Origin of the sequence: Kocuria salsicia, assembly GCF_007681555.1 — a bacterium.
Lineage (GTDB): Bacteria > Actinomycetota > Actinomycetes > Actinomycetales > Micrococcaceae > Kocuria > Kocuria salsicia.
This window is the reverse complement of the sequence record NZ_VELE01000001.1, coordinates 575041-690383: the sequence shown is the minus strand read 5'-3', so window position 1 is coordinate 690383 and position 115343 is coordinate 575041. Positions and strand designations below refer to the sequence as shown.

The 115343-nt window shown below is 70.1% G+C and carries 105 protein-coding genes, 1 tRNA gene and 2 pseudogenes (1 of these 108 running past the window's edge); 60 read left to right on the top strand and 48 right to left on the bottom strand.

From position 1 onward, the window contains the following. From treY to FS770_RS03060, 4 genes are all read left to right on the top strand, one after another. Positions 1–1851 carry the 3' portion of a malto-oligosyltrehalose synthase gene (treY, locus tag FS770_RS03075; RefSeq protein WP_145009843.1) on the top strand. 519 nt of this gene lie to the left of the window's left edge, so 1851 of the gene's 2370 nt are visible here — the last part of the coding sequence; its start codon lies off the left edge, out of view; it ends in the stop codon at positions 1849–1851. Positions 1852–1854: 3 nt separating this feature from the next. Then, complete coding sequence (gene treZ / locus FS770_RS03070; RefSeq protein WP_145009840.1) at positions 1855–3675, top strand: malto-oligosyltrehalose trehalohydrolase; 1821 nt, start codon at positions 1855–1857, stop codon at positions 3673–3675. A gap of 98 nt (positions 3676–3773) precedes the next feature. Then, positions 3774–4865, top strand: a complete 1092-nt coding sequence (mgrA, locus tag FS770_RS03065) for an L-glyceraldehyde 3-phosphate reductase (protein ID WP_145009837.1) — start codon at positions 3774–3776, stop codon at positions 4863–4865. Next, on the top strand, positions 4862–5581 hold the full coding sequence (locus tag FS770_RS03060; RefSeq protein ID WP_145009834.1) for a LysE family translocator: 720 nt from the start codon (positions 4862–4864) through the stop codon (positions 5579–5581). Before mgrA ends, FS770_RS03060 begins: the two co-directional genes overlap by 4 nt. Positions 5582–5689: 108 nt before the next feature. Here the strand turns inward: FS770_RS03060 and FS770_RS03055 are convergent, their stop codons facing one another. Next, positions 5690–6487 carry a phosphatase gene (locus FS770_RS03055; RefSeq protein WP_144941828.1) on the bottom strand — a complete coding sequence of 266 codons (798 nt, stop codon included), beginning with the start codon at positions 6485–6487 and terminating at the stop codon, positions 5690–5692. Positions 6488–6497: 10 nt separating this feature from the next. Continuing rightward, a complete protein-coding gene (locus FS770_RS03050; RefSeq protein WP_244944712.1) occupies positions 6498–7787 on the bottom strand; it encodes a glycosyltransferase in 1290 nt (429 codons plus the stop codon). A 109-nt stretch (positions 7788–7896) separates the two neighbouring features. Between FS770_RS03050 and alr the strand changes: the two genes are divergently transcribed. The 6 genes from alr to tsaD all read left to right on the top strand — a co-directional run bounded on the left by alr (position 7897) and on the right by tsaD (position 14653). After that, the gene (gene alr / locus FS770_RS03045) at positions 7897–9867 is read left to right on the top strand and encodes an alanine racemase (protein WP_145010365.1); all 1971 of its coding nucleotides are present in this window, start codon (positions 7897–7899) and stop codon (positions 9865–9867) included. A 181-nt stretch (positions 9868–10048) separates the two neighbouring features. Next, the gene (deoD, locus tag FS770_RS03040) at positions 10049–10765 is read left to right on the top strand and encodes a purine-nucleoside phosphorylase (RefSeq protein WP_145009831.1); all 717 of its coding nucleotides are present in this window, start codon (positions 10049–10051) and stop codon (positions 10763–10765) included. 144 nt (positions 10766–10909) lie between these two features. Further along, the gene (locus tag FS770_RS03035; RefSeq protein ID WP_244944711.1) at positions 10910–12349 is read left to right on the top strand and encodes an MFS transporter; all 1440 of its coding nucleotides are present in this window, start codon (positions 10910–10912) and stop codon (positions 12347–12349) included. Between the two features lie 9 nt (positions 12350–12358). Continuing rightward, positions 12359–13045: a tRNA (adenosine(37)-N6)-threonylcarbamoyltransferase complex dimerization subunit type 1 TsaB gene (tsaB, locus tag FS770_RS03030; protein WP_145009828.1), complete on the top strand. Its 687-nt coding sequence runs from the start codon at positions 12359–12361 to the stop codon at positions 13043–13045. 62 nt (positions 13046–13107) lie between these two features. Continuing rightward, entirely contained in the window at positions 13108–13584 is a 477-nt protein-coding gene (rimI, locus tag FS770_RS03025; RefSeq protein ID WP_145010362.1) for a ribosomal protein S18-alanine N-acetyltransferase, read from the top strand. After that, on the top strand, positions 13571–14653 hold the full coding sequence (gene tsaD, locus FS770_RS03020) for a tRNA (adenosine(37)-N6)-threonylcarbamoyltransferase complex transferase subunit TsaD (RefSeq protein ID WP_144941832.1): 1083 nt from the start codon (positions 13571–13573) through the stop codon (positions 14651–14653). The genes rimI and tsaD overlap by 14 nt, the downstream gene beginning before the upstream one ends. Positions 14654–14817: 164 nt before the next feature. Here tsaD and FS770_RS03015 read toward each other — a convergent pair whose 3' ends face one another. Then, positions 14818–15963 (bottom strand): glutamate--cysteine ligase, encoded by a 1146-nt coding sequence (locus tag FS770_RS03015; protein WP_145009825.1) that lies wholly within the window; start codon positions 15961–15963, stop codon positions 14818–14820. A 97-nt stretch (positions 15964–16060) separates the two neighbouring features. Next, positions 16061–17419, bottom strand: coding sequence for a THUMP-like domain-containing protein (locus FS770_RS03010; protein WP_145009822.1), 1359 nt, complete (start codon positions 17417–17419; stop codon positions 16061–16063). 160 nt (positions 17420–17579) lie between these two features. Here FS770_RS03010 and FS770_RS03005 point away from each other — a divergent pair, with 160 nt between their 5' ends. From FS770_RS03005 to FS770_RS02945, 13 genes are all read left to right on the top strand, one after another. Further along, a complete protein-coding gene (locus tag FS770_RS03005; RefSeq protein ID WP_145009819.1) occupies positions 17580–18563 on the top strand; it encodes a siderophore ABC transporter substrate-binding protein in 984 nt (327 codons plus the stop codon). Between the two features lie 87 nt (positions 18564–18650). Beyond that, positions 18651–19634 carry an ABC transporter permease gene (locus tag FS770_RS03000; protein WP_145010359.1) on the top strand — a complete coding sequence of 328 codons (984 nt, stop codon included), beginning with the start codon at positions 18651–18653 and terminating at the stop codon, positions 19632–19634. Then, a complete protein-coding gene (locus FS770_RS02995; RefSeq protein WP_145009816.1) occupies positions 19627–20688 on the top strand; it encodes an iron chelate uptake ABC transporter family permease subunit in 1062 nt (353 codons plus the stop codon). The genes FS770_RS03000 and FS770_RS02995 overlap by 8 nt, the downstream gene beginning before the upstream one ends. Next, positions 20685–21440 (top strand): iron ABC transporter ATP-binding protein, encoded by a 756-nt coding sequence (locus tag FS770_RS02990; protein ID WP_144941842.1) that lies wholly within the window; start codon positions 20685–20687, stop codon positions 21438–21440. The genes FS770_RS02995 and FS770_RS02990 overlap by 4 nt, the downstream gene beginning before the upstream one ends. A 268-nt stretch (positions 21441–21708) precedes the next feature. Continuing rightward, on the top strand, positions 21709–22005 hold the full coding sequence (gene groES, locus FS770_RS02985; protein WP_095798825.1) for a co-chaperone GroES: 297 nt from the start codon (positions 21709–21711) through the stop codon (positions 22003–22005). A gap of 102 nt (positions 22006–22107) precedes the next feature. Continuing rightward, on the top strand, positions 22108–23691 hold the full coding sequence (gene groL / locus FS770_RS02980; protein ID WP_144941844.1) for a chaperonin GroEL: 1584 nt from the start codon (positions 22108–22110) through the stop codon (positions 23689–23691). 230 nt (positions 23692–23921) lie between these two features. Then, positions 23922–26024 (top strand): acyltransferase family protein, encoded by a 2103-nt coding sequence (locus FS770_RS02975; RefSeq protein ID WP_145009813.1) that lies wholly within the window; start codon positions 23922–23924, stop codon positions 26022–26024. Positions 26025–26260: 236 nt separating this feature from the next. Then, complete coding sequence (gene guaB / locus FS770_RS02970; RefSeq protein ID WP_094395213.1) at positions 26261–27757, top strand: IMP dehydrogenase; 1497 nt, start codon at positions 26261–26263, stop codon at positions 27755–27757. A 49-nt stretch (positions 27758–27806) separates the two neighbouring features. After that, complete coding sequence (locus tag FS770_RS02965) at positions 27807–28928, top strand: GuaB3 family IMP dehydrogenase-related protein (protein WP_094394888.1); 1122 nt, start codon at positions 27807–27809, stop codon at positions 28926–28928. Positions 28929–29006: 78 nt separating this feature from the next. Beyond that, positions 29007–30053 (top strand): SURF1 family protein, encoded by a 1047-nt coding sequence (locus tag FS770_RS02960; RefSeq protein WP_145009810.1) that lies wholly within the window; start codon positions 29007–29009, stop codon positions 30051–30053. Then, positions 30046–30639: a DUF3817 domain-containing protein gene (locus tag FS770_RS02955; protein WP_144941848.1), complete on the top strand. Its 594-nt coding sequence runs from the start codon at positions 30046–30048 to the stop codon at positions 30637–30639. The genes FS770_RS02960 and FS770_RS02955 overlap by 8 nt, the downstream gene beginning before the upstream one ends. 42 nt (positions 30640–30681) lie before the next feature. Next, positions 30682–32280 carry a glutamine-hydrolyzing GMP synthase gene (gene guaA / locus FS770_RS02950; RefSeq protein WP_145009807.1) on the top strand — a complete coding sequence of 533 codons (1599 nt, stop codon included), beginning with the start codon at positions 30682–30684 and terminating at the stop codon, positions 32278–32280. 92 nt (positions 32281–32372) lie between these two features. Next, positions 32373–36203: a hypothetical protein gene (locus FS770_RS02945; RefSeq protein ID WP_244944710.1), complete on the top strand. Its 3831-nt coding sequence runs from the start codon at positions 32373–32375 to the stop codon at positions 36201–36203. Positions 36204–36553: 350 nt separating this feature from the next. On the opposite strand, the gene cpaB is transcribed toward FS770_RS02945, so the two are convergent. The 3 genes from cpaB to FS770_RS02925 all read right to left on the bottom strand — a co-directional run bounded on the left by cpaB (position 36554) and on the right by FS770_RS02925 (position 38715). After that, positions 36554–37228, bottom strand: coding sequence for a Flp pilus assembly protein CpaB (gene cpaB / locus FS770_RS02935; protein WP_144941854.1), 675 nt, complete (start codon positions 37226–37228; stop codon positions 36554–36556). Between the two features lie 330 nt (positions 37229–37558). Continuing rightward, positions 37559–37948, bottom strand: a complete 390-nt coding sequence (locus FS770_RS02930) for an FmdB family zinc ribbon protein (RefSeq protein WP_145009801.1) — start codon at positions 37946–37948, stop codon at positions 37559–37561. A gap of 149 nt (positions 37949–38097) precedes the next feature. After that, positions 38098–38715, bottom strand: a complete 618-nt coding sequence (locus tag FS770_RS02925; RefSeq protein ID WP_145009798.1) for a 5-formyltetrahydrofolate cyclo-ligase — start codon at positions 38713–38715, stop codon at positions 38098–38100. Between the two features lie 121 nt (positions 38716–38836). On the opposite strand from FS770_RS02925, the gene galU reads away from it, so the two are divergent. The 4 genes from galU (at position 38837) to FS770_RS02905 (ending at position 43490) form a co-directional block, all read left to right on the top strand. Then, a complete protein-coding gene (galU, locus tag FS770_RS02920) occupies positions 38837–39745 on the top strand; it encodes a UTP--glucose-1-phosphate uridylyltransferase GalU (RefSeq protein ID WP_145009795.1) in 909 nt (302 codons plus the stop codon). A gap of 57 nt (positions 39746–39802) precedes the next feature. After that, positions 39803–40399, top strand: a complete 597-nt coding sequence (locus FS770_RS02915; RefSeq protein WP_145010356.1) for a GNAT family N-acetyltransferase — start codon at positions 39803–39805, stop codon at positions 40397–40399. A 445-nt stretch (positions 40400–40844) separates the two neighbouring features. Continuing rightward, on the top strand, positions 40845–41519 hold the full coding sequence (locus tag FS770_RS02910; RefSeq protein ID WP_144941864.1) for a hypothetical protein: 675 nt from the start codon (positions 40845–40847) through the stop codon (positions 41517–41519). 84 nt (positions 41520–41603) lie between these two features. After that, positions 41604–43490: a CYTH and CHAD domain-containing protein gene (locus FS770_RS02905; RefSeq protein ID WP_144941866.1), complete on the top strand. Its 1887-nt coding sequence runs from the start codon at positions 41604–41606 to the stop codon at positions 43488–43490. A gap of 288 nt (positions 43491–43778) precedes the next feature. Here FS770_RS02905 and FS770_RS02900 read toward each other — a convergent pair whose 3' ends face one another. Then, entirely contained in the window at positions 43779–45593 is a 1815-nt protein-coding gene (locus tag FS770_RS02900) for an MDR family MFS transporter (protein WP_144941868.1), read from the bottom strand. Continuing rightward, the gene (locus FS770_RS02895) at positions 45590–46210 is read right to left on the bottom strand and encodes a TetR/AcrR family transcriptional regulator (RefSeq protein WP_144941871.1); all 621 of its coding nucleotides are present in this window, start codon (positions 46208–46210) and stop codon (positions 45590–45592) included. The genes FS770_RS02900 and FS770_RS02895 overlap by 4 nt, the downstream gene beginning before the upstream one ends. A 108-nt stretch (positions 46211–46318) precedes the next feature. Between FS770_RS02895 and FS770_RS02890 the strand changes: the two genes are divergently transcribed. The 5 genes and pseudogenes from FS770_RS02890 (at position 46319) to FS770_RS02870 (ending at position 51429) form a co-directional block, all read left to right on the top strand. Next, positions 46319–47395, top strand: coding sequence for a glycosyltransferase family protein (locus FS770_RS02890; protein WP_145009792.1), 1077 nt, complete (start codon positions 46319–46321; stop codon positions 47393–47395). Then, on the top strand, positions 47392–48615 hold the full coding sequence (locus FS770_RS02885) for a glycosyltransferase family 2 protein (RefSeq protein WP_145009787.1): 1224 nt from the start codon (positions 47392–47394) through the stop codon (positions 48613–48615). Before FS770_RS02890 ends, FS770_RS02885 begins: the two co-directional genes overlap by 4 nt. Further along, complete coding sequence (locus FS770_RS02880) at positions 48605–49636, top strand: WcbI family polysaccharide biosynthesis putative acetyltransferase (RefSeq protein WP_186366670.1); 1032 nt, start codon at positions 48605–48607, stop codon at positions 49634–49636. The genes FS770_RS02885 and FS770_RS02880 overlap by 11 nt, the downstream gene beginning before the upstream one ends. Then, a complete protein-coding gene (locus tag FS770_RS02875; protein WP_144941877.1) occupies positions 49633–50223 on the top strand; it encodes a DUF3253 domain-containing protein in 591 nt (196 codons plus the stop codon). Before FS770_RS02880 ends, FS770_RS02875 begins: the two co-directional genes overlap by 4 nt. Positions 50224–50254: 31 nt before the next feature. Then, positions 50255–51429: pseudogene (locus FS770_RS02870) on the top strand (M20 metallopeptidase family protein). 14 nt (positions 51430–51443) lie between these two features. On the opposite strand, the gene FS770_RS02865 reads toward FS770_RS02870, so the two are convergent. Continuing rightward, positions 51444–52409, bottom strand: a complete 966-nt coding sequence (locus tag FS770_RS02865) for a cation diffusion facilitator family transporter (RefSeq protein WP_055086422.1) — start codon at positions 52407–52409, stop codon at positions 51444–51446. Continuing rightward, positions 52409–52849, bottom strand: coding sequence for an ArsR/SmtB family transcription factor (locus tag FS770_RS02860; protein WP_094394551.1), 441 nt, complete (start codon positions 52847–52849; stop codon positions 52409–52411). The genes FS770_RS02865 and FS770_RS02860 overlap by 1 nt, the downstream gene beginning before the upstream one ends. A 145-nt stretch (positions 52850–52994) precedes the next feature. Between FS770_RS02860 and FS770_RS02855 the strand changes: the two genes are divergently transcribed. After that, complete coding sequence (locus FS770_RS02855) at positions 52995–53324, top strand: hypothetical protein (protein ID WP_145009784.1); 330 nt, start codon at positions 52995–52997, stop codon at positions 53322–53324. A gap of 9 nt (positions 53325–53333) precedes the next feature. Here the strand turns inward: FS770_RS02855 and FS770_RS02850 are convergent, their stop codons facing one another. Both FS770_RS02850 and FS770_RS02845 read right to left on the bottom strand, forming a co-directional pair. Further along, entirely contained in the window at positions 53334–54176 is an 843-nt protein-coding gene (locus FS770_RS02850) for a TVP38/TMEM64 family protein (RefSeq protein WP_145009781.1), read from the bottom strand. 104 nt (positions 54177–54280) lie between these two features. Continuing rightward, a tRNA-Ala gene (locus FS770_RS02845) sits at positions 54281–54353 on the bottom strand. A gap of 101 nt (positions 54354–54454) precedes the next feature. Here FS770_RS02845 and FS770_RS02840 point away from each other — a divergent pair. After that, a complete protein-coding gene (locus FS770_RS02840) occupies positions 54455–55411 on the top strand; it encodes a LysR substrate-binding domain-containing protein (RefSeq protein ID WP_145009777.1) in 957 nt (318 codons plus the stop codon). Positions 55412–55417: 6 nt separating this feature from the next. Here FS770_RS02840 and FS770_RS02835 read toward each other — a convergent pair whose 3' ends face one another. Then, positions 55418–56497, bottom strand: a complete 1080-nt coding sequence (locus FS770_RS02835; protein WP_145009774.1) for a mechanosensitive ion channel family protein — start codon at positions 56495–56497, stop codon at positions 55418–55420. 35 nt (positions 56498–56532) lie between these two features. Next, a complete protein-coding gene (corA, locus tag FS770_RS02830) occupies positions 56533–57573 on the bottom strand; it encodes a magnesium/cobalt transporter CorA (RefSeq protein ID WP_145009772.1) in 1041 nt (346 codons plus the stop codon). A 66-nt stretch (positions 57574–57639) separates the two neighbouring features. On the opposite strand from corA, the gene FS770_RS02825 reads away from it, so the two are divergent. The 3 genes from FS770_RS02825 (at position 57640) to FS770_RS02815 (ending at position 60522) form a co-directional block, all read left to right on the top strand. Then, on the top strand, positions 57640–58164 hold the full coding sequence (locus FS770_RS02825; RefSeq protein ID WP_144941896.1) for an NUDIX hydrolase: 525 nt from the start codon (positions 57640–57642) through the stop codon (positions 58162–58164). Positions 58165–58172: 8 nt separating this feature from the next. After that, on the top strand, positions 58173–59219 hold the full coding sequence (locus tag FS770_RS02820) for a glycine betaine ABC transporter substrate-binding protein (RefSeq protein ID WP_244944708.1): 1047 nt from the start codon (positions 58173–58175) through the stop codon (positions 59217–59219). A gap of 85 nt (positions 59220–59304) precedes the next feature. Next, a complete protein-coding gene (locus FS770_RS02815; protein ID WP_144941900.1) occupies positions 59305–60522 on the top strand; it encodes a pyridoxal phosphate-dependent aminotransferase in 1218 nt (405 codons plus the stop codon). Between the two features lie 13 nt (positions 60523–60535). Here FS770_RS02815 and FS770_RS02810 read toward each other — a convergent pair whose 3' ends face one another. After that, complete coding sequence (locus tag FS770_RS02810) at positions 60536–60844, bottom strand: exodeoxyribonuclease VII small subunit (RefSeq protein WP_144941902.1); 309 nt, start codon at positions 60842–60844, stop codon at positions 60536–60538. An 81-nt stretch (positions 60845–60925) separates the two neighbouring features. Beyond that, positions 60926–62218, bottom strand: coding sequence for an exodeoxyribonuclease VII large subunit (xseA, locus tag FS770_RS02805; protein ID WP_145009769.1), 1293 nt, complete (start codon positions 62216–62218; stop codon positions 60926–60928). A gap of 58 nt (positions 62219–62276) precedes the next feature. On the opposite strand from xseA, the gene FS770_RS02800 reads away from it, so the two are divergent. Both FS770_RS02800 and FS770_RS02795 read left to right on the top strand, forming a co-directional pair. Continuing rightward, positions 62277–63203 carry a hypothetical protein gene (locus FS770_RS02800; RefSeq protein ID WP_244944707.1) on the top strand — a complete coding sequence of 309 codons (927 nt, stop codon included), beginning with the start codon at positions 62277–62279 and terminating at the stop codon, positions 63201–63203. Beyond that, positions 63187–64269 carry a 4-hydroxy-3-methylbut-2-enyl diphosphate reductase gene (locus tag FS770_RS02795; RefSeq protein WP_144941906.1) on the top strand — a complete coding sequence of 361 codons (1083 nt, stop codon included), beginning with the start codon at positions 63187–63189 and terminating at the stop codon, positions 64267–64269. The genes FS770_RS02800 and FS770_RS02795 overlap by 17 nt, the downstream gene beginning before the upstream one ends. 6 nt (positions 64270–64275) lie before the next feature. On the opposite strand, the gene FS770_RS02790 is transcribed toward FS770_RS02795, so the two are convergent. The 5 genes from FS770_RS02790 to FS770_RS02770 form a co-directional block, all read right to left on the bottom strand. After that, on the bottom strand, positions 64276–65478 hold the full coding sequence (locus FS770_RS02790; protein ID WP_244944706.1) for a DNA recombination protein RmuC: 1203 nt from the start codon (positions 65476–65478) through the stop codon (positions 64276–64278). A 70-nt stretch (positions 65479–65548) separates the two neighbouring features. Further along, complete coding sequence (locus FS770_RS02785; RefSeq protein WP_145009762.1) at positions 65549–66160, bottom strand: response regulator transcription factor; 612 nt, start codon at positions 66158–66160, stop codon at positions 65549–65551. Then, the gene (locus FS770_RS02780) at positions 66157–67497 is read right to left on the bottom strand and encodes a histidine kinase (protein ID WP_145009759.1); all 1341 of its coding nucleotides are present in this window, start codon (positions 67495–67497) and stop codon (positions 66157–66159) included. Before FS770_RS02780 ends, FS770_RS02785 begins: the two co-directional genes overlap by 4 nt. Continuing rightward, complete coding sequence (locus FS770_RS02775; RefSeq protein WP_145009756.1) at positions 67494–68255, bottom strand: ABC transporter permease; 762 nt, start codon at positions 68253–68255, stop codon at positions 67494–67496. Before FS770_RS02775 ends, FS770_RS02780 begins: the two co-directional genes overlap by 4 nt. 104 nt (positions 68256–68359) lie before the next feature. Beyond that, positions 68360–69286 carry an ABC transporter ATP-binding protein gene (locus FS770_RS02770; RefSeq protein WP_145009753.1) on the bottom strand — a complete coding sequence of 309 codons (927 nt, stop codon included), beginning with the start codon at positions 69284–69286 and terminating at the stop codon, positions 68360–68362. Between the two features lie 136 nt (positions 69287–69422). Here FS770_RS02770 and ychF point away from each other — a divergent pair, with 136 nt between their 5' ends. The 5 genes from ychF (at position 69423) to FS770_RS02745 (ending at position 73937) form a co-directional block, all read left to right on the top strand. After that, positions 69423–70508, top strand: a complete 1086-nt coding sequence (gene ychF / locus FS770_RS02765; protein ID WP_068466945.1) for a redox-regulated ATPase YchF — start codon at positions 69423–69425, stop codon at positions 70506–70508. A 78-nt stretch (positions 70509–70586) separates the two neighbouring features. Continuing rightward, positions 70587–70946, top strand: coding sequence for a Cd(II)/Pb(II)-sensing metalloregulatory transcriptional regulator CmtR (gene cmtR, locus FS770_RS02760; RefSeq protein ID WP_012397799.1), 360 nt, complete (start codon positions 70587–70589; stop codon positions 70944–70946). Next, a complete protein-coding gene (locus FS770_RS02755; protein ID WP_012397800.1) occupies positions 70943–72856 on the top strand; it encodes a heavy metal translocating P-type ATPase in 1914 nt (637 codons plus the stop codon). The genes cmtR and FS770_RS02755 overlap by 4 nt, the downstream gene beginning before the upstream one ends. Continuing rightward, positions 72853–73161 (top strand): hypothetical protein, encoded by a 309-nt coding sequence (locus FS770_RS02750; RefSeq protein WP_012397801.1) that lies wholly within the window; start codon positions 72853–72855, stop codon positions 73159–73161. Before FS770_RS02755 ends, FS770_RS02750 begins: the two co-directional genes overlap by 4 nt. A 224-nt stretch (positions 73162–73385) precedes the next feature. After that, positions 73386–73937, top strand: coding sequence for a hypothetical protein (locus FS770_RS02745; protein WP_012397802.1), 552 nt, complete (start codon positions 73386–73388; stop codon positions 73935–73937). Positions 73938–73958: 21 nt separating this feature from the next. On the opposite strand, the gene FS770_RS02740 is transcribed toward FS770_RS02745, so the two are convergent. Beyond that, the gene (locus FS770_RS02740; RefSeq protein WP_039101683.1) at positions 73959–74912 is read right to left on the bottom strand and encodes a hypothetical protein; all 954 of its coding nucleotides are present in this window, start codon (positions 74910–74912) and stop codon (positions 73959–73961) included. Between the two features lie 85 nt (positions 74913–74997). Then, the gene (locus tag FS770_RS02735) at positions 74998–75468 is read right to left on the bottom strand and encodes a DUF6932 family protein (protein WP_145009749.1); all 471 of its coding nucleotides are present in this window, start codon (positions 75466–75468) and stop codon (positions 74998–75000) included. A gap of 313 nt (positions 75469–75781) precedes the next feature. On the opposite strand from FS770_RS02735, the gene FS770_RS02730 reads away from it, so the two are divergent. Next, complete coding sequence (locus FS770_RS02730) at positions 75782–76456, top strand: hypothetical protein (protein WP_052209914.1); 675 nt, start codon at positions 75782–75784, stop codon at positions 76454–76456. 169 nt (positions 76457–76625) lie between these two features. Here FS770_RS02730 and FS770_RS02725 read toward each other — a convergent pair whose 3' ends face one another. The 4 genes and pseudogenes from FS770_RS02725 to FS770_RS02710 all read right to left on the bottom strand — a co-directional run. Further along, positions 76626–77438 (bottom strand): restriction endonuclease, encoded by an 813-nt coding sequence (locus tag FS770_RS02725; RefSeq protein ID WP_082698306.1) that lies wholly within the window; start codon positions 77436–77438, stop codon positions 76626–76628. Between the two features lie 99 nt (positions 77439–77537). Further along, positions 77538–78281, bottom strand: coding sequence for a hypothetical protein (locus FS770_RS02720; protein WP_145009746.1), 744 nt, complete (start codon positions 78279–78281; stop codon positions 77538–77540). A gap of 433 nt (positions 78282–78714) precedes the next feature. Continuing rightward, the gene (locus FS770_RS02715; protein ID WP_186366669.1) at positions 78715–79641 is read right to left on the bottom strand and encodes an FRG domain-containing protein; all 927 of its coding nucleotides are present in this window, start codon (positions 79639–79641) and stop codon (positions 78715–78717) included. A 212-nt stretch (positions 79642–79853) separates the two neighbouring features. Further along, a pseudogene (locus tag FS770_RS02710) lies at positions 79854–80150 on the bottom strand (IS3 family transposase); the annotation flags it as partial. Between the two features lie 37 nt (positions 80151–80187). On the opposite strand from FS770_RS02710, the gene FS770_RS02705 reads away from it, so the two are divergent. From FS770_RS02705 to FS770_RS02685, 4 genes are all read left to right on the top strand, one after another. After that, entirely contained in the window at positions 80188–80496 is a 309-nt protein-coding gene (locus FS770_RS02705; RefSeq protein ID WP_039101684.1) for a HigA family addiction module antitoxin, read from the top strand. A gap of 164 nt (positions 80497–80660) precedes the next feature. Continuing rightward, on the top strand, positions 80661–80939 hold the full coding sequence (locus FS770_RS02700) for a type II toxin-antitoxin system Phd/YefM family antitoxin (protein WP_145009740.1): 279 nt from the start codon (positions 80661–80663) through the stop codon (positions 80937–80939). After that, positions 80940–81194 (top strand): Txe/YoeB family addiction module toxin, encoded by a 255-nt coding sequence (locus FS770_RS02695; RefSeq protein WP_035965439.1) that lies wholly within the window; start codon positions 80940–80942, stop codon positions 81192–81194. A 408-nt stretch (positions 81195–81602) separates the two neighbouring features. Then, positions 81603–83033 (top strand): anion permease, encoded by a 1431-nt coding sequence (locus FS770_RS02685; protein ID WP_145009737.1) that lies wholly within the window; start codon positions 81603–81605, stop codon positions 83031–83033. Positions 83034–83119: 86 nt separating this feature from the next. On the opposite strand, the gene FS770_RS02680 is transcribed toward FS770_RS02685, so the two are convergent. The 3 genes from FS770_RS02680 to FS770_RS02670 are packed head-to-tail and all read right to left on the bottom strand — an operon-like array spanning position 83120 to position 86599. Then, positions 83120–83869: a succinate dehydrogenase/fumarate reductase iron-sulfur subunit gene (locus FS770_RS02680; RefSeq protein WP_145009734.1), complete on the bottom strand. Its 750-nt coding sequence runs from the start codon at positions 83867–83869 to the stop codon at positions 83120–83122. A 13-nt stretch (positions 83870–83882) separates the two neighbouring features. Further along, positions 83883–85877 (bottom strand): fumarate reductase/succinate dehydrogenase flavoprotein subunit, encoded by a 1995-nt coding sequence (locus FS770_RS02675; protein WP_145009731.1) that lies wholly within the window; start codon positions 85875–85877, stop codon positions 83883–83885. Further along, positions 85877–86599, bottom strand: a complete 723-nt coding sequence (locus tag FS770_RS02670) for a succinate dehydrogenase cytochrome b subunit (protein WP_145009728.1) — start codon at positions 86597–86599, stop codon at positions 85877–85879. Before FS770_RS02670 ends, FS770_RS02675 begins: the two co-directional genes overlap by 1 nt. A gap of 515 nt (positions 86600–87114) precedes the next feature. Between FS770_RS02670 and FS770_RS02665 the strand changes: the two genes are divergently transcribed. The 3 genes from FS770_RS02665 to FS770_RS02655 all read left to right on the top strand — a co-directional run bounded on the left by FS770_RS02665 (position 87115) and on the right by FS770_RS02655 (position 89860). Next, on the top strand, positions 87115–88713 hold the full coding sequence (locus FS770_RS02665; RefSeq protein WP_145009725.1) for an L-lactate permease: 1599 nt from the start codon (positions 87115–87117) through the stop codon (positions 88711–88713). Between the two features lie 219 nt (positions 88714–88932). Beyond that, positions 88933–89292, top strand: a complete 360-nt coding sequence (locus tag FS770_RS02660; RefSeq protein ID WP_055086325.1) for a cupin domain-containing protein — start codon at positions 88933–88935, stop codon at positions 89290–89292. Positions 89293–89431: 139 nt separating this feature from the next. After that, entirely contained in the window at positions 89432–89860 is a 429-nt protein-coding gene (locus tag FS770_RS02655) for a low temperature requirement protein A (RefSeq protein WP_342353656.1), read from the top strand. A 68-nt stretch (positions 89861–89928) separates the two neighbouring features. Here the strand turns inward: FS770_RS02655 and FS770_RS02650 are convergent, their stop codons facing one another. Beyond that, entirely contained in the window at positions 89929–90477 is a 549-nt protein-coding gene (locus tag FS770_RS02650) for an alpha/beta hydrolase family protein (protein WP_244944705.1), read from the bottom strand. A 288-nt stretch (positions 90478–90765) separates the two neighbouring features. Between FS770_RS02650 and FS770_RS02645 the strand changes: the two genes are divergently transcribed. Next, positions 90766–91125 (top strand): MFS transporter, encoded by a 360-nt coding sequence (locus FS770_RS02645; protein ID WP_145009719.1) that lies wholly within the window; start codon positions 90766–90768, stop codon positions 91123–91125. Between the two features lie 3 nt (positions 91126–91128). Here the strand turns inward: FS770_RS02645 and FS770_RS02640 are convergent, their stop codons facing one another. The 3 genes from FS770_RS02640 to FS770_RS02630 form a co-directional block, all read right to left on the bottom strand. Further along, positions 91129–91884 carry an amidohydrolase family protein gene (locus FS770_RS02640; RefSeq protein ID WP_145009716.1) on the bottom strand — a complete coding sequence of 252 codons (756 nt, stop codon included), beginning with the start codon at positions 91882–91884 and terminating at the stop codon, positions 91129–91131. Positions 91885–92042: 158 nt separating this feature from the next. Beyond that, entirely contained in the window at positions 92043–93200 is a 1158-nt protein-coding gene (locus tag FS770_RS02635; protein ID WP_145009713.1) for an MFS transporter, read from the bottom strand. Then, positions 93197–93898: a DUF2087 domain-containing protein gene (locus FS770_RS02630; protein WP_238693928.1), complete on the bottom strand. Its 702-nt coding sequence runs from the start codon at positions 93896–93898 to the stop codon at positions 93197–93199. The genes FS770_RS02635 and FS770_RS02630 overlap by 4 nt, the downstream gene beginning before the upstream one ends. Positions 93899–94169: 271 nt before the next feature. Here FS770_RS02630 and FS770_RS02625 point away from each other — a divergent pair, with 271 nt between their 5' ends. Beyond that, positions 94170–97577, top strand: coding sequence for a DEAD/DEAH box helicase (locus tag FS770_RS02625; protein WP_145009710.1), 3408 nt, complete (start codon positions 94170–94172; stop codon positions 97575–97577). 36 nt (positions 97578–97613) lie between these two features. Here FS770_RS02625 and FS770_RS02620 read toward each other — a convergent pair whose 3' ends face one another. From FS770_RS02620 to FS770_RS02605, 4 genes are read right to left on the bottom strand one after another with little or no spacing between them, the layout of a single operon-like run. Next, entirely contained in the window at positions 97614–99326 is a 1713-nt protein-coding gene (locus FS770_RS02620; protein WP_145009708.1) for an ATP-binding cassette domain-containing protein, read from the bottom strand. Then, positions 99319–100212, bottom strand: a complete 894-nt coding sequence (locus FS770_RS02615; RefSeq protein WP_342353650.1) for an ABC transporter permease — start codon at positions 100210–100212, stop codon at positions 99319–99321. The genes FS770_RS02620 and FS770_RS02615 overlap by 8 nt, the downstream gene beginning before the upstream one ends. Beyond that, on the bottom strand, positions 100209–101162 hold the full coding sequence (locus FS770_RS02610; protein WP_126874373.1) for an ABC transporter permease: 954 nt from the start codon (positions 101160–101162) through the stop codon (positions 100209–100211). The genes FS770_RS02615 and FS770_RS02610 overlap by 4 nt, the downstream gene beginning before the upstream one ends. A gap of 35 nt (positions 101163–101197) precedes the next feature. Continuing rightward, a complete protein-coding gene (locus tag FS770_RS02605; RefSeq protein WP_145009705.1) occupies positions 101198–102838 on the bottom strand; it encodes an ABC transporter substrate-binding protein in 1641 nt (546 codons plus the stop codon). A 486-nt stretch (positions 102839–103324) separates the two neighbouring features. Here FS770_RS02605 and FS770_RS02600 point away from each other — a divergent pair, with 486 nt between their 5' ends. Beyond that, positions 103325–104674, top strand: a complete 1350-nt coding sequence (locus FS770_RS02600) for a helix-turn-helix domain-containing protein (protein ID WP_145009702.1) — start codon at positions 103325–103327, stop codon at positions 104672–104674. A 150-nt stretch (positions 104675–104824) separates the two neighbouring features. Then, on the top strand, positions 104825–105844 hold the full coding sequence (adhP, locus tag FS770_RS02595) for an alcohol dehydrogenase AdhP (RefSeq protein WP_126874370.1): 1020 nt from the start codon (positions 104825–104827) through the stop codon (positions 105842–105844). Positions 105845–106001: 157 nt separating this feature from the next. On the opposite strand, the gene FS770_RS02590 is transcribed toward adhP, so the two are convergent. Continuing rightward, positions 106002–106661: a GAP family protein gene (locus FS770_RS02590; protein WP_145009699.1), complete on the bottom strand. Its 660-nt coding sequence runs from the start codon at positions 106659–106661 to the stop codon at positions 106002–106004. Between the two features lie 94 nt (positions 106662–106755). On the opposite strand from FS770_RS02590, the gene FS770_RS02585 reads away from it, so the two are divergent. After that, positions 106756–107355 carry a TetR/AcrR family transcriptional regulator gene (locus FS770_RS02585; RefSeq protein WP_126874369.1) on the top strand — a complete coding sequence of 200 codons (600 nt, stop codon included), beginning with the start codon at positions 106756–106758 and terminating at the stop codon, positions 107353–107355. Here FS770_RS02585 and FS770_RS02580 read toward each other — a convergent pair. Both FS770_RS02580 and FS770_RS02575 read right to left on the bottom strand, forming a co-directional pair. Beyond that, the gene (locus FS770_RS02580) at positions 107345–107566 is read right to left on the bottom strand and encodes a hypothetical protein (RefSeq protein WP_145009696.1); all 222 of its coding nucleotides are present in this window, start codon (positions 107564–107566) and stop codon (positions 107345–107347) included. The genes FS770_RS02585 and FS770_RS02580 overlap by 11 nt on opposite strands. A 70-nt stretch (positions 107567–107636) precedes the next feature. Beyond that, positions 107637–108272, bottom strand: a complete 636-nt coding sequence (locus FS770_RS02575) for an HhH-GDP family DNA glycosylase (protein ID WP_055083683.1) — start codon at positions 108270–108272, stop codon at positions 107637–107639. Between the two features lie 143 nt (positions 108273–108415). Here FS770_RS02575 and FS770_RS02570 point away from each other — a divergent pair, with 143 nt between their 5' ends. Then, complete coding sequence (locus FS770_RS02570) at positions 108416–108898, top strand: pyridoxamine 5'-phosphate oxidase family protein (protein ID WP_144941949.1); 483 nt, start codon at positions 108416–108418, stop codon at positions 108896–108898. A gap of 186 nt (positions 108899–109084) precedes the next feature. Here the strand turns inward: FS770_RS02570 and FS770_RS02565 are convergent, their stop codons facing one another. Continuing rightward, entirely contained in the window at positions 109085–109507 is a 423-nt protein-coding gene (locus FS770_RS02565) for a rhodanese-like domain-containing protein (protein WP_145009693.1), read from the bottom strand. 48 nt (positions 109508–109555) lie between these two features. Between FS770_RS02565 and FS770_RS02560 the strand changes: the two genes are divergently transcribed. Then, positions 109556–110761: a type III polyketide synthase gene (locus FS770_RS02560; RefSeq protein ID WP_145009690.1), complete on the top strand. Its 1206-nt coding sequence runs from the start codon at positions 109556–109558 to the stop codon at positions 110759–110761. A 3-nt stretch (positions 110762–110764) separates the two neighbouring features. After that, positions 110765–111478, top strand: a complete 714-nt coding sequence (locus tag FS770_RS02555; RefSeq protein WP_145009686.1) for a methyltransferase domain-containing protein — start codon at positions 110765–110767, stop codon at positions 111476–111478. A gap of 91 nt (positions 111479–111569) precedes the next feature. On the opposite strand, the gene FS770_RS02550 is transcribed toward FS770_RS02555, so the two are convergent. The 5 genes from FS770_RS02550 to FS770_RS02530 form a co-directional block, all read right to left on the bottom strand. Then, positions 111570–112382 (bottom strand): nitroreductase family protein, encoded by an 813-nt coding sequence (locus FS770_RS02550; RefSeq protein WP_145009683.1) that lies wholly within the window; start codon positions 112380–112382, stop codon positions 111570–111572. A 3-nt stretch (positions 112383–112385) separates the two neighbouring features. After that, complete coding sequence (locus FS770_RS02545) at positions 112386–112715, bottom strand: hypothetical protein (protein WP_144941959.1); 330 nt, start codon at positions 112713–112715, stop codon at positions 112386–112388. A gap of 175 nt (positions 112716–112890) precedes the next feature. Next, on the bottom strand, positions 112891–113463 hold the full coding sequence (locus FS770_RS02540) for an LppP/LprE family lipoprotein (protein WP_145009679.1): 573 nt from the start codon (positions 113461–113463) through the stop codon (positions 112891–112893). Between the two features lie 325 nt (positions 113464–113788). Further along, entirely contained in the window at positions 113789–114355 is a 567-nt protein-coding gene (locus FS770_RS02535) for an LppP/LprE family lipoprotein (protein WP_145009676.1), read from the bottom strand. A 116-nt stretch (positions 114356–114471) separates the two neighbouring features. Then, positions 114472–115152: an LppP/LprE family lipoprotein gene (locus tag FS770_RS02530; protein WP_145009673.1), complete on the bottom strand. Its 681-nt coding sequence runs from the start codon at positions 115150–115152 to the stop codon at positions 114472–114474. Positions 115153–115343: the final 191 nt, after the last annotated feature.

The window sequence follows — 115343 nt, the reverse complement described above, 5'->3', positions numbered from 1 at the left end:
GCGGAGGTGCACGGTCGGCAGCACTACGAACTGGTCAACTGGCGCCGCGGGGACTCGGAGCTGAACTACCGCCGCTTCTTCACGGTGGCCACCCTGGCGGGCGTGCGCGTGGAGGACGGCGAGGTCTTCGATGCCTCCCACACCGAGGTCTCCCGCTGGTTCCGCGAGGGCCTCGTGGACGGGCTGCGGATCGACCACCCGGACGGCGTGCGGGACCCTCAGGACTACCTGGAGAAGCTCGCCGAGCTCACGGGTGGGGCGTGGACCGTGGTGGAGAAGATCCTCGAACCGGGGGAGTACCTCCCGGGCGGCTGGCGCACCGCGGGCACCACGGGCTACGACTCGCTGGGCTGGATCGACCGCGTGCTGACCGATCCGCGCGGGCACTATGAGCTCGCCTCCCTGGACACCCGGCTGCGCGGAGGGGAGCCCGTGCGCTGGGACGAGCTGATCCACGGCACCAAGCGCCGCATGGCGGACGCCGGGCTGGCCGCGGAGGTGCACCGGCTCGTGCGGGAGCTGCCTGAGGACGTCGGCCACGGGGACGAGGTGGCCTACGACGGGCTCGCCGAGATCCTCTCGAACTTCCCGGTCTACCGCACCTACCTCCCCGAGGGGGCGGAGCACCTGACCGAGGCCGTGGCCGCCGCACGGCAGGCCCGGCCCGAGCTCTCGGACGTCCTCACGGACCTCGCCCGGGTACTCGGCGCGGACGCGGCACACACCGAGAACCTCACCGAGGTGGCCCGGCGCTTCCAGCAGACCTCCGGCATGGTGATGGCCAAGGGCGTGGAGGACACCGCGTTCTACCGCTACACCCAGCTCACGTCCCTCACCGAGGTGGGCGGTGACCCCTCGGTCTTCTCCATGGCCCCGGAGACCTTCCACGAGGAGGCCGCCCGGCGGCAGCGCGAGAGCCCGCTGACCATGAACGCGCTCACCACCCACGACACCAAGCGGTCCGCGGCGGTCCGCGCGCGGATCACCGTGCTCGCCGAGGACCCCCGCGCGTGGTCCGAGACGGTGGACACACTGGTTGCAACCGGTCGGGAGGCCGGTCTGACGCTGGCGGACGGGCCCGCCGTGAACCTCGTGCTGCAGGCCCTGGTGGGTGCGTGGCCCATCGAGCGGGACCGCGCCGTCGACTACGCCATGAAGGCCGTGCGGGAGGCGTCCGTCTCCACCGCGTGGGTGGACGGGGACGAGGAGTTCGAGGCGGATCTCACCCGGTTCATCGACCTCGTGCTCACGGACCCGGGCGCCCGCGGCGTCGTGGAGGGCTGCGTCGCGCGGCTCGAGGGGCCCGGATGGGCCAACGCGCTCGCGGCCACCGCGCTGCAGCTGACCCTGCCCGGCGTCCCGGACGTCTACCAGGGCCAGGAACTGTGGGAGCCCTCGCTCGTGGACCCCGACAACCGCCGTCCGGTGGACTTCGCCGCGCTCGACACCCTGCTCACGGAGCTCGACGCCGCCGCGCCGGGCACCGAGCACGCCACGCCGCCCGTGGACGGCACGGGCGCCGCCCGCATGCTGCTGACGTCCCGGGTGCTGCGGCTGCGCCGTGAGCGACCTGAACTCTTCGCGGACTACACGCCGCTGACCGTGCGGGGCGCGCTGGCCGAGCACGCCCTGGGCTACGACCGCGGCGGCGCGGCCACCGTGGTCACCCGTTTCCCCGCGACCCTCGCCGCAGCGGGCGGATTCACGGACGAGACCGTGGACCTGCCCGCAGGCACGTGGGAGGACATCCTCACCCGCCGCGAGTTCACGGCGACCCCCGGGAACGGGATCCATCTCGCCGACCTCCTGACCACCTACCCCGCGGCCATCCTGCGCAGGAAGGACGACTGACCCATGAGCTCAGACCACCGCTTCGACGTGTGGGCACCCCACGCCCGCACCGTGACCGTCCGCATCGAGGGCGAGGACCACCCCATGGTGGGTCTCGCGCAGCGCCCCGGCTGGTGGACGCTGCCCGACGACGACGCCGCCCCCCAGGGCACCGTGCGCTACGGCTACATCCTGGGCAAGGTCTTCGACGAGGGCACCCCCGAGGAGCGCGCGCAGGTCTCCCAGGTGCTGCCGGACCCGCGCTCGCGGCGTCAGCCTCAGGGCGTGCACGAGCTCTCGTGCACGTTCGACCCGGACGAGTACCAGTGGCACGACGCCGAGTGGCGGCCCCGTCCGCTCAAGGACTCCGTGCTCTACGAGCTGCACCCGGGGACGTTCACCCCCGAGGGCACGCTGGACTCGGCGATCGGGCGTCTCGACCACCTGGTGGCGCTGGGCGTCAACGGCGTGGAGCTGCTGCCCGTCAACGGCTTCAACGGGGACCACAACTGGGGCTACGACGGCGTCGCCTGGTACACCGTGGACGAGTCCTACGGCGGACCGGCGGCCTACCAGCGCTTCGTGGACGCGTGCCACGCCAAGGGCCTGTCCGTGATCCAGGACGTGGTCTACAACCACCTGGGCCCGAGCGGGAACTACCTGCCCCTGTTCGCGGACTACTTCAAGCCCGGGGCATCCAGCTGGGGAGACCTCATCAACCTGGACGGCTGGGGCGCGGACGGGGTGCGCGAGTACATCTTGGACAACGTGACCATGTGGTTGCGCGAGTACCACGTGGACGGCTTCCGTCTGGATGCCGTGCACGCCCTCGCGGACTCCAGCGCGAAACACATCCTCGAGGAGATCGCCGAGCGCGTGGCCGAGGAGGCGCAGCGCACCGGCAAGGACCTGGTGACCATTGCGGAGTCGGACCTCAACGACCCCCGCATGATCGCGGCCACGCACCGCCACGGTCTGGGCATGGACGCGCAGTGGCTGGACGACGTCCACCACGCCGCGCACACCGCGTTCACCGGCGAGACCCAGGGCTACTACGGGGACTTCGCGTCCCTGCACGCCCTCGAGAAGACGATGCACACCGCGTACTTCCACAACGGGACGTACTCCACGTTCCGCGGCCGCTCCCACGGCCGGGAGATCGACCCCGTGGAGCAGCGCCCCTACCAGTTCGTCACGTTCCTGCAGAACCACGACCAGGTGGGCAACCGGGCAGCCGGCGACCGCATGAACCAGTCCATGAGCGTGGACCGCGCGATCGCCGCCGCCACGTGGCTGCTGGCCCAGCCCTTCACCCCCATGCTGTTCATGGGGGAGGAGTACGGGGCGAGCACCCCCTGGCAGTTCTTCACCGCGCACCCCGAGCCGGAGCTGGGAGAGGCCGTGGCGAAGGGCCGCAAGGCGGAGTTCGCACAGATGGCGTGGGACCACGACACCGTCCCGGACCCCCAGGACCCAGCGACGTTCGAGCGCTCCAAGCTGAACTGGGACGAGGTGCACCGCGGGGACCACGAGCGGATCCTGCGGGCCTACCGGGACCTGATCGCGCTGCGCGGTGAGACCCCCGAGCTGACGGACCAGAACTGGGAAACCGCGGCCACCCAGGCGAGTGACTCCGAGCAGTGGTTCGTGCTCAAGCGGATGAGCGAGCCCGAGTCCGTGCACGGCGTCGTCGTCGCCATCAACCTCTCGGACGAGCCGAGGAACCTCCCGCTGATGGGCGGGGACGAGCCGCAGCTGCTCTTCGCGAGCGGCGCGCAGCCCGAGCCGGGCGCGGACGGCACCGTGCGGCTGGCCCCGGAGACGGCGGCCGTGCTGCGCGTCTGAGCTGACCGCGCCCCGCAGAGGACGCGGTGTGGCACCCTTCCGGGGCCGCGCGCCGTCGTTGTGCACGGGGCTGCCGCCGCAGTGGCACACTGGGAGCCATGCTGACATATGGTGAGGGCTCCGTGTGGACCGCGGCCGAGAACCGCTACGAGACCATGCCGTACCGGCGCGTGGGGGACTCCGGGCTGAAGCTGCCCGCGATCTCCCTGGGGCTGTGGCACAACTTCGGGGACGACAAGCCCGTGGCGGGGATGCGCGAGACGCTGCGCCGTGCCTTCGACCTTGGCATCACGCACTTCGACCTCGCCAACAACTACGGTCCGCCGGCAGGTTCCGCAGAGCTGAACTTCGGGCGCATCATACGCGAGGACTTCGCCCGCTACCGGCAGGAGCTCGTCATTTCCTCCAAGGCCGGCTGGAACATGTGGCCGGGCCCGTACGGGGGCGTGGGCGGATCGCGGAAGTACCTCGTGGACTCGCTGGACCAGTCCCTGCAGCGCATGGGCCTGGACCGCGTGGACATCTTCTACCACCACCGTCCGGACCAGGAGACCCCGGTCGAGGAGACGATGCGGGCACTGGACCACATCGTGCGCTCGGGCAGGGCGAGCTACGTGGGCGTGTCCTCCTACAGCGCGGACCTCACCCTGGAGGCCCAGCGCATCATGCGGGATCTGGGCACGCCGTTGCTGATCCACCAGCCCTCCTACTCCGTGCTCAACCGGTGGGTCGAGGAGCCCGTGGCCGGGGCGGGCGGAAAGAACCTGCTCGCGGCGCTCGCCGAGTGCGGCATGGGTTCCATTGCGTTCTCCCCGCTGGCCCAGGGCATGCTCACGGACAAGTACCTCAATGGCGTTCCGGAAGGTTCGCGGGCCGCCGCGCAGTCCTCGCTCAACCCGGAGTGGTTGACGCAGCAGACTCTGGAGAGCGTCCGCGAGCTGAACTCGATGGCACGGGACCGGGACCAGACCCTCGCGCAGATGGCCATTGCTTGGGTGCTCCGCCCGCAGGAGCAGGGGCAGGTCACGTCCGCGCTCGTGGGGGCGTCCTCCGCCCGGCAGCTCGAGGACTCTGCCCGCGCGGTGCGCAACCTGGAGTTCAGCGCTGACGAGCTGCGTCGCATTGACGAGCTCGTCACGGACGCGGACGTCAACATCTGGGGTGCGGCCACCGCGTCCAAGCACGCGTGAGCGGCGCGCAGTACGCCGCTCTGCTCGGGCTGTGGGTCGCCGGGATCGTGATCCCCGGTCCGGACATCTTCCTGATCCTGCGCAACGCCTTCCTCTCCACGCGGCGCAACGCGCTGTTCACGGCTCTTGGGATCATGGTGGGCAACGCCACGTGGATCACGCTCTCGCTCATGGGCGTCACGGTGCTGATCAGCGGCAACCACGTCCTCAAACTGGTCGTGCAGATCGCCGGGGCCCTGTTCCTCGCCCGGATGGGCTACGGTTCGCTGCGCGGCGGGCTGGCGGAGCGTACGGCGCGCGGGCGTGCCGGGGACGCCGCCACGGATCCGATGCTCGCGGAGGACGCCGCCCTGCAGGAGGAGTTCGCGGAGCAGAGCCGAACGGTCGGCTTCCTGGGCACCTCAGACCTCACACCGTGGCGCGCGGCGGCGCAGGGCACGGTCACCAACCTGGCCAACGCCAAGGCGGTGGTGTTCTTCGTGGCACTCTTCGGCTCCGTGGTCCCCTCGGACATCCTGTGGTGGGAGGGCCTCGCGGTGCTGGGCCTGCTCGTGGCCGTGGGACTCGTGTGGTTCCTGGCCGTGGCCTGGGCCGGCTCGATTCCCCGGCTCGCCAGTCTCTTCAGGGAGCGCACCGTCGAGGTGGAGATGGTCTCGGGCATCGTGTTCCTGGTGGTCGCCGCGGGGCTGCTCGTGGAGGCGCTGCTCGCACTGTGAACCGACCCGGTTGCCCCCGCCGCGCAAAACCCATACGACGACGGTGCCCGTACGCCGACGGCGCCCGCCCCGTGCTAGGGGGAACGGGCGTCGTCGTCGTGGTGGTGCTCAGGCCCTGTCCTGGCCCGCGAGTCCGGCGCGGGAGATGACGTAGTCCACGAGCGGGTCGTAGAGGTGCGGCGCCACGTTGTCGTCCATGGGCACGACCACCCGCAGCTGGTCCTGTGCCTCGGCGACGAAGACCCCGGGGTCATTGCAGTCGCCGATGGCGATGGCGGGCAGGCCCGCCCGGGAGCCGGCCTCACCGGCCATGCCGTGGTCCGCGACCACGAGGTCCGGGGCCTCGCGCCCCTGCTCCTCGAGGTGCTCCAGCACGAGGCGCATGGGATCGGGGAAATGGGTGTGGCGCAGGCCGCCGTACTGCTCGACCATCACGACGTCCTCGACCTGCCGGACGTCCCCGTCCTCGAAGGGCAACGCCTCGTCCACGCGGATGACGCGGGCGCCGGAGGCCCTGGCCACGCGCGCGAGGCGGGCGTAGACGGGTGCGAGCCCGGCGGGGTGGCCGGTGGCGAAGAGCAGGCGCTTGCGGCCCTGCACGGCCTGGCTGAAGATCTCCGCGTACGAGTCCAGTGCGGCCACGCACAGCTGCGCGGAGATGGAGTCCTGACCCTCGGCGTAGGAGGGGTCCTCGTTGATGCCCACGCGCTCCCGCATGAGCTCGAAGACGGAGTCCCAGTCCCAGTCCCGGGTGCGCACCACACCCATGTGCTGGTGCTGGTCCCCGTCCAGGAACCCCTGGATGTTGCGGAGGTTGGCCTCGCGGGGCGTGGCGACGGCCCCGGTGATGCGGGAACGGTCCAGGTAGCGGGCGAGGGCGTCACGGCTCAGGTACGCGGTGGTCACACGTGGGAGTTTAGGCGCTGGGAGCGGGCCGCGCACAGGCGAGGTACGTGCGGGCGTGAGCCGCGGCGACGTCGTCCCAGGTCAGCTCCTGCGCGCGAGCCTGCGCGGCGGGGGACATCGCCCCCCAGAGCCGCGGCTCGCTCGCCGCGCGGTGCATGGCTCTCGCCCAGTCCGCGGGGTCCCGGCCGGGCACGAGCCAACCGGTTTCGCCGTCACGCACCGCGTAGCGCAGCCCGTCCACGTCCGTGGCCATGACGGGGGTCCCGCACGCCTGCGCCTCGACGGCCACGAGGCCGAACGTCTCGGACGAGGAGGGTACGGCGACGGCGTCCACCGCTCCCATGAGCCCTGCGAGCTCCGGGCGGGGCAGGGAGCCGAGGAACTGCACGGCGTCCGTCACGCCCTCCTCTGCCGCAAGCTCGTGCAGCCGGTCCAGGAACTCGGGCGCCCCCACCCCCGCGAGGACCAGCCGGACCGGGGACTCCGGGTGCTCGCGCCGCAGCAGCCCCAGGGCGCGGACGAGGACCTGCTGGCCCTTCAGCGGCTGGACCCGACCGGCGCACAGCACGGTGAAGGGGTGGGCGCGAGCAGCGGAGTCCCGGTCCGAGCCCCGCTCCGACGGGCCGGCGGCCGCATGGGCGGCGCCCGGGTGGAAGACGGTGGTGTCCACGCCCGGAGGGATCACGACCACCCGCTCGGGCCGCGCGCCGTAGAGCTCCACGACCTGCTCCCGCTCCGCGGGTGTGTTCACGATGGTGTGGCAGGCGCGGGCGACGAGATCCCGCTCGGAGTCCTCGCGCTCGCGGGGCTCGGGGACCTCGTCCGGCCCCGCGCGCAGGTTCTTGGCAGCGGCGGAGGTGTGCAGTGTGAGCACCACGGGGACGTCCCTGCCACGTGCGGCCTGGACTGCCGCGGTCTCGAGCGCGGCGACCCCGGAGAGCCAGTAGTGGGCGTGCAGCACATCCGGAGAGGCTCCATCGCGGTCGTAGTGGGCGGCCAGCGCCCGGCCGAACCGCGGAGCGAACCCCGGCAGGCCGGACTTGGGGGTCCGCGCGGCACCGGGCAGGGCCACGGTGAGCAGCCGCACGCCGTCCGCCACCGTGGCGCTCCGGACTCCGGCGCCGTGGGCCGGGTCCCGGTCCAGGGTGGCCATGTCCACGCGCCAGCCCGCCTGGGCGAGGGCGCGCGCGAGGTGCCACACGTAGACGTTCAACCCTCCGGCGTCCCCGGACCCGGGCTGGTCCACGGGAGAGGTGTGCATGCTGAGCAGCAGGACGCGGCGCGGATCGGGGTGGGGCACGCGACCAGCCTACCGGCGCACCGTCCGGGCACGGCGTCGTCGCCCGTTGCACGGGCGGTCGAAGAATGCGGTCCGGTCACGGCAGGGCACAATGGGGTGCGTGAGTGTGATGACGTCGTGGCAGCCCCAGGAACCCAGCGAGCGCAGTGCCGTGGTGGATCTCTCCGCCGTGTGGCACAACGTGGTGAGGCTCACGCAGCTCGCCCGGGGCCGGAAACTGATCGCGGTGGTCAAGGCGGACGCCTACGGCCACGGTGCGCCGGAGGTGGCGCGCACGGCGCTCGCCGCGGGTGCGCACATGCTGGGCACGGCGCACGTCTCCGAAGCCGTGGCGCTGCGCGACGCGGGGATCACCGCGCCCGTGATCGCGTGGCTGCACACGATGTCCACGGACTTTGACGAGGCGCTGTACCGGGACGTCCGCCTGGGGGTGAGCGGCTGGGAGTTCGACGCCGTGCTGCAGGCGGCCCGGCGTACCGGGACCACCGCGGTGGTGCACCTGAAGCTCGACTCGGGACTCGGCCGCAACGGTGCCACCCCCGAGCAGTGGCCGGAGCTCGTGGCGCGCGCGGCCCGCGCCCAGCAGGAGGGCCTGCTCACCGTGGAGGGGGTCTTCACCCACCTTGCCGTGGCGGACGATCCGGGCCGTCCCGAGACGCAGGAGCAGCTCGACGCCCTCAACGAGGCGGTGAGAACTGCTCGCGGCGCCGGGCTCGCTCCCTCGCTCGTGCACGCAGCCAACACCCCCGGCCTGCTCTCCGCGGAGCAGCTCGCGGACCCGGACTCCATGCTCCGGGACGCCGTGCGCGTGGGCCTGGGCCTCTACGGCCTGAGCCCGTTCGAGGACCGCACGCCCCAGGACTTCGGGCTGATCCCCGCCATGACGCTGCGCGCCCGCGTGGCCAATGTGAAGGCCGTGCCCCGGGACAGCGGCGTCTCCTACGGGCTGAGCTACCGCACCGCCAGGGACACGCACCTGGCGCTGATTCCCCTGGGGTACGCGGACGGCGTGCCCCGCGTGGCCACGGGCGCCCCGGTGCGCATCGGCGGCCGGGTGTACCCCGTGGTGGGGCGGATCGCGATGGACCAGTGCGTGGTGGACCTCGCACTGGGGCGCACGGTCACCCCGGAGGGCGTGCCCGCGGGGCAGCCGGTGGTCGACGAGGCCGTGGACCCGCTCGTGCACGTGGGGGACGAGGCCGTGCTCTTCGGCGCGGGCGACCACCCCTCCGTGACCGAGTGGGCGGACGCCGCGGGAACCATCAACTACGAGGTGGTCACGCGGATCTCCCCGCGCGTGCCCCGGGAGTACACGAGCCACAGCCACCTGACGCTGGGGGACGTGACGGTCTCCCGCAGCGCGAGCGCGCTGGCCGCCCACAGCCTGCCGCAGGACCCCCGCCCCACGCGCGTCTCGGGCGGGGAGGCCTTCGAGCAGCCCAACTGGACGCTCACCCTGCACCCGGGCGGTGCCGAGGACACCCGGGGGATCGCCGAGCGGCTCGCTCCGCACCTGCACGCGGGGGACCTCGTGATGCTCAACGGCGAGCTCGGGGCGGGCAAGACAACCTTCACCCAGGGCCTGGGCCATGGCCTGGGCGTGCGGGAGGGGATCATCTCGCCCACGTTCGTGCTCAGCCGGCGCCACCCCAACCTCCCGGACGGTCCTCGCCCTGGCGGCCCGGACCTCGTGCACGTGGACGCCTACCGGCTGGACACCGCCGCGGACATCGACACGATCGACCTCGAGGACACGCTGGACACGTGCGTCACGGTGGTCGAGTGGGGCACCTCCAAGGTGGAGCACCTCAGCGACTCCCGGCTGGTCGTGGACTTCGTGCGGCCGCAGGGCGTCCTGCCCGCGGTGGGGGAGCACCCGGCTGCGCCCGCACTGTCCTACCAGCAGCATGGGGGCGAGGTCGAGGGCGACCACGACGGCGACGTCGTGGACGGGGCCGTGGCGCAGGCGCTGCGGGCGCTCACCGACGAGTGGGATGGGGAAGAGCAGGACGGCGACGAGCCGCGCACCCTGATCCTGCGGGGCTACGGGCCCCGGTGGTCGGACCGTCTGGACCTCTGAACCGGACCGCGGCGCACCGCGCTCCGGCCCCGTGCCCGCGCAGTTCTCCGCGCCCCTGACGTGCCACAATGAGGGCAGCACCACCGCCCACCGCAGACGGTGCGACCCCAGGGGATCCGACGGCGTCGTCGTTGCCCCGAACTCGGCCGGACCCGTCGCGGACCGGCCCGAGGAGGACCGCTTGTCAGCGACATCCACACCGCACATCAACCCGCAGGGCGCCCCGATCGCCGAGACGATCCTGCTTCCCGGAGACCCGCTGCGGGCGAAGTTCATTGCCGACACGTTCCTCGAGGACGTCGTGCAGCTCAATTCCGTGCGCAACATGCTCGGCTACACCGGGACCTACCAGGGGCGAGAGCTCTCCGTCATGGGCACCGGGATGGGGATCCCCTCCATCGCGCTGTACAGCTGGGAGCTGATCCACGTTTTCGGTTGCACCAGGCTGGTGCGCATCGGCTCCTGCGGGGGGCTCACGGAGGACCTGGCGCTCAACGACCTCGTGCTCGCGCAGGCGGCCTCCACCGACTCCACCTACCTGGCGCAGTTCGACCTGCCCGGCACGTGGGCACCCACCGGATCCTTCCGGCTGCTGAACCACGTGCACCGTGCCGCCGAGGACCGGGGGATCCCCGTCCACGCGGGCAACGTGGTCTCCTCGGACACCTTCTACCACGCGCAGGACGACACCACCACACGGTGGGCGCGAATGGGTGTGCTCGCCGTGGAGATGGAGACCGCGGGGCTCTACGCCAACGCGGCCGCGGCCGGCGTTGAGGCCCTGGCGATGTTCACGGTCTCGGACAACCTGGTGACTCACGAGAAGATGACGCCAGAGCAGCGCCAGACGGGCTTCGCGCAGATGATCGAGCTGGCCGCAACGGTGACGGAGCTGTGAACGAGATGAATCACCCCGAGAAGACTCCGGACCTCGCGTCGGGCGCCGGTCCCGAGAGCGCCGCCTCGACCCCGGCGGCCGCAGTCCCCGCCAACGGCACGCCCGCCGCGGCGGGTCGCCCCACGACAGGCGTGAATCCGCGCCGTGCCCGTCCTGCTGTTCCTGTTCATCTTCTGCCTGGTGGTGGACCAGGGCTTCAAGTTCACGTCCCAGCCCATGGCCGCGGCGCTGTCCCTGAGCGAGTCCACCGTGAGCCTGCAGGCCACCCTCACGGGCGTGCTGATCGGCATTGGTGCCGTGGTCTACTCCGCGCTCGCGGACTCCGTGGCCATTCGCAAGCTGCTGTACCTGAGCCTCGGGCTGATCGTGGTGGGCTCCGTGATCGGCTTCGTGGGATCCGCGTCCTTCGGCGTGGTGCTCGTGGGCCGGGTGGTCCAGACGGCAGGCCTCGCCGCTGCGGAGACCCTCTACGTGGTCTACGTGACCAAGCACTTCCAGGGCGTGGAGCTGAAGAAGTACCTGGGCTTCTCCAACATGTCCTTCCAGCTCGCCTCGCTCATCGGCACGCTGGTCTCGGGCTTCCTGGCGACGTACGTGTCCTGGACGTGGATGTTCCTGATCCCGCTGCTGATCGTGCTCTCCCTGCCGTTCATCAGGACCCGCGTGCCGGACGATGTCGAGCACACGAGCTCCGGCGTGGACGTGTACGGACTGTTCCTGGTGGGTGTCATCGCCACCGGGCTGATCATGTTCATGCAGGACTTCACGTGGTGGTGGTGGATCCCCGTGGTGGTGGCCACCGTGCTGTTCGTGCACCACGTGCGCACCAACTCCCGTGCGCTCGTCGACGCCTCCTTCTTCACCAACCGGCCGTACATCAGCGCCCTGGTGATCGTGTTCATCATCTACTCGGTCAACCTGGCATTCGTGTTCCTGTTCGCCTTCGCGATCCACGGAGTGCACGGCATGGCCATGGACAAGGTCTCGCTGCTCACCATTCCCGGCTACGTGCTGGGCGCGTCCACGGCGGCGATGTCCGGTGCGGTGAGCCGACGGCTGGACTCCAGGCAGGCCGTGACCCTGGCGCTGTGCCTGCTCGCGCTCGCGCTCGCGGTGGCCGGGGTGTTCATCAACGTGTCCGTGGTGGCCATGGTGGTGGCGATGGCCATGTTCTCGGTGGGCTTCGGCCTGCTCTACGCACCGCTGATGTCCAGCGCGCTGCTGCTCATGCCCGCGGCGAAGTCCGGCGTGGCCGTGGGCTTCTACAACCTCGTGATCAACGTGGCCTTCCCGATCGGGGTGGCCTACACGGCGATGCTGATGTCCTCGAAGCCCACCTGGTTCGCGGGGCTGAGCGTGGGCGGTTCCGCCCAGGGGGACTACTTCTCCACCATCCTGTGGTTCCTGGTGGGGCGTCACCCTCGTGGGTCTGGTGGTCTACCGCGTGCTGTTCGGTCTGATCGAGCGGAACAACGCGAAGGCCGCCGAGCGACTGACCGCGCAGCAGTAGCCGTACCCGGCCTGAGAGGCCCCTTCGCCGCCCCGACCGGGTGCGCGCGGAGGGGCCTCTCCGCGCGGGCTTAGACTGTCCGGGTGCTTGTGCTGAGTCTGGATTCCTCGTCGACCGCGTCCGTGGCGCTGGCCCGGGACGGTGAGGTGCTCGAACGCTTCGACACCACCGACACCCGCTCGCACGCCGAGGCCCTGGCCCCGGCGGTGCAGGATCTCATGGCGCGGACCGGGCTCACCGGTGAGGACCTCGACGGCATTCTCGTGGGCATCGGCCCAGGACCGTTCACCGGCCTGCGGGCCGGGCTGGTGAGCGCCCGCGCCCTCGGCTTCGCGTGGAACCTGCCCGTGTACGGGCTCTGCTCGCTCGACGCCGTGGCCCACCACGTGGTGCCCCTCGCGCTCGAGGCGGGGGAGCCCGAGTTCGTGGTGGCCACGGACGCTCGCCGCAAGGAGCTGTACTTCCGCCGCTACCGGCTCACCGGGTCGCACGACCGCCCGGAGGCCGTGCCCGCGGGGGAGCCCGGGGTTGCGGCGCCCGAAGACCTCCCCGGGATGCCCTGCTACGGCTCCGGCGCGGGCCTCTACCCGGACCGTGTTCCCCGGCTGGCCGCGCAGGGCACGGATGTCGCCCCGAGCGCGGCGGACCTCGCCCGCGCCGCCTGGGCGCTCACGAGCCGCGGCGGCGCGCTGAGCACGGACACCACCCCCCTCTACCTGCGCGAGTCTGATGCCAGGGTCCCCGGGGCGCCCAAGCGGGCGACGTCGTGACGGCGCGCGAGCCCGTGGTGGCCGCGGCGTCGTCGCTGCCCCGTGGCTACGCTCTGCGGCCCATGCAACCGGGGGACCTGGAGACCGTCCACGCGCTGGAGACCGAGCTGTTCCCCGAGGATGCGTGGCCCGCGCAGATGTTCCGCGAGGAGCTCGCCCACCCCACCCGCCGCTACTGGGTGGTGACACGGGACCGGGAGATCGTGGGCTACGCCGGAATGATGTGCATACCGCCCGTGGCGGACGTGCAGACCATCGCGGTGGTACCCGCCCACGAGGGCAGGGGGCTCGGCGCCACGCTTCTGCGCGTGCTCCACGAGGCCGCCGTGGCTGAGGGGGCCACCGACATGATGCTCGAGGTCCGCGCGGACAACCCTCGGGCCCAGGCGCTGTACCGCCGCTTCGGCTACCACCACATCCACACCCGCGCCCACTACTACGGCCCGGGCCACGACGCGCTGATCATGCGCTGCGAGCTGGCGCCCGCGGGCCCGGCGGAGCGCAGCGCGGACGGAAGGACCATCCATGAACACCACTGAGCCACTGGTTCTGGGCATCGAGTCCTCGTGCGACGAGACCGGTGCGGGCATCGTGCGCGGCACCGAACTGTTGACCAACACGGTCTCCTCCTCCATGGAGCAGCACGTGCGCTTCGGCGGGGTCATCCCGGAGATCGCCTCCCGAGCGCACCTCGAGGCCTTCGTGCCCACCGTCCGCGCGGCGCTCGCGGAGGCGGAGGTGAGCCTCGCCGAGGTCGATGCGATCGCCGTGACCTCCGGGCCCGGACTCGCCGGCGCGCTCATGGTGGGCGTGGCGGCGGCGAAGGCCCTGGCGGTCGCCACGGGCAAGCCCCTGTACGCGATCAACCACCTGGTCGCCCACGTGGGGGTCGGGCTGCTGGGGGACGGCGGCGAGCTGCCCGAGCACCTGGGGGCCCTGCTCGTCTCGGGCGGACACACGGAGATCCTGGCCGTGGAGAGCATCACGAGCGACGTGCGGCTGCTGGGCTCCACGATCGACGACGCCGCGGGCGAGGCCTACGACAAGGTCGCGCGGCTGCTCGGGCTCGCCTACCCGGGCGGGCCGGCCATCGACGCCGCGGCCGTCGACGGCGATCCTCGCGCCTTTGCGTTCCCTCGCGGCCTCACCGCCGGCAAGTACATGGGCTCTGTCGAGAAACCCGGACCGCACCGCTACGACATGTCCTTCTCGGGGTTGAAGACCGCGGTCGCGCGCGTGGTCGAGACGTTCCAGGCCGCGCGCCAGCCCGTTCCCGTGGCGGACGTGGCCGCGAGCTTCCAGGAGTCCGTGGTGGACGTGATCTCGCGCAAGACGGTGCTGGCCTGCACCGAGCACGGGATCACCACGCTGCTCATGGGCGGGGGAGTGGCCGCGAACTCGCGGCTGCGGGAACTCGTCACCGAGCGCTGCTCACGCCACGGGATCACGGTCGTGGTTCCGCCGCTGTCCCTGTGCACGGACAACGGTGCGATGGTGGCCGCCCTCGGTGCGCGGCTCGTCTCCCGGGGCGTGGCACCCACGGGGATCGGATTCACCGCGGATCCCGGCCTGCCCGTGACCACGGTGGCCGTGCCCGCCGCGAGCTGAACGGGCCGGTCCATCTGTGCCGCGACGACGGACCCGGGCAGGCGAATCCGGACCTCCGCAGCCGCCGCCGGCAGGACCGGTCGGGAAGCAGACCGACCGCGAACCGGTCCGACCACGAACCGGCCAGTGCACCGGGCAACCGGCCGTGCGGCGTCGTCCCCGGCTCAGCGCGTGGTGCGGTTGCGCTCCACGATGTCCATGACCACGGCGCGCAGGTCCCCGCCGTTCTCCTGGGCCACGCGGCGCTGGCGCTGGTAGCCGGTGGCGCCGTTCATCATGGTCTCCACGTGGGCGAGCTCGTCCGCGCAGTCGAGCTCCCGGGCCAGCGGCTCGAGCTTCCCGAGCAGCTCCGTGAGGTCCTCGGTCACGAGCCGCTCGTGGTTCTGGGCGTCCTTCACCACGATCGCGTCGAGCCCGTAGCGGGCGGCGCGCCACTTGTTCTCCTGGTGGTGCCACGGGGGCATCACGGGGATGGGCTCCCCGCGGTCCAGGGCGCGGGAGAAGGACTCCACGAGGCACTGCGTGAGAGCGGCGAGCGCCCCCACCTCGCGCAGAGTGGAGGGGCCATCGCACACGCGCATCTCCACGGTGCCGAAGCGGGGGACGGGGCGGATGTCCCAGCGGTTCTCGGAGATCTCCTCGATCACACCGGTGGCCACCAGGTCCCCCACGTAGGACTCGTACTCCTCCCAGGTGTCGAAGTGGAAGGGCAGCCCCGCCGTGGAGAGCTGCTGGAAGATCAGGGCGCGGTGGGACGCGTAGCCGGTGTCGTGGCCGTTCCAGTACGGTGAGTTCGCGGACAGCGCCAGCAGGTGCGGGTAGTAGTTCATGAGTCCGTCCAGCACGGGCAGCGCCTTGTCCCGGTGGTTGATGCCCACGTGCACGTGCAGGCCGAAGATCACCATCTGGCGGCCCCAGTACTGGGCGCGGTCGAGCACCTTGTAGTAGCGCTCCTTGTCCACCACCGGCTGCTGGGTCCAGTCGGAGAACGGGTGGGTTCCCGCACCGAAGATCTCGAGCGAGCGGGGGTCGGTGACCTCGCGGATCAGGTCCTGCGTGCTGGCCAGGTCCGTCACGGCCTCCCCGACGGTCTCGCTGATCCCTGTGACCATCTCCACGGTGTTCTGAAGGAACTCGCCCGTGACCCGTGGGTGGTCCCCCTCCTCACCGAGCTCGGGATGCTCGGCTGTCACTGCTTCGAGGACCTCGTCCGCGCGCGGGGCGAGTTCGCCCGTGGCGCGCTCCACGAGGGCGACCTCCCACTCCACGCCGAGGGTGGAGCGGTCTGAGCTGTGGAAATCAATGTGCACGGCGTGGTCCTCTCGTGGGTGCGCCGGAAACGGCGGTCGTGACCGTACCCGGGGACGCCGTCCCCGGGCCCCGCCCGTCACTGCAGCACAGGGAGCATCAGTTTACGGGGTGCACGGCGAGCACCACGCGGCGTTCCGTCCCGGCATCATGCAGCCGTGTCATCACCAGCGTCGCACGCCCGCAACCGCGTGGTGCGAGCTGCCGGCGCAGCTGCTCGGGTGTGACGTCCGTGCCGCGTTTCTTGATCTCCAGGGTGCCCACGTCGTGCTCCCGCACCCACCTCTTGAGAACCTTCACGGTGTGGGGGAGCACCTCCCGGACCTCGTACGCCCGGGCCAGCGGGGTCTCCACGAGCGTGTCCGAGCTCAGGTAGGCGATGGCGGGGTGGACGAGGTGCGCGCCCAGGTGCTGGGCCAGGTCCGTGACGAGCCCCGCGCGGATCACGGCGCCGTCGGGCTCGTAGAGGTAGCGGCCCACGGGCCCCAGCAGTTTGCCCTCCGGGGCCGGGGACTGCCAGGACGCGGAGGTCAGTTCCGCCGCGGCCGGCGCGTTCTCCGCCGTCTCGGCGGGTTCCGTGTCGCCAGTCTCGTGCGCCGTGCTTTCGAGGGCCGTGCTCCCGGGGGCCGACGACGCCGTTGCGCCGCCTCCGCGGCCCAGCACGAGTGCCGCGCGGGCCACCGTCGGGCGGCGCACTGCGTTGAACCACAGCACCGCCTCGACCACGTCCCCGCGGTCGGAGATCCACTGCGCCTCTGCATCCGCGGGCACGTGCTCGTGCGGAATGCCCGGGCCGATCTTCGCGCCCACCGCGAGGCCGTCGGCGGCCAGACCGGTCACGAAGGACAGGGGCGGGGAGAACGCCTCGGGGTCGAAGATCCTGCGGGTGCTCCCGGAGCCCGTGACCCGGCGTGCGGGGTCGAGCCACACGCCGTCGGCGGGGCCCGCCTCCAAGGAAGAGAGGTCGAGGGACTCGGCGTCAGTGCACAGCACGCGGACCCGGTCCCATCCGGTGAGGTTGACGGTGGCCACGGCGGCGGTGAGCGGATCCCGCTCCACTGCGGTGACCGTGCGGTCCAGGGCCGCCAGTGCCAGCGAGTCCGCACCGACCCCGCAGCCCAGATCGACCACGTGCTCGATCCCGGCCTGCGCAAAGCGCTGCGCGTGCAGGGCGGCCACGGACCAGCGGGTGGCCTGCTCCACGCCGTCGCGCGTGAAGACCATGTGCCGTGCATAGGCCCCGAACTTGGCCTGTGCCTTCGCGCGCAGCCGCGACTGGGTGAGCGCGGCCGAGACCAGCTCGGGGGAGTGGCCGCGGGCGCGCAGGGACTCGCTGACTGTCAGGGATGCAGCGGGGTCGTAGGGGCCGAGCTCATCCAGCAGGCGTAGCCCCTCGGGGGTCAGCAGCCGGGCCAGACCCGCCGCCTCGGGGTCCTGGGGTGCGGGGGAGGTGTTCACCGTTCCATCACACCACGCGCGGGCAGAACACGGTGATGCAACCCGGGGAGCCGCAGGACACGGGAGGATCCACACTGGATTTTCAGCCTTTATTTAGGTTAGGCTCACCTTATGGCTGGCCGCCTGCACCAGACGACGCCACGAGATTGCGAGTACATTCATGTCTTCCAACCGACTGTTCCCCGGGATCGCCCTGTGCGCGGTGGCGTCCCTCGCGCTGGTCGGGTGCGGCTCAGGCGGCTCCTCCTCGGAATCCTCCGCCAGTGCCGCCGCTTCCACGGTCACGATCCAGGACGACAAGGGTGAGCAGACCGTCGATTCCCCGCCCAGCTCCGTGGTCGCCACGGACAACCGCGTGTTCGAGACCCTCTCGGACTGGGGCGTGCAGCTCAAGGCTGCGCCGAAGACCCTGATCCCGGAGACGATCGCGTACAAGGACGACGACAGCATCGTGGATCTCGGATCGCACCGCGAGCCGGACCTCGAGGCCATCGCGGGTGTGGACCCGGACCTGGTCATCAACGGCCAGCGCTTCTCGCAACACTACGACGACATCAAGAAGCTCGTCCCGGACGCCGCGATGCTCGACCTGGATCCGCGCGACGACCAGCCCCTCGACTCCGAGCTCAAGCGCCAGGTCTCCGCGCTGGGTGAGGTCTTCCAGAAGACCGACGACGCCGAGAAGCTCAACGACGACCTCGACAAGGCTGAGCAGCGAGCCAAGGACGCCTACAAGGACCAGTCCGCCATGGGCCTGATCGTCTCCGGCGGCGACATCGGGTACGTGGTCCCCAAGACCGGTCGCACGATCGGCCCGCTGTTCGACATGGTCGGTCTGAAGTCGGCCCTCGAGGTGGAGGGCTCCGACGACCACCAGGGTGACGACATCTCCGTCGAGGCCATCGCCAAGGCGAAGCCCGAACTGCTCATCGTGATGGACCGCGACGCGGCCATCAGCTCTTCGAAGGACGCTACCCCCGCGTCCGAGGTGATCGAGAAGTCCGAGGCACTCAAGGACGTCCCCGCTGTGAAGAACGGCAACGTCGTGTACCTGCCGGAGGACACCTACACGAACGAGGGCATCCAGACCTACACGGAGATCCTCAACGAGATCGCCGACAAGCTGGAGAGCCAGAAGAACTGACCGCACTCCGCCCAGGAATGTCGTCAACGGTGCCCCGCGGGAACGTCCTCGCGGGGCGCCGCCACGAGTGAGGAAAGCGCACAGGTGATGGTCTCCACGGCCCGACGCACGACCGCCGCCCCGGGGGCGCTGCGCGACTGGAAGTTCTGGTTGGCGCTGCTCGCGGTGGCGGGGCTGCTCGTTCTCTCGATTGTCACGGGGGTCGCGGACCTCGGCGACGGGGGCGGCGGCAGCCGTTTCCTCGCGCTGACCCGCATCCCGCGCACGATCGCCCTCGTCCTGGCCGGCGCAGCCATGGCCATGTCCGGACTGGTCATGCAGCTGCTGACCCAGAACCGGTTCGTGGAGCCCACGACCACGGGCACCACCGAGTGGGCCGGGCTGGGGCTGCTGGTCATGATGATCCTCTTCCCGGACGCGTCCCTGACCGTGCGCATGGTCGGTGCGATCATCGCCGCGTTCCTGGGCACCATGGTCTTCTTCGCGTTCCTGCGCAGAGTCACCCTGCGCTCGTCGCTGATCGTGCCGATCGTGGGCATCATGCTCGGTGCGGTGGTCGGGTCCATCTCCACCTACCTGGCGCTCGTCACGGACCGGCTGCAGAACCTGGGTGTCTGGTTCGCGGGCAGCTTCACCTCTGTGCTCAAGGGCCAGTACGAGGCACTGTGGATCGTCGCCGTCGTGGCGGTGCTGGTGTTCATCACCGCAGACCGGCTCACCGTGGCCGGGCTCGGCGAGGACGTCGCCACCAACGTGGGTCTGAACTACAACCGGATCATCCTGGCGGGCACCGGGCTCGTGGCCGTGGCCACCGGCGTGGTCACCGTGGTCGTGGGCAACCTGCCGTTTTTGGGACTGATCGTCCCCAACGTCGTCTCCCTCTTCCGCGGCGACGACCTGCGCTCCAACCTCCCGTGGGTGTGCCTGCTGGGTGTTGGGCTGGTCACGGTGTGCGACCTGATCGGGCGCACGATCATCATGCCGTTCGAGGTGCCCGTCTCCCTGATCCTGGGGGTCGTGGGCGCCGCGGTGTTCATCGCCCTGCTGCTCCGGAGCCGCCGCCATGCCTGACACCGCCACGCACGACGCCGCGGTGCCCCCCGCACTGCACCACGACACCGCCCGCGAGGGCTTCGCGGCCTTCATCTCCCCGGCCCACCGGCGACGCTACTGGATCGCCCTGGTCTGCCTGCTGCTTGTGGGTCTGGCCTTCTGCCTCGGAATCCTCGCGTGGGACAACCCCCTGCCGTTCGGCACCAGGGGCTTCTGGCGCATCGCCGAGTCCCGTGCCACGAGCGTGGTGGTGATCGCGATCGTGGCGGTGAGCCAGGCCATGGCCACGGTGGCGTTCCAGACGGCCGCTAACAACCGGATCATCACACCGTCGATCATGGGGTTCGAGTCCCTCTACGTCCTGATCCAGACCTCCGTCGTCTACTTCCTGGGAGCCGTCGGCGTCACCGCGATCCAGGGCCTGCCGCAGTACGCGATGCAGGTGGGCCTCATGGTGCTCTTCGCGCTGGGACTCTACGGCTGGCTGCTCTCCGGTAAGTACGGCAACGTGCAGATCATGCTGCTGATCGGCATCGTGCTGGGCGGTGGCCTGGGCTCCGTTTCCACGTTCATGCAGCGGCTGCTCGCCCCGAGCGACTTCGACGTGCTCAGCGCGCGGCTGTTCGGCTCGGTGTCCAACGCGGACGCGAGCTACTTCCCGCTCGCCGTGCCCCTGTGCGCCCTCGCGACCGTGGCCCTGTACCTGCACTCGCGCAAGCTCAACATCCTGTCGCTGGGCAAGGACGTCACCACGAACCTCGGCCTGAAGCACCGCAGGGAACTGATGCTCACGCTGTTCTGGGTCTCCGTCCTGATGGCCGTCTCCACGTCCCTGATCGGGCCCATGACGTTCCTGGGCTTCCTGGTGGCGATCCTCGCCTACCAGTTCTCGGACACCTACGACCATCGGTACGTGTTCCCCATGGCCGTGCTGATCGGCTTCGCGGTGCTCGCGGGCGCCTATTTCCTGTTGAAGAACGTGTTCTACGCAGAGGGGGCGGTGTCCATCATCATCGAACTGGTGGGTGGCACCGTGTTCCTCGTGGTGATCCTGAGGAGGGGTCGGCTGTGATCCAGCTGGGCAAGCTGTTCAAGGACTACGGGTCCGGGACGTCCATCGGGCCGGTGGACCTCGAGATCCCGCCCGGGGGAGTCACCGCGCTGGTGGGGCCCAACGGGGCGGGCAAGTCCACGCTGCTGACGATGATGGGCCGGCTGCTGGGCCCGGATGCCGGGACCGTGGTGATCGGCGGTCACGACGTGACGACGACGCACCCTCGCAAACTGGCCACGGTGGTCTCCACGCTGCGTCAGGAGAACCACTTCACCGCGCGCCTCACGGTCCGCCAGCTGGTGGCGCTCGGCCGCTTCCCCTACACGCGGGGACGCATCAACCGGGAGGACGAGCGGATCATCTCCGAGTCCATCGAGTTCTTCGACCTCGGCTCCCTGCAGAACCGCTACCTCGACCAGCTCTCCGGTGGCCAGCGCCAGCGCGCCTACGTGGCCATGGTGCTGTGCCAGGAGACCGACTACCTGCTGCTCGACGAACCGCTCAACAATCTGGACATGCGCCACTCGGTGCACATGATGCACCACCTGCGTCGTGTAGCGGACGAGCTGGGGCGCACCGTGCTGATAGTGCTGCACGACGTCAACTTCGCGAGCCACTACTCGGACTGGATCTGCGCCGTGAAGGAGGGCAAGGTCGTGGAGTTCGGGACGCCCGAGGAGATCATGACGGACGAGACCCTCACCCGGGTCTTCGAGACCCCGGTGACGTGCCACGACGGGCCCAGCGGCAGGCTCGCGGTCTACTACTGAGACCCGTGCGCGCAACCGCGCGAGCGGCGGGGTCGGCCAGCTTTCAGCCCACAGGGGAGCGGCGCGGCGCCGCCTTGACCGGGCGCGGGCGGCCTCCCTACAGTGATTGTTGGCACTCTCGTAGTGAGGGTGCTAAAAGGCCAGGCGCTCAATCGGCACCGCGACGACGGTTGGCACGCCAACTGGCCTGTGGCGCTCGCCGTCGTGGGACCCCACGACACCGCGCGGGCGCACACCGTCTCACACGCCTAGAAGAAAGGGAGAGATCGTGTCGGTCTCCATCAAGCCCCTCGAGGATCGCATCGTGGTTCAGCCGCTGGCCGCTGAACAGACCACCGCTTCCGGTCTGGTCATCCCGGACACCGCCAAGGAGAAGCCCCAGGAGGGCACCGTCCTTGCCGTGGGCCCGGGCCGCGTGGACGACAAGGGAAACCGCATCCCCGTAGACGTCAAGGAGGGTGACCTGGTCATCTTCTCCAAGTACGGCGGAACCGAGGTCAAGTACAACGGCGAGGAGTACCTCGTGCTCCCGGCGCGCGACGTGCTGGCCGTCATCGAAAAGTAACCACCCCACGTCTTTCGAGCGCGGTGCCCGAGCTTCCGCCCGCACGGGCAGCGCGGGCACCGCGCCGTCATTTCCTCTCCCTCTCTCTCCCAAGGAGCACACATGCCCAAGCAGTTGGTGTTCAACGACACCGCTCGCAAAGCGCTCGAGGCAGGCGTCAACCGCCTCGCGGACACCGTCAAGGTCACCCTCGGCCCCCGTGGCCGCAACGTCGTCCTCGACAAGAAGTGGGGCGCGCCCACCATCACCAACGACGGCGTGACCATCGCCCGTGAGGTGGAGCTCGAGGACCCCTACGAGAACCTCGGCGCGCAGCTGGCCAAGGAGGTCGCCACCAAGACCAACGACGTCGCCGGCGACGGCACCACCACCGCCACCGTGCTGGCCCAGGCCATCGTCAAGGAGGGTCTGCGCAACGTGGCCGCCGGTGCCGCCCCGGGCGACATCAAGCGCGGGGTCGAGGCCGCGGTGGCCGCCGTGTCCGAGCGTCTGCTCGACAACGCCCGCCCAGTCGAGGGCAAGGACGTGGCCCACGTGGCGGCCATCTCCGCGCAGTCCGAGGAGATCGGCGAGCTGATCGCCCGCGCCTTCGAGACCGTGGGCACGGACGGCGTCATCACCATCGAGGACGGCTCCTCCACCGAGGTGGAGCTGGACGTCACCGAGGGCATGCAGTTCGACAAGGGCTACCTCTCGCCGTCCTTCATCACGGACCAGGAGCGCCAGGAAGCCGTCCTGGACGACACCTACGTACTGCTGTACCAGGGAAAGATCTCCGCCATCCAGGACCTCATGCCGGTGCTGGAGAAGGTGCTGCAGGCCAAGAAGCCGCTGACCATCATCGCGGAGGACGTCGAGGGTGAGGCCCTGTCCACCCTGGTGGTCAACAAGCTGCGCGGCACGCTGGACGTCGTGGCCCTGAAGGCCCCCGGGTTCGGTGACCGCCGCAAGGCGATCATGCAGGACCTCGCGGTGCTCACGGACGCCACCGTGATCACCCCGGAGCTCGGCATCTCCCTCGACGGCGTGGACCTGACCCAGCTGGGCAGTGCCCGCCGCATCACGGTCACCAAGAACCAGACCACGCTCGTGGACGGCGCCGGGTCCTCCGAGGCCGTCGCGGATCGCGTGGCCGAGATCCGCGCGGAGATCGCCCGCACGGACTCCGAGTGGGACCGCGAGAAGCTCCAGGAGCGACTCGCGCGCCTGGCCGGCGGCATCTCCGTGATCAAGGTCGGCGCCGCCACCGAGGTGGAGCAGAAGGAGCGCAAGCACCGCATCGAGGACGCGGTGTCCTCCACGCGTGCCGCGCTCGAAGAGGGCATCGTGGCTGGCGGCGGCTCCGCCCTGGTCCACGCCTCCAAGACGCTCGACGGCACGGACCTCGGCCTCAGCGGGGACGCCGCCACCGCCGTGAACATCGTGCGCCGCGCCCTGGTCCAGCCGCTGCGCTGGATCGCGGAGAACGCGGGCCAGGACGGCAACGTCGTGGCCGCCCGCGTCGCGGACATGGAGCCGGGCAACGGCTACAACGCACTGACCGGGGAGTACGAGGACCTGCTGTCGGCGGGCATCATCGACCCCGTCAAGGTCACGCGTTCCGCCCTGCAGAACGCGGCGTCCATCGCCGCGCTCGTGCTCACCACCGAGACGCTCGTGGCGGAGAAGCAGGACGACGAGGACTGAGTCCTCCCGATCCTTCCGGAAATCGCCGAATGGCCGGCGGCCCACCCCTTTCGAGGGGTGGGCCGCCGGCCATTTGTGGTACTGCCACCGGCGACGGTGCTCGACCTCTGCCCCCGCGCGACCGGGTGGCTCAACCCGCAGCCCGTGCGCGCTGCCCCCCCACGGAGACGGGTCGGGGCGGAACCGGGTGCGATGTGATCGGTGCGCCCCGTTGCGTTTAGGCTGACCGGATGCGCATTTCCCCAGCCTTGGATCCCATTGCCGGTTCATCCCCGCTTCCGGTGGGGCAGCTTCCCCGGTGGGCTGCCGGATCCTCCTCCGCGCAACGGGTGCAGCGGTACTCCGGGTTCCGCCCGGAGGTGCAGGGACTGCGTGCCGTGGCGGTCGTGCTGGTGGTCCTCTACCACGTGTTCATGGGCCGGGTCTCGGGTGGTGTGGACATCTTCCTGTTCATCTCCGCGTTCTTCATGACCCTCTCGTTCGTCCGCAAGCTCGAGGGCGGGCGTCCTCTGGCGCTGGGCCGCTACTGGCTGCACACCTTCAAGCGGCTGCTGCCGCTGGCGACCGTGGTCATCCTGGCCACACTGTTCCTCGTGTGGTGGCTGTACCCCGCGCAGGACGTGGCGGACTTCCGCTTCCAGGGCGTGGCCTCGATCCTGTACTTCGAGAACTGGACGCTCGCCTTCAACGCGGTGGACTACTACGCGGCGGACCACTCCTCGGCCTCGCCGTTCCAGCACTTCTGGTCCCTCTCGGTCCAGGGGCAGGTCTTCCTGCTGTGGCCGCTGATCTTCGGCCTGGCGTGGCTGGTCAAGCGCCGGACGGGACACAGCAGCGTCCCCGTTCTGGCCGCGTGCTTCGGGCTGGTGTTCGCGTCCTCGCTGGCCTTCTCGGTGCTCTCCACGGCCGCGCACCAGGAGTTCGCGTACTTCGACACCAGGGCCCGGCTGTGGGAGTTCGCCCTGGGGTCCCTGGTGGCGCTCGCCATTCCCTACGTGAAACTTCCCCGTGCGGTGCGGCTGGTCCTGGGGTGGGGCGGACTGGTGAGCATGGTGTCGGTGGGGATCCTCGTGGACGTGCAGGGCGCGTTCCCGGGCTGGATTGCCTTGTGGCCACTGCTCTCCGCCGCAGCGATCATCGTTGCGGGACAGTCCGGTTCGGCCCTCGGGCTCGACCGGTTCCTCTCCTGGGCCCCGGTGGTGAAGCTGGGCGACGCCGCCTACGCTCTGTACCTCGTGCACTGGCCCCTGCTGATCACCTATCTGGTGGTCCGGGACCGGCCGGTGGCCGGGCCGCGCTCCGGCGTGGTGATCGTGGTCGTGTCCGTTCTGCTGGCACTGCTCCTGACGAAGCTCGTGGAGAACCCGCTCAAGCGGTGGAAGTGGCCGGAGGCGAAGAACTGGCGGCTCGCGCTGGTGATCGTGGTGTGCATGGGCACGGTGCTGGTCGCCGCTGGCACGTGGTCCGTCGTCGAGCGCCACCGCACCGCGCAGCTCCAGGCGCAGGCCGAGCTGAACAACCCCGGCGCACGGGTCCTCGAGCCGGGCTACGCGTTCGCAGGGGACCCGGATGCCCCCGCGCTGCCCGCATCCATGAAGGACCAGTGGGTGGGCCTGCCGCAGGCCTGCGACGGTGAGTACAAGAGCGCGAACAAGAAGGCCCAGGGATTCTGCCGCCAGACCGAGAAGGTGGAGAACCCGACCAAGGTGGTGGCCGTCGTCGGCAACTCCCACATGGAGCAGTACATGGGCGCCGTGATCCCCGTGGCGCAGGAGGAGAACTGGCAGCTGATCTCCGTCCTGCAGCCCGGGTGCGGGTTCGGCGTGGAGGGGCAGTCGAGCACGTGCAAGGACGGCAACGAGGCCGCCATGGACTACCTGCGGGAGCTGAAGCCAGATGCCGTGCTGACCACCTCCACGCGCGCGGAGCTCACGGACGGCCCGGCAGAGCGCGTGGTGAGCGGCCTCGACGCCCTGACACGGGAGCTCACCGCCCAGGGGACCACCGTGGTCGGATTCCGCGACAACCCCCGCCTGGACTTCGACCCCACCCGGTGCGTGGCCGAGAAGGGCCGCGACGACGAGTCCTGCAGGGTCTCCGCCGACGCCGTGCTGGCGGCGGAGAACCCCGCCCAGTCCCTGGACTCGATCCCCGGGTTCGCCGGGATCGACCCCACTCCTCTGATCTGTCCGCAGGGTGTGTGCGCGCCGGTGATCGGCAACGTGGCCCTGTGGATCGACTCCCACCACCTCACCTGGGAGTACACGCGCACCATGGCGCCGCTGCTGCGGGACCAGCTCGTCGCGGCCGTCGGGACCGGTGCCACGGGGTGAGGGCCCCGCGCGGGTCGGCCGTCACGCACCGGGGTGACCGCACGGCGTCGGCACGCGGTGTGACGTCGTCCGCTCCGCGGCCCGCGCACGGTACGACGCCGTGGTCCCAGGCCCTGCCCGGAGCCTGCGACCCGCGGCGAACGGGCGGGGGGCGCGTCGGAGCCGCGCCGTAGACTGGTGGCGACATTCTCGCGCGAAAGGGACTACTCGTGGCTGAACCCGTGCCCACGGCACTGATGGACGACCCGTTCGGATTCACCGGACTGACCTACGACGACGTGCTGCTGCTGCCCGGCAACACGGACGTGATCCCGTCGGAGGCCTCCACGACGACGCGCCTGTCGCGCAGGATCACGCTGCAGGCCCCCGTGCTCTCGGCGGCCATGGACACCGTGACCGAGTCCGCGATGGCCATCTCCATGGCGCGCCAGGGCGGGATCGGCGTGATCCACCGCAACCTGTCCATCCAGGACCAGGCGGACCACGTGGACCGCGTCAAGCGCAGCGAGTCCGGGATGATCACCAACCCCGTGACGGTCTCCCCGGACGCCACGCTCGCCGAGCTGGACCGGTTGTGCGGCTACTTCAAGGTCTCTGGCCTGCCCGTGGTGGACGAGAACCAGAAGCTGCTGGGCATCATCACGAACCGCGACACCCGTTACCTGCCGGAGAGCGACTTCGAGACCCGCCTGGTGCGAAACGTCATGACCCCCATGCCGCTCGTCACCGGCAAGGTGGGCATGAGCAAGGACGAGGCCCACGCCCTGCTCGCGAAGCACAAGATCGAGAAGCTGCCGCTGGTGGACGAGCAGGACCGGCTCACCGGGCTGATCACCGTCAAGGACTTCACCAAGGCGGAGCAGTACCCGCTGGCCACCAAGGACGACGAGGGCCGGCTGCGAGTGGGTGCGGCCGTGGGCTTCTTCGGTGACGGCTTCGAGCGTGCCATGACGCTGGTGGACGCCGGTGTGGATGCGCTGTTCATCGACACCGCCAACGGCCACTCGCAGGGCGTGCTCGAGATGATTGCCCGGCTCAAGAAGGAGCCCGCGGCGGCGCACGTGGACGTGATCGGCGGCCAGGCGGCCACCCGGGCTGGCGCGCAGGCCCTCGTGGACGCGGGCGCGGACGCCGTCAAGGTGGGCGTGGGCCCCGGCTCCATCTGCACCACCCGCATCATCGCCGGCGTGGGCGTCCCCCAGATCACCGCGATCAACGAGGCTGCACAGGTCACGATCCCGGCCGGTGTGCCGCTGATCGCCGACGGCGGGCTGCAGTTCTCCGGCGACATCGGCAAGGCGCTGGTGGCCGGTGCTGACTCCGTGATGCTGGGCTCGCTGCTCGCGGGCTGCGACGAGTCCCCGGGGGAGCTCGTGTTTGTAGCGGGTAAACAGTTCAAGGCCTACCGCGGCATGGGCTCGCTGGGCGCCATGCAGTCCCGCGGCAAGAACACCTCCTACTCCAAGGACCGCTACTTCCAGGCGGACGTCTCGGACGACCAGAAGCTCATCCCGGAAGGCATCGAGGGCCAGGTCCCGTACCGCGGCCCCCTCGCCTCGGTACTGCACCAGCTGGACGGCGGGCTGCGCCAGACCATGTTCTACGTGGGCGCGCACACCGTCACGGAACTCAAGCAGAAGGGCCGCTTCGTGCGGATCACGCCGGCGGGGCTCAAGGAGTCCCACCCGCACGACATCACCATGACGGTGGAAGCCCCCAACTACAAGCGCTGATCCGCGCCGCACCCATCCCCGTGCGCGCCGCGCGGTGAAAGGACATTTCGTGAGCTACGACATCGAGATTGGGCGTTCCAAACGGGCGCGCCGCACGTTCAGCCTGGACGAGATCGCCCTGGTCCCCTCCCGCCGCACGCGGGACCCGCGGGACGTGAGCACCGCGTGGCAGATCGACGCCTACCAGTTCGACATCCCCGTGGTGGGCGCGCCGATGGACTCGGTGATGTCCCCGGCCACGGCCATCGAGCTGGGCCGTGCGGGTGGTCTGGGCGTGCTGGACCTCGAGGGGCTGTGGACCCGCTACGAGGACCCGCAGCCGGCCCTGGACGAGATCGCGGACCTCAGCTCCGAGAACCTGCCGCAGGCCACGCGCCGGATGCAGGAGCTCTATTCGGCGCCCGTCCAGCCCGAGCTCATCAAGGCCCGTCTGGCCGAGATCCGGGAGGCCGGCGTGATCGTCTCGGGCTCCCTGTCCCCGCAGCGTGTGGTCGAGCACTACCGCACGGTCCTCGAGGCCGGCGTGGACCTCTTCGTCATCCGCGGCACCACCGTCTCCGCCGAGCACGTCTCGCGCGAGCAGGAGCCGCTGGACCTCAAGAAGTTCATCTACGACCTCGACGTCCCGGTGATCGTGGGCGGCGCCGCGGGCTACACCCCGGCGCTGCACCTCATGCGCACCGGAGCGGCCGGGGTCCTGGTGGGCTTCGGTGGGGGAGCGTCCCTGCGCACCGAGTCGATCCTCGGCATCCACGCGGCCATGGCCACGGCGGTCTCGGACGTCGCCGCGGCGCGTCGGGACTACCTCGACGAGTCCGGGGGCCGCTACGTCCACGTGATCGCCGACGGCGGTCTGGGCACCTCGGGCGACATCGTCAAGGCCATCGCCATGGGCGCGGACGCCGTGATGCTCGGAACCCTGCTGGCCCGCGCCGAGGAGGCACCCGGACAGGGCTGGCTGTGGGGCGCAGAGGCGCACCACTCGCACTCGCCGCGCGGTGTCCGCACACACGTGGGCACGGTCGGCCCGCTCGACGAGCTGCTCAACGGGCCCTCCCGGCACGTGGACGGCTCCTCCAACGTGATGGGTGCGCTGCGCCGCGCCATGGCCACCACCGGCTACTCGGACCTGAAGGAGTTCCAGCGCGCCGAGGTGGTCATCCGCAGCTGAGCCCGGGTGCCGTCGCGGGCCTGCCCGCGGGGTGCGCTGGTGTGGGAAACGCCCAGCGCGGGCCAGTAGGGTTGAACCGTGCTGAAAACCGCCCTGCGCCCCCGCTCTCTGGCCTTTCTGGCGGCCGCCCTGCTCGTGGCGGCGCTCTTCGTGAGCCTCAGCATGTGGCAGCTCAACGCGTCCCTGCAGTCCTCGACCGTCGCGGATCCCGCAAAGGACCGCGTCTCGGCGCTCGCGGACGTCACCACACCCGGTGAGGCGGTCACCTCCCAGCAGGCGGACCACGTGGTCTCCGTGACCGGCACGTACGTCCCGGACTCCACCGTGCTCGTGCCTGGGCGGCTCCAGGACGGTGCGTCCGGGTACTGGGTGGTCACGCAGCTCGTGGTCCCGGACTCGCAGAAGCGGTGGGACGCCGCGGACTCGGACGTCTCCCTCGCCGTGGCCCGCGGCTGGGTGGCCTCGCCCCAGCAGGCGGACGCCGCGCCGTCTGGTCGGATCCGCGTGATCGGGCGCCTGCTGCCCACCGACTCCCCGCTGCCCAGCGAGAAGCTGCCCTCGGACCAGGTGGGTTCCGTGTCCACGGCGCAGCTGAGCAACCTGTGGAACACGCCTCTCTACTCCGGCTACGTGGCGGCCTTCTCGGAGAATCCCGCCGCCCAGCCGGCCCCGGTGTCCTCCGATGGTGCGCTCGAGGACTCCGCGAGCCTGATGGGTCAAGGACTGAGCCGCCTGCAGATCGACCAGCAGCCCACGGACACATCTGTGCACGCACTGAACCTCTTCTACGCCATCGAGTGGGTGGTCTTCGCCGGGTTCGCATTCTTCATGTGGTGGCGCTTCGTCCGCGACGAGCAGCTGCGCGAGGAGAACCCGGAGGAGTACTTCTACTTCGAGGGCGACTACTTCTGGGACGAGGCTGAGCAGTCCTACTACTACTGGGACGCGCAGGACCAGTGCTTCTACTACTTCGACGACCAGCCGGCCGTCGCGGCCCGCGCCCGCGGCAACGTCCCACACGAGGACGCCGCCCGCCCGGGTGCGCGGCGCGCCGGAGCCAGCGGCGCAGCGTCGTCCTCAGAGAACCCCACCCCGCGATCCGACAACGGAGCACCCCATGACTGAGCCCACGCCGAAGAACGACCAGCAGCCCCGCCCGGTGCGCCGCACAGACGGCGTGCGGGTCACCGCGCCCCAGGACGCCACCCCGGAACGGGCGACCGTGCCGGACAGCGTGCGCGCCAAGGCCGCCGCGCTGAAGCCGCGGCGCCGCTTCGGCGGCACCGAGGCCCAGATCCGCACCGCGCTGAACGTGTACAAGGTGTGCGCGTGGGTCTCCGGCACGTTCCTGCTGCTTCTCGTGGCGGAGATGGTCACCCGCTACGGCTTCCACTACGACCTCATCGCCGGAGGCACGGACAAGGCCACGGGCCAGACTGTGGCGCTCGGGTGGCAGAACCTGGACCTCGAGAACCTCGCCGGTGGGGTCAACGTCTCCACGTGGATCCTCATCGTCCACGGCTGGTTCTACGTGGTCTACATCCTCTCCTGCCTGCGCGTGTGGTCGTTGATGCGGTGGCCCTTCGCGCAGCTGGTCGTGATGGCCCTGGGCGGCGTGGTGCCCTTCCTCTCGTTCATCGTGGAGCGCAAGATCCACCGCTCCACCGAGGCGGAGCTCGCCGCCAATCCGAGGGCCGCCAAGCGCTACTGAGACCGGCGGGGCGTGTCTGTGCCGTGTTCTAGACTTGTCCGCGTGACTGAATCCCCTGAGAACCTGAGCGACCTGGAACAACGCCCGGTACTCGTGGTCGATTACGGTGCGCAGTACGCGCAGCTGATCGCCCGCAGGGTGCGCGAGGCGAATGTGTACTCCGAGATCGTTCCGCACACCTGGTCCACCGAGAAGATCCTGCAGCGCAACCCCGCGGCCCTGATCCTCTCGGGCGGGCCCGCCTCCGTGTACGCACCGGGAGCCCCGCAGCGCGATGCCGAACTCTTCCAGGCCGGTGTTCCCGTCCTGGGGATCTGCTACGGGTTCCAGGTGATGGCCAACGCCCTGGGCGGCGCGGCCGAGCGCACGGGTGTGCGCGAGTACGGCGCCACCACCGCCACGGCCACCGCCGACACCGTGGGCACGCTGCTGGACGGCACCCCTGACGTGCAGACCACGTGGATGAGCCACGGCGACTCCGTCACGGCGGCGCCCGAGGGCTTCACCACCCTGGCGACCACCGAGGGCGCGCCCGTGGCCGCCTTCGAGAACCGTGAGCGCGGGCTCTACGGCGTGCAGTGGCACCCCGAGGTCAAGCACTCTGCCTTCGGGCAGAAGGTCCTGGAGAACTTCCTCTTCAACGGCGCCCGGCTCAGCCCCACCTGGTCCACCGGCAACATCATCGAGGAGCAGGTTGCGGCCATCCGTGCCCAGGTGGGCGACGGCAAGGCGCTGTGCGGCCTCTCCGGCGGGGTGGACTCCGCGGTGGCGGCCGCGCTCGTGCAGCGCGCGATCGGGGACCGGCTCACGTGCGTGCTCGTGGACCACGGCCTGATGCGCCAGGACGAGGTGGAGCAGGTCGAGAAGGACTACGTGGCCGCGACCGGGATCAAGCTGCACATAGCCCGGGAGAAGGAGCGCTTCCTCGGGGCGCTCGAGGGCGTCACGGACCCGGAGACCAAGCGCAAGAACATTGGGCGCGAGTTCATCCGCGCATTCGAGGCCGCGGAGCACAAGGTGCTCAGCGAGGAGGCCGCGGACGGCGAACCCGTGCGGTTCCTGGTGCAGGGCACCCTCTACCCGGACGTCGTCGAGTCCGGCGGCGGCGAGGGTGCGGCCAACATCAAGAGCCACCACAACGTGGGCGGGCTCCCCGAGGACCTGCAGTTCGAGCTCGTGGAACCGCTGCGCGCACTGTTCAAGGACGAGGTCCGCGCGGTGGGCCGCGAGCTCGGGCTGCCCGAGAACATCGTGGGCCGCCAGCCGTTCCCCGGCCCGGGCCTGGGCATCCGCATCATCGGTGAGGTCACCGAGCAGCGCCTGGACATCCTGCGCCGCGCGGACGCGATCGCCCGTGAGGAGCTGACCCGCGCCGGTCTCGACGACGAGGTCTGGCAGATGCCCGTGGTGCTGCTCGCGGACGTGCACTCCGTGGGTGTGCAGGGCGACGGCCGCACCTACGGCCACCCCATCGTGCTGCGCCCCGTGAGCTCCGAGGACGCCATGACCGCGGACTGGTCGCGGCTGCCCTCCGAGCTGCTCGCGCGGATCTCCAACCGGATCACCAACGAGGTGGAGGAGATCAACCGGGTGGTTCTGGACGTCACGTCCAAGCCGCCGGGAACCATCGAGTGGGAGTGAACCCCACCGTCTGAGTCACCGTCAGTTCCGGTGCGCCGGTCCGCCCCGTCCCCCACGGGATGCAGGCCGGCGCACTCGTGAGTAGGAGCACCATGCCGACACCCCCGTCCCAGGACCGATCGACCCCCCAGGCGGCGGACCGTGCCTCCACCGGTTCGGAGCACCCCCGCGTGTCCCTGAGGTCCTGGACCCAGCAGATGGACGCCTACACGGGTCCGGACACGCTGCTGGACTTCAACCAGGTGGACAACGTGTGCATCGACCTCACGGAGGCGAACTCCTCGGGCCAGGCGCAGCTGCTCATGCAGCGGCCCACGCGACTGTCCACGATGATCCACCAGGACACGCCCGCCTACGACCGGGCGGTACGCTCCGCGCGTGCACTGCGCACGAAGATCCACGAGCTGTCCGTGATGCACGGCCTGGACGCCGCGTACCTCGCCGCCGGGACGGCGTCGTGGCTCGCGGACCCGGTGGCAGACGGGCTGCGACGCTTCATCGCGCCCGTGCTGCTTGCCCCGGTCACCATCAAGCTGCGTCCGGACCACAAGGACTTCGAGCTGCACATCGTGGGCCCCGCGCGGCTGAACCCGGCGCTGGTGCGTCGGCTGCGCGAGGACCACGGGGTGGAGCTGGCCACGGCGGAGATGTCCCGGCTCGCGTACGGCACGCGCAAGCTCGACCCCGCCCCGGTGCTGGAGATCCTGCGCCAGCTCGCCGTGGACGTCCCCGGGATGCACGTGGAGCACCAGCTCGTGGTCTCCACGTTCGCGGACCTGCACGAGCGCCCGGCGGACGAGCACGTGGTGGCCCGCACTGAGGTGGTCGAGGCGCTCGCCCGCCTGAAGAACCCGGAGGTGGGCAAGCTGCCGGTGGTTCGCCCGCTGCAGAACAAGGCTCCGGCACTCGACGACCGCGATCCCGCGGACGAGTTGCTGCTCACGGACCTGGACGCGAACCAGCAGGATGTTGTGGACCTCGCCGAGCAGGGTGAGAGCTTCGTGGTGAGCACGCCCGTGGGCACCCCCGCCGTGGACACTGCGGTCGCCACCGTGGGCGCGCTCGTGCACCGCGGTCGCAGCGTGCTCGTGCTGGGGGAGTCCCGCACCACCCTCGCCTCGTTCACGCGCGCCTGGAACAGGGCGGGCCTGGACTCGCTCGTGCTGCCCCTGGGCTCGCACCTGAGCCCGGACGACGTCGCCCAACGCCTCGTGCGGGCCGTGGCCCGCAACGAGCGCGCCGCCGAGCCCGCGACCGAGGCGATCCACGACGCACTGCGCCGCTCTCGCGAGCAGCTGCGCGTGCACGAGGACTCTCTGCACTCCCGCCGCCCCCGCTGGCAGGCGTCCCCGTACGAGGCGATGCAGGCACTGGCGCAGCTCACCGCCCGGGACCCGGGCCCCGAGACGACCGTGCGGTTCCGCCGCTCGGTGCTCGACGCCGTGTCCCACCGCAGCGAGGTGCAGCGCCAGCTCCAGCGCGCGGCCTCCCTCGGAGCCTTCGACGAGGCCGCCCTGTCCAGCCCGTGGCACGGCGCCCGTCTGGTCAACGACGACGAGGCGCGCCAGGCCCACGACCTCGCCAAGTCCCTGCTGCTCGAGCTGACCACGCTCACCACCGCCATGCGCAACGTCCTGGGCGTCTCGGGCCTGCGCGTGGGCACGACCATCGCCGAGTGGGAGCAGCAGCTCGAGCTCGTGATCGACGTGGGGAACTCCCTGGAGTACCTCACCCCGGACATCTACGACCGCCCCGTCACGGACCTGATTGCGGCCACGGCTTCCGCGGCCTGGCGGCGTGACCACGAGATCGAGCTGAGCGGGCTGCAGCGTTCCCGGCTGCGCAAGGCGGCCAAGGAGTACATCCGCCCCGGGGTCCACCTTTCGGACCTGCACGCGGCGCTGGTGAAGGTGCAGTCCGAGCGGGACAGGTGGCGGCAGTGGGCCACCACCCTGGAGCAGCCCGCGGTCTCTGACCGGGCCGAGGAGACCCTGCGCACGCACCGTCGTTTTCGGGAGGACCTGGAGGGGCTCGCCATCGCCCTGGAGGGCTCGGCCACGGCCGTCCGTCTGGAGTCCGCGACCGTGGACGAGCTCGGGGCGATCCTCGAGGAGCTGATCAACGACGAGCCCCACCTGAGCACCCTGCCCGAGCGCACCGTCCTGCTGGACGACCTGCGCGCCCGCGGCCTCGGGGAGTTCCTGCAGGACCTGGAGACGCGCGGGGTGCCTGCGGACCGGGTGGGGGAAGAGCTGGAGCTCGCGTGGTGGCAGTCGGTGCTGGAGGCCATGATCAGCGGCGACGACTTCGTGGCCATGCCGGACGGCTCCGAGCTGCGCAGGACGGAGTCCGCGTTCCGCCGGGCCGACTCAGCGCACGTGGCCGCAGCCCCGGCGCGCCTCGAGCACGAGCTCTCGACCCGCTGGGCCCGCGACGCCCGCCGCTTTCCGCGCGAGGCCGTAGCGCTGCGGGACATGCTGCGCAGCGGGCACGTGAACACGCAGGACCTGGACCGGGTGCAGCACCTGACACCGTCGCTCGTGCCCGTGTGGACGGCCAGCCCCCTGGTGCTCACCGCCACCCTCGGCGAGGACCAGGAGGTGGACACGGTGGTGGTCCTGGACGCCGAGTCCACGCCGCTGGCGGCTGCTCTGCCCGCGGTCGTCAAGGCGCAGCAGGTGATCGCCTTCGGAGACGAGCACGCCGGCGGTCCGCAGCCGTTCACGGTGGCGCCGCAACTGGCCGGCCGGGACACACCGCACCCCGTGGCGGAGGTGGACTCCGCCCACGAGGCACTCTCGCGGGTCGTGGACACCCGCTCCCTCACCTCGGTGCGCCGGCCTCTGGACCCGAGGCTGTTCAGCTACCTCAACGAGGCGTTCTACGGAGGCGCACTGACCCGTGTGCCATTCGCCTCCGAGCTGATGAGTCCCACCACGGGCCTGTCCGCGGAATACGTCGAGGACGGGGTGGGCGTGCTCACCGCGGGCAGTGAAGGGGTGCAGGCCCCTACCGCGGAGGTGCTCCGCACCGTGGACCTCGTTTTCGCCCACGCGGCGCGGCACCCCGAGCGCTCGCTCGCGGTGGTCACGGCGAGCGCGATGCACGCCTCCCGGGTGGCCCAGGCCGTCCAGCGCAGGCTGCGGGAGACGGGGGAGTCGGAGGAGTTCTTCGCTCCGGGGCACGAGTCCTTCCGGGTGGTGGAGCTCCACCGTGCCGCGGGCATCGAGCGGGACACCGTGATCTTCTCCCTGGGCTTCGGCCGGACGACGTCCGGTCGCAGCACCCCCCAGCTGGGGTCCCTGTCCGAGCGGGATGGTCGGCAGGCGTTTGTGCGCGGCATGACGCGTGCGCGCCGGCACACCCACATCGTGACGTCGATCCACCCCAAGGACACCGAGCCGCGCCGGCTGAAGTACGGAGCCAAGGACATGTACCACATGCTCGAGGTGCTCTTCGGTGACGGCACCACCTCCGAGAGGGCAGCCACGGAGTCCGAGGATTCGCACGATGCCCCGGATGCGCTCGTCGACGACCTCGCGCGCCGCCTGCGCGCGGCCGGCGCCACGGTGCACACGGGCTACGCCCACGCCGTGGACATGGCGGCCTACGCGGAGACGGAGTCCCTGTCCGCCGGAGCGGTGCTGCACGGCGGCGGCGTCGAAGAGGCCGTGCGGATCCCTGTGGCACTGCGCTCGGACGGCTCGGACCGCAGCCGTGCGTTGAGCGTGCGGGAGCGTTCGCGCCTGATCCCGCAGCAGCTCGAACGGGCGGGTTGGAACTATGTGAGCCTGTGGTCGGTGGAGGTCTTCACGGATCCGCAGACCGTGGCGGGACTCGTGCAGCGCTACCTCGGACTGGGTGCCGCGGACGGGGCGCCGGCAGCGGGCGCAGGCCGGGGAAGCTCCGCGCGTGGGCTCTGACGGCGACACCTCACGCACTGGCACGACGCCCGGTGAAGCGTCCGGCCGGACAGACAATGCGGTACCCGATGCGGCGTCGGCTGTGGTGCGCGCCCCGGCCCCTGGCAGGACTTCTGGCGCCGGGCCCGACGCGGTGCCAGGGCGACGCCGCGGCTCGCACCGGCGTGCCACCGGCGGCACCGTGCCGGACACGGAACGCGCACTGGGCAACACCCGGTGGGCCGGTTCCCCCGATGACCTCGGCGCGGACGCGCCGGACCCCCGGGAGGTGCAGGGCGAGGCCGGGCACGAGGAGTGGCTGAGGCGGCAGCGTCCTCCGCACTGGGGCTGAGCCCGGTCGGTTCCCGCCGTCAGGGTGACACCAGCACGAGGGAGACACGTCCCGCCCCGTCCAGCGTGGCGAGCGCGGTGGCGGTCTCCCGGGCCGCGGCCAGCACCACGAGACCGGTGTCGTCCTCCGAGCCGCCCGACGACAGGATGGACGCACCGCCATCTGAAGGCGTGCTGGCGGCCCACAGGACGGTGACCGCACTCGCCACCGTGCTCCCCGTGCCCGAGGCCCCCTCGTCGGAGTGGTGCACCACGTCCACCACGTCACCGGGCCGGATGTGCCGCAGCACGGCGGGATCTTCGACCCGCACCGTGGCCGCGGTGGTGCCCGGCGGCTGGCCAGTGAGGAGACCCGGACCGAGCACGGTGGTGGGTGTGACGGGTTGGCCAGTGGTCAGCGCGACCGCCGTCGTCAGTCCGCTCGCGTCCGAAACCGCTGCGTAGGCGCCCGAGGGGGCGAGTGCCACGGGGAAGTCGGAGACGGTCAGGTCCTTGGCGGCGATGGCGTGTCCCGCGGGGATCTCTGCGGCGGCCGTGACCACTGTCGTGGTGTGGGCGCCGGGCGGCGCGAGGCGGAGGATGACGAGAGTCAGTGCCACGGCGCACAGTGCGGCGGCCACGAGACGGTGGCGGCGCCGGACGGCGGTGCGCAGCCGCAGTGCCAGGGGATAGCGGGGACGGGAGCGTGAACTCATGCCCGGACGCTAACCGTAAGTCAGACCTGTGCCGGGGGCACGGGTGCCATGTGCAGGGCGGAGCGCCGTGACGGGAGCCCCGGCCCGCCTGTTGCAGTGCGCTCGCCGCGTGCAGGGACGCCACCGCTGCGGGATGCCGTCCGCTGCGGGACGCGCTCGCCCGGGGAGAACCGTGCGTCTCTGTCCGCCTCGCCTCCTGGTGCGCGGTCCTCGTCGCTGGGCCCGGCGCCCGGGCGCCACGACGTCGTGGTGCGATGTCGTGGTGCGACGCGCAGCAGATCGGGCAGGGCCCCAGATCGAACGGCACCGGACACCGGTGCAGTGCGGCGGTCAGGAACCGGAGGTGGAGCTTCCCGATCCCGTGGAGCTCGTCGGGGTGCTGCTGCTCGAGGCCGATCCGCCGGACGTGCCGGAGTCCTTCGAGGCCCCGGAGCTCGCGGAGCCCGAGCTCGCGGAACCGCCGCTCGACGCGCCGTCGCCGGAGCCAGAGGACGCGGAACCGGACGCCGCACCGGAGGACGAGCCGCCGTTCTTGCCCGCGTCGGCGCGGGAGTCGTTGTGGTAGAAGCCGGAGCCCTTGAAGACCACGCCCACCGAGTTGAACTTCTTGCGCAGGTGGCCGCCGCACTCGGGGCACACCGTCAGGGCGTCGTCGGAGAAGGACTGGCGGATGTCGAAAGCATGGCCGCAGTCTTTACAGGCATAGGCGTAAACGGGCACGAGTGTTCCTTCGAGGGCTGACGGGGAGGCGGATTGCCGACGTCACATGCTACCCGCACCGCGGTGCGGGCGCCGTTCGGCCCCCGCCTCCCCTCCGTTCGGCCCCGGCACCGCCTCCGCCCGGCCGCCCGGCCACTGCCGGGACCAGTTCAGGCCGCGGTGTCCAAGCGGATCGTGCCCCGCTCCGTGAGCACCCCGGGCAGCACGACGTCGTGCGGCTCGCGCGGAACGGTTCCGGCGGGCAGCACCTCGTCCGCGTGGCAGCAGGCCAGGATCTCCGGCTCCCGCCCCGCCCCGGCCAGGAGGGGGAGGAAGCGGTCGTAGTACCCGCCACCGAAGCCGAGCCGCACCCCGCCGCGGTCCACGGCCACCACGGGCACGAGCAGCAGGCGCACCGTGGCGAAGACCTCGAGACCGCGCCGCGGTCCGGTGGGTTCGAGCAGTCCCGGGAGGTTCCCCGGTGCGAGGGGAGCGTCCGGTCGCCACTGCGCCCAGCTCAGCCGGTGCCCCGGTTCGACCACCGGCAGCCACACGCGGCGCCCCGCTGCGTGCGCCCGCTCCAGCCCGTGCAGCACGGGGGGTTCGCCGGGCAACGGGAGGAAGGCGGCGACATCACCAGTACCGTGCTGCGCCAGCACCCCGGACAGGTGGGTGGCGAAGCCTACCTCGTCGCGCTCGCGGACGGCCGCGGTGCGTCGCCGACGCCGCTCGAGGACCTCGGCGCGCAGCCGCGCCTTGGCACCGGGTGTCCCTGCCGCTGCGTCCATGCGATCCATCCCTCCGGCACTGTCCGCTCTTGGGAGTACATGCCCCGAAAACCCCCGTCATTCCCGCATGTCCCGGGTCTCGCACCGGGGGTTCCGGGCCGTGTTCGTCTACCCTAATTCCATGAGTGATCACGAGAACAAGCGCGTCCACAAGGCCGTCATCCCCGCCGCGGGCCTGGGCACCCGTTTTCTTCCCGCGACGAAGGCCATGCCCAAGGAGATGCTGCCGGTGGTGGACCGCCCCGCCATCCAGTACGTAGTCCAGGAAGCGGTCGACGCCGGGCTGGACGACGTCCTGATGATCACGGGACGCTCCAAGCGGGCGCTCGAGGACCACTTCGACCGCGTCCCCGCGCTCGAGGCGCAGCTGAAGGAGTCCGGCAAGGACAAGCTGCTCTCGGAGGTGGAGCACGCTTCCGATCTGGGCGAGATCCACTACCTGCGACAGCAGGATCCCCAGGGCCTGGGCCACGCGGTGCTGCGTGCCAAGATCCACGTGGGGGACGAGCCCTTCGCCGTGCTGCTCGGTGACGACCTCATCGACGAGAAGGAGGATCTGCTCTCCCAGATGATCCGCGTGCAGGAGCGCACCGGAGGCTCCGTGGTGGCCCTCATGGAGGTCCCTCACGAGAGCATCAGCGCCTACGGCTGCGCGGACATCACCGCGGTCGAGGGGGAGGACTACGTGCAGGTCAACGGTCTGGTGGAGAAGCCGGCTCCCGAGGACGCACCCTCCAACCTCGCGATCATCGGCCGCTACGTGCTGCACCCGGAAATCTTCGGCATCCTCGAGGAGACCGCGCCCGGGCGCGGCGGGGAGATCCAGCTGACCGACGCCATGCAGACCGTCGCGGACCGCGGCGACGCCGCTCACGGGATGTACGGCGTGGTGTTCAAGGGCCGTCGCTTCGACACCGGTGACAAGCTCTCCTACCTCAAGGCCAACATCGAGCTGGCGTGCGAGCGCGAGGACCTCGGTCCCGGGCTGCGCACCTGGATCAAGGACTACGCCGAGACCCTCACGGACTGAGTCCACCTCGTGGACGGGCAGACCGCGTGGCCGGTCACGGTGCAGTGGGCGCAGCTGATGCTGCGCCCACTTGCTCTGGGCGACCGGGGTGAGTGGGACCGGGTGCGCTTCCGGAACAGGCAGTGGCTCGAGCCGTGGGAGGCGAGCAATCCCGAGCCGGGCGGCGCCGCGCCGTCGTACCGTGAGTTCGTGCGCCTCCTGCGCCAGCAGGCCCGCGGCGGGCAGAGCCTTCCGTGGCTGATCGTGGAACGCCGTCCCGAGGACGGGCGCCCGCAGCTCGTGGGGCAGCTGACGGTCTCGGGCATCACCCTGGGCTCCTTCCGCTCCGCGACCCTCGGCTACTGGGTGGACGGTGCGCAGGCCGGGCGGGGCATCGCGCCCATGGCTGTGGCCATGGCCACCGACTACTGCTTCCAGCATTTGCGGCTGCACCGCATGGAGATCAACATCCGCCCGGAGAACGCGAAGTCGCTGCGGGTGGTGGAGAAGCTGGGATTCCGGGACGAGGGGCTGCGCGAGAGGTTCCTGCACATCGGTGGTTCCTGGGCGGACCACCGCAGCTTCGCGCTGACGGCGGAGGAGGTTCCGAAGGGTCTGGTCCACCGGTTCACGGGCGAGGACGAGGGGATCACCGTGCGCCACACGCGTCACTGACCCCGGGGGCGAGTCCCCGCCAACCCGCAGGGTTGTGACGAAGGGCGTGTGACCAGGATGGGGGACGACGACATCGCGCGGCAGGCACTGCGCCCCAGGTCAGGGACGTGAAACGCGCCAGACAGGAAAAAATCCCCATCGAATTACATTGATGTGGGCAACACGCGCATTCCATCCGGGGAATCTATCCCCGCTGCCCTACTCTTGCACGGTGGGGTTGTCATGGGTGAGCAGTTCGGCGGTGCTGGCCGTCGTGATTGTGCTGAGTGTCATGTGGTTCGCGCCGCACGTGGTGCGGCGGACGAACCTCCCCGTCCATGCTCAGGTGGAGGCTCCTGACCTCCAGGTCGACCCCTCCCTCCACAGCCACGAGCGCAGAGGCCCCGAGCCCAGTACAGTGGTGAGCACTACCTCGGCCAAGGTTCACGAACGGGAGACCCCAGTCATGGAGACATCGGCACACGCGCCGTCCGCCACCACGCTGCAGAGCGGATCCCTGGCGGGGCTGCGCATCAAGTGGGACCGCACCATCGTGTTCCTCACCGGTGCCGTTCTGGTGGCCGCGGCGCTCCTGTCCGCGCTGATCGCGCCCTTCACCGCCCTCTCGTGGGCCGTTCCCGTGGTGCTCTTCCTGCTGGGTGCAGGGTGCGTTGCCGGGTTGCGCTACCTGGCTGTGGAGGACAAGCGCCGCGGCGCCGTCCACACCGCCGCGCCGGTGGCCGCGCCCGCCCAGCACGCCATCTTCGACAACGAGGACGAGGCCCGCCAGGACCGCGCCGAGCAGACCCGCGCGGCGGATGCGGAGCTGGATATGCCGGGCGCGGACGACCAGCCCGGGCAGCGCGCGACGGAGCGGGTCTACACGGTGGCCGAGCTCCGTGCCGAGGCGCTGAAGGTTGCACGGACCACCGGTTCGGACACCACCACGTGGGAACCGGTCCCGGTTCCCAAGCCGCTGTACACCCAGGCTCCCGTGGTCGAGCGCAACGAGCCCGAACCCCTGCGAGTGCCCACCCGGCCCGCCGCGCGGTCCACCACTCTGAAGGATGCAGTGCGCTCCGGCGAACAGGAGAGCACTGCCCTGAACCTCGACGACGTCCTCAAGCGACGCCGGGCCTGACACCACTGCACCAGCCAACTTGACGACAGCTGCGCGCCGCGGAACCCCATGAGGGCCGCGGCGCGTTTCACACAAGGGAGCCCCATGGTCACGCAACAGGTTGAGATCGAACGCAAGTACGACGTCCCCGGTCCCCAGAAGCCCGCGTTGAAGCTGCACAACCTCGAGCGTTTCACGGTGGGCGAGCCCGTGGAGCACGACATGAGTGCCACCTACTACGACACCGCGGACCTGCAGCTGGCACGTGCCAAGGTGGCCGTGCGGCGTCGTCGTGGTGGTGCGGACGATGGCTGGCACGTGAAGTACCAGGCGGGAAGCGTCCGCGGGGAGGTGCATTACGAGCCCCTCAAAAGCGCACCGGAGCGGATTCCCGCCGCGCTGCGGAAGCTGCTGCTGGGGCTGACCCTCGGTGAGGACCTCACCCCGGTGGCCACGATCGACACCCACCGCACTGAGTACCCGGTGCTCGGGGAGGACGGGCAGTACGCGGAGCTGTGCCTCGACACCGTGACCGCGCGGGACGAGCGCGCTGGCATCACCCGTGCCTGGACCGAGTGCGAGGCAGAGCTCTCCCGGGACGACCTCACGGAGAAGCAGGCCCGCAAGGTCTTCGAGGCCGTGGAGGCCGTGCTGTACGCGGCGGGAGCCACACCGTCGTCCTCCGTGGCGAAGATCGCCCGTGCCCTCGAGCAGGACGGCGGGGACGCGGTGCGCATCGTGACCCCCGAACACGTCGAGTCGACGGCGGGCGAGGACGGTCGCGGTGCCGGGAAGGATGCCGACGGTTCATCGCCCGCGGGGGCTCCCGAGGACGGGGAGCGGAAGTCATCCGAAGAGTCCAGGAAGGCGAAGAACAAGAAGGACAAGAAGAAGAGCGGGGGCAAGGACTCGGGGGAGTCTGCGGAGCCGACCAGGAAGACGTCCAAGACCAAGGACTCTGGGAAGGACGCCGCGACCAAGGCGTCCGACGCGAAGCACGCGGGTGAGGGAGCCCAGCCCACCGGCGCGGACGTGCTCACGAGGATGCTGACCCGGCTGGTGGGCGAGCTGCAGGCGTGGGACTTCGCGGTGCGGCTTGGCGCCGAGGACTCCGTGCACCAGCTGCGGGTGCGCTCCCGTGCGCTGCGCAGCGTGCTGCAGGCATCACGGGACTTCGTGGCGCAGGAGGTGGCCGAGGACCTGGAGAACCGGCTCAAGCTCCTCGCCCGCGTGCTGGGGGATGCGCGGGACCAGGAGGTCGCCCGGGAACGCCTCGAGACCCTGCTGCAGGCGCAGTCCGCGGGGCTCGTGAGCATGGCGGCGGCCCAGGAGCTGCGCGAGGCGGCCGAGCACCTCGGGGAGGACGCGGCCCGCGGTGTGCGCCGGGAGCTCGACAGCCCCGCCTACCTCCAGCTGCTGAAGGACCTGCGGCACCTGGCGGCAGGGCAGGGCTTCACGGAGGAAGCCGCGCGGCACTCGCCCAAGAAGTTTGCCAGGACCGTGCTGGGGACCGCACTGAACCGCGTGCTGGCCAGGGCCGAGACGCCCGTGCCGGAGGACGCAGGGGAGGTCACCGTGAGCACCATGGCCGAGGTGGTGGGCGAACGGATCTCCCTGCCGGGCAGGGACCCGCGGCAGACTGCGGTCTCCTTCGAGATCCTCCACGAGACGCGCAAGGCCGCGAAGTCCGCCCGGTACGTGTCGGAAGCCCTCCAACAGGCCCACGCGAAGGCGGGCAAGAAGCGAGTGCGCGCGGCGGCGGTCGCCAAGGACTATCAGGACGATCTCGGGGTCATCACCGATGCCGCCGTCATGGAGGAGTGGCTCGCCCGCGTGGCACGTTGCTTCCAGCGCACGGGCAGGGACCGCTACGCCGTGGGGCTGCTGCACGGCCTGGAGCTCTCGGACCTGCGCAACGGCATGCTCGAGGCGCCCGAGATCCTGGAGGACCTCGTGGAGGACCTGCGGGACGCGCTGCCCAGCAAGCACTGACTGCTTCCCGCCGAGCACCGGGGCGGGTGACGCTCGCGCCCAGGCAGCGCCCGAGAGCACTCGGGGGTACGCGGGACCGTCCGAGCAGCTGGGGGAGCTCGGGAAACCACGCGCGGACTGACTCGTCGCGCACAGACATGCAGAAGGGGCCGGGTGGCCAGCCGGGAGGTGTGTCCCGGCCGGTCACCCGGCCCCTTCGTGCGTTGCAGTGCCTGCCGCTACCGGGACGGCGACGACGCGGCGCTCACGGCGTGTGCCGCGGCCCGGTCGGTGCGCCCTCCCGCGGGCTCACGCCCTGTGGCGCGGTGCCGAGCGGCGACGGCGGGAGCGTCCCGCGCGGTGGTTCGCGACGGCCCGTGTCTCGGTCGGGGTGGCGTCGGAGGTGGACGACGTGGCACCGGTGCCTGCCTGCGCGACGGAGGCGGGCGCCGTCGTCGCCGAGGACGGGGCGGCGGCCGGGTCGTAGCTCGGGCCGGCGCCCGTGGTTGCCGTGGCCACGGCGAGCTGACCGGTGGTGGCGTCCGGCTCGTCGGAGTCAGCCTCCACAACCTCCCGGTCCACGCGGGTGGACAGCGGCTTCTCCACCACGAATGCGAGCATCACCAGGGCAACGAGCGCGAGCGGAATCATGTAGAGGAAGATCGGCAGCAGGGCATCGTTGTAGGACTGGATGACGGGGTCCCGGAACATCTGCGGCAGGGCGTGCACGCTCTGCGGCGTGAAGGAGTTGGCGTTCATGCCGCCGCTGGCACCTCCCGCGCCCCCGGGAACCTGGGGCAGGTTCTCCGCCAGCAGGTCCTTGAGACGGGAGATGAACAGCGAGCCCACCACGGCGGAGCCCACCGTGGCACCGACCTGACGGAAGAAGTTGCTGGCGGCCGTGGCGGTGCCCACGATCTTGTTGGGGAACGAGTTCTGCACGATCAGCACGAGGATCTGCATGCTCAGGCCGATGCCCGCGCCGAACACGGCCAGGTAGGCGCACATCCTGAAGGTGGAGTCGTCCACCTGGAGCGTGGACAGCAGCCACAGGCCCACACCCATGACCACCATGCCGACCAGCGGGAAGAACTTGTACCGGCCCGTGCGGGAGACGACCTGACCGGAGACGATCGAGGTGATCAGCAGGGACGCCATCATGGGCGTCATGAGCAGACCGGCCTGGGTGGCGTCCACACCCTTGACCATCTGGATGTAGGTGGGCATGTAGCCCAGCGCGCCGAACATGGCCACGCCCACGGCGAGTCCGGACAGCGTGGTGAGCGTGAAGTTGCGGTCCTTGAACAGGGACAGCGGGATCACCGGGCTGCTCGCGCGGGTCTCGGCGACCGCGAAGGCGATGCCGCCGGCCACGGTGGTGGCGCACAGCCACAGGATCTGGGGGGAGTTCCAGTCGTACTGGGTGCCGCCCCACGTGCACACGAGCACCACGCACGTGGTGGCCGCGGCCAGCAGGACCATGCCAAGGTAGTCGATCCGCTGGCTGCGCTCCCGGGTGCGCTGGGGCAGGCGCAGGAACGCGGCCACCGCGATGATGGCCAGGATGCCCAGCGGGATGTTGAACGAGAAGGCCCAGCGCCAGCCGGGACCCTCGGTGATCCAGCCGCCGAGCAGCGGCCCGGCCACGGAGGACACCGCGAACACGGCGCCCATGACGCCCATGTACTTGCCGCGGTCCCGGGCGGGGACCACGTCCGCGATGGAGGTCTGGGCGAGGATCATCAGACCGCCGCCACCCAGGCCCTGGACCACGCGGGCGGTGATGAGCCATCCCATGGTCCCGGCGGACGCGCCGATCACGGAACCCGCGAGGAACAGGAGAATGGCGGCGAGCAGCACCGGCTTGCGGCCAAAGAGGTCCGAGATGCGGCCGTAGACGGGCATCATCACGGTGGACGCCAGGATGTAGCCGGTGATGACCCAGCTCATGTGGTCCACGCCGCCGAGGTCGCCCACGATGGTGGGCAGGGCGGTGGAGAGAATTGTCTGGCCGAGGGACGCGAGCAGCATGACGACCATGAGGCTCGCGAAAAGCCAGCCGAGGTGTGTGGGTTTCTCCTCGGTGGCGGGGCTGGTCCCAGCCCGGGTGACGGTGGTTGTCATGAAATCTCCTTGAGGGCGGTGCGGAAGACACCGATGGCGTGGTCGAGGGCGAGCTGGACGGCGTCGTCGTCGAGGGTGGTCGCCAGGTGGGTGTTGGTGCGGAACGCGAACTTGATGACCGCACCCGCCAGTAGAACGAAAGCGTGCGATGTCTCCTCGGATCGAGGAGTGGTGCCCTGGGCCGAGTGCTCCACGACCGTGGAGACCACGAGGCTCTCCACGGTGGTGATGTGCATCCCGACCCGGCGTTTGAGCTCGGGGTTGTTCTCCACGAGCTCGTGACGGCGGGCCGTGAACTCGGGGGGACCGGTGGCGTCCCGCAGCACGTCCATGAACAGCCGGACGGTGCGGGCGAACTCGTCTCCGGTGGTCGGATCCAGGAACCGTTCGCGCGCCGCCTCGGAGATCCGCGGTTCGGTGGCGCCCAGGACCGCGGCCTCCTTGGAGGGGTAGTAGTTGAAGAACGTGCGGCGGGAGACCCCCGCGCGTTCGGCGATGGCGTCCACCGCGGTGTCCCCGTAGCCGCACTCGCCCACGAGTTCCAGGGCTGCCTGGTGGATCTCGGCGAGGGTGCGGGTGCGGTGGCGTTCGCGCAGTGACGGGTTGGATTCGGACACGCGTCAACTTTATGCATGAGTGCAAACTTGCACAAGTGCAGACTTTGCGCGAGGGGTATGACCTCGCTCACCCCGGATCGTGTCGGAGGTGCTCGATAGGGTGAACGCGTGATCGCACCCCTCCTGGCCTGTGTGGGCCCCGAACAGCACGGCGTCCGCATGCACGCCCAGAACCTCGCCGCACACACTCCCGACGCGCGCACGGTGGCCGGTTCGCTCACGGAGCTGCGACCGGTCCTGCTGGGGGAGTCCTCACCGGTCCACCTTCACTTCACGGACCGCGTCTTCGGCCCGTCACCGCAGGCCGCGGCCTCCACCGTGGCGGAGATCGCCGCGGTCCGCCCGGTAACGGTCACCGTGCACGACATCCCCCAGCCCTCGGACGGCCACGCCTTCGAAGCTCGCCGTGCCGCCTTCGCCCGCGTGGTCGATGTCGCCCGCGCCGTGATCGTGTGCAGCGCCTCCGAGCGCGCGCAGCTCGAGCGCCACGTCCCCGCCACCTCGGGATTGCCGGTGCACGTGAACCACCTGCCCATCGACCCTCCCGAACCGGGTCCCTGGCACCGCGCCTGGCAGTGGGCCGGTGCTCAGCCTCCCTGTCCCTTGTCCCTGTCGGACGGCGACGACACGGAGCGGGTTCCCAGGGTCGCCGTCCTCGGTTTCCTCTACCCGGGCAAGGGCCACGAGAGCGTGATCGAGGCGCTCGCCGGTCTCGATACGCCAGTGGAGGTCGTGGCGCTCGGTCGCGCGTCGGACGGCCACGAGGACCTCGTCCCCGCGCTCGATGCGGCCGCCCGCCGTCACGGCCACAGCTTTCGGACCACGGGGTTCCTCGACGACACCGCCCTGACCCGCGCCGCGCAGCGGGTCACCGTCCCGGTGGTTGCGCCGGCCCACGTCTCCGCCTCCGGGTCCATCGGACGGTGGATCTCGAGCGGGCGCGCCCCGATCGTGACGCCGCACCCCTTCTTCGAGGAGCTCGCCGAGCGGGCACCCTGGGCGCTCACGCTGACCGATGACCTCTCCGCCGCGCTGCGGGCCGCCCTCGCGGACCCGCGCAGCACGTGGATCGACCCTGCCCGTTGGAACGGCGAGGACCTGCCCTCCACACGGGTGGCCGCAGCCCGGCAGTGGGCACTGCTCACGGGCGAACAGATCCCGGCGAACCGCGGAGGTGACCGGTGAGTGCGCCCGCCGTGAGCGTCGTCGTGCCCTACTTCGAGAACCAGCACGGCCTGGACCGGCTGCTTGCCGCGCTGGCGCTGCAGGACCACCCGGTCGCCGAGATGGAGGTGGTCGTGAGCGACGACGGCTCCGCCGTGCCCCCGGTGCTCCCGCCCCTGCCGTTCGCGAGCTCGGTGGTGCGTCAGGAGAACCTCGGCTTCCGGGCCGGGGCGGCGCGGAACCTGGGCGCGGGCGCGTCCTCCGGGGAGGTGATCGTGTTCCTGGACGGGGACATGATCCCAGAACCCGGGTTCCTCACCGCCCTCCTGGCCGGGGTGCGGGACGCGGACGACGGCCACGGGGCGCTCGCGGTGGGCGCCAGGCATCACGCGGACCTCTCCGGCTGTGACGTGCCGGCGGTGGTGGAGTGGATCAGCACCGGCTCGGCACCGGGAGCGCGGCGGCTCGAGGACCCGCAGTGGCTCGCGCAGGGATACGAGCGCACCGCCGATCTCTCCCGCGCGGGGACCGAGGACTTCCGGCTCGTCATCAGTGCGCTGCTCGCGGTGGACCGGCGGCTGTTCGAGCGCTGCGGCGGTTTCGACGAGTCGCTCGTGGGCTACGGCGGGGAGGACTGGGACCTCGCCTTCCGCTGCTGGCAGCTGGGTGCGCAGTTCCGCCACGTGCCCTCCGCACGGGCGTGGCACGACGGGCCGGACCTCGCCGGGCGCGGGATCTCCCGCGCGGTGAAGGACGCCGAGACCCTGGCGCTGGCGCAGCGCATCCCCCTGCCGAGCACTCGCGGCGCGGGCGTGGTCTTCGAGCAGCCGTGGGTGGTGGTGCGGGTGGGCGGTCACGACGACGACGCCGAGGCATACCTGAGTGCCGCCCACCTGCTGCGGGACACGGACGCCGGGATCTGGTTCGTGGACCGCGAGGACGTTCCCGCCGCGCTGGCCGCGGACCCTCGCGCCCGCGCGGGGGAACCTCCGCGCGAGATTCTCGACCGTGCCCTGCTCCTGGCAGACGTCCACGCTCCGCTCCGTCTGGAGGTCCCCCTGCGCGTCTGGTGCGCGGAGGGGGAGAGCGAGGTGCCCGGACTGCTGAGCGTTCGGGACCTCCGCGCCGTGCGGCGGGGCGAATCGTGCCCGGACCGCAGACCCGTGCCCGATCCTGGCGCGCCCGTCCACGCCGCAGACACCAGCACACGACTCGAGGACAGGGTGGGACATGCCCGCTGAGCACACGCCGCACGTGATCGACGATGTTGATCCGCAGGGCCAGGACGCCGTGCACCGCCCGCCTGCGGAGTCAACCGTGAGCGGGCAGGGGCTGCAGGACGACGGGCGGCGCCGTCACTACGGAGACTTCTACGGGCTCACAGAGCTTCCGGACCTCCCCCTGTTCGCCGTGTACGGCAACTGCCAGGCCGAGTCACTGCGCGTGCTGCTGCACGGAGCGCTGGAGGGGCAGTGGCACGGCGTGCGAATGCCCCCGGTGCACGAGCTCACCCGTGAGGACCTCCCGCACCTGCACGCCCTGCTGCCGCGGCTGGGCCTGTTCGTCACCCAGCCCGTGGCGCCCGGTTACCGTGGGCTGCCGCTGGGCACGGACGACGTCGTGCCCCGTCTGGGCCCCCGGGTGGAGGTTGTTCGCGTGCCCGCGATGCGGTGGTCCGCATTCATGCCCACGCTCGCGATCGTCCGTGCGCCGAGCGCGGGGGACCCGCCGGTGGTGCCGTACCACGACCTCCGGGTCCTCACGGCGGCCGCCCGGGGCGAGAGCACCGTGCACCTGGAGCATCCCTCGGCCGCCGCCGCGCATGCCGGGCGGGAGGAGTCCCTCGCGCAGCTGCGGATCCGGCAGGAGGCCCACCGCACGCTCGACGTCGCCTCCGTCCTGGACGCCGCCGGTCCGAACGCGGTGCACGTGATCAACCACCCGTGCAACGACGTGCTGCGCACCGTGGCCTCCGAGATCCTCGATGCGGCGGGGCTCTCCGCGCCGGTGCCCGACCCGGGGAGGGTGCTGCTCGGTGGCATCCGCGCGCCAGTCCACGAGAGCACTCTCGAGGTCTTCGGGTACACGGCCTCCGACCTGGACGGCGGGCCGCGGGAGGACTGGCTCGTCCAGGGGTCGCACCTCACGGAGGACACCGTGGCCGCGGAGCACCTGCGCTGGTACGCCCAGAATCCCGCCGTGGTCTCGGCGGGGCTCACGCGGCACGCGCGCCTGATCGAGCGCCTGGGGCTGCGCCCGTGAGCAGGCGCAGGGACCAGGGGGAGGCGTCGGGCACCGACGCCGCTCGGGAGGCGAGCGGAGAGCACCCGGAGGGCACGGCGTCGTCGGGCCCGGAGCGCACCGCAGACGGCCACCACGTGGTGGTGAACGGCCGGCGCTGGCGCGCCACGGACCCCGGGATCCCGGAAACGCTGCGGCAGGAACTCGTCGCGGAGCTGATGGGTGCCCGCCGTGCCGTGAGGTCCGAGGGCCGGGGGGCGAGGCAGCGTGTCCAGGATGCGAAGGTTGCGCTGGGAGAGCGCGGCGAACCCTGGTGGGAACCGCCCACGGAGGAGGGCCGGCGCGCACGGGAACAGGCGACCATCCGCGCCCTGCTGAGGCACCGGGCGGGGAAGACCATCTGCCCCTCGGACGTGGCCCGCGCCCTGGGCGGCGAACAGTGGCGGGAACTGATGGACGGAGTCCGGGAGGCGGCGCGGGTGCTCGCGGACGTGGGCGAGATCACGGTGCGGCAAAAAGGTGAGAAGGTGGACATTGCGACCGCCCGCGGTCCGGTCCGGCTGGCGCCTGGACCGGCCCTCAAGGGTCTGCCCGAGCCCGGGCGATGACGCCGCGCCACCACCACCGAGGAGCCCGAACGTGTCATTCCTGGAGGACGCCCAGCTGCTGCAGCCCGAGCTCGTTGAGCTGCGAAGGCGCCTGCACGCCCACCCTGAGCTGGGCAACGACCTCCCCTGGACGCAGCGGCAGGTGCTGGAGGCACTGGACGGCTGCGACCTGGAGATCACCCTGGGCCGGTCGCTGAGCTCGGTGGTCGCGGTGCTGCGGGGCGGGCGTCCCGGGCCCGCGGTGCTGCTGCGTGGGGACATGGACGGGCTGCCGATCGAGGAGCAGACGGGGCTCGACTTCGCCTCCACGAACGGCGCGATGCACGCGTGCGGGCACGACCTGCACACCGCCGGTCTCGTGGGCGCGGCCAGGCTGCTGAGTGCACGCCGGGAGGAGCTGCCCGGCTCCGTGGTGTTCATGTTCCAGCCGGGGGAGGAAAGCCCCGGCGGCGCCGCGCCGATGATCGAGGAGGGCGTGCTGAACGCCGCGGGCGAGCGCCCCGTCGCGGCCTACGGGATCCACGTGAGCCCGGGGTGTTCACCTACCGCCCAGGCACCCTCATGGCGGGGGCCAACCACCTGAGCGTCACGTTCCACGGCAGGGGTGGGCACGGCTCGCAGCCGTGGACCTCCAAGGACCCGGTCACGGCGCTGTGCGAGTTCGGCACCGCGCTGCAGACCATGGTGACGCGCCGGTTCAGCGTGTTCGACCCGGTGGTCGTGACCATGACGCAGCTGTGGGCCGGGGAGGCCATGAACGTCATCCCGGACAGCGCCCGCACGGCCGGCAGCGTGCGCACCCTGTCACGCGAGACCACCGAACGCTTCCCCCACCTGGTCCGTGAGCTCGCGGACGGCATCGCCGCCTCCTACGGGCTGCGTGCGCAGGTGGACTGGAACGAGTTCTACCCCGCGACCATCAACGACCCGCAGGAGGCGCGCTTCACGGGGGAAACGCTCACCCGGCTGTTCGGCGCGGAGCACGTGCAGGTCATGGAGAACCCGCGCATGGGCTCCGAGGACTTCTCCTTCGTGCTGCGCGAGGTCCCCGGGTGCTTCGTGTTCCTGCAGTGCAGCCCGGCGGACGTGGACCTCGCCACCGCACCCTGGAACCACTCGCCGCACGTGCGCTACGACGACGCCGTTCTGGGCGCCCAGGCGGCGGCGCTCGCCGAGCTCGCGTGGGGCCGGCTGCAGCTCGGCTGACGGGCATGCCCACCTCAGGCGTGCAAGACCTCGTCGGACTCCGCGTGCTTGATGCGTGCTGTCTCGATCTGGAACGTGGAGTGGTGCACCGAGACGGCGAAGTGCTCGGCCACGCAGGTTTTGACGTCCTGCAGCAGGTCTGCCGCGTGGCCGTCCCGAAAGCACTCGTCCTCCACCACCACGTGGGCGCTGATCGTGGGCAGGCCGGTGGCCACGGTGGAGGCATGGACGTCGTGCACGTCCACCACGTGGTGCAGGCTCATGATGTGCTCGCGGAAAAGGTCCAGGTCCAGCCCCCGGGGCGTGAACTCCATCAGTACGGCAGCCGTCTCCCGCATGATCCGAGCGGCCCTCGGCAGGATCAGCGCGGCGATGAACAGGGCGGCCACGGTGTCCGCGCGCTGGAAGCCGGTCGTGGCGATCACCACCGCGGCCACGATCACGCCGAGGGAGCCCAGGGCGTCGTTCGCCACCTCCAGGAACGCGGCGCGCATGTTGAAGTTGGCGCCCCTGCTGGACGAGAGCACCAGGATGGCCACCACGTTGCACGCCAGACCCAGGGCGCCGAAGACGAGCAGCTCGGTGGGCGGCACCGCGCGCGGCTCCAGGAGCCGGCGGATGCCCTCCACCACCGCGAAGACCCCCACACCGAGCAGCAGGGTGGCCTGCGCCAGCGCCGCGATCACCTCCACCCGCCGGAAGCCCCAGGTGTGCTTGGAACTGGCCGGGCGGGCCATCAGGTGCGCGGCCACGAGAGCCACCAGCAGTCCGAGGGCGTCGGTCAGGGCGTGGACGGTGTCCGTGAGCAGCGCGAGACTCCCGGTGACCGCCGAGCCGACCGCCTGGGCGACCACCATCCCCGCGGTCAGTCCGAACGCGATCCACAGCCGCCACGTGGTTCCGCCCGCCGCTGCTGCGTGCTCGTGACCGGCGTGCCCCGAGCCGGGGGAATGCCCTCCGTGGGAGTGCCCCGCGCCCATCAGCGCTCACCTCGGCCGGAGGGGACCGCGGTGAGCCGCGCGGCGCGGGTGCCGGTGGCGACGTCGTCGAGCCCCGCGGCCACAGGCGGATGGTGGAGGTGCGAGCACAGCACGGCGTCCGTGCCGGTGGTGTGCAGGACCCGTTCCGCGGCCGTGATGACCGCCGCGAGCTCCTCCGGGTGGGTCAGGGAGTACCACGTGGCACGCCCCTCGGGGCGGGCAGCCACAAGGTGGCACTGCGCGAGGAAGCTCAGGTGCTTGCTCACCGTGGACTGGGCCAGGCCCATGTGCTCCACGAGGTCCCGGACGCGGTGCTCTCCGCCGGCCAGGTGCTGGAGCACAGCCAGGCGGGTGGGTTCACTGAGGGCCTGGAAGAGATGGGAGTACGCCGCCGTCGCCCGCGCGTCGAGGGCGGGGAGCTCGTCAGGATCAATCGCCATACGACGATGATATCGCTGGAGCGCGTGAATGCGAGGGGTGAATAAGGATCTGTTTGAGGTGGACTGGCCTACCTTGTCACTCTCAGGAGGGTGACGCGGCCGAACCACGGAGTCGGATCCCCGCCAGCATCCAGGAGCACACGCCATGCCCACCCGCACCCGAGCCCGCCAAGGACCGCATCCTCGCGGCAGCTTGCCGCCTCTTCGACGCACGGGGGTGGCCGCGACCGCCGTCGTGCTGCTCGCCACGACCCTGTTCACCGGGTCCACCCCGGCCACCGTGGTGCTCGTGGTGCTGCTGGGTCTGTTCGGGGTGAGCGCGAACAGCGTGCTCATCCACCTGCCCGTCCGCTGCGCCGCGCCGGGCAGTGCCCGGAGGCTGAAGCCACGGAATCTTCCGTACCGAACTACCTTCCGGAACGTGCGCGGGCAATCGGCGGGCGTCACGGCTGACTCTCAGGAGCGCTGCCGCTGAGCCGCCGGGCTACTGGCCGGCGAGGCCCTCTGCGGTGCCGCTCGCCGACGTCGATACCCTGGCCCTGCGTGCCCGGCGAAGTTCCCGGTAGGCGAGCAGCGTCAGCACCAGCACGACGACCCACGCCACGCCGATGACCGTGCCGTGAATCACCGTGGGCTCGGTGATGAACGCACCGATCGCGACGAGGGAGACCTGCCCCGGGACGGTGCCCAGGGCGCTGCCGATCAGAAAAGACCGTTGAGAGACGCCGAACGCGCCGCTGCCGTAGTTGACCACCCAGTAGGGCAGGCCCGGGGTCAGGCGCAGCAGGTAGGTGCCCGAGGTGCCCGCCTCCTGCAGGCGTTCGTCCACGGTGGCCGCGTGGCTGCCGAGCAGCTTGCTGACCGTGGCCTTCCCCAGGCCGCGAGCGAGCCAGTACGCCACCCAGCTGCCCAGCATGGCGCCGATCACCGAGAGCACACTGCCCTCGACGACGCCGAACAGCACGCCCCCGGCGATCGCCAGGACCGAGACGGGAATGGGGGTCACGGCGAGCGCCGCGTAGAACACGATGAACGCGGCCCACGCCAGGCCGCCCCAGCCGTCCAGCTGGTCCCGCAGGACCTGCGCCGAGGGCAGTTTGACGTGGAACGCGAGCCAGAGCATCACGAAGAGGACGAGCACCAGCAGTGCGTTGCGCAGGACCTCGCCCCACTGCACGCCGCTGCTGGCCGGTGCCACCGGGTCCACAGGTCCCGCGGGGTCTGTGGGCTCCCCCGACGTGGTGGGACGGGAGCGCGACGCAGCCGCGCGAGGATCCTCCGGTGCGGTGTGGGAGGCGGGCTCGAGGCTCATCGGTTCGTCGGTCATTCTCTCCACTTCCACGGTGCGGGCGGCGGGGGCGGGCACCTCGGGTCCATCACACACGCAGGAAGCCCGTTCCCTCCGGGGAGGGAACGGGCTTCCTGGGACTGTGGAGCTTAGGGGAATCGAACCCCTGACCTTTTCATTGCGAACGAAACGCTCTACCAACTGAGCTAAAGCCCCGAACAACAGGGAACACTCTAGTCCTCCCGGCCGGTTTTCGCACATCAGCCGGTGGGGCGGACGTGGCGGGTCGCGTGCGCCGCGGCGCCTAGGCTGGTGGCATGACCGCCGAAGACCCCACCGTGCCGCTGTCCGAGCCCGTCGAGACCGCCCACGAGACCCCCGCGGAGACCGCAGGGGAGACCCCGCAGGAGAGCGCCGGGAACGACGCCGCGCAGGCGCCCTCCGCATCCGAACCCACGGATGCCCGCCACGGCCTCACCATCGGCTACGTGCCCGGTGTGATGCCCGGCAAGTGGTTCGGGCGGTGGCGCGAGCGGCGGATGCGCCCGGTGCTGCGGGACGAGCTGGTCCCCGCCGCCGGCTGGCGTGAGGCGCTCGACGGCGGCAGCGTGACCGCATGCTTCGTGCGCCTCGGCTGGAGCCCGGCGGACCCATCGCTCGAGTCCCTGCGCACCACCCACCACGCCGTGCCGCTCTACGACGAGCTGCGGGTTGCGGTGCTGAGCACCGACGACGTCCTGGGCGTCCTCGACACCCTCACCGTCGCGCAGCTCACCGAGGAGTCCACGCCGCAGCCCCACGCGGACATCGACGACGCCGCCATGGCCGTCGAGCTCGCGGCCGCCGGTGTGGGCCCCGTGGTCCTCCCGATGTCCGTGGCCCGGCTGCACGCCCGCAAGGACGTGACCACCCGCGAGCTGACGGACGCCCCCACCGTTCCGGTCGCCCTCGTGTGGCCGAAGGGTCTGGACGACGACACCGAGGACGCCGTCCAGCGCTTCGTGGGAGTGGTCCGTGGTCGCAAGGAGACCAGCGGGCGGGAGGAAGCCGGCCGCGCGGCGTCGTCGTCCGAGCAGCGGGAGAAGAAGGCAGCCGAGCAGCCCACGGCGAAGGAGCGCGTGGAACCGGTGGCAGCGGCGTCGTCGACCCCCAAGAAGCCCGCCGCGAAGGCCCAGTCCGGGGGCTGGGCCAAGGCTGGCGCGAGCACCAAGCCGGGCCTGCGCCGCAAGCCGGGGCGCAAGGTCAAGAACGGGCGGAACAAGAAGCGCCGCTGAAAGTGCTCAGCCGTCCCCGCGGCGCTCGGAGGACGTGGTGCCCGCGCCGCCCGTCTCCTCGCGGCTGGGGGTGCGCCCGTCCGGCGTGTGGCTGTCCGCGTCCGCGGGGTGCGGAAACACCGGGGTGGTGCGCAGGTTGCCGGTGGTCGGCACGCGCGGCACGGGGAACGAGGTGGTGGGCGCATCGCCCTGCATCTCGGGCTCCGAGCCGGTGCGCACGGTGACCTGGTTGGTGGCCGGGATCCGCAGGCCCTCGCGGTCCAGCATCTTCTTGATCCGCACGCGCATCACGCGGGCCACGTCCCACTGCTGCAGCGGCGCGGTCTTCACCGCCAGGCGCAGCGTGATGTTCTCACCGGTGACGTTCTCCACGCCCCACACCTCCGGGTCCTCCACGATGCTGGGCCCGATGTCCGGATCGTCGCGCACCATCTGCGCCTCGTGGGCGATCATGTCCGCGATCAGGTCGATGTTCGTGTCGTAGGGAACGGGGATGTCCAGCACGCAGCGCGCCCAGCCCTGGGACTGGTTGCCCACGCGCAGGATTTCGCCGTTGCGCACGTGCCACAGGGTGCCCTTCACATCCCGCACCTGGGTCACGCGCAGCCCCACGTTCTCCACGGTGCCGATGGCCTCACCCAGGTCAACGGAGTCCCCGATGCCCAGCTGGTCCTCCGCGACGATGAACACCCCGGAGAGGTAGTCCTTCACGAGCGACTGCGCGCCGAAGGACAGGGCCACGCCCGCGATGCCCGCCGAAGCGAGCACGGGAGCGATGTTGAACCCGAGCTCCGAGATGACCATGAGGATCGCGATGGCCCACACCACCAGCGAGGACACGGAGGAGAGCACCGCGCCGATCGTGCGTGCCCGCAGGGCCTGCCGCTCCGCGGCGATCCCCGAGTCCTGCACCCAGCGGGCCTGCCCGTGGTCGAAGCGCCGCACGATCCGCGACTGCGTGCCGCGCGCGATCCCGCGGGTGATCTTGCGGATGAGCAGGCGCACGACGGCGGAGACCACCACCGCGCCCACGATCACCAGGGCCACGCGGAAGGGTTTGTCGAGCCAGAATTCCCAGTTGTCCATCCCTGCCAGGCTAGAGGTGGCGGATGGGAGTGCGCTCACAGCCAGTCCTTGATCTTGAACACCGCGTAGAGGACCACGCCCACGAGCACCATGAGCACGAGGGCGAAGGGGTAGCCCAGGGTCCAGTGCAGCTCGGGCATGTTCTCGAAGTTCATGCCGTAGATGGAGCCCACGATGGACGGGGCGAAGAGGATGGCCGCCCAGGAGGAGATCTTCTTCATCTGGTCGTTCTGTACCATCGCGGCCTCGTTCTGCCGCGCGGTGGTGAGGGTTGAGTCCAGGCTCATGGCGTCCGTGAGCGAGGAGCGCATGGAGTCCAGCTTGCCGCTGACCTGGATCACGTGGTCCAGCACGTCCCGCAGCCGGTGCTGCAGCTCCTCGTGCGTGCCGTACTTGGTGAAGCCCGCGAAGTAGCGGCGCATCACCTCGCTGAGCGGCGCCACGCCGCGGTGGAACTCGTTGACCTCCCGCGCCAGCTCGTAGATGCGCTGGGAGACGTTGGACTCGCCCGCGAACAACGAGTCCTCGATCTCGTCGATGTCGTTCTCCAGGCCGCTGAGCACGGGGAAGTAGTCGTCCACGATCTGGTCCAGCAGCGCGTAGAGGATGCCGTCCGGTCCGAAGCACAGCAGCTCCGGATCCGCCTCCACCCTCTTGCGGACCTTGCTCACGCCGCTGGACTCGGAGTGGCGGATGGTGATCACGAAGTTCGGGCCGGTGAAGATGTGGATCTCGCCAATCTCCACGGTCTCGGTCTCGTCCTGGTAGACGGCCGGGCGGATCACCGTGAACAGCGTCTCCCCGTAGCGCTCCATCTTGGGCCGCTGGTGCGCCTGGACGGTGTCCTCCACGGCGAGCTCGTGAAGCTGGAAGTGTTCGGCGAGGGACGCGATCTCCTCCTTGGACGGGCGGTAGAGCCCGATCCAGGCGACCACGGTGTCCGCGTGGTCGTCCTGCGCGCAGTCCTGCTGGGCCCGGTCCATGACCGTCTGCAGCAGCCGGTAGGTGTCCTGCAGGGACCGGGGGGACTCGACCTTGCGGCCGTCTCGGTAGATGGCGCTCTCCACGATGCTCACCCGGCCATTATGGGCCCCGACGGCGACTGTCAGGGACCGCAGGGGCCCGTCAGTAGACTGGCGCCCATGACTCAGCCCTTCGACTCCCGCGTGGGCGCCTACGCCCTCATCATCCGTGACGAGCAGCTGCTGCTCACCCACTGGAACCCCCGCCACCCGGGTTTCGAGGGTGCGTGGACGCTTCCCGGCGGGGGCATGGAACCGGGGGAGCAGCCCGCGGAGACCATGGTCCGCGAGGTCTTCGAGGAGACCGGTTTCCGCGTGGACTCGGACGGGCTCGTGGACGTGCACAGCTACTGGATGACCCCCGAGCAGCGATTGGACGGCCAGGACCGCGGCAACCACGCGTGCCGGGTGATCTACACGGCGCACGTCACCGGCGGGGAGATGGCGGTGGAGCAGGACGGCTCCTCGGACGACGTCGCCTGGATCCCGCTCGCGGAGGTCGGCTCGACCCCGCGGCTGGACCTGGTGGACCAGGCACTGCGGCTCGCGGGTCTCAGTGACCGTCTGGGCGCGGCGCGGACCCCCACCGAGCGCATCGCGGAGCAGGACGTCTCCACCGAGCCCGGGCGCGGCGGGGACCGGTGAACCCCGGGGTGCGCGTTCGCGCGGTGGCCGTGCTCACCCTCGGCGCGCTTGCGCTGGCCGGCTGCGGGCAGGCTGCACCGCAGGACGGCGGGGACGGCGCGCAGACCGGGGCCTCGGCAGCGTCGTCGGACGGCGGCACCGTGAAGATCGCGACCGGCGTGGACGTGCAGACGAAGGTGCTCGCGCACCTCTACCAGCAGCGGTTGCAGGCGGACGGGGTCAACGCCACCGTGGTGGACGTGGGCTCCTCCCGCGAGCAGATCGTGGACGCCCTGCAGGACGGCCGGGCCACGATGGTTCCCGACTTCACCGGCGACCTCTACGTCTACGCCCGGCAGCACGAGACCCCAGAGACGCCGCAGCCGAGTGCGAGCGGTTCCCCCGCGGCGTCGGCCACGCCCGTCGCCAGCTCGGACGCGCCCCGCGGCCTGCTGGACTCCCTGGGCCAGTTCCTGGGGATCACGGGCGAGACGGGCCCGTCCGACGACGACGTGTACCGCGCCCTGCCGGACGTCCTGCCGCGCGGGATCCGGCTGCTGGACTCCTCCGGTGCGCAGCGCACGGACCGCATGGTGGTGACGGCGGTGACCGGCGCGAAGTACTCGCTGGGGGATCTGAACTCCGTGGGAACGCACTGCGGGCAGCTGAGCGTGGGCATGCCCACGGGCTACGCGGCCAGCGCCCAGGGGGAGCGCGGACTGAAGGCGTACTACGACTGCACGCCCAGGGCCACGCCCGAGTACGGCAGCACGGGCGAACTCGTGGACGCGCTGCTGAGCGACGGCGTCCAGGCGGCGGTGCTGCCCTCCACGGATCCCGCGATCGAGGACGACGGGCTCGTGGCCCTCGACGACCCGGACAGGCTCTTCCGCCCGGAGCGCGCCGTGGTGATCGGCTCCGACTCTCTGAGCGACGACGCCGCGGCCACGGTCAACGCCGTGTCCGCGGACCTCACGTCCGAGGACCTCACCACCATCACGCGCCTGGCGGGGGGCAGCTCGCCCGCCATGACGCCGGAGAAGGCGGCCACCTACGTGCGCGAGCAGCCCCGCTGACGACGTCGCCCCGCCCGTCTGGGGCGAACCGCGCGGTGGCCTGGAGCTGGGTCACGGCCGCGGGAGTGCCGAGTAGTCTGAGCCCATGGCAAAGGTGAACCAGTCCGACAAGCTGAAGAACGTCCTCTACGACATCCGCGGGCCCGTGCTGGAGCAGGCCGAGAAGATGGAGGCCGCCGGCCAGCGCATCCTGCGCCTGAACATCGGCAACCCCGCTCCCTTCGGGTTCGAGGCACCGGACGCCATCCTCGTGGACATGATCAAGAACCTGCCGAACGCGCAGGGCTACTCGGATTCCCGGGGCATCTACTCCGCGCGCACCGCGGTGGTGCAGTACTACCAGACGCGCGGGATCATGAACCTGGACACCGACGACGTCTACCTGGGCAACGGCGTCTCCGAGCTGATCACCATGACCCTGCAGGCGCTGTGCAACCCGGGCGACGAAATCCTGATCCCTTCCCCGGACTACCCGCTGTGGACCGCCTCGGTGGCGCTGTCCGGCGGCACGCCCGTGCACTACCTGTGCGACGAGGAGAACGGGTGGAACCCGGACCTCGAGGACATGGCCTCCAAGATCACGGAGCGCACCAAGGGCATCGTGATCATCAACCCGAACAACCCCACGGGTGCGGTGTACTCGCGGGAGACCCTGCAGAAGATCGTGGACCTCGCCAAGGAGCACGATCTGATCCTGTTCTCGGACGAGATCTACGAGAAGATCACCTACGACGGTGCGGAGATGGTCAACACCGCGAGCCTCACGGGCGAGGACGTGCTGTGCCTGACGTTCTCGGGCCTGTCCAAGGCGTACCGGGTGGCCGGCTACCGCTCCGGGTGGCTCGCAATCACCGGGCCGAACTGGCGCGCGGAGTCCTACCTGGAGGGCATCAAGCTGCTCGCCAACATGCGCATGTGCGCAAACGTCCCTGCGCAGCACGCCATCCAGACGGCGCTCGGCGGCTACCAGTCGATCAACGACTTCATCCTGCCGGGCGGGCGGCTCAAGGCGCAGCGTGACATCGCCCACCGCAAGCTCAACGAGATCGACGGCATCACGTGCGAGCAGGCCCACGGCGCGCTCTACCTCTTCCCGAAGCTGGACGTGGAGAAGTTCGGCATCGTGGACGACGAGCGCTTCGCCCTGGACCTGCTCAAGGAGCAGAAGATCCTGCTGAGCCACGGCACGGCCTTCAACTGGGGCAGGCCGGACCACTTCCGCCTGGTCACCCTTCCCGCCGTGGACATGCTGGACACCGCCCTGGACCGCCTCGGGGAGTTCCTCTCGACCTACCAGCAGTAGCGCCGCACGCGCGTCACTCGTTCGACGACGCCGCCTGCTCCCGGTCCTCACGACGGGCGCGGGCGGCGTCGAGGCGTTCCCGGGCGCCGTCGAGCCACTGCTCGCAGCGGGTGGCCAGTGCCTCGCCGCGCTCCCACAGCTGCAGGGACTCCTCCAGGGTGGTGCCGCCGGCCTCGAGCCGGGAGACGATGTCCACGAGCTGCTCGCGGGCCTGCTCGTAGCCCAGGCCGTCGACGTCCGAGAGGTCCGGGCCGGTGCCGGGGGCGTTGTGCGGGGATCCGGCGTTCTGCTGCGTGTCTGCGTTCTGGTTCTGCTGTGCCATGGGGGTTCCTTCCGGTGAGGTGCGGGATGGTGCTCTGGCGCTCTGTTGCGCTCGTGCTTGGGTGCGGGGGTGGCCGCCCGGTCAGTGCTCTCCGGGCTGCCTCGTGCTGCTGGAGGTCACGTCCACGCCCAGCTCGCCGCGCGCAAGACGCACGGAGAGGGACTGGCCGGGGGCGGCGTCGGCGGCGTCCGTGAGCACGGAACCGTCCGCGGTCTGGACCACCGCGTACCCGCGGTCCAGCGTCTGCTGGGGTGAGAGCGCGCGGACGCGGGCCCGCATCTGGCCCACGGCATCCCTGGCGCGCAGGGTCTGCGCGTTGGCCGCGGACCACGCGCGGGAGCGCCAGCGGTCGAGGTCCTCCTCGCGGATGAGGATCATGCCGTCCGGCTGGGACAGGGACGGCCGCGAGCGCATGGTGGCCAGGCCCTGCTGCTCGCGGTCGATCAGCGTGCTCACTGCGCGGTCCAGGGCGGCCCTGGCCTGCAGAAGGCGCAGCCGCTCGTCCTGGACGTCCGGGACGATCCGCTTGCCGGCGTCCGTGGGGGTGGAGGCCCGCACGTCCGCCACGTAGTCCAGCAGGGGCTGGTCGTTCTCGTGGCCGATCGCACTGACCACCGGCGTCCGGGCGGCGAACACCGCCCGCAGCAGGGATTCGTCGCTGAACGAGAGCAGGTCCTCGAATGCGCCGCCGCCACGGGCAATGACGATGACGTCCACCGCGTCCATGCCGTCCAGCTCCTGCAGCGCCTGGATCACGGCCTTCGCCGAGCCCGTGCCCTGCACCGGGACCTCGCGGATCTCGAACTCGACTCCCGGCCAGCGGTTGGTGGCGTTGCGCACCACGTCCTTCTCCGCGTCCGAGTTCCGCCCGGTGACCAGCCCGACCCGGTGGGGGAGGACGGGCAGCCGCTTCTTGTGGGCGGGGTCGAACAGGCCCTCCTCCGCGAGGGCGCGGCGCAGCCGTTCGAGGCGTTCCAGCAGGTCCCCGAGACCCACGGGACGGATGTCCCTGCCGAGCATCGAGAGCCGCCCGGTCTTGACGTAGAAGTCCGCCTTGAGGTTCACGACCACGCGCGAGCCGCGTTCGAGGGGACGCTCCAGCCGGGCCATCTCCCGCTGGAAGAGCGTGACATTCACCGAGACCTCCTCCTGCAGGTCCCGCAGGGTCACGTAGGAGACGCGGGCGCGCTGGTTGACCTCGATCACCTGGCCCTCGACCCACGCGTCCGGGGCCTTCTGCACCCAGCCGTGCAGCGCGTGGGAGAGCGTGCTGAGCGGCCAGGGGTTCTCGGGCGTGGTGTCACGGGCCAGCTTGGGCAGCTCCGGGGGGCGTTCCTGCTCTCCGGCGCCTTCGGGGGAGGACGAGGTGTTCATGGGACATGACTACCATCCGCCGAGGACACGCACAGTGGATTCTCCTTAGAGTGGAGTGGTGAGCACCCCCGAGCACTCCCCACGTCCACCGATGCTGCGCAGTCTCGCGGCTGCACTGTGCGCCCTGCTGGCCGGCGCCGGTTTCGCCCTGTGGCTGGGGATCTCGTGGCTGCAGGACCACGTGCTCTCGCCCTCGGGCTTCCAGGACACGGCCGCCTCCGTGGTCACGCAGACCTCGTTCCAGGAGGACCTGGTGAGCACCCTGGTGGACCAGGCCACGCTCCACGCTGGCGACACCCCTGGAACCGGGATCGACGCCCTCGACGGCGTGCTCCAGCGGGTCCGCGACTCCGCCGTGAACGCGGCGCAGCAATGGCTCACCGCGCCCGAGCAGGAGGGCACCTGGATCCAGGTGCTCGACGACACCCACGACGCCAACGTCCCCGTGACAGCGAGCGCGGGCAAGGCACCGGACGAGTTCGTGGTGGACGTCTCCGCCCTTGGCGCGGCGGTGGAGCAGCAGGTGGAGAAGACCGTGGGGTTCTCCCCGGGGATCGCAGACCAAAACCTCACCATCACCGTGCCGGGCGCCCACACCGGTGTGGTCGTGGACACCCTCGTGCAGCTCGCGCAGTGGCGATACGCGCTGCCGTGGTTCGCCGGGATCCTGGCGGTGCTCGCGCTGGTGGTGGCACCCCGCCGGTGGCTCGCGCTCGCGGGGGTGGGACTGTCCGGCGTGCTGTTCACGGGCGTGGTGCTCGCCGTGGCGCTGAGCTCGGCCCAGAAGCTCGTGGACGCCTCCGCCGTCGAGCCTGTGGCGCACGTGGTCACGGAGCAGATCGTGGCGCAGCTGCGTGAGTCCTTCGTCACCTCGAGCGTCACGGGGATGCTCGGCGCGGGCGCCGTGGCGCTGTTCGGTGTGATCCTGGCCGTGGTGCGCCCCAGGGCGGTCACCTACCATAAGAGGCATGTCCACAGTGGTTGACCTTTCCATGCCCACCGTCCCCAGGGTGCGCCGTACCCCGGAGGAGATCGCCGCGGCCGCCCCGGTCACGGGGGAGCGCCGGGTCCTGCTCGCCGCACCGCGCGGCTACTGTGCCGGGGTGGACCGTGCGGTGATTGCCGTGGAGAAGGCCCTGGAGCACTATGGTGCTCCCGTGTACGTGCGCAAGGAGATCGTGCACAACAAGCACGTGGTGCAGACCCTCGAGGAACGCGGGGCGGTGTTCGTGGAGGAGACGGATGAGGTTCCCGAGGGCGCGATGCTCGTGTTCTCGGCCCACGGCGTCTCACCGGCTGTGGTGCAGTCCGCCCAGGACCGGAACCTGCACACCATCGATGCCACCTGCCCGCTGGTCACCAAGGTGCACCGGGAGGCCGTGCGCTTCGCGAAGAACGACTACGAGATCCTCCTGATCGGCCACGTGGGCCATGAAGAGGTCGAGGGCACGTTCGGGGAGGCGCCCGAGCACATCCAGATCGTGAACTCCCCGGAGGACGTGGACACCCTGGAGGTCAACGACCCGGACAAGGTGGTGTGGCTCTCCCAGACCACCCTGAGCGTGGACGAGACCATGGAGACGGTGAACCGGCTGCGGGCCAAGTTCCCGAACATGATCGACCCGCCCAGCGACGACATCTGCTACGCCACCTCCAACCGCCAGGCGGCCATCAAGGAGATCGCCCCGCAGGCGGACCTGGTGATCGTGGTGGGATCGGCCAACTCGTCCAACTCCGTGCGGCTCAAGGAGGTGGCGCTGGAGTACGGCGCCGCGCGCGCCGAGCGAGTGGACTTCGCCCACCAGGTGGACGAGTCCTGGTTCGAGGGCGTGGCTACCGTGGGGGTGACATCCGGTGCGTCCGTACCCGAGGTGCTCGTGCAGCAGGTCCTGGAGCTGCTGGCCGAGTACGGCTACGGGTCCGTGGAGGAAGTGGAGACCGCCCAGGAGGACATCCTGTTCTCCCTGCCCAAGGAGCTGCGCGCGAAGCTCGCCAAGGACGGGGACACCGCCCGCGGTCTGGGCGGCCGCGGCACCAAGCCCTCCCGCTGAGCCGCGTCAGTCCTCCACGAACTCCGTGGCCGTCAGCGGCCGGGGCACCGCGTCCACGGGGGTGGTGTCGAGGGTTCCGGCACCCGTGACGGTCGGGTCCAGTTCCGCGATCTTGCGGGCCGAGGGCAGCACGCGCGACTCCATGGAGCCCACGAGTTTGTTGTAGCCCTCCACCGAGCGCCGCAGGGACCCGCCCATGTCGGACAGGTGCTTGCCCACCGAGCCCATGCGGTCGTAGAGCTCCCGGGACAGTCGGTACAGCTCTCGCGCGTTGTCCGTGAGGGTGGCCTGGCGCCAGCTGAACGCCACGGCCTTCAGGGACGCGAGCAGGGACACCGGGGACACCAGGGCCACATTCGCACGCGCCGCGTGATCCAGCAGGGAGGCATCCGCATCCAGCGCGGCGGCCAGGGCGGACTCGACCGGGACGAAGCACATCACCAGCTCGGGAGAGTTCTCCTCCGCGGACCAGTACTTCTTGGTGCCCAGCGTGTTCACGTGCGCCCGCAGGGCCTTGGCGTGGGCGGCGAGCAGCTGGGCGCGGCGCTGCTCGTTCTCGGGGGAGCCGTCCGCGGGGACGGCCTGGGCGTCCAGGTAGGAGGACATGGGGGCCTTCGCGTCCACCACCACGGTCTGCGCGCCGGGCAGGTTGACCACCATGTCCGGGCGCTGGATACCGGATTCCGTGGCGCGCACCGTCTGCTCCGTGAAGTCCACGTGGCGGGTCATCCCGGCGGCCTCCACCACGCGGCGCAGCTGCATCTCGCCCCATGCACCGCGGGCGGTGGTGGAGCGCAGGGAGCCCTCCAGGGAGGTGGTGGCGTGCAGCAGCTGCTGGTCCGTGGTGCGGGCCGCTTCCAGGGCCTGGGCCACGGCCCCGAACTGCTGTGCACGGTCCCGCTCCAGCTGGTTAACGTGCCGCCCCACGGAGGAGAGCTGGTCGTTGAGCGGTGCCAGCGCGCGCATGACGTCCTGGTCCTGCACGGCCCGCGCCTCGAGGGACTCCACACGCTGCTCGAGCTGCTCGGCCGCGGCCCGCGCGGAGGCGGCGTCCTGCAGGGCGGCGAGCCTCTGCCCCTGGGCATCCTCCAGCTCGGTCTCCAGCGCCGTGGACTTCTGGTGGGCCAGCACGTACCCCAGCACCACACCCACCACGAGGGCGAACAGCGACCACAACCACCACACCTGAGCCATCACCGAAGCATCCATGCGCTCACCATGACAATCCCGTCCGACACGCATAAGCGCCCCGGCGGGGCTCGTCACCGGATCCGGAGGGCTACAGCCACCCGTTGCGCGCGGCGACGGCCACCGCCTCGGTCCGGTTGGCGGTTCCGGTCTTGCCGATCGCCGAGGACAGGTGGTTGCGCACCGTCCCCGCGGAGAGGTGCAGGGCCCACCCGATTTGCCCCGCCGAGGCCCCGTGGGACGCTTTCCGCAGCACGTCCTGCTCCCGCGGGGTCAGGGGGTTCGGTCCGGCCAGCAGGGACTTCTCGGCCAGCGCCGGATCGACCACGCGCAGCCCGGCGTGCACCTTCCGGATGGCCTCTGCGAGCTCCGCGGCGGGGGTGTCCTTGACCACGAAGCCGGACGCCCCGGCATCGAACGCGCGCCGCAGGTAGCCGGGGCGGTCGAACGTGGTGACCATCAGGCACCGCGTCCCGCGCCCGGCAGCCACGATTCGCTCGGTGGCCTCCAGCCCGGTGACGCCGGGCATCTCGATGTCCAGCAGGGCCACGTCCACGGGGAGCTCCCCGGCAAGAGCGACCGCCTCGGCACCGTCGGCGGCCTGGGCCACCACGGTGATGTCCGGTTCCAGGTCCAGCAGAGCGGCCAGTCCGGCGCGCACGAGGGCCTGGTCGTCCGCGATCAGCACTCGGATCTCGGTCATGCCCGCCACACCTCCACGATCGTGCCGCCCCGGGTATCCCGCGCGACCGTCACCTCACATCCCGCAGCCCGAGCCCGCTCCTTCATGCCGCGGATGCCGTTGCCCTCTCGAAGCGCCGGTCCGGCGGCACAGGCCTCGGAACGTGCCTCGGTCCCGGAGCACGACGACGCCGCCTCACCGCGGTACCCGGCCCGCACCGGCCGCTGCGGGTCCGGGCCGACGCGCCCCACACCGGCCCGGTCGGGCGCATCCGCCGCGGCGTCGTCGGTGCTCGGACGGCTCGTCGAGGGCGCCGCGCCGCCCGGACTAGCCAGGGTGTCGGTCCGGGCTGAGTGGTGAGTGGGGGCACCCGCGGCCCGTGCGCCGTCGTCCGCGATGCGAAGCGAGGAACCGGTGAGCGTGACGCGGCAGTGAGCGGCGCCCGAGTGGCGAACCACATTGGTCACGGCCTCGCGCAGGATCCATGCGAACACGGAACGGGTGGCGGCGTCCAAGGGCGGGACCGAGGACGGCAGGTGCGGGGTGATCCCGGCGGCGCGCAGGGCGGCACGTGCCTGGACGAGCTCCACCCCCAGATCCAGGTCGCGCAGCCTGCCCACCGTGGAGCGCACATCCGTGAGGGCTTCGCGGGACAGGGCCAGGACGTCGTCGAGCTCGGCGACGGCGCGCTGCGGGTCCGTCTCCACGAGACGCTGGGCGAGCTGCGTCTTGACGGTGATGACCGTGAGGGAGTGGCCCAGGATGTCGTGGACGTCCCGGCCCACGGCCTCGCGCTGCCGGGAGACCTCGAGCTCGCGGGCCAGGCGCTCGTGGGTCTCGGAGCGCTCCACGGCGAAGCGGGAGAGCAGGATGATCGGCCCGGGCAGGACCAGGCCGAACAGCGGCCAGAACCACTGCTCCCGGGGGAGCAGCATGAGCAGCGGCACCAGGGCGGCCGTCTCGATCAGGAGCGAGGCCAGGATGCCCTGGCGCAGGTGCAGCCGGAACGCGCACACGGCCACGAAGAACGGGGCCGTGTAGGTCATGCCCCACGGCGAGGCCGGCAGCAGCAGGGTCAGCGGCACCAGCAGGACCACGCACCACAGCACGGCGTTGCCCAGCACGCTCAGGCGCGGGACCAGGATCTGCCGGATCCAGGAGAGCGTGTAGAGCCCGGCGAAGAGCACCAGTCCGAGCAGTCCCAGGGCAGTGGCCCAGACCGACTCGTCACTCTGCAGCAGTGCCGCTGCGGGGATCACGAGGAACACGAGCCAGACGGTGGCGAACAGCAGGTCGGACCAATGGTGCTCGGGTTCCTCGGTGCGTGGGCGCGGGGCGGTCCGCGTGGCGGCGCTCATCGGCGGCCCGTGGAGGACCGGGCTGCCAGCAGCGCGATGATCCCGAACACGGCGGCCCAGGCCACGGCGTTGACCACGAGCCACAGTAGGCTGTCGGTTTGCGGGGCACCACCCATGGTGGCCACCTCACCTTCGGTCACGGGATAGCGGGCAATGCCCACGATTCCATACATGGGGGTGAAGCGGGCGACGGTCAGCATCCCGCCGGAGAGCGGCATGAACACGTTGCCGAAGAACGCGAACACCACCAGGGCGCCGGAGGCGGCCCCCACGGCGGTGTCCGAGCGGAAGATCAGGCCCGCGGCAAGCCCGTAGAGGGCGAACACCACGGAGACCACCACGCACAGCACGGCGGCCAGTGCCCAGCGCCAGAGGTCGTCCATCGAGGCGTTGGTGAACGCCCCCACCAGGAACACGATGACCACGGGCAGCACCGCGATCAGCAGGGCCACCGCCACCTTGGTGGCCGCGTAGCCGCCCGTGCCCATGGGGGTCAGCGCAAGCTGCCGGCCCCAGCCCTGCAGCCGTTCCAGGGCCGCGCCGGCGGAGATCGCAGTGGTGGCGGTGACGGCCCCGTAGACGGCCATCGACACCATCACGTACGCGGACACGTTGCCCCCGGGCAGGCGGGCGTCGGACCAGCCCTGCACCGCGCCGAACAGGATGAACAGCACGGCGGGCAGCAGGGCCACGAACACCAGGTTGGGGATCGAGCGGAGGTTCCGCCGCACGTCGTGGGCGGTGTAGGTCAAGGACATGACGGGCTCCTTGGGGTCTGGGTGCGGTTACGGGCGCGCGAGGTGCGGGGCGCGGGGAGGGGCGGGAGAACGGTGCGGTCACCCGCGGTGCGCTGCGCGCGGGCTCACGCGGCGGCGTCGTCTCGATGGATCAACGCCGCGAACGCCTCGTCCAGGCCGCCGCGGGAGATCTCCAGGGCGCTCGCGGGGGTGCGGGTCAGCAGTTCGCGCGCGAGGGCGTCCGCGTCTTCGGTGCGCAGGTGCACGCGGGACTCCGAGCGGCGGGAGACGGTGGCGCCCGCGAACTGGGGCAGCGGTTCGCCGGCCGGCCACACGAAGGACACGGTGTGGTACCGAGACATGGAGCGCAGCTCGTCCACGGAGCCGTCGAACGTGACGCGCCCGGCATCCATCAGGACGATCCGCTCGGCAATGTCCTCCGCCTCCTGGAGGTAGTGCGTGGCGAACACGACCGTGAGTCCGCGCTCGGTCTCGGCGCGCATCGCGTCCCAGAACTCGGTGCGGGACTGCACGTCCATGCCCGCAGTCGGCTCGTCCAGCACGAGCAGCTCGGGGCGCGGGAGCAGGGCCAGGGCAAAGCGGACGCGCTGCTGCTGCCCGCCCGAGCACTTGGCCACCTTCCGGCGCGCGAACGACGCCGCCCCCGCCCGTTCCAGCGCCTCGTCCACGGGCAGGTGGTCCGGGTAGAGGGACGCGATCATGGTCACGGTCTCGCGCACGCTCAGGTCCGCGAGCAGCCCGCCCACCTGCTGCACCGCGCCCACCTTCCCGTGGGCCACGGCCGCGCGCGGGCGCTCGCCGCACACGCTCACCGCCCCGGAGGTGGGCTCGCTCATGCCGAGCACCATGTCCAGCAGGGTCGTCTTTCCGGCGCCGTTCGGCCCCAGCAGGGCGACGACGCCGCCGCGCGGGATCTCCAGCGAGACACCCTGCACGGCGCGGACCGTCTCGGAGCGGGTGCGGAAGGTCTTGACGGCGTCCTGCACCTGGATGGCGGGGGAGTGGGGCTGGGGTGGGTGTGTGGTGTTCATGGGTCCAGATTCCCGTGCGGCGGGGCGGCGCTGAACTGCTGATTGTCACGAGTGGGGCGTGACATGTGTCAGGGGTGGGGTGGGCCGCGGAGTCGCGTGGCAGCGTCGTCGGGCGGCGCCGGTAAGATGGCGGACCGTGGCTCTTACTATTGGAATCGTCGGTCTGCCGAACGTCGGAAAATCAACCCTGTTCAACGCGCTCACGCGCAACACGGTGCTCGCCGCGAACTATCCGTTCGCGACCATCGAGCCGAACGTGGGCGTGGTGAACCTGCCGGACGAGCGGCTGGACAAGCTCGCGGAGCTGTTCGACTCGCAGAAGATCGTGCCGGCCACGGTGTCCTTCGTGGACATCGCGGGCATCGTGAAGGGCGCGTCCGAGGGGGAGGGGCTGGGCAACCAGTTCCTGGCCAACATTCGTGAGGCGCACGCGATCGCCCAGGTGATCCGCGTGTTCGACGATCCGGACGTGATCCACGTGGACGGCAAGATCGACCCGGCCTCGGACCGCGAGACCATCAACACCGAGCTGATCCTCGCAGACCTGCAGACCCTGGAGAACGCGATCCCCAAGCTGGAGAAGCAGGTCAAGATCAAAAAGGGCTCGCCCGAGCAGCTCGCGGCGTACCAGGCCGCGGAGAAGGTGCTGGCGGAGGGCCGCACGATCTTCGAGGCCGCCGGGCCCGAGAAGCTCGACACCGACAACCTGCGTGAGCTGAACCTGCTCACCGCCAAGCCGTTCATCTACGTGTTCAACGCGGACGAGGGCGTGCTGTCCTCACCCGAGCGTCAGGCTGAGCTGGAGGCGCTGGTGGCGCCCGCGCAGTGCGTGTTCCTGGACGCGAAGCTCGAGGCTGACCTCGTGGAGCTCTCCGAGGAGGAGGCCCGCGAGATGTTGGAGATGGAGGGCCAGGACGAGTCCGGCCTGGACAAGCTGGCCCGCGTGGGCTTCTCCACCCTGGGCCTGCAGACCTACCTCACCGCCGGCCCCAAGGAGGCCCGCGCGTGGACCATCAACCAGGGCGACACCGCCCCCAAGGCCGCCGGGGTGATCCACTCGGACTTCGAGCGGGGCTTCATCAAGGCGGAGATCGTCTCCTACGACGACCTCATGGCCGCCGGATCCATGGCCGACGCGAAGGCCGCGGGCAAGGTGCGCATGGAGGGCAAGGAGTATGTGATGCAGGATGGGGATGTGGTGGAATTTCGTTTCGCCGTATAACCTCTGGCGTCGATTGAGTGGTCTGACCTGCCGATGCGATGACCAAAATAGGTCAGCAGTCACTGTATAGTTCAGTGCATGCTGACCATTGCTTCACGCCTCGACGTCATGCACCGGCTCGGCCGAGCCATGGCGGACCCGACGCGATCCCGGATCCTGATGACCCTGCTCGACGGCCCGAGTTATCCGGCGGTGCTGTCGCGCGAGCTGGAGCTGACCCGGTCGAACGTGTCGAACCACCTGACCTGTCTGCGCGACTGTGGCATTGTGGCCGCCGAGCCCGAGGGACGGCAGACGCGCTACGAGATCGCCGACCCGCACCTCGCTGCGGCGCTCACGGCGCTCGTGGATGTGACGCTGGCCGTCGACGAGCACGCGCCATGCGTTGATGACCAGTGCCCGGTGCCGGGCTGCTGCGGGACGGGGGCAGGCGCATGAGCGCGGCGTGCGGCTGCGACGAGCCCGAGACCACGGTCGGCGAAGCAGTTGAGGAGGTGCAGGAGCGACCCTGGTGGCGGGACCGCGGGATCATGGTCCCGGTCCTCTCCGGCGTCGCTTTCCTGACCGGTCTCGTCCTGGAGTGGTCCGGGCTCGAGATCCTGGCGCTGGTGCTGTTCTGGCTCGGTCTGCTGCTGGGAGCGTCGACGTTCACCCCGGGCGCGATCCGCAAACTGTCCAAGCGCAAGCTCGGCATCAGCCTGCTGATGACGATCAGCGCCATTGGCGCGGTGATCCTCGGCTACGTCGAGGAGGCCGCGGCCCTGGCGTTCCTGTACTCGATCGCTGAGGCGCTGGAGGACAAGGCGATGGACCGCGCCCGCGGCGGGCTCCGGGCGCTGCTCAAGCTCGTCCCTGAGACAGCGACCATCCGCCGCGACGGCGCGTCGGTCGAGGTCGCCGCGAAAGACCTCCAGGTGGGCCAGCTGATGCTGGTGCGGCCGGGCGAACGGATCGCGACCGACGGCGTCGTGGTCACGGGTCGTTCGAGTTTGGATACGTCTGCGATCACTGGAGAGTCGATCCCGGTCGAGGTCGAGCTGGGAGATGCAGTCTCGGCCGGTGCAATCAACTCCGCCGGCGCGCTGGAAGTCGAGACGACCGCGGCGGGCACCGACAACTCGCTGACCACGATCGTGGAGCTCGTTGAGCAGGCGCAGGCCGAGAAGGGAGACCGCGCCCGCCTCGCCGACCGCATCGCCCGACCCCTCGTCCCTGGTGTGCTCGTCCTCGCCGTCCTGGTGGCGCTGATCGGTTCGCTGTTCGGCGACCCCGAGCTGTGGGTCACTCGCGCCCTGGTCGTCCTCGTGGCGGCGTCGCCGTGCGCGCTGGCGATCTCCGTGCCGCTGACCGTGGTCGCCGCGATCGGCTCGGCGAGCAAGTTCGGCGTGATCATCAAGTCCGGTGCCGCGTTCGAGCGCTTCGGCGTGATCCGCCACGTCGCCGTCGACAAGACCGGCACCCTCACCCGAAACGAGCCCCTCGTCACCGCCGTTCTCACCGCCGACGGGACCACCGAGGCGCAGGCGCTGGCGTGGGCGGCCGCGCTGGAGCAACACAGCACCCACCCGCTCGCGGCCGCGATCACCGCCGCCGCGCCGGGGGCCTCAGTAGCCGAGGACGTGACCGAGCAGGCCGGGCACGGCATCGAGGGCAAGCTCGACGGCGCGCGGATCACGGTCGGCAGCCCCCGCTGGCTGGACGCCGGGACGCTCGGCGACCGGGTCGCAGGGCTGGAGGAGCAGGGCATGACGGTCGTCATCGTGCACCGCGACGGCGAGCCGGTCGCTGCGATCGGCGTCCGCGACGAGCTGCGCCTGGAGGTCCCGGAGGTCGTCCGCACGCTCGCCGCGCAGTGCATCGGGGTCACGATGCTCACCGGCGACAACGCCCGCACCGCCCGCGCTCTCGCGGCGCAGGCCGGGATCGAGGACGTGCGCGCCGAGCTGCGCCCCGAGGACAAGGCCGCTGCGATCGCTGAGCTCGGCCAGCATGGTTCGGTGGCGATGATCGGCGACGGCATCAACGACGCCCCCGCCCTCGCCGCCGCGGACATCGGGATCGCGATGGGCGCGACCGGGTCGGATGCCGCGATCGAGTCGGCCGATGTCGCGTTCACCGGGCACGACCTGCGGCTGCTGCCGCGCGCGTTCGACCATGCCCGGCGCGGACGGCACATCATCAACCAGAACATCATCCTGTCGCTGCTGATCATCATCGCCCTGCTCCCGCTCGCCCTCTTCGGCGTCCTGGGACTCGCTGCCGTGGTGCTCGTGCACGAGATCGCGGAGGTCATCGTGATCCTCAATGGCTTGCGCGCGGCCCGGACCCGGAAGGAGCAGATCGTATGAAGGTCGAACTGCTGCACATCGTCGACTGCCCGAACACGGCCATCGCCGAAGCAAACGCGCGCGCCGCGCTGGATGCCGCCGAGCTCGCGGAAGTGCCCATCGAGCTGGTAACGATCCACACCGAGACCGAAGCGGCGAACACCCGATTCGGAGGCTCGCCCACGATCCTCGTCGACGGCGTCGACCTGTTTCCGACGCAACCGGTTCGCTCGCTCGCGTGCCGGGTCTACGCGACTGAGCGCGGGTACGCCGGTGCACCGACTCCGTCTCAGATCGAGGAGGCGTTGCACGAGACCTATCGTTGACGTCGAACGCAAGCTGTCGGTCCCGGACTCGGGGCCGAGCGCTTCACTGCACACCTCAAGAGGGTGGTATGTACCGGGAATCGGTGGAGTGGAGATTCGCGCTGTAGGGATTGGTCGCCGCGCGGAGCATCGTAGTGAGCGCGGGTTAGTCGGCTGACGCGCCTCGGGCAAGCAATAGCCGGAAGTGCTTCAGGAACTGCTTCTTGTAGTGGCAGGATCGAGCCATGGATGTCCTCGCGCTGGTGATCTCGGCCCTGTCGCTGCTGATCGCCGGCGTCGGCACTTACCAAGCGAACAAGCGCGCGAACGAGGCACTCGCCGAGTCGCGCAAGGCGGCCGAGGACGCACGCTGGTTCGCGGTGCAGGAAGCCGTGCAGCGCCTAATCGGGTTCGATCCGACGGCCGAGCCGGTGGGGGAGCGGCTCGCCAACCTGCGCATCACGTCGATCGCGCTCGTCGACCAGCTCGACGGCTGGGATGGTATCGACTCGTGGCTGGAGGCCGAGCGCACGCTGGGCGCGACCATCGGCCGCCAGGTGATGGAGGCCGCCAAGCCCGGCGACACCGTTGAGCGGCGGGTGGCGAACCTCGACCCGCTGATGAGTTGGGCGCACGCGCTGAGCAGCAACCTGCGCCATTTACGATCAGTCGGCCACGACGCGGCTGCACTTGCCAAGCTCCAGGTCAACGCGGAAGAGTTGGTTAGGGAAATTCATGCGCGTCACGGCTGGGATTTGCCGCCGCGGACCAACCTCCGGATCCAGCCGTTGGACTAGATGTGGTGTAACGACTCGGCCTTACGGGTTGCTCAGCACTGTGAACGACGTCGCCGTGTACTTAGGCTTAACTTCGCCGGCAGGGCCGGTTTCTTCCGTGACTGACACATCGACTGAAACTGACATGCCGGTGCGCAGCGTTGCAGTGTTCGCCGCAGGGATCTTCTTCGCGTCGATCTTGACGATCTCGCCGTCCTCGATCTCCAGCTGCCAAGCGCTGATCTCGCTGACAGTCCGCACGATGCCGCGGATGGTGGTCGGCTCGAGCTCGAGTTCCCGAGAAGCGATGAGCTCTCCAATGTGAGCGAGTTCAGCCGTGGAGAGGCGCGTGCGCAGGCGCGCCTGGCGAGGCTGGGACCAAGTGAGATCAGGCTCGAACCCTGATTTCACCAGACCTGTCGAGAAGTCGCGCAACGTCGTGGCGACGCGCGGTCCGTACTCGCGGATGCGCGCCAAGAAGTCACTGGTGTCGGCATCTGGGCCGAGACGACGTCCGTCCTCGAGCAGTCCCAGTGCTCGCTTCATGGCGGTGTCGATCAACTGGGGCTCTGCATTGTCGTCTCCGAACAGCCCGACTTGGCCATCGGGTGAGATCTCGTCCGCTGGCAAAGTCGTCGGCACGATCTGCAGGATGAGGCTTCCCGGCAGTGGTGAACCATTGAGGTTCAGTCGGGTCTTCGAGACGACGTCGGCGGGCGGTTGCCCACGCAACGACTTGTGCCCCTTCACCGCGAGGCCTGTCGCAAGCACCAGGCGCTGAAAATTGCGAAGCGTGTCAGCAATCCCGTCGATCGCTCCCGAGTGGATCGTGATTCCTGGCCCAGTCAGGCGCAGAGACCCTGAAGAAGCGTCGCGCCGCAGCAAGCCGTGCTCAGCGCGCAGAGTCTCGATGCTCATGCGCGCAAGATCATCTGCGTCCTGCCACTCAGCTTCGCCTTGGACGTTGGCCTTGAACTGCTCCCAGTCAAACGCCATGGAAACCGTCCAGAGTCACTTCGAAGTAGCCGCGCTGCGGTAGGGCATCCGGCCGTTGCGGAGGATCTTCCTTCGCGCCGTTGCGCTAGGGCATCCAGAAGTCATCCCAGTAGCCACGATTCAACGCATATGACTGGTGCTCGACTGAGTGGGCGCGGTCCGCCTCGGGGAACACGTGCCATAGGCAGTATCGAGTATCAACGCGCAGGCCCGTCGCTGGCCGGACCTGGTTCATCCCGAACATCTGCAGGATGTACCGATCCTTGGGGTCGGTCACCTGGTCAACGAGCACGTCTTCGCCCCAGTAGACGAGGTCGATGTCGTCAGGATCGATCTTGTCGGTAAGGAAGCTGCCACCCACCCATACGCACACCACGGGGACGACAAAGCGGATGCCGTCGGTAGCGGACTCGAAGTGCTGCCAGATCTCGGCGCGGGTCGCCGACTTCGCGAACCGGGGATCGTCAACGTAGTGGGATTTGATCTCTTCCAACGACGCGCCGAATCGGCCCAGCGGAAGCAGGCCCGTCTGCTCGTCAAGTGCAGGCAGCGCCAAGTCACCTCCCTGTGGGTCGCAGTCACCTGTCATTATGTCCTATCAGGGGCTGCCGACAGAGGCGGACGCGAGATCGGGTCGCGTGCCCCCGCTGCCCCACCTTCTGCGTCTCCGGAAGGGGCGAGGTGGGGGCCGAGGCGATGCCAGCCAGACACGCAACCACAGGTTGGTATGTGCCGGAATGCGGTGGAGTTCCGCTTCAACGTGTAGGCTCTATGCCAGAGGCGGAGGCGTAGCGGAGTTACTGCATTGATCGAATTAGATACTTTAACTCTCGTCAATTCTACTCTGCGCGAATAGTTAAGGAGACCCCGTGCCGCTTCCAGAGGGTATTCGCTCACAGGCGGTGGAGTATGCTCGAAAGGACTTGCCGGGTGACCTGGCATGGCATGTCGACTATTTTAACTTCATCGGTGACCTCGAGCTTCGCAAAAGGCTCGGGCAGGAGTTTTACGCGGCCAGGTATTTGTATAAGCTCTGGGAAGGCCTTCGGGTCGACGAGCCATGGGCGATTCAAGCTCAGGTTCAATTGCAGGTTCAACAGTACGCATCGATTTATGAAGCCGCAATTCACTACCTTCTCTTCGTTGAGGCGTCTGGCGAGCCTGTCGTTAAGGCCTTACCTGAATACCGCGCGCTCGTGAAGCGGGAGCTCCCGGGACATATTATGGATCGAATTCGCAAACTTCCTCAGGCTGATGCTACGGATGTCATTGGTGCCGTGTATGCAACGCGCCGCACCCAGGAGTCGAAGATTCGATTCGACAGCAAGGTTGCTGCCGCCGTGACGCTAGGCATGATTAGTGATGGCCTCGGTCATGAGATCGCAGGCTACTACACGGCTCGCAACTACATTCACATCCATGCGGAACTCCGTCAAGAGGATTTTGATTGGCAGATTGAGTTTGCGCGCGATGCTTACAGGCGCCTTAGGCCGTTTAGGGAAGAGGTCTCAGCTTGGCTCTCAACCCGCAAAGAGCGTGTTTGAGGATTGGGCCCAGTGAATACGTCGAGACCCTGTATGGGGTCGCGCTCTTGGGCTGGGGGTCGTGACGTAGTGGTCATCTCATCGGGGTGAAAGGGCGGGCAACTGGGTGCATGGTGGAGCATTCAAAATGCTATCTCGCAGCCAGAGACTCCATGCGTGTCTTGATCCGTCAGCTGTCAAGGTTGTGCCAGGCATCCCCCAGCACCCAGCGAATAGCGGAGATCCGCCCTGAGAGGTAGCCCCATGCCCAGTCCGACTCCACATCCTTCGCCAGCTCTTCCACGCCGTACTGTTCCTCGACTCGGCGCTTTGCTGCGAGCATTCCAGCCTTGATGTCATCGGGCCAATCGTAGAGATCCACGTCCTCGTCCGCCGGTTTACGTCCGTACCAGAGTCGATCCATGAGCGCTGACTCAACCTCTAGGATCTCTGACACCCGTCGCAGCGTGCTTGTCCCAACATCGTGCTTGAACGCTAGATCTAGATTCTGCTCAACGAGCCGAAGGAGCTGTGGCTTCTCCCAGATGCGGATCCTGAAGGGCGGATTGTTGGAGCGTTGATAGTCCGCGATCCAATCCTTAGCCCCGTTGGTTAGATAGCCGGATGCAATGAAGAGGAGCGCTGACGGGCGCTCAGCGCTGGCCCAGGCGATTGCCCCCTGAAGCGCTTCCGGAGGAACGCCGCGCTTGTAGTGCTTGCAATCGACGAACCAGCGCTCCTCGTACTCGTGCCCGTCAATGTCCCTCATAGACCGGCGGGCGACGATATCTCGACCACGGTCGGACGGCGACGCAGCGAGCGGGGTCCCCTTTCTCCAATCCACATTGGAAAAGCCACTCTCGGCCATGAGGTCGAAGCAGAACTCTTCAAAGTCCGTGGGCGATAGTGCTTCGAAGTCGAGGGAGCCGAGGGTGAAGTCGTGCTCGGACTCGGCGACGGCCATCGCATCATCGTCGAGTGGCTGCTCGGGCACCTTTTCCATACGGCCAGTATATGAAGCGCCACACGCGAGGGAAGCCCGACGTCGACTCGGCTTGCTACTGGCAGTCGTCTGCGATTACCCGGTGGTCGTGACGTTGGGCTAGTTCCTCACGATCGGCGGTTCGGGACGCCCTGGCTCCCAAATCTCCCAGCCGATCTTCCTGCCCTGGTCGCCGAAGCAGCCCTGGACGCCGAGGCAGTGGACGCAGTACCACCAGGCCTCCAGCTCGTCCGCGATGCGGTCCCGAAGTCGGACCTCGTACTCGTCCAGCGCTTGGTTGTCTCCGTAGGGGACTTCGGCGAGCTCGGGCTCTGTGCTCCTAACGTGGAACTCGACTCGCTCCCAGTACTCAGATGGTGACTCATCCGAGCCAGGCTCGTTGGTCGCGAGGATGCCTAGGTGGTGGAAGCGCCCCGACTTCCCGTACCGAGCGAACGTCGCGAAGAGAAGCGGGAGTGTGGTGCTCCCGCTGATCCGATCAGCGAGAGTCTCGGCATACCCGGTGTGGGTGGATCGCGCCTGGCCGCGTTCAATCGCCGTGTTGAGCAGCTGGCTCATCTTCTGGATGTCATGGCCCCAGTCGTACCTCAAGGTCGCCTTGGAGGGCCAGGAGCCCGAAGCCTCGATCTCGTTGCAGCCGAGCATGACCTTCATGGCCTTCTCCACGCCGATGCTGCCCAGCATAAACACGCCATCGCCGTGCAGCGAGACAAAGCGAAGGGTTCGGATTACCTCCACGGAGTCGCGCAGGAGGTTGCGCACTGCCCCGGCCTCCTCCAGCAGCGCGAACCCCTGGTGCGTCGACAACGCCGGGTGCAGTCCCGGCGGCGGGCTCGATGCCATTCCCTCGGTCCTCCTCGTGCCCCTCTGGTCGCCCTCCTATCCAGAAGGGGCGCATGATGGCGCTCCATGAGCGGGGTGCCTTTGCCGCTGCGCGAGTCGCTGTGACCAAAGGTTACTCGGCTACGGAACGTGGTGGAGTTCCGGCTTAATGTATAAAGTCCCTGCGTAACGAGGCTTCTCGGCTGGCGATAGTCGGTCTTGAATGAGCTGTAAGATTGGCCCGGCCCTGCTTGGTTGCCTTTTCCGCGCCACCCGTGCGGAGGGGGTTTTCTAGTTCTCGGGGCAAACCAGTGTCGCCTGGTGGTGCGGGTCTTCTGTAAAATTCCCTGGGGCTTAACTCGTGTTCTAGCTCCCCCCCCGTGTTTCTCGCTCTAGGCACGGCGATTGAGGCGGCCGGATAGAGGGCCTGCGATGCGCGAATAGGTGGGGGGAGTCAGGGTGCTGCTGGAGGTCGCTTTAGGAGTCCCCCGTGGTCGACGAGACCCCTGATCTCCGTTGCCATTCCGAAGAGGTCGGGGTACATGGTCCCGCTGTTAATTCCATAATCCCGCTCAAGTCTGCGGCGAATCTCGTCTTTCGCGTCAGACGTGATGCGCAACGTTAGGGTTGGACGTGAGTTAGAGTGCAGGTTTCGGGATCGGTCAACCATGCGTGTGGGTACTGATGTTGCACGTCGCACCTCGTTAGCCGACCAGAGGCCGGCGGAACTACCGTCGCCCGGTCCCTTACGGTATTGGGCGTTGGATCCTTTATAATACTTTGGGACACCGGCCAGCAGGAAACCGGACTGTTGAGCGGGAATCCGGTCGTTGTATGACGGAGGCTTCCAGAGGAGGGGGAGTTCCAGAGACCATTTTGAGTCCTTTGGGTAGCCGCGCCACGGAATGTCATAGGTGCTCCACTCTGAGTCCAGGCGGACGGTGCGGTCCGTTACATCAATCGCGAACAAACGTCCGTCCTGATGGTCCTCGTCGCTGTGCTGTTGCTCCACTGCGAACCACAGCGCCACTAAGGGGTTCAGTGAGACATCGAGAAGGCGTGTAGGGGCGCGGTAATGTTGCATGTGTGCAACAAGTTCCAGATAGGGTAGCTGGTCGTGCCGCCACCACTCGCGTGCAATCGTGAGGAGTCGATCCTCGGCTTTGACTAAGTCGCTCTCTTTAGGCGAGGGGCCGCTCCCCGTGGCGAGGATGCGGCGGTAAAGGCCGCTGTGGAGGCACCACTTCGCGTTCACTTGGCCCCGCCAGACCATTCTTCGCCGACCGATCTTGTTGAGGACGTCCTCGATGGCTGATGTCGCGCCGACCCAAGACGTGATGGCATCACCCTCCCACGGGCCAAAAAAGTCGGTCCCATCCATTTTGTTAGCTCCTCGGTTCGACGCTCTTGACGGGGCGCTACCTGTCCTCGGCGGGGTTCGGTGGTGGACCGACCGTCGCCCAATCCCTATTGGAAGACACTTTGCCGCTATACGCGTGTTCGGTCGTTTCCATGTCTTCTTGTTGATTAACCCTACCTTGACCATGGTAAATACATCTGGGACTGCTGCACGGTTAGGGGACAGTTGTAGTGTCAAGCCGCGAGGCCCACGGCTGGGTTCATGGTGGTCTTGCACTCCCGCGGGGTCAAACGGCCCAGACGAACCTGTCGGCGGCCCCGGTGGTAGGCCCGTTCGATCCAGGTGATAATCGTGATCCGCAGCTCGTCACGGGCCTGCCCGCGACGGCGGTCGAGGACGTTCTTCTGCAACAACGCGAAGAAGGACTCCATCGCCGCGTTGTCACCGGCGGCACCGACCTGGCCCATCGACCCGTGCAGGTGCTGCTCGTTCAGTGCGTGCACGAATGACCTGACGCGGAACTGGGACCCAGAGCGCTTCACCCAGGACCAGAGGAGGTCGAGATCGTTGACTACCATTGACAAGATCGAGCCGATCCACCCTGGAGAAGTTCTGATGAAGGACTTCATCGAAGGGCTCGGCATCACCCAGGGCAAGCTCGCCGTCTCCATCGGGATGTCTCCCCGGCGGATCAATGGGATCGCGCACGGCAAGCGGGGGATCAGTGCGGACACGGCCCTCCGTTTGGCACGGTATTTCGGGACATCAGCCGAGTTCTGGCTCAATCTTCAGAGCCACTACGAGTTGGACTGCGCGGAGGATCGCGCTGGGGAACGAATCGCGGCAATTATTCCGCTTGTCATTGCAGATCCCTGAAGTGCATCGTGCAACCACCCCTGGAGATCCGCGGATGCAGTGCTCTCCCGCCTTGGCAAAGTCCTCAGTGAAGGACGATGATGTCTGATCGTCGTCATCCGGACCATCCCAGGGCGCTGACTGGTACCATAAACAAGTACCACTCAACGTAGGGAAGGTACTCCATGTCCATCAGCGCAAGCGAGGCCCGCAAGACTCTCTTCCCGCTCATCGAGCGCGTGAACGAGGACCAAGAAGCCATCGAGATCGTCTCTCGGAAGGGCAACGCGGTGCTCATGCCCGCCGACGAGTACGCGGCGTGGCAGGAGACCGCCTACCTATTCCGGTCGCCAGCGAACGCCCGCAGGCTTCTCGACGCCTACGATCGTGCCGGTGCCGGGAAGACCCAGGCCCACGAGCTCGACCGTTCCGACGAGCCGTCCAGCCAGGCTCGGGACGTCTGAATGCGGCTGGTCTGGGACGAGGCCGCCTGGGAAGACTACACGTACTGGCAGACCGCCGACCGGAGAATCCTCAAGCGGATCAACCTGCTCATCGATGCCTGCCTGCGCGAGCCCTTCGAGGGCATCGGCAAGCCGGAGCAGTTGAAGTACGGGGCGCGGGGCTCGTGGTCGCGGCGCATCAACGAGGAGCACCGGCTCGTCTACCTCGTGACTGGTGAGGATCTCGTGATCTTGCAGGCTCGATACCACTACTGAGCCGGGCTGAACTGTCGTTGTTCGGATCGGCTGTGCCAGGTGACTTTGCTGCCGACGTCTAGGGCGCCTGGGGTGACCTCATGAACCGCGGGCCGTCGTCGCGAAAAGAGCCGGTTTCCTCAAGGAGGGAACCCAGCGCCAGAAATTCCTGGTGGACGGAGCACGCCTCGACGTCGACACCTACGGGCGGTTGAAAACCGACCCGCATCCGGCCTTTGACCCCCTGCCCATGGTCACCCGATGAATGGTGACGGGAAACACCTATCAGGTCGCCCCCACATGCCCGGGGAACCGTATTTCCGCTGGCCACGAGTCTAAAATTGAGGGGAGAAGGGTCTCACACCGGAGCGACACTCGGAGGCAGAAATGTCCGGCCATCAGGTTGATTCCACCCACGAATCCAGAACCATGAGTCGGAACACCGTCTCCATGCTCTGGAAATTCGGGCTCATGGTCCTCATCGGGGCGGTGATCTACTTCATCCCCGCTCCGGAGGGCGTGGACCCCCGCGGCATGCACATGCTCGGCATCTTCGTCGCGACCATCCTGGGGCTCATCCTGCAGCCTCTGCCCACTCCTTCGGTGGCGCTGATCGGGCTGGCCACCGCCATGATCACCGGCGCCATGGACGTCAAGAGCGGGGAGGCCCTGAGCGGATTCTCCAACTCCGCCGTCCTGCTCATCGTCGCGGCGTTCTTCATCGCGGACGGGTTCCTGCTCACCGGGCTGGGGCGCCGCGTGGCCCTGATGTTCCTCAGGGTCCTCGGCAAATCGCCCCTGGGCATCGCCTACGGCATGGCCGTCACGGACCTCCTACTCGCACCGGCCACCCCGTCCAACACGGCCCGCGCGGGTGGTGTGATCTACCCGATCGTCCGCTCCGTCGCGGAGGTCCAGGGCTCCACCCCGGACACCGACGAGTCCCGCAGGAAGCTCGGCTCCTACCTCACGTTCACCGCCGCCCACGTCAACGTGATCACCAGCGCCATGTTCATCACCGCGATGGCCGGCAACCCGCTGGCCGTGGCCTCCGCCGAGAAGCTCGGCGTGCACATCTCCTGGGGCCAGTGGGCCCTGGCCGCCCTGATCCCCGGCCTCGTGAGCCTCGCGGTGGTCCCGTGGCTGCTCATGAAGGTCTACCCGCCCACGCTGAAGAGCACTCCGGAAGCACCCACCATGGCGCGCAGCGAGCTGCAGAAGATGGGGTCCATGACCCGGGGTGAGATCATCATGGCGGCCACGTTCGTGCTGCTCCTGCTGCTGTGGGTCTTCGGCACGGCCATTGGCGTCAACGCCACCACGGCGGCCTTCGTCGGCATCGCGGTGCTGCTGGTGACCAAGGTGCTCACCTGGAACGACATGGCCAAGAACGGCTCCGCCTGGAACACCCTGATCTTCTTCGCGGTCCTGGTGGGCATGGCGGAGAACCTGAACAACCTGGGCGTCATCACGTGGATCGGCTCGGTGGTCTCCGGCGCCGTCGGCGGCATGTCCTGGCCGGTCGCCTTCGCCATCCTCGCGCTCGTGTACTTCTACGCGCACTACATGTTCGCCTCGAACACCGCGCAGATCGTCGCGATGTACGGCGTCTTCCTGGGTGCGGCCATCACCGCGGGTGCCCCGCCGATGTTCGCGGCCCTCGCCCTCGGCTACATCGGCAACCTGTTCGGCGCCATCTCCCACTACGCCTCCGGCCCGTCCGGGGTGGTCTACGGCTCCGGGTACGTCAAGGTCTCCGAGTGGTTCAAGGTCGCCTTCATCATGTCCGTGGCCATCATCATCATCTGGACCGTGGTGGGCAGCGGCTGGATGTGGATCCTCGGCGACCTCGCCATGTAGTCCGCCCGGCAAACCCCCCCCGCACGACGACGCTCGGTGCCCTCCCAGGGGCACCGAGCGTCGTCGTCTGTCGACGGGGGAGCGGGTCAGTCGTCCTTGTTGCGCAGCACCTGCCGCAGCTTCTCCTTGTTGAGTCCGGCAATCGCGGTCAACGGGATCCCAGCGGGGCACACCTCCGCGCACTCGCCGTAGACCGAGCACGGACCGAACTCCTCCTCGGCCGCGCGCGTGATGCCCTTGGCCCGGCGGCCACGCTCCTTGGAACTGGAGGGCAGCGTGGCCAGGTGCATCGTCTTGGACCCGGCGAACAGCTGCGCGGAACCGTTGGGGCACGCGGCAACGCACGCACCGCAGCCGATGCACGCTGCCAGGTCCAGGGCCCACTCCGCGGCCTCGTGGGTCACCGGGATGGCGTCCGCGTCCGGCGCCGTGCCCACGGAGGTGGAGACGAACCCGCCGGCCCCGATCACCCGGTCCAGCGCGCTGCGGTTCACCGCGAGGTCCTTGACCACGGGGAACGCGCCGCTGCGGAACGGTTCGAGCTGCACGGTCGCGCCGTCCTCGAAGGACCGCAGGTGCTGCCGGCACGACGGCGTGTTCTTCTGGGGGCCGTGCGGAGTGCCGTCCACGGTCACGCCGCACGCCCCGCAGATGCCCTCGCGACAGTCCGAGTCGAACGCGATCGGCTCCTCACCACGGGCAACGAGATCGTCGTTGAGCTTGTCGAGTGCCTCCAGGAGGGAGAACTCGGGTCCGACCTCCTCCAGCAGGTACTCCTCGAAGTGCCCCTCCTCGGCGCCGGACTCCTGACGCCAGACTTTCAACGTGAGTTTCATGAGGATGGTCCTCTCATCGGTAGTCGCGGGTCTCGGGCGGGACGCTGGGGAACTCCAGGGGCTCCTGGTGCCTGATGTAGCGCGGTCCCGTTTCGCCGGCCTCGCCGGAATCAGCACGCTCCCACGCGGACGCGAACAGCCAGTGCTCGTCGTCGCGCTGGGCCTCGCCGCCCTCGGTCTGGTGCTCCTCGCGGAAGTGCGCGCCGGCGGACTCGTCCCGGTCCAGCGCGTCCAGGCACATGAGCTCGGCCATGTCCAGGTAGTCGGCCACGCGGCCGGCCCGTTCGAGCTCCTGGTTGAAGCCGTCCGGGCGGCCCTGCACCCGCAGGTCGATCCAGAACTCCCTGCGCAGCTCCCGGATGCCTCGCAGACCCTCGGCCAACCCCTCGGCGGTGCGCGTCACCCCGCACTTCTCGTACAGCAGGTCGCCCAGCCGGCGGTGGAAGCGCTCCGGGCCCTGCGTGCCGCCGATCGCGACCAGCGCCTGCACGCCCGCCTCAGCCTCGGCCACCGCGGCCCGCACGACGTCGTCGTCCGGCGAGAGCTTCGGCCTGCCCAGCAGCGGCGCCAGGTAGTTGGGCACCGAGTAGGGGAGCGTGAACCACCCGTCCACGCACGCGGAGAGCAGCGAGTTGGCGCCCAGGCGGTTGGCGCCGTGGTAGCCCCAGCCGGCCTCGCCGCCCACGAACAGCCCGGGGATCGACGTCATCATGTCGTAGTCGCTCCACAGCCCGCCCATGGCGAAGTGCGCGCCGGGTGCAATGCGCATGGGCTCCTCGTAAGGGTCCTCGCCGGTGGCGTCCGAGTACATCTCGAAGAGGTTGCCGTAGCGCTCCGCGATCACCCTGCGCCCCAGGCGCTCGATGGCGTCCCGGAAGTCGAGGTAGACGGAGTTCTTCAGCGGCCCGACGCCGCGGCCCGCGTCGATCTCGGTGCGCGCGGCCCGGCTGGCGACGTCGCGCGGTGTGAGGTTGCCGAAGGCCGGGTACCGGCGCTCCAGGTAGTAGTCGCGCTCGTCCTCGGGAATCTCGTTCGGGGGCCGGCCGTCCCCGGCCTTCACGGGAACCCAGATCCGGCCGTCGTTGCGCAGGGACTCGCTCATGAGAGTGGTCTTCGACTGCCACTCGCTGGAGACCGGCAGGGCCGTGGGGTGGAACTGGATGAAGCACGGGTTGGCGAACAGTGCGCCGCGCCGGTGGGCCCGGAATGCGGCGGTGACGTTCGAGTTCTTGGCCAGCGTGGAGCGGTAGTAGACGTTGCCGTAGCCGCCGGTGGCGAGCACCACGGCGTCCCCGGTGACCGCCGAGATCTTCCCGGTCACGAGGTCGCGCACCACGATGCCCTGGGCGCGGCCCTCCACGACGATGAGGTCCAGCATCTCGGTGCGAGTGTGCAGGTTCACCTGTCCCGTGGAGACCTGACGCAGCAGCGCCTGGGCGGCGGCAACCTGCAGCTGCTGACCGGTCTGCCCGCGCGTGTAGTAGGTCCGGGAGACCTGCACGCCGCCGAACGAGCGGGTGGCCAGCCCGCCTCCGTACTCGCGGGCGAAGGGCGCGCCGATCGCGTTCATGTGGTCGATGACCCGGATGCTCTCCTCGGCCAGCCGCCAGGCATCGGCCTCGCGGCCGCGGAAGTCGCCGCCCTTGACGGTGTCCTTCACGAACCGGGCGATCGAGTCGTTGTCCACCGTGCGGGCGCGTGCGGCGTTGATGCCGCCCTGGGCGGCCACCGAGTGTGCGCGGCGCGGGGCGTCGTGGAAGGTGAACGACTCCACGTTGTAGCCGAGTTCGCCCAGGGCCGCCGCCGCACCTGCGCCGGCGAGTCCGGTGCCCACGACGACCACGGTGAACTTCCGACGGTTGAGCGGGCCCACCATGCGGTAGTGCAGCCGCCGGTCCGCCCACGTCTGGGACGGGGGCACGTCCGAGCTCAGACCAGGGAGGCCCGAACCCACGGTGCGCAGCTCGTCCAGCAGGGCCTGCGGCTGGGTGGTCGAGGATGCCGTCATCACTGAATCACTCCCAGGAGAACCAAGACGGGGATCGAGATGTTGCCCAGGCAGATGGCAATGGCGACCAGCCCTGCCACCCACGCGGCGAGCTGCCGCAGCCGCCTGCCGGTGGCGCCGAGGTCGTTGGCGGCGGTCCACGTCCCGTGGGCCACGTGCACGGTGAGCACCAGCATGGTGAGCATGTAGAACAGGGCCACGACGGGCCGCTGGAAACTGGCGACCAGATTGGCGTACGCCGATCCGCTCTCGAACGCCCCGGATGCGGCCGGCTGGACACCCAGCGTGAGGTCCAGGATGTGGAAGATCACGAACAGCAGGATCACCAGGCCGGTCCCGAGCATCGAGCGCGCCATCAGGGCGTCGCCGCGGCGCAGCCCGGTGCGTTTGAACGGCCCGCGGGCTCGACGGGCGCGCGTCCACAGCAGGAGCCCGCAGCCCACGTGCAGCACCAGGCTGATCAGCAGCACGACGCGCAGCACCCACAGGACACCCGCGTAGGGCATGAGCGGCATCAGGATCTCGCGCAGCCAGTGTGCGTAGTGGTCGAACTCCTCCTGGCCGCGGAAGATGTGCAGATTGCCGTACATGTGCACGAACACAAATCCGACGAAAATGAGACCGGTGACGGCCATGGTGGTTTTCGCGGCGAAGTTCGACACCGGCAGCCGTGTGCGCGGCGGGGCTGACGTGCGTTGTTTTCGCTGAATGGTTGCCGTCATCGTTGCCCCTCGTCAGTGGGTGAACCGAGTGCTGAACTCCGGGAGTTCATCATCCTCAATTCTACGCCGGGAGGGGCATTGCAAGACGCGTTCCGGGGCGTTTCCGGTACTGCCGCCAGAAAGGGTTGCGGCGGGTGCCGAGGGCATTGAGAATAACTAAGGTTTGCCTATCGTAATTTCACAGTGTCGGTCTTTTTACGGTGTTCCGTTCCCACTCACGGGGTTCCGGACCCACTGGGCGGCTGTGCCGCTCCCCAGGGGTCCGCAGCCGGGTGTCCCACTTCGCACCTGTCACTCTCCGCGGAGGGTTCCCGCCCGAACTGCCCGGTTCAGGACTAGCGTTGACCCTGTGATCAAGGCGTCGCTGCGGCGCGTGGCAGGCGGTGGTACGAGGGTCCGCTGGCTCCAGGAACCCGCCCCGCTGCGCGACCGGCGGCCGACGACGGCGCGCACCGCGGCGACGTCGCGAGCCCGCCTTGAGGACTGCTCACCCGCCGGACGTCGTGGAGGCTCCAATGTGGACCCAATCTCTTGACACCCTGGGCAGCCTGCCCCTCACCGCGCTCGTGGCCGCGATCCCGATAGTCGTGTTCCTGGCCTGCATGATGCTGTTCAAGCTCACGGGGCTGAAATCCGGGCTCATCGCGCTGGTGGTGCAGATCCTGGTGGCACTGCTCGTGTTCCACATGCCCGTCTCCGCCGCGGCCGGTGCAGGTCTGCTGGGGCTGCTGACCGCGCTGTGGCCCATCGCGTACATCATCGTCATGGCGGTGTGGCTGTACCGGCTGAGCGTGCGCTCGGGCCGCTTCGACGTGATCCGCTCCTCGATCGCCGCGGTCTCCGCTGACCAGCGCGTGCAGGTGCTGCTCATTGCGTTTGCGTTCGGCGCGTTCCTGGAGGGCGTGGCAGGCTTCGGCGTGCCCATTGCGATCTGCGCGGCACTGCTCGTGCAGCTGGGGTTCCCGCCCGTGCGCGCCGCAGTGCTGTGCCTCGTGGCCAACGTGGCCGCCGGTGCCTACGGCGCCATTGGCGTGCCCGTGCTCGTGGGCGCGCAGGTCACCGGCATGGAGACGCAGGAACTCTCGCGAGCCCTCGTGCTGCTGCTCCAGCCGCTCACGTTCCTCGTTCCGTTCCTGCTCGTGTGGATGGTCGACGGGGTGCGCGGCCTGCGCGAGACCTGGCTCCCGGCGCTGGTCTCCTCGGTGGTCTTCTGTGCGGTGCAGGGTGGCCTGCTGTGGTTCATGGGTCCCGAGCTGGCGGATCTCGCGGCCGGCCTGCTGGCCATGGTCGCCCTGTTCGCGGTGTGCCACGTGTGGTCCCCGAAGCGCGTGTCCCGTGCCCCGGAGGTCCCCGAGACCGCCGAGGGGAAACACCCCCTCGGCGAGGTGGTCCGCGCCTGGAGCCCCTTCTACATCCTCACCGCCGTGATCCTGCTGTGGTCCGTCCCCGCCGTGCAGAACCTCTTCACCAAGGGTGCGCTGAGCTTCACGACCTTCACGGTGCCCATGCCCGGGCTCACCGGTCACGTGACCACCGCCGCCGGAACGGTCGTCAATGCCACCTGGACCTTCTCGATCCTTGGTGCCACCGGAACGGCCATCCTGATCGCCGTGCTCATCACGTTCTTCACCACCCCGCAGCTGCACGCCAAAGAACTGGGGGAGGAGCTGGCGGGCGCTCTCAAGGCACTGGGCCCGGCCATCCTGCTCATCGCCGTGATCCTGGTGCTCGCGAACATCGCCAACTACTCCGGCGGCTCCACCGCCATGGGCACCGCGCTCGCCGCGGTCGGGCCCATCTTCCCGCTCATCGCCCCGGTGATCGGCTGGATCGGCGTGTTCCTCACGGGCTCGGTGGTCAACAACAACACCCTCTTCGCGCCGCTGCAGGTGGCGACGGCGCAGGGCATCGGTGCCGCCCCGTCCCTCCTCGTGGGGACCAACACGGCAGGCGGCACCACCGCAAAGGTTATCTCCCCGCAGTCCATCGCGATCGCTGCCGGGGCGGTGGGTCTCAACGGGCGGGAGAGTGAGATCATGCGCGGCTCCATCGCCTACAGCCTGGGCATGCTCGCGGTGGTGTGCGTGTGGACGTTCGTGCTGGCCCTCGTGTGAGCGCCCCTCGGGCGAGTGTCTGGGGGCGCGTCCTCAGGCGGGCCACGACCTCCTCGCGGGTGGGCCGTTCGGTGCACCGGGTCAGCTGGGAGGTGCCTCAGGAGGAGGGCGGCTGCCCCTCGGTGGTTCCGGCCGGGTGGAACCCCCGTTGATCCAATAACTTGCAGGCAATATGCTTATTATGTTTCGAGCAATTCACGGAAGGGGACCTGAGAAGCCATGGCGCACCACTCGTTCGAGCACACCACCCACCACGGCTCCGGGAGTGGAGTCGCCACCCTTTCAGAGCTGGTCGGCCGCAGCGAACCCCGTCCGGGCCGCCCCAGTGCTGCCACGGTGGTGGAGGAGGACGGCGTCAAGGTGGTCGCCTTCGAGTTCCACGAGGGCGACGAGCTCCACGAGCACGCTGCACCGCACCCGGCGCTGATCCAGGTGGTCCGGGGGAGCGTGGACTTCCAGCTCCCGGAGGGTCCCGTGCAGCTGCGGCCGGGCCAGGTGCTGCACCTCACGGAGGGGCTGCTGCACGCCGTGAAGGCCCTCGAGCCCACGACGCTGTCCGTCACACTGCTGCTGCACTGATCCCGCTGCTGCGCTGAGCCCGGGCGGGCAGGCCCGGCCCGGAGCGGTCCGTGAGCCACGCAGGGGGTGGGACCTTGCCAGTCTGACACCGTCCACGTGACCGACGCACCCCGGCGGGAATGGGCGCCGCCGTCCTCGCCTGATCGCGGAGACCATCGAGTCCACACCGTGGCACCCGCACCACCGGGCCATCAACACGTTCGCCGGCTCCATGTTCTACGGCTACACGCACTTCTTCATCTTCGCCGCGGCAGGCGCCTTCTCCGCCGGCATCGAGGTGGAGCTCGACGTTCTCACGGGCGACAGCGAGCTGCACGCCCCGTGGTCCTCCTTCGCGTCCAGCATTCCCCTGGCCGTCTTCCTGCTCGGCGTGTGGGCGGTGGCCATCAGGTGCAACGCGGAGAGGACCGTCAGGACGGTCCTTCCCCTGGCAAGGCTGCTGGTGCCCATCGACCCGCTGCTGCCCGTGCCGTTCGGTCTCATCGCCGTGGTGCTCATGCTGAGCGTGGCGGTCCTCGTGTGGCGCCAGCCGGTGGACAGGCCCATGCACCGACCCGTCAACGCCTGAGCGCCCAGGGCGACGTCGCGGCTGCCCTTCTCCACCCGGCGCGTGCAGTCCCGGGAAGCCGGGGCCGTTCAGCCCTGGGGTGGCGGCGCGGTGAGCCAGTCCACGAGCCCCGGCCACACGGCGTCGGCGGCGGAGCGGCGGAACAGGCCGTGGTGGCCGATGCGCGCAACGCCCAGCTGTTCCGGGGTGAACGTGCGGTGCTCCACCGCGGCGGAGGTGAGCCGCCCGGTCAGGGCCCTCATCTGCGCGGGGCTGGCCCAGGGATCGTCGGAGGCGCCGAGCGCGAGCACGTTCTGGGTGACCGCGGCTGCACGGGCCGTCGCGTCCATGGACGGGTCGTCGAAGAAGTAGCCGGGACGCCGTGCCCACGACCCCCACTCGACCATCGCGGCTGTGGGCATGTTTTCTCCGATGCCGAGCCGCTTGCCGGGCATGTACCCCAGGGTCCGGCTCAGTGCCGGGCCCACGGCATGCAGCACGGCGGCCACGCGCAGTTGCTCCTTCCGCGGGGCGATCGTGCGGGTGTGCGCCAGGTGGGAGGAGACCACCGCGAACCGGTCGAGGCCCTCGAGCCCGTGGCCGAGGACCATGGCGTGCCCGCCGATGCTGTGACCCACGGCGTGCAGTGGAAGCGCGGGGAACCGTGCGCGGGTCCAGGCAGCCACAGCGTGCCCGCCACGGCGTCCGAGGCGACGGGAATGCTCAGGTTTTCGCCGCGGACGCCGGCTACGGGAGAGTTCCGGTGGTCAGACATGGAAGTTACTCTAGGGTATTTCCAGCGGCTCAACCCTGGGCCGTCACGGTGACGGTGGCTCATGTCGCACGCAGGGACGTCACGTCCGTCTCGGGGGCGGGAGCGTCAGTGACGATCGGGTGGAGCTCCGCGCGAGCGCAGCCTGAAGGACGTGCCCGGCACCTCCGCGGGCACTGCGGCCGTCGCCTGCGGTGCCTTCTCCGCAACCATGACGATCGGCCGTCTGCCGGCAGACCGGGTCGTGGAGTGGCTCGGCTCCGAGGCCGTCCTGCGCTGCCGTGCGGCCATCGCGGCGGTGGGTGCGCTCGTCGTCTCGTTCACCCCGTGGGTGTGGCTCGTCGTCGTGGGCTGGGATCGGCTCGGTGTCGGTCTCTCCGGCTGCGTCCCGACGCGGCGGGTGCTCGCGGCGCAGTTGACGGGCGGCTCGCTCTGTGCGGCCGCGTGCGCTCCCGGCGGCGGGCTCGGTCTGCCCGTCGTGGCGCCGTCGCGAGGTCGCGTGGTCGCGTGGTGACGCTCACGCCCCCAGGTAGAACGACGCCGCGTTGTTCCAGAAGACGTCCGCTACGCGGTCCGCGGGCAGCGCGTCCACGATGAGGGCAAGGTCCTCGTCCCGGAACGGGCGCAGGGCCCGCGTGGAGGGCAGGTCCGTGCCGACCATGAGCGCCGTTGGGTCGGTGGCGTCGATCGCGCGGACCGTTGCCGCGGGATCGAGCTCCACGCGGCCGAATCCTGTGGCCTTGACCTTCACGCCCTGCTCCACGAGCCGCAGCAGGTTGGAAAGGCCGTCCTCGTGCATGCCCAGGTGGTCGATGCTCGCCGCGGGCAGGGCGGCGATGCGGCGGGAGAGGCTTTCGTCGATCGTGCGGGCGTCGATGTAGACCTCCGCGTGCCAGCCGGCGAGGTCGTGGACGCGGCGTGCCAGGCGGTCGATGTCGTCCAGGTTCGCGGAGCCCCCACGGGCCACGTTGAAGCGCACCGCGCGCACCCCAGCCTCGTGCAGCTCGAGGATCCGCGTGTCGCTGGTGTCCTCGGGGACCTGGGTGACACCCACGTAGTTCGGCCCCAGGGCCTTCAGCGCGTCGATCAGGTAGCCCTGGTCGAAGGCCTGGAACGAGCCGGAGACCACCGCGCCGCCCTTTATCCCGAGCCCGTCGATGCGCCGCTGGTAGTCGTCCACCGTGAACGGGCCCGGCATGAACCCGTTGTTCTCCACGAGTGGGTGCGCGGGATCGATGATGTGCAGGTGGGTGTCGAAGATGCGCTGCGTCATGCGGTGCTCCTGGGCTGTTGTGCTGGGTGCCCGCCGATGTCCACGGGGTGATGACGGGAACGACGAGATTCTAGAAGTCTGTGGTGTTGCGCGTGACGACCGCCATTCCCTGCCCGGTGGCGGTCGCCGCACTCGGTGCGTCACGCTCCGGTTGCGGATCAGGTGTGTGGAGCCGTGCGGCACAGTGCCCCGACCAGCGTGAGGCCACCGGCGAGCGCCAGGGCGGCCACGGCATCGTGCTCCCCGAACGCCGCGCCGGTGAGATAGCCGCCCACCACGCAGCACGTGACGATCCAGCGGTAGGCGGTCCACGCGCGGGCCTGCTCGGCCAGCGGGACCGCGGCGAGGATGGTGCGCGAGACCGCCGCGTTGAACGCGCCGTTCCCCGCGCCGCCCACCAGGAACAGCGGTGCGCCGATGGCCACGCCGGGCAGCCCCAGGGCCAGCACGAGGAAGACCGCGCCCATGCCCCCGGCACCCAGGACAAGCAGCACCGTGGCCGGGCACCTGCGGAGACGGCCCGCGCCCTGCCCGCCGAGGACCGCGCCGAAACCCCACAGGCCCCACGCGAGGCCGACCCACGCCGGGTCCCAGTGCGCGTGGTGCGTGAGGACGAAGACGCCGGACACGCCCTCGATAGAGGTCGCGAACACGGTGCAGACCAGCAGTCCGAGCCCGACGACGCCGAACGCCCCCGGGCGCGCGAGGCGCCGGAACCCGAGCAGCACACCCCGCTGCGGGGAGGCGTCCACGGGCACGGGCGACCGGCCAGTGACGAGCAGCGCGACCACCGCCAGCAGCGCGAACGTCCCCGCGTTGAGGCACAGCAGCGGCCCGATCCCGCCCACCCCGAACGCGATGCCGCCGAGCGCCGCCCCGCACGCCTGCGACAGCCCGTTGACCGTGGCCAGGTGGCCGCCGATGCGCTGGTGGTCGTGGCTGTGCAGGGCGATGAGTTTGCTCGCCACGGGCCCGGTCACGGCGGAGACCGCGCTCACCAGGGCCACGCACGCGACGATCAGCGCGTTCGACCGGGCGCCCGCCATCACGAGGAACAGGGCCGCCTGCACGGCGAGCGAGAGCGGCCACCACCACCAGCGCAGGGCCCGGTCCACGAGCACGCCGCCGAGCAGCCCCAGCCCGATCGCGGGCACCGTCTGGGCCAGCAGGATCGCGGCCAGCAGACCCGGCGCCCCTGACTCGGCGGCGCGCAACGAGAAGGCGACGGCGGCGACGTCGTCCCCGCACGCGGAGACCAGCATGCCGAGCAGCAGCACCGCGAGCTTCACATCGGAGCGGGTGCCGGCGCGGGTCACGGCGCGCTCAGTCCCAGATGGACCGGCAGCCACAGGTCCTCCCACGCGGGAGTCTCCTGCCGCATGGACGCGGACCGCTCGGGCACGCGCGCGGGCAGCCAGTAGACGCCCGCCTCGCGCTGGAGGTACCCGTACTCCACGAGCTCGCGCCGCCAGAACGCCTGGTCCTCGACCATCGTCCGCAGGATCGCGTTGACCTCCACCTCGCTCCAGGTGTGCCCCGCGGGGAACGCGGCGAGCAGGTGCAGCAGCACGAACACCCGGGCACGACGGCGCGCGGGAACCGTGTGCACGCGGCCGTCCCGCACGAACCGGCCCAGGACCCGGCGGTACTCAGCGTGAGCGCGTTCCCACTCGACGGGGTCGACGCCGTCGGGGACCGGGGGAGCGGAGGACGACGACGCCGGGTGGCCGTCCGCGGCGCTCGCCGCATCTTGGTGGGGCAGGGAGCTCCCCGCGGCGGCGGATTCGGCGGGCCTCTCGCGGCGGGACACGCCGGTGGCGCGCGCCGTGGGCGGTTGCCGATGTGCGAGGGGCTCCGCGGGACCGGACGCGGGGGACCCCTGCGTTCGGTGGAGAGGGGCGGCTGCGGCGTCGTCGCGCTCGCGGAGCAGATCGGCGCGGGCCGCGGTGTAGTTCTGACCGGTTGCGCGCATGCGGGCGCGCACCAGAGATTTGAAGTCGCTGTCGTGAGTCATCTCGTACCTGGACCGCGCGCACCGCCCCCAGCACGATCGCCCGGTCGGACGAGGAATGACGACGTCTGACGGCCCGAGAATTCGCTCCCCTTCGCCGCTGCGCCGGAGCTGGGGTCCGTGCGCGGGCTGGGCGCTGGGCACGCCGACTGCACGAGAGTATGCCACATCACAGTGCGTGGCGGTGACCCTGGATAGACTCGGGCTCTCACGGCGGGTGCCCAGGGCCTGCCCGCCGCCCCCACGCAGTGCCACAGGAACGCGAGGACCGCGCATGGTCGAGACGGCAACGATCACCGACTACCTCGCGCGGATCCTTCGGCGCGGGCAGCTGGACGAAGTGAGTTTCGGTGACGGCCCGTACGTGGCGGTGCCGCGGTCGTTGCTGCGTGCGGGTTTCCTGCCGGAGGAGCAGACGCGGACCCTCTTCGATGCGCACGACGACGCCACGGGGCGGCGCGGGCGGGCCACGTCGTCGTCGGGAGAGACAGCGGAGGTCACCGCCACCCCGACGGCCCAGGTTCGCGGCGGGGGAGCCGCGAGGACGCGGGCGGCGGATGCGGAGGAGGGCGGAACCCGCACCGGTGCCGATGCCGCCGCCCCCGCCGGGGAGCACAGGGGTGACAACGGGACCGGACCGTTCGACGGCGAGCCTTCGGACGGGGCGACACGTGATGAAGGCGGGTCTGACGAGCAGGACCGCACACCGCTCTCCGTGGTGGTCTCCTGCGTGTCCCTGGAACTGCCCGGCGGCGGACACACCGGCCTGCTGCTGCTCGAGGCCACGCTGTTCCCGGACGGGCGGCTCGAACCGGTGCTCGAGACCGCGAGTTCCCCGTGGATTCCCTCGGAGCGGCTGTCCTCCCCAATGGTCGGGGACCGAGAGGTCATGGTCGGGGACCTCGAGGCCTTCTGGGCGTTCTCGCGGCAGCAACTGGGCGCAGGAGTGTCACAGACGACGTCGCTCGCGGGCGCGCTGGACCTCGCGGACAGCCTCTTCGCGGCCCTGGCGGGACGCAGCGTGGCGGAGTTCGCGGCCGTGCTCTCGGGCGACGGCCAGCACTCTGAGAGCGCTACCCCTCCGACTCACTGCGACACGTCGGGGAACGGGCGCGTGGAGCACGAGCTGTGCTTCGTGCGGGAGCTGGAGCGGGTCAGCGCAGTGGGCCCGCTCCTGGACCTCTACGACCACGTCGCGGACCACGGCGCCCCGGTCCTGCTGGAGCGGATGTGCCAGGGGTGGTCCGGTGCACGGATTGCCGAGCGGGCGATCCACGAGGGAGAGGGCCTGCACGAGGCGATGAAGCTGTCCTGCGGGTCGATGAGCGACGGCTTCCCGCTCACCCCGTCGCAGCGCCGGGCGGTGCACGCGTTCCTGAGCGGGGAGGAGGGGGACGTCACCGCGGTGAGCGGTCCGCCGGGCACGGGCAAGACCACGATGCTGCAGGCCGTCGTCGCCAACATGCTCACGCGTCACGCACTGGAGGGCCGGGACGCCCCCGTGATCGTGGGAACGTCCACCAACAACCAGGCGGTCGTCAACATCATCTCCTCGTTCAGCTCCGTGACGAGGAACGATCCCGGCACCCTGGACCTGCGGTGGCTTCCGAGCGCGGAGGGGATGGGCAGCACGGAGCTCAGGACGTCTGAGGAGATCCAGGAGGCCCGGAAGACGCCGGAGATCCAGGAGACTGAGAAGGCGCAGGAGCCCGCGACAACCGGGCAGAGCGAGGGCAGCGGGGCATTCGAGGCCACGCCGCTGCGGTCCCTCGCCGTCTACTGCCCGGCGTCGTCCCGACTCAGGGAAGCCCGCACGAAGTACCTGCTCGAGCAGCGGAACAAGAGCGAGACGTACACCGTCTACAGCGACCCGCGCTACCTGGGGCGCGCACGGGACACGTTCGTCGCGCGGGCCAGTGCACACTTCGGCAGTGCCCACGACCTCCCAGGCGTCAAGGGGTGGATCACAGACGCGCTCGCCGAGCTGGAAGAACTGCGGCTGGTGCTCGTGGAGGAGATGGCCCGGCACGGCGCCACGGACCGGTACGCACGGCTGTGCGCCGAGGCGGTGTCGTCGCCGCACCTGATGAGCCTGGAGAAGGTTGCCGGACTCGCGGACTGCACCACCCTCGAGGAACTCGACGCCGTCCTGGACGTCACCCTGCGCTACGCCGAGTTCTGGCTCGCGGTGCACCACTACGAGGCCTGCTGGTTGCTGACCGAGGACTTCATCCCGGAGGACGAGCGCTTCAAGAACACGGCAACGGTCATGTCGACGTACTGGCCGCAGGCCGCAGCCCTGACCCCGTGCTTCGTGATGACCGCCTACCAGGTGCCCAGGTACTTCGGTCTCTACTCGAGGAGCGGGGAGCCCGCGCGGTTCGACGTGGGCCGCATCGACCTGCTGATCGTGGACGAGGCCGGTCAGGTGGACACGCCCGTCGGCCTCCCGGCGTTCGCGCTGGCCCGCCGCGCGCTCGTGGTGGGGGACGAGAAGCAGCTGGCACCCGTGTGGTCGATCGACGAGGACACCGACCGCGAGGTCGCCGAGAGCGCCGGCATCCCCGCCGAGACCTGGGCGCAGAACCTCCGCCCGCGGGGCATGACGTGCTCGCCCCACTCCAGTCTGATACGCGCGGCCAGTCACGCCTCGGCCTGGAGCTACGACGACGGGGCTCCTGGGCTCTTCCTCTCCGAGCACTTCCGATGCCACCCGGAGATCATCGGCTACTGCAACGACCTGCTCTACAACGGGCTGCTGGAGCCGAAGCGCCCGGCGTCCTCCTCGCCCGTCGAGGGCCCGGCGTTCCTGTTCCGGGAGGTCCCCGGATCGCAGGACGAACGGTCCGGGTCCAGCCGGGTGAACCGGACGGAGGCGCAGTGCGTGGCACGCTGGATCGTCGCGAACTACGCCTACTTCCGCGACCTCTACACCACGCGGGAACCCGACTCGAACAGGGCACCGGGAGAGGACGAGCTCATCGGCGTGGTGACACCGTTCAGCGCGCAGGCACGGCTGATCACCAGGGAGCTACGAGCCGCGGCCACCGCCGAGGACGCCCCGGCAGACCTTCCCTCCCGGTTCGCCGAGAGCATCACGGTGGGCACCGCACATCGGCTGCAGGGCGCGGAACGGCCGGTCGTGCTGTTCTCCGCGGTCTACGGCCAGAACAGTCCACGGTCCGGGTTCATCGACTCGAACCTCGAACTGATGAACGTGGCTGTGTCCCGCGCCAAGGACCTGTTCATCGTCTTCGCCGCCGCCAACCGGTGGGGCAACGGGCCGGTGTTCGAGCGGATGACCGAGTGGGCGCACCGATCGGACGCCGTGTTCGCCGCCACGGTGCCGGAGCCGGAGCCTGCGGGCAATTCGGTGCCGGAGGCAGCGTCGTCGTCCGCGGAACCGCTCACGCTGACCGCGGTCGTGAAGGAGTGGAAGGCCCGCGGGGTGCTGAGCGAGGAAGACGCCGCGATCACCACAACCGCGTGGAACTTGCGGCTCGCTGAGGCCGGAGTGCTGGTGGGCGGAACCGGTGCCTGGGAGCCGACGGCGCTCGCCGAGCGGCTGGGCGTGGTCACCGAGCAGCGGCACAGTGCGAAGGGCGATGAGTACACCGCGATCGCCTACACCCCGCGCATGCAAGACCTGCTCCAGCAGCTGTACCGGGACGGCCGACTCTGACGAGAACCAGTCCAATCGCGCCCAGTCCAGCCAAGCTCAGTCCAACCGCGGCGCCGCGTCGATCAGCTCCCTCGTGAACGGGTGCGTCGGGTGCGAGAGGACGTCCTCGGTGGGGCCGGACTCGACGACCAGCCCGTTCTGCAGCACCACAATGTCGTCGGAGGAGTGCCGGACCACCCCGAGGTCGTGCGAGACCAGCACGATCCCGAGTCCGCGCTGCGCCTGCAACTCGTCCAGGAGGTCGAGAACCTGCGCCTGCACGGAGGCGTCCAGCGCGGAGACAGGCTCGTCCGCGAGCAGCACGGCGGGCTCCACGGCGAGCGCCCGGGCAATGGCGACCCGCTGCCGCTGACCGCCGGACAGTGTCCGCGGCCGGGCGTGCGCGGCGGTGGGGTCCAGGTGCACGGATTCCAGCAGGTCGGCGACTCGCCGAGGATCGCGCCGCCCCAGCGCATCGGTGAGCACCTGGCCCACGTCCCAGCGCGGTTCGAAGGATCCCAACGGATCCTGGACGATCATGGCCAGCTGACGTCGGCGCGCTCGCCGTCGCCGTTCGGGTAGCGCTGACCACGGTTCACCGCGCAGCAGCACGTCCCCGGACTCGACGGGCAGCAACCCGGCAAGGGCCCGCAGCAGCGTGGACTTCCCGGACCCGGATTCGCCCACGAGCCCCACGGTCCGACCGGCGCGCAGCGTGAGGTCGGCACCTCGCACCGCGGGCTCAGAGGTACCGCCGTAGCGCACGACGACGCCGCGGGCCGAGAGCAGTGGGCTCGCCTCGCGCGGTGCGTCCAGGCCGCGGCGTTCTGGTTCCTGAGGTGCAAGGTCCGAGCGGTACGAGGAGGCGGGACCTGGCACGGCGCCACCCACCGAGACAGCCGGGGTGGCTGGTGCTGGGGCGTTGCCCTGCGTGGCGACGGTGCCGGGTCTCGCGTCTCCGGGAAGCCGCGCCGCGGCGTCGGGCAGCAGGGCCTCGCCGCGGGGCCGCCCCCACGGAACCGAGGCGACCAGGCGGCGCCCCTCCGTGGAGGCCGGGTCGGCCATGACCGTACGGAACGGGCCGGTCTCGACAACGCGTCCGGCGTCCAGGATCACGACGTCGTCCGCGACGCGACGCGCCGCACCGAGGTCGTGCGTGATGAACAGCAGCGATCCGCCGGCGTCCACGCGTGCCCGCAGCAGGTCCAGCACCACGGCCTGGCGGGTGGTGTCCAGCGCGGTGGTGGGCTCGTCCGCGACGACGACCTCCGGGTCCGCCGCGAGCGCCGCCGCAATGAGAGCGCGTTGGCGCATGCCGCCGGAGAGCTCGTCCGGGCGACGCCGGGCCGCGGCCGGGTCGAGTCCCACGGACTCCAGCAGGGCGGGGACGTCCACGGCGGTGCCGGCCAGGCGGGCGGCGTCGGCCACCTCGGCACCCACGCGGCGCAGGGGATCCAGCGAGCCCAGGGCATCCTGCAGCACGGTGCCGACCACACGCCCCCGGATCCGCCGCCACGCGCGCTCGGCGCGGGATCCGCGTTCGCCCAGCCCGGCGACGTCGTGTCCCGCGATCCGCAGCTCGTCCGCGGTGACGACGCCCCCGGTGAGGCCGATCAGCGCGCGCGCCGTCACGGACTTGCCGGACCCGGACTCACCCACGAGTGCCACGGCGCGCCCGCGGGGCAGCACGAGGTCCACGCCCCGGACCGCCGCCACGTCCCCGAAGCACACCCGCAGGTTTCGGGCGCTGACCACCGGATCCTCAGCCACCGGCGCTCCGTCCCGCCAGGTGCGCGGAGAGCCTGCGTCCCAGGAGGGTTGCCACCACTCCGACCGCCACGATGGCCAGGCCCGGGAAGACTGTCATCCACCACGCGCTGGTGACGTACGTGCGCCCGGCGTTGAGCATCGCGCCCCACTCCGGCGCGGGCGGCGGTGCGCCGAGCCCCAGGTAGCCGAGCGCCGAGGACCACACGATCGCCTGCCCAAGCCCCAGGGTGGCGACGGCGAGAAGTGGCCCGAGCGCCCCGGGCAGCACATGGCGCACGACGATGCGCAGGGGGGAGTGGCCCAGCATCCGCGCGGCCTCTACATGCCCCGAGCGGGAGACGCGGCGCACCTCGGCGCGCAGCAGGCGCGCGTAGCCGGGGGCTGAGGAAAGTCCCACGGCCACGACGACGCCGGCCACGCCGGGTCCGCGCACGGCGATCAGCAGCAGCGCGAGCAGCAGGGTGGGGAAGGCGAGCATGGCGTCGATCAGCCGTGACCCGGCGGCGTCCAGCCAGCGTCGCCCCAGGCCGGTGAGCAGTCCGAGCACCGCGCCCAGTCCCACGCCCAGCACGGTGGCCGCCACGCCGATGAACAGGGAGGGCCCGGCGCCGTGGACCACGCGGGTGAAGACGTTCCGGCCGGACTCGTCGGTGCCGAACGGGTGGCTCCAGCCGGGGGCCTGGAACGCCTGCGCGGGGTCGACCGCGAGCGGATCACCGGGAGCGAGCAGCCCCGGGAACAGGCCCGCGAGGGCGAGCACCGCGGCGCACGCCAGCAGCACCCACAGACCGATCTGCGAGGCCAGGGGGCCCGGTGCTTGGGAGCCGGGCGTGCGGCGCCGTCGTGCCCGGCGATCCGGGGCGTCCAGGGAGGGGACGGCGCTCACGAGGCCCCCCGGGTGTCGACGGCGGCGGTCAGGGCGTCCGCGGCCATGGTGACGAGCACGTACCCGAGTGCCGCGAACAGCGTCACCCCGAGCACGAGGGGAACGTCCCGGGAAGTCACTGCGGAGACCAGAGAGCGCCCCAGACCGGGCCGCGCGAACACCGTCTCGATCACCACCGCCCCGGAGATCAGGTAGCCGAAGGACCACCCGGAGAGGTTGATGCCGGGCACCAGACCGTGGCGCAGGGCATGGCGCACGCGCAGTCCCCCGCGGGTCTCACCGCGGGTACGGGCGGCGAGGGCGAAGGGGGAGTCCAGGGCGGTGAGCATGGCCTCGCGCATGGTCTGGGACAGGTAGCCCGCCAGCGGGACCGCCAGGGAGAGCACAGGCAGCACCAGGCCGCGCGGCGTGGCGTCGGAGACCGGCGGGAACCAGCCCAGGTGCGTGGCGAAGACGATGATCAGCACGGAGGCGAGCCAGAAGCCCGGCAGCACCGAGGCCACGATCTCCACTGCGGAGGCCACGCGCGCGGCGAGCCGGGACGTCCCCGTGGCCACCATCGCGGTGCCCAGCGCGAGCAGCCACGCGCACAGCAGGGCCAGCACGGCCAGCGTCAGGGTGGGGCCGATCAGCGGGGCCATGACCTCGGTGACGGGTGCGCGGTGCGAGTAGCTCGTGCCCAGGTCCCCGGTGAGCACGCGGCCGAGGTAGGCGAGGTACTGGACGGGCAGCGCCCGGTCCAGGCCGTACTGCTCGCGGGCTGCCTGCAGGGCTTCGGCGCTCGCCTGCGAGCCGGGCCCGCCCAGGGCGGCCTCAGCCGGGTCGCCGGGCAGCAGCTGCAGCACCCCGAACGCCACGGTGGCCACGAGCCACAGCGCCACCAGCGCCCCGCCCAGACGGATCAGGACGGGGCGCCAGGGCCGACGCCGATGCACGGTCGCGGTGGCCACTCAGCCCACCGGTTCCCGGCTCGCGCTGCGGGCGCTCACGAGGCGGGCAGCGGTTCCACGTCCAGGAACGTGGGAGTGTTGACGGTGGGCAGCGCGCGCAGGCCCTTGACCCCGGTGGAGTGCAGGAAGTGGTTCTGCTGGTCGTACAGGGGCAGGATCACCTGGGCGTCCGCGATGATCTGCTGGGCCTGCTCGTAGAGCTTCGCGCGCTCGTCCGCGTCCGTGGAAGCGCGGGCCTTGTCGAGCACCGTGTCCAGCTGCTCGTCGTCGATCTGGGCGTGGTTCGCGAAGTACCCGGACGGTGCGGGCTTGATCGAATCGGAGTGGTACAGGATCCGCAGCACGTCCGGGCCCACCTTGGTGTAGGGGGCGTCCACGAGCTCGTAGTCGTCCTTGCCCAGCGCGGAGTACCAGGACTGCAGGTCCACCGGCTGCAGCTTCACGTCGATGCCCACCTCCTTGGCGCCGGCCTGGATCTGCTCGAAAAGCGACTGCTCAGCCGGGATGGACTGGTTGGTGCTCACCGGGAAGCGCGCGGTGAGCTTCTTCCCGTCCTTCTCGCGGATGCCGTCCGAGCCCTTCGTCCAGCCGGCCTCGTCCAGCAACCGGTTGGCGGCGTCGACGTCGTGGGGGTAGGAGCCCGGCATGTCCTTGCTCAGCGGCTCGGTGGAGCCCAGCGCGGAGGTGGAGCGCGGCGCCGTGCCCATGAACAGGGACTGGATCCCGTCGTCCACGTTCGCGGCGCGGATGAAGGCCTCCCGTACCTTCTTGTCGTTGAACGGCGCGTGCCCGGAGTTCAGCTCGATGCGGTTGGAGGAGCCGGGGCGCGGGGCGTTGAGGTCCTCGAGCCCGGAGTTGTCCCCGGCCGCGGTGATGTTGTTGGGCTGGGCGTTGTCGATCACGTCCACCTCGCCGGAGGACAGCGCGTTGTACCGGGTGGTGGCGTCCGGGATGAAGCGCCAGACGATCTCCTGGAGCTTCGCCGGGCCGTTCTGGTTCGCGGCGTCCGCCGGGGCGGAGGTGTAGTTCTCGTTGCGCGTGAGCACCACGCGGTCCTGCTTGGTCCAGGAGTCCACCACGAACGGGCCCGTGCCCACGGGGGAGGCACAGTTCTCCTCCTGGGGGCGCTTGAGCGCGGTGGGGGACTCGATGGCGTTCCAGGGCTGCGCGAAGGACTCCAGCAGCGCGGAGTCCGTCTGCTTCAGGTGCACCACGGCCACATGGTCGTTCGCCCCGCGGGTGACGTCTGCGATCTGCTGGAAGGCCAGGTAGCCGGTGGAGGAGGCGGTGTCCGGGTCCAGCAGATGGTCCACGTTCGCCTTCACGGCCTCCCACGTCAGGGGCGTGCCGTCGGTGAACTTCACGCCGTCCTTGAGCACGAACTCCCAGGTCTTCCCGTCCGCCGACTCCTTCCAGGACTCCGCGAGCCAGGGGATGATCTTGCCGTCCTTGTCCCGGCTGACCAGGGACTCGGCGAAGTTGGTGCCCAGCAGCGCCTGCGGGTAGTTGCCGCCCACGTGCGGGTCCAGGCACTCGGGCTCGGCGTCGCCGGTCGCGTAGTTCAGGGTGGTCCGCGTGCTCTGCGCGTCCTGGGCGCCGGAGCAGCCGCTCAGCGCAAGGGTCGCGGCCGCGAGGGCTGCGGGCAGGGCGAGCAGACGGGTGGTGCGGGTGCGCATGCTTCTCTTCTCCGTTCGGCGCGGGGTGGTCCACGACGTCGTGTGCCGGGCAGGGCGCGTCCCTTGCGGCGGGGGCGCTGCGTCCGGCCGCGCCCGGCGACGATCGGGCCGTCTCACGCCCCGGCCACCGCCCGCGGTGGGCCAGATCCACCCTACGTGCGATCACAGCTTCCTGGGAGGTCGCCGAACGTGTTTTACGCCGCACGACTGGCGCCTCCGGGGTCCTCCACTTCCGCGGCCGTGCGGGTCAGTCTGCACACCGTCGCGTTCGGGAGCTGGTGGTGTCACGCCGGGGCGAGTTGCCCCGGATCCTTGTACGGATTCCACGACCTCAGTAGGTTCGAGACGAGGTTGAGCGAGGCTCAACCCGCTCGGCTCGTTGGAGGTGAAGGGCATGGGCCACACCGTGGTCATCCCGCTGGTCCTGCGGGACGGGCGTGTCTGCACCGGTGCCCGCACCGCAGGGTGGGGTTTGGTGGTGACCTGATGTTCGACGCCTTCCTCTCCGACCACGACTACCAGCGCGAGGTGCGCAGGGCACACGCGGGGCTGGACCGCCTGGCAATCGACGGTGACCGTACCCCGGCGGTGCGGGACGTGGTGCTGCGCTCCTGGATCCGTTCCGTGCGCCACCTGGAGTCACCGGAGGGCGTCCTCGTCCAGACTGTCCACGAGCGGGCCGGCCTGGAGGAGGCACGCCGCGCCCACCCGTTCCACGACGTCCTGGGGCTTCTCCACACGCGGCTCGTCGAGCCTGCAACTCGAGCAGGGCTGCTCGTGGCACTCAGCGACGCCCACGGAACACTGCTGTGGGTCGAGGGCGGCGGAGACACCCGTCGCCGGGCCGAGGGGATGGGATTCGCACCGGGCGTGGACTGGTCCGAGGCCGCGATGGGGACCTCTGCCCCAGGACTGGCCATTGCGAGTCGAACGGGCGTCCAGGTCAGCCAGGCCGAGCACTTTGCGGCCCCGGCGCAGCAGTGGAGCTGCAGTGCGGTGCCCGTCCTGCATCCCGTCACGGGAGAGGTGATCGGCGTCATCGACGTCACGGGTGGCGAGGACGCGGTGTCGTCCCTCGTGCTGCCCCTTCTCGAGTGCACGTCCCAGGCCGTGACTCGAGAGCTCGGATCTCTGCTGGACCCGCGCGCAGCGGGTCGTGGGTGGGCAGGCAGAGCGCGTGAGGATCTCGGCAGAACCGTGGCGTCTCGCGCGACGGCGGTGAACGCCGGGTTGCCTCGGACAGAGGCATCCACGGTCCGGCTGCGGGTCACCGGTGCCCCTCCCGCAACCATCGGCTGGGGAGGGCAGAGCCGGGACCTCTCGACCCGCCACGCCGAGTTGCTCACTCTGCTGCACTGGCACGCCGGCGGCCTCAGCGCGGCGGAACTCGCCGAGGCGTTGTGTCCCGGTGGCGGTCAGGAGGTCACGGTCCGGGCGGAGATCGCCCGTCTCCGCAAGGGGATTCTGCTCCACGGGGACGGCCTCATCGGCGTGGCATCCCGGCCGTACCGGTTGACAGGGTCACTGGTCAGCGACGTCGCACTGTGCCACCGAGCGCTGGGCCTCGGGGATCTCGCCGCCGCAATGCACCACTACCGCGGCCAGCTTCTTCCCGGTTCCGAGGCTCCCGGAATCAGGGAGATCCGTGACGAGGTGTCCGCGCTGCTGCGCGAGACGGTCCTGCAGGCGGGATCGTGGTCGCAGCTGTGGCACTACTCGACCCTCCCGGAGGCCCACGCGGATTCCGAGGTGCTCATGGCCGTTCTTGCTCGGGCTCCCAGGGCTGCTCCGGAACGTTGCGCGGCCATCGTCCGCCTCGAGTCCCTCGAACGCTGAGATCCGACGTTGCAACCCTCCTGCAACCTTGCTCTCGGTAGCGTCGAAGGACATCACGGACCGGACGGTCGGACAGGGTGGACACGGACCTCGTCCACACCCGTCGTTCCCACCGGACGTGGACACAGAGAACTCAACGAGGAGTTGGACATGTCTTCCATGAACGCGGCAGTTGTCAAGGGATTCGGCGAGGACCTGGTCGTGGGGCCGAACGAGATCCCCGAACCCGGACCGAACCAGGCGCTGGTGAAGCTCATCGCCTCCGGGGTCTGCCACACGGATCTCCACGCCGCGGGCGGCGACTGGCCCGTCAAGCCGAAGCTCCCCCTGATCCCGGGCCACGAGGGCGTGGGCATCGTGGAAAAGGTGGGCGAGGGAGTCACGGAGATCGAGGTCGGGCAGATGGTCGGCAACGCGTGGCTGTGGTCCGCGTGCGGCCACTGCGAGCACTGCCGCCAGGGTTGGGAGACGCTCTGCGAGGAGCAGGTCAACGGTGGCTACGGCGTTGACGGCTCGTTCGGCGAGTACATGCTCGTGGACGCGCGCTATGCGGCCATCATCCCGGAGGGCGCCGATCCCTACGAGATCGCCCCCGTCCTGTGCGCGGGCGTCACCGTCTACAAGGGACTCAAGCGCACGGAGGTCAAGCCCGGTCAGTGGGTCGTGATCTCCGGGATCGGCGGTCTCGGGCACATCGCAGTGCAGTATGCGGTGGCCATGGGTATGCGCGTGGTGGCGGTGGACGTCGCCGACGACAAGCTCGCTCTCGCGAAGCAGCACGGTGCCGAGCTCACTGTCAACGCATTCGCGGAGGACCCCGCGGAGGTCATCCAGCAGGAAATCGGGGGCAGCCACGGAGTGCTCGTGACCGCGGTCCACCCCCAGGCCTTCGGGCAGGCGATCAACATGACGCGTCGCGGCGGGACGATTGTGTTCAACGGCCTGCCTCCGGGCGACTTCCCCGCTCCGATCTTCGACATCGTGCTCAAGGGACTCACGATCCGCGGATCGATCGTGGGCACACGGCAGGACATGATCGAGGCCCTCGAGTTCTACGCGGCTGGCAAGATCCACCCCACCTTCAGCAAGCGTCCCCTCGAGGACATCAACGCCATTTTCGAGGAGATGTCACACGGCAAGATCGATGGCCGCGTGGTCATCGAGTACTGACCCGTAGCAGCCGAGCCGGCCACGGGAACGAGGGTGGTCCGGTGACCAGACCGCACGGCGTCGTCGTGCCTTGCACACCGTGCCGACTGCCCCGGGGATCCCCCCCCGGGACAGCCGGCACGGTGCCGTGGGGTGCTGACCGGTGGTGGAGGACTGACTACAGCAACGCCGCGAACCCCGTGCTGGCCATCCAGAAACCAACGATCCCGGCGATCCACAGCAGCGTAATCTTCGTCTGGTGCTCCAGAGTGGGGACGACTCGCTCGAGCCTGGGCCAGATCCGTTCACCCAGCAGCGCGGCTCCTGTGATCAGCACCAGCGCGGGGACGATCATCACGAGGCAGTACCCGGCTAGGAGCACGAGTCGCGCGGTCCATCCCACGGGCATGGCCGTGATGATGCCGTTCGCCGCGAGGTAGGGGACCATCGTGGCCGCCTCCGTGAGCGCCGCGCCAGCGCCGAGGACGATCATGGCCGCGGGATTCTGCCGGGACGGCACTCGGCCCAGCCCCTCCTTCTTGACGGGATCGGGAGCGAAGACCCCGTAGTCGAACAGGCCGAGACCGGCGATCAGCTTGAACCACTGGGCCGGCCGGCTCGCCCACACATCCGCCGCGAGATGCGAGAGCAGGTCGAAGCCCAGGGCTATGCCCACGCCGAGGCCGAAGTAGACGAGCACGACCGTCGCGAAGTAGACCACGAGCGGTACCGCGTCCACACGCCGGCGGGCGATCACGAGGACGAGCGGGATCACCAGGGTCCCCAGGCTCGTGCTGTCCAGCAGCGCCAGCCCGACCAGTGCCAGGAGATCGCCCATGCCCCTCCTCTTCCCATACGAACGTAAGATCCAAGAACGACAATACGTTTGTACGAGAGCGGGGGCAATACACTCGTGCGAGAGGTGAGGCGCGATGACCGGTGACCGAGACGTCCCTTCGGGCGGCGGGACGCGAGAGAAGATCGCCGAGGCCGCGATCCGGGTGATCGCCCAGCAGGGCTTCGATGTGGTGAGTGTGCGCAGCGTGGCCCAGGAGTCCGGGCTCTCGGCGGGTACCGTGCAGTACCACTTCAGGACCCGCAGGGACCTGCTGGTGGCCGCGCTCGAACGCTCCGTGGAGCGGCAGACGGAGCGTGTCATGGCGGCCCGAGGGCTGCCGGGCTACCGGGCGTCGCTGTGCCGGGCCCTGCGCGAACTCCTGCCGCTGGAGGGCGTCCGTCACGAGGATGCCGCGGTGTGGGTCAGCTACGGGGCCGCAGCGTCCACGCGTGACTGGCTTGCCGAGCTCTATTGGCAGGCCATGCGCACGTTCCACGACCTCGTGCGCGCGGCACTGGAGCGGGCGCAGCAGGACGGGAAGTTGCGGGACGGACTCACACCGGAGACCGCAGCTCCGCTCGTCACGGCACTGGTGAACGGTCTGACGATCGACCACCTGAATGCACCGGAGGAGGTGAGAGCGCGGGTCGAGACTGCGCTCGACCGTGGCCTGCGGCTGATCCTCAGTGACTGACTGACTGACTGACTGGCGACGACGCCCGGGCCGGCTTCGCGCGCCCCGCGGGGGTGCTGCCGTTCCCGGCCCCGGCGAGCATCACGAACCCCACGCAGAACCGGGCGATCGACAGCCCGTAGTCCATCACCTTCGCCACGACCATCGAGGTGATCGAGCGGAAGACCCCGCCGTGGGACTGGGCCCGGAAGCAGCTGCCGTACTGCTGCATCTCCTGTCCCGAGGCCGAGTCGCCTCACCCGCTGCGCGCGGGTCACGGTGGTTGCCGGGGCGCCGTGCATTCAGCGCAGCGGGTCGCCCGCGCCGCGGTGCAGGGCCGTCCGCACCAGGCCGGAGGCCAGGACCGGCAGCTGGTCGGGACGCACGAGATCGGCCAGGCGGGCGGCCTCGTCGGGAAGGCCGAGCCTCACCGCGCCGGACAGTGCCTTCTTGTCGAGGAACGGGGCGAGGACGGGCCACACGCCCTGTGCCTCGCGGGCGAAGATCGCTGCGCCCGCGGGTCCGATGCCCGGGAAATCCTGCAGCCGTTCGAGGATCTGCCCGGGGCCGTCGCACGCGTCGCGAAGGCGGCGCAGGTCGCCGTCGTCGTCCTGGAAGAGCTGCTGCGCGCCATCGTGGAGCATCGTGGCGGTGCGTTCGTCGTAGCGTCTGTACCCGCCGCGACCCAGCGCCGCCAGCAGCGCGGGGCGCGACGCCCCACGCATCGCCTCGGGGGTGCGGAACCCTGCCGCGAACAGCTCCCGTGCGGTGGCAACGGCCGCGCCCGCGCCGATCCGGGCGGACAGCAGATTGGCCAGGACGAGCAGCTGGAACAGGGGAGCGGGCACGTCCGCCAGCTCAATCCCCGCCTCCTGCGCGTACGTGCGGTCGTGGCGCGCCAGCAGCAGCTCCACCGTCTCCTCGTGCGATCGGCTCAAACGGAGTGCCTCCCTCCCCGGTCCGGGAACCCGTCGTGTTCCCTGTCAATGCTAATTAAACTGATGGTGCGTGCCGCGTCGGCGGGCCCGTGAGACCTCCGGCAGGACACACGACCACAGCCTCAATTCGAAGGAGCGTCACGGTGGAAGACAACGAGCAGGTCCAAAAGGTCCGGGACATCATCAAGAGCACCCGCATTGCGATGCTCACGCACCTGGACGACGAGGGCCACCTGATCTCTCGGCCCATGGCCACCCAGGACGTGGACTTCGACGGCACGGTGCGCTTCATCGCCGAGCGCGCCTCGGCGCAGGGCCAGGCCATCCAGAAGAACCCCGAGGTGAACGTGGCCTACTCGGGCAACGGCGCGTGGGTCTCCCTGTGCGGCACGGCGCGCATCGTCAACGATCCGGACCAGCTGCGCGAACTGTGGAGCTCCTTCACGGAGTCGTGGCTCGAGGGCGGCCCGGAGAACCCGAACAACGTGCTCATCGAGGTGGACGGACACACCGCCGAGTACTGGGACGCCCCGGGTGGCAGCAAGATCACCCAGGTGGCCAACCTCCTCAAGGCCAAGGTAACGGGCGAGACGGTGGACGGCGAGAGCGGGGCCGTGGACCTCTGATCCACACGTTCTCGTCACGCCTCAGGGGCCGCGTCCGTTGTGCACGGGCGCGGCCCCTGTCGTTTCTGCGGATCGCCCGGGTCTGGGGTGCAGAGACACACTTGTGGACCGGGGACGACGCCGGCGGGTCCGCAATGATTGCCGGCCACCCGTTCTGCCGGCTCCCGCGACGTGGAGTGCGGCCCGTCAGGGGCGCACGTCCGGGGCGTCCATGGTGGTGGGCAGGCCCGCCTCCTGCCACGCCTCGAAGCCGCCGACGACGTCCGTGACGCGTGAGAGCCCCATCTCCCGCAGGGTCCAGGCGGCCAGGGAGGTCGCGTAGCTGTGGCGGCACACGAGGATCCACCGCTGCTCCGGTGACACCGCCTCCGGAACGGACCAGGCGAAGTCCGGGTCCAGCCGCCACGGCAGCACCGTGAAGTCGATGACCAGGGCGCCCGGGATGTGCGGGCCGTCCCCGCGGTGGGTTTCGGTGCGCACGTCCACGATGATCGCGCCCTGCTGCTGCTCCCGGTGCGCCTCTTCGGGGCTCAGCCGGTCGAGGTTCTCGCGCACGCGGTCGAGGAACTGCACGGAGCGGGGGCGGGTGTCGTCGGGGTGCTCGGTCATGGCCCCAGGCTACGGCCCTGCCCGCTGTGAGGGTGCCTACCATGGGCCATGACTGTTCGCATGCTGTCGATCGCCACCGAGCTCCCGGACACGACGATCCGCCAGGAGGATGTCGCGGAGGTCTTCGCCGAGCAGCCGGGCATGACGCGGCTGGGCTCCCGCCTGGTCCGCGCCACGTTCCGCGCGGCCGGGGTGGACACACGCCACACCGTGCTTCCCGAGCTGGGCACCCTTGCCGACGCCGCACGGCAACGCCGGGGCGACGCCGTGCCGTCGGGTCCGGAGGGCACCGTTTGTCCGCACGAGGAAGGTGGCGGTGCGGCGGCGTCCTCGTTCGTGGCAGCCGCCGAGGGTCAGCTGCTCTCCCCGGGCACGCGCGAGCGCAACCGGATCTACACGGAGAACGCGCGGCGCATGTTCGTCTCGGTGGCGCGCGCCGCCCTGGAGCGCGCGCCGGTCGAGGCGGCGCACGTGACCCACGTGGTCACCGTGTCCTGCACCGGTTTCTTCGCGCCGGGCCCGGACGTGCGCGTGGCCAAGGATCTCGGGCTGCCCGCGGACGTGACGCGCACGCACCTGGGATTCATGGGTTGCAACGCGGCGTTCCCCGCCCTGCGGGCCGCGGCCACCGCGTGCCGCGCGGACCCGCGGGCCGTGGTCCTGGTGGTGTGCCTGGAGCTGTGCACACTGCACCTGCACGTGCGCAACGATCCGGACACCGTCATGGGCAACGCCCTGTTCGCGGACGGTGCGGCCGCCGCGGTGGTCAGCGCGCGGGAGGTCCCTCTCGCGGGGCCGAGCTTGGAACTGGTGGACTTCGAGACAGCACTCGCTCCCGTGGGAGAGGACGAGCTCGCGTGGAGCGTGGGGGACGAGGGCTTCGAGATGATCCTGGGCGCGTACGTGCCGCGGATCATCGACGACCACGTGGCCGACGCGCTGGCCCCGCTGCTGCGCCGCACGGGCGAGACAGTGGAGCACGTGCCGCAGTGGGCGGTGCACCCGGGCGGGCGCAGCATCCTGGACAAGGTGCAGTCGCGGCTGGGCCTCTCGCAGGAGCAGATGGCACCCTCCCGGAGCGTGCTGAGCGAGGCCGGGAACATGAGCAGTGCCACCATCCTGTTCGTGCTGGAGCGGATCCTCGCCCGCGGGGCTCCTGGCGCGGTGGCTGCCATGGCGTTCGGGCCGGGGCTGAGCATCGAGAGCGCGCTGCTGCGGGTGCTGCCCGGGCCCGCCGACGGTCAGGGCGAGTGACCCGTGGACCCGCTGCTGCGCCGTCGGGCCCTCAACGAGCCTGAGCTCATGGACGATCCCGCGTGCGATCCGCGGGCCCTGGACACCACCTACCGGATGTTCGGCGTCATCAACCCGCTCGTGGCCTCCTGGAGGGCGGTCTACGTGCGTGACCTCCGCCCGGTGCTGCGTGCCGCGGCGGCGGAGTCCCGCCCGGCCGCGGTCCTGGACGTGGGCTGCGGGGGCGGCGACGTCGCACGGGCCGTGGCGCGCTGGGCCGCCCGGGACTCGCTGGACGTGCGGGTCACGGGCATAGACCCGGACTCCCGGGCCATCACCTGGGCCCGAGCTCACGACCGCGGGACGGGAACCACCTACCGGGCGGAGTCCAGCGCGGACCTCGTGGCAGCGGGGGAGCGGTACGACGCCGTGCTCTCCAACCACGTGCTGCACCACCTGGAGGCGGCCGACCTGACCGGACTGCTGGAGGACTCCGCGCTCCTGGCCCGCGGAATCGCGGTGCACAACGACCTGCGGCGCTCACGCCTGGCATGGCTCATCTACTGGGCGGCCACCCTGCCGCTGGCTCGTGCCCGCACCTTCGTGCGCTTCGACGGGCTGCTGTCCATCCGGCGCAGCCGCACACCGGGCGAGCTGGCCGCGCTCATGCCGCCCGGGTGGCGGGTGCGCGGCCAGCGCTTCTTCCGCGTCCTGGCGGTGCACCGGGGAACGGACTGACCCGCGACCCCGACTGACGCGTGGACCCGACTTGCCCGTGGGTCGGGCTGATCCGGGGGCCGGTGCAAGAAGGGGGCAGACCGGGCCGGGGTCAGGTCGTACCGGGGCGGGAGTCCTCGTCCCACCCCAACTGCGGCGTGGCGCAGGTCTCCCGGAAGACGAACTGGGAGGGGTGCTTGCGCTCGCGGCTGGACCAGTCGATCGCGGGTCGGTGCGTGCTCTCGGGGACGTAGCCCAGCCGGTACACGGCCATGAGCTCCAGGTCCTCCGGGACATCGAGCAGCTCCACGATCCGCGCCCACTGGTGCGGTGCCTCCATGGGGAAGGAGACGAACTGGATGCCCATGCCCAGTTCCACGGTGGTCAGCCACAGGTTCTCCATGGCCGCGCCCATGCTGAACACGGAGTAGAAGCCCGAGAGCTCCTCAGGCCGGTACTCCCCGCGCTCCAGCATCACGCCGAGCAGCAGCGGGGAACCGGCAACGAGCTTGCGGTTCTCCTCGCCGAGGGTCTGCGGCACCCGCAACCGGTTCATGAGCTTCTGCCCGGACGGCGTGAACGCCCGGGAGGTGAACGGGCGCAACAGGGCGGGCAGCCTGTCGAAGAGCATGCCGCTGCGCAGGGTGTCCATCTCCTTCTGGCTGAAGCGGAAGTACTTCTTGTACCGGTCGAAGAACGTTCCCGCGCCCATCACCTCGGTCATGCTCTCGCCGCTGATGCGGGCGATCGTCCCGATGGTCTCCCTGTCCTCGACCAGCACGAACCGCCACGGCTGGCTGTTGAACTGGGACGGCGCCGCCGTGGCCGCGCGGATCAGCAGCTGCTGGTGCTCGGGGCTCACCGGATCCGGGCGGAACGGGCCGTTGGTGGTCCTGCGGTTGAAGACAGCGTCCAGGAACTCCATGGTTCACCTCCAGGCCAGCGCGAGGCCGGCCGCGTAGCACGGTGCCGCCGCGAGGGCGTCCCGCGTGTGGCGTGGCAGCGGGCGGGCGCCGTGGCGCTGCAGCAGGACGAGGGGGACGAGCGCGGGGACCAGGGCGAACGCCGTCGTCGACCCCTCCCGCAGCCCCGCCACCACGGCGGCCGCGGTGAGCGAGGACGTGCTCACGTACAGCGCGTGGTGCACCCACCGGAAGGGGGACGTGTCCACCCAGCCGAGCGCCGCGGCCGTGCCCAGCGCGCAGTTCGCGCCGTAGGAGCCCGCGGCGGCGGTCACGAGCGTGCGCACCAGTTCCACGGTTCCTCCCTCGACGGCGTCGTACCCCTCGCAGTCATCGTGCCACAGCTCACATGCGGGGCCGGGAAGCAGATGTCCGCCGGACACTGTCGGAACGACGAGGGCCGACCAGCGGTCTGGTCGGCCCTCGTCCTTCGTCACCCGGGGAACTGTCGAACCGCTGGGGTGGTGCTGGTCAGGCATCCCGCGGCGGGAACTCACCGGTGTGCACCACACGACCCGAGGCGGCGTCGTCGTGGAACTCGGAGACGGCTCGGCCCCGGGGTGCCGCGTTGGCGTCCCCCTCGATGGGGAAGCGGTATGTGACCCGCAGGGTGGCGTCGTCAACGCGCTCGACCTTGGGCTCGAAACCGAAGTGCGTCGCGGACGCGGTGCCCAGGTACTGGCCGTGGGAGAAGAGCACGATCGTCTGCGGTGAGGACGCCGTCGCACCGGTCACGGTCAGGGAGACCCAGGAGGGGCCCTCGCAGCCGCTGTAGGTGGACGCGTCAGCCTGGTCGACGGCCCAGCCCGGTGCGTTCGGCACGTCCGGGCCGTAGGGCGGGGGCAGCAGTTTTGCCGCCTGCTGCACGGCGTACTCGTTGGAGTCGTCGAGGCAGGGGTCGGCGGCTGTCTGTGCCGTGGGCGGCGCCACGTCCTGCGAGCCCGCACCCGATGCGAGGGCGGGAGCGGAGAGACCTCCGGCGAGCAGCAGTGCTCCGGCTGTGGCGGCGGCGGTGCGAGTGGAAAGGCGTGTGAGGTGTCCCATGACGTGACTCCCTTGGCGTTTTCCGTACGGCCGTCACTCGACGACCTGTTGCCGCACTGGGGCTCGACCGCATGTGTGCAATAGAAAACACGGGAAAGGGGTTGCGTTTCGCTGACCTTGGCGAGCCGTTCGCAGGTGGTTGTTCCTGCCGAGCGGGCATTCCTGGTCCCTGGCCAGGGTGCTGCCCCTGTCGAGCGCGGACCAAACCTGTGCGTCTGGGGGAGACAACGGTGCAGGCACGACGTCGGGGCCGCCCACCGGTGTCCGGTGGACGGCCCCGACATGCAGGGCGTCAGGCGCTCCGGCGCCCTTGCCACGGGGAGGATCAGGAGTTCAGGTGGGGAGGCAGCTGGCCCTCCTGGGTGAGCGTCCCGGTGTCCTGGTCCCACGAGTACGTGGAGGTCGCCTGGCCGCGCGGGTCGGCATTGCTGTCGCCGGCCTGCGGGTAGTGGAAGGTCACGTCCAGCGTGGAATCGTCCACGCGGGCCACATCCGGGGCGAACCCGAAGGAGCCGTTGGTTGCGGTGCCCAGATAGGCGCCCTTGTGGAAGAGCATGATGGTGCTCGGGGAGGAGGCCGTGGCGCCCTCGGTCTGCACCGTGATCCAGGACAGCTCCGCGCACTGGTCGTAGGTGGAGGTGTCCACGTTCTTGGCGTCCCACGCGCCCTGGTCCTCGTGGTCCGCGCCGAACGGCGGGGTCAGCACGGGGATCCAGCGCTGTGCAGCCTGGTGACCGGTCTCAAGGCCGCAGTCGGACGCGGCGGAGGACGACGTCGCGGCCTCGGATGCCTGCCCCGAGGCCAATGCCGGGCCTGCAATGCCACCGGCCAGCAGAAGTGCTCCTGCGGCTGCGGCGGTGGTGCGGGTGGAAAGACGAGTGAGGCGTCCCATGAAGTGACTCCTTGGGTGTTTTCCGTACGGCCACCGGTGTGGCGACCTGGTTCCTCCATGGGGTCTCAGGCGCGACTGTGCAAAGGAAAACACGGTGTCACGGCCGTCGGGGGGTGTCAGCCGATGCCCGGGGGCCACTCGCCGGAGTGGTCAATGGACTCGGTGTCCGGGTTCCAGCTGTAGACGGAGACGGCGCGGCCGCTGGCTTCTGCGTTGCTCTCGTTGCCGCGGTTGTACGTGTAGGTGACCTGGATGGAGGAGTCGGACAGTCGCACCGTGGCGGGGTGGAAGCCGATGGGGGTGGCCGTCGTGGTGCCCAGGTAGTCGCCGTCGTGGAAGAGCATCTGCTGTCGGATGGAGGAGCCCGTCCCGCCTCCGGACAGGGTCACCCATGAGAGCGCGGCGCACGGGTCGTAGGTGCCCAGATCGTCAATGGTCCACATCGAGGGATCGTCCACTCCGGGCACCTTGTCGAGGTTGTCGTCGACGGCCTTCGTGGCACTGTCGGTGCCGCAGGACCCGGACAGTTCCGGTGTGGCCGACGACGTCGCCTCCTCGTCCGCACCGTTGGGCGCGTTGCTCGGTTGTGCCGTGGGCTGGGTGGCGGGCCGGGTGCCGTCGAGGGTGGACGGCGTCGTCGTCGGGGCCTGCGAGCGGATGCCCGAGTTGGGCGCGTTGCGGGCGGCGGTCGACGTCGCCTGCGGCTCCTGCGCGGACTGCGAACCGCACGCCGTGAGCCCGCCGAGGGCGAGCACGAGCAGCGTGGGGATGACGACGGCGTGGCATGTCCTGGGCATGGCGGGCCTCTCGGCGAGTCCTTGACCCGCAGTGGTGCGGGACTCCGCCGGAGGAGCGGAGTGCCCCAACTCAACCACCATATAGATGCAAAGTGATGCAACGCGGCCGTGTCGACGTCGTGCCACCAGCTTCCAGGCGTCGAAACGGTCCCTGAGCGGTACGGCACCGGTCTCGGACCCGCCCGCGGCGA

Coding starts and splice junctions, on each gene's coding strand:
- treZ (WP_145009840.1), top strand. CDS start 1,855: ATGAGCTCAGACCACCGCTTCGACGTGTGGGCACCCCACGCCCGCACC.
- mgrA (WP_145009837.1), top strand. CDS start 3,774: ATGCTGACATATGGTGAGGGCTCCGTGTGGACCGCGGCCGAGAACCGC.
- alr (WP_145010365.1), top strand. CDS start 7,897: ATGACGTCGTGGCAGCCCCAGGAACCCAGCGAGCGCAGTGCCGTGGTG.
- rimI (WP_145010362.1), top strand. CDS start 13,108: ATGCAACCGGGGGACCTGGAGACCGTCCACGCGCTGGAGACCGAGCTG.
- tsaD (WP_144941832.1), top strand. CDS start 13,571: ATGAACACCACTGAGCCACTGGTTCTGGGCATCGAGTCCTCGTGCGAC.
- FS770_RS03005 (WP_145009819.1), top strand. CDS start 17,580: ATGTCTTCCAACCGACTGTTCCCCGGGATCGCCCTGTGCGCGGTGGCG.
- FS770_RS03000 (WP_145010359.1), top strand. CDS start 18,651: ATGGTCTCCACGGCCCGACGCACGACCGCCGCCCCGGGGGCGCTGCGC.
- FS770_RS02995 (WP_145009816.1), top strand. CDS start 19,627: ATGCCTGACACCGCCACGCACGACGCCGCGGTGCCCCCCGCACTGCAC.
- groL (WP_144941844.1), top strand. CDS start 22,108: ATGCCCAAGCAGTTGGTGTTCAACGACACCGCTCGCAAAGCGCTCGAG.
- FS770_RS02975 (WP_145009813.1), top strand. CDS start 23,922: ATGCGCATTTCCCCAGCCTTGGATCCCATTGCCGGTTCATCCCCGCTT.
- guaB (WP_094395213.1), top strand. CDS start 26,261: ATGGACGACCCGTTCGGATTCACCGGACTGACCTACGACGACGTGCTG.
- FS770_RS02955 (WP_144941848.1), top strand. CDS start 30,046: ATGACTGAGCCCACGCCGAAGAACGACCAGCAGCCCCGCCCGGTGCGC.
- FS770_RS02945 (WP_244944710.1), top strand. CDS start 32,373: ATGCCGACACCCCCGTCCCAGGACCGATCGACCCCCCAGGCGGCGGAC.
- cpaB (WP_144941854.1), bottom strand. CDS start 37,228: ATGAGTTCACGCTCCCGTCCCCGCTATCCCCTGGCACTGCGGCTGCGC.
- FS770_RS02925 (WP_145009798.1), bottom strand. CDS start 38,715: ATGGACGCAGCGGCAGGGACACCCGGTGCCAAGGCGCGGCTGCGCGCC.
- galU (WP_145009795.1), top strand. CDS start 38,837: ATGAGTGATCACGAGAACAAGCGCGTCCACAAGGCCGTCATCCCCGCC.
- FS770_RS02915 (WP_145010356.1), top strand. CDS start 39,803: ATGCTGCGCCCACTTGCTCTGGGCGACCGGGGTGAGTGGGACCGGGTG.
- FS770_RS02910 (WP_144941864.1), top strand. CDS start 40,845: ATGGAGACATCGGCACACGCGCCGTCCGCCACCACGCTGCAGAGCGGA.
- FS770_RS02905 (WP_144941866.1), top strand. CDS start 41,604: ATGGTCACGCAACAGGTTGAGATCGAACGCAAGTACGACGTCCCCGGT.
- FS770_RS02900 (WP_144941868.1), bottom strand. CDS start 45,593: ATGACAACCACCGTCACCCGGGCTGGGACCAGCCCCGCCACCGAGGAG.
- FS770_RS02880 (WP_186366670.1), top strand. CDS start 48,605: ATGCCCGCTGAGCACACGCCGCACGTGATCGACGATGTTGATCCGCAG.
- FS770_RS02865 (WP_055086422.1), bottom strand. CDS start 52,409: ATGGGCGCGGGGCACTCCCACGGAGGGCATTCCCCCGGCTCGGGGCAC.
- FS770_RS02860 (WP_094394551.1), bottom strand. CDS start 52,849: ATGGCGATTGATCCTGACGAGCTCCCCGCCCTCGACGCGCGGGCGACG.
- FS770_RS02855 (WP_145009784.1), top strand. CDS start 52,995: ATGCCCACCCGCACCCGAGCCCGCCAAGGACCGCATCCTCGCGGCAGC.
- FS770_RS02850 (WP_145009781.1), bottom strand. CDS start 54,176: ATGACCGACGAACCGATGAGCCTCGAGCCCGCCTCCCACACCGCACCG.
- FS770_RS02840 (WP_145009777.1), top strand. CDS start 54,455: ATGACCGCCGAAGACCCCACCGTGCCGCTGTCCGAGCCCGTCGAGACC.
- FS770_RS02835 (WP_145009774.1), bottom strand. CDS start 56,497: ATGGACAACTGGGAATTCTGGCTCGACAAACCCTTCCGCGTGGCCCTG.
- FS770_RS02825 (WP_144941896.1), top strand. CDS start 57,640: ATGACTCAGCCCTTCGACTCCCGCGTGGGCGCCTACGCCCTCATCATC.
- FS770_RS02815 (WP_144941900.1), top strand. CDS start 59,305: ATGGCAAAGGTGAACCAGTCCGACAAGCTGAAGAACGTCCTCTACGAC.
- FS770_RS02810 (WP_144941902.1), bottom strand. CDS start 60,844: ATGGCACAGCAGAACCAGAACGCAGACACGCAGCAGAACGCCGGATCC.
- xseA (WP_145009769.1), bottom strand. CDS start 62,218: ATGAACACCTCGTCCTCCCCCGAAGGCGCCGGAGAGCAGGAACGCCCC.
- FS770_RS02795 (WP_144941906.1), top strand. CDS start 63,187: ATGTCCACAGTGGTTGACCTTTCCATGCCCACCGTCCCCAGGGTGCGC.
- FS770_RS02790 (WP_244944706.1), bottom strand. CDS start 65,478: ATGGATGCTTCGGTGATGGCTCAGGTGTGGTGGTTGTGGTCGCTGTTC.
- FS770_RS02785 (WP_145009762.1), bottom strand. CDS start 66,160: ATGACCGAGATCCGAGTGCTGATCGCGGACGACCAGGCCCTCGTGCGC.
- FS770_RS02780 (WP_145009759.1), bottom strand. CDS start 67,497: ATGAGCGCCGCCACGCGGACCGCCCCGCGCCCACGCACCGAGGAACCC.
- FS770_RS02775 (WP_145009756.1), bottom strand. CDS start 68,255: ATGTCCTTGACCTACACCGCCCACGACGTGCGGCGGAACCTCCGCTCG.
- FS770_RS02770 (WP_145009753.1), bottom strand. CDS start 69,286: ATGAACACCACACACCCACCCCAGCCCCACTCCCCCGCCATCCAGGTG.
- cmtR (WP_012397799.1), top strand. CDS start 70,587: ATGCTGACCATTGCTTCACGCCTCGACGTCATGCACCGGCTCGGCCGA.
- FS770_RS02755 (WP_012397800.1), top strand. CDS start 70,943: ATGAGCGCGGCGTGCGGCTGCGACGAGCCCGAGACCACGGTCGGCGAA.
- FS770_RS02750 (WP_012397801.1), top strand. CDS start 72,853: ATGAAGGTCGAACTGCTGCACATCGTCGACTGCCCGAACACGGCCATC.
- FS770_RS02745 (WP_012397802.1), top strand. CDS start 73,386: ATGGATGTCCTCGCGCTGGTGATCTCGGCCCTGTCGCTGCTGATCGCC.
- FS770_RS02740 (WP_039101683.1), bottom strand. CDS start 74,912: ATGGCGTTTGACTGGGAGCAGTTCAAGGCCAACGTCCAAGGCGAAGCT.
- FS770_RS02725 (WP_082698306.1), bottom strand. CDS start 77,438: ATGGAAAAGGTGCCCGAGCAGCCACTCGACGATGATGCGATGGCCGTC.
- FS770_RS02720 (WP_145009746.1), bottom strand. CDS start 78,281: ATGGCATCGAGCCCGCCGCCGGGACTGCACCCGGCGTTGTCGACGCAC.
- FS770_RS02715 (WP_186366669.1), bottom strand. CDS start 79,641: ATGGATGGGACCGACTTTTTTGGCCCGTGGGAGGGTGATGCCATCACG.
- FS770_RS02700 (WP_145009740.1), top strand. CDS start 80,661: ATGTCCATCAGCGCAAGCGAGGCCCGCAAGACTCTCTTCCCGCTCATC.
- FS770_RS02695 (WP_035965439.1), top strand. CDS start 80,940: ATGCGGCTGGTCTGGGACGAGGCCGCCTGGGAAGACTACACGTACTGG.
- FS770_RS02685 (WP_145009737.1), top strand. CDS start 81,603: ATGAGTCGGAACACCGTCTCCATGCTCTGGAAATTCGGGCTCATGGTC.
- FS770_RS02680 (WP_145009734.1), bottom strand. CDS start 83,869: ATGAAACTCACGTTGAAAGTCTGGCGTCAGGAGTCCGGCGCCGAGGAG.
- FS770_RS02675 (WP_145009731.1), bottom strand. CDS start 85,877: ATGACGGCATCCTCGACCACCCAGCCGCAGGCCCTGCTGGACGAGCTG.
- FS770_RS02670 (WP_145009728.1), bottom strand. CDS start 86,599: ATGACGGCAACCATTCAGCGAAAACAACGCACGTCAGCCCCGCCGCGC.
- FS770_RS02665 (WP_145009725.1), top strand. CDS start 87,115: ATGTGGACCCAATCTCTTGACACCCTGGGCAGCCTGCCCCTCACCGCG.
- FS770_RS02660 (WP_055086325.1), top strand. CDS start 88,933: ATGGCGCACCACTCGTTCGAGCACACCACCCACCACGGCTCCGGGAGT.
- FS770_RS02640 (WP_145009716.1), bottom strand. CDS start 91,884: ATGACGCAGCGCATCTTCGACACCCACCTGCACATCATCGATCCCGCG.
- FS770_RS02630 (WP_238693928.1), bottom strand. CDS start 93,898: ATGACTCACGACAGCGACTTCAAATCTCTGGTGCGCGCCCGCATGCGC.
- FS770_RS02625 (WP_145009710.1), top strand. CDS start 94,170: ATGGTCGAGACGGCAACGATCACCGACTACCTCGCGCGGATCCTTCGG.
- FS770_RS02605 (WP_145009705.1), bottom strand. CDS start 102,838: ATGCGCACCCGCACCACCCGTCTGCTCGCCCTGCCCGCAGCCCTCGCG.
- FS770_RS02600 (WP_145009702.1), top strand. CDS start 103,325: ATGTTCGACGCCTTCCTCTCCGACCACGACTACCAGCGCGAGGTGCGC.
- adhP (WP_126874370.1), top strand. CDS start 104,825: ATGTCTTCCATGAACGCGGCAGTTGTCAAGGGATTCGGCGAGGACCTG.
- FS770_RS02590 (WP_145009699.1), bottom strand. CDS start 106,661: ATGGGCGATCTCCTGGCACTGGTCGGGCTGGCGCTGCTGGACAGCACG.
- FS770_RS02585 (WP_126874369.1), top strand. CDS start 106,756: ATGACCGGTGACCGAGACGTCCCTTCGGGCGGCGGGACGCGAGAGAAG.
- FS770_RS02580 (WP_145009696.1), bottom strand. CDS start 107,566: ATGCAGCAGTACGGCAGCTGCTTCCGGGCCCAGTCCCACGGCGGGGTC.
- FS770_RS02565 (WP_145009693.1), bottom strand. CDS start 109,507: ATGACCGAGCACCCCGACGACACCCGCCCCCGCTCCGTGCAGTTCCTC.
- FS770_RS02560 (WP_145009690.1), top strand. CDS start 109,556: ATGACTGTTCGCATGCTGTCGATCGCCACCGAGCTCCCGGACACGACG.
- FS770_RS02550 (WP_145009683.1), bottom strand. CDS start 112,382: ATGGAGTTCCTGGACGCTGTCTTCAACCGCAGGACCACCAACGGCCCG.
- FS770_RS02540 (WP_145009679.1), bottom strand. CDS start 113,463: ATGGGACACCTCACACGCCTTTCCACTCGCACCGCCGCCGCCACAGCC.
- FS770_RS02535 (WP_145009676.1), bottom strand. CDS start 114,355: ATGGGACGCCTCACTCGTCTTTCCACCCGCACCACCGCCGCAGCCGCA.
- FS770_RS02530 (WP_145009673.1), bottom strand. CDS start 115,152: ATGCCCAGGACATGCCACGCCGTCGTCATCCCCACGCTGCTCGTGCTC.